Annotated in this window: 102 protein-coding genes, 1 pseudogene and 1 riboswitch (1 of these 104 running past the window's edge); of the genes and pseudogenes, 58 read left to right on the top strand and 45 right to left on the bottom strand. The window is 66.8% G+C overall.

The window, feature by feature from the left end; genetic code table 11:
* The 3 genes and pseudogenes from flhF to BMY06_RS09360 form a co-directional block, all read left to right on the top strand.
* On the top strand, window positions 1-2,032 hold the 3' portion of the coding sequence (gene flhF, locus BMY06_RS09370; protein ID WP_074982801.1) for a flagellar biosynthesis GTPase FlhF. The gene continues 29 nt to the left of window position 1, outside the view; 2,032 of the gene's 2,061 nt are visible here — the last part of the coding sequence; its start codon lies beyond the left edge, outside the window; the stop codon is at window positions 2,030-2,032.
* Window positions 2,025-2,807 (top strand): annotated as a pseudogene (locus BMY06_RS09365) (MinD/ParA family ATP-binding protein); the annotation flags it as partial. The gene flhF and the pseudogene BMY06_RS09365, both read left to right, overlap by 8 nt.
* Before the next feature lie 390 nt (window positions 2,808-3,197).
* Window positions 3,198-3,929: an RNA polymerase sigma factor FliA gene (locus BMY06_RS09360; RefSeq protein WP_065065662.1), complete on the top strand. Its 732-nt coding sequence runs from the start codon at window positions 3,198-3,200 to the stop codon at window positions 3,927-3,929.
* 232 nt (window positions 3,930-4,161) lie between these two features.
* Here BMY06_RS09360 and BMY06_RS09355 read toward each other — a convergent pair whose 3' ends face one another.
* The 3 genes from BMY06_RS09355 to flgA form a co-directional block, all read right to left on the bottom strand.
* On the bottom strand, window positions 4,162-4,608 hold the full coding sequence (locus BMY06_RS09355) for a flagella synthesis protein FlgN (RefSeq protein WP_065065611.1): 447 nt from the start codon (window positions 4,606-4,608) through the stop codon (window positions 4,162-4,164).
* A 42-nt stretch (window positions 4,609-4,650) separates the two neighbouring features.
* Window positions 4,651-5,010 carry a flagellar biosynthesis anti-sigma factor FlgM gene (flgM, locus tag BMY06_RS09350; RefSeq protein ID WP_065065612.1) on the bottom strand — a complete coding sequence of 120 codons (360 nt, stop codon included), beginning with the start codon at window positions 5,008-5,010 and terminating at the stop codon, window positions 4,651-4,653.
* A gap of 148 nt (window positions 5,011-5,158) precedes the next feature.
* On the bottom strand, window positions 5,159-6,460 hold the full coding sequence (gene flgA / locus BMY06_RS09345; RefSeq protein WP_065065613.1) for a flagellar basal body P-ring formation chaperone FlgA: 1,302 nt from the start codon (window positions 6,458-6,460) through the stop codon (window positions 5,159-5,161).
* Between the two features lie 227 nt (window positions 6,461-6,687).
* On the opposite strand from flgA, the gene BMY06_RS09340 reads away from it, so the two are divergent.
* From BMY06_RS09340 to flgL, 12 genes are all read left to right on the top strand, one after another.
* Window positions 6,688-7,191, top strand: a complete 504-nt coding sequence (locus BMY06_RS09340; protein ID WP_065065614.1) for a flagellar basal body protein — start codon at window positions 6,688-6,690, stop codon at window positions 7,189-7,191.
* Window positions 7,192-7,250: 59 nt separating this feature from the next.
* Window positions 7,251-7,676 (top strand): flagellar basal body rod protein FlgC, encoded by a 426-nt coding sequence (flgC, locus tag BMY06_RS09335; RefSeq protein WP_065065615.1) that lies wholly within the window; start codon window positions 7,251-7,253, stop codon window positions 7,674-7,676.
* Window positions 7,677-7,872: 196 nt separating this feature from the next.
* Window positions 7,873-8,529: a flagellar hook assembly protein FlgD gene (locus BMY06_RS09330; protein ID WP_080180625.1), complete on the top strand. Its 657-nt coding sequence runs from the start codon at window positions 7,873-7,875 to the stop codon at window positions 8,527-8,529.
* A 23-nt stretch (window positions 8,530-8,552) separates the two neighbouring features.
* Window positions 8,553-9,788 (top strand): flagellar hook protein FlgE, encoded by a 1,236-nt coding sequence (gene flgE / locus BMY06_RS09325; RefSeq protein ID WP_065065617.1) that lies wholly within the window; start codon window positions 8,553-8,555, stop codon window positions 9,786-9,788.
* Between the two features lie 32 nt (window positions 9,789-9,820).
* A complete protein-coding gene (gene flgF, locus BMY06_RS09320; RefSeq protein ID WP_065065618.1) occupies window positions 9,821-10,579 on the top strand; it encodes a flagellar basal-body rod protein FlgF in 759 nt (252 codons plus the stop codon).
* A 54-nt stretch (window positions 10,580-10,633) separates the two neighbouring features.
* The gene (gene flgG, locus BMY06_RS09315) at window positions 10,634-11,422 is read left to right on the top strand and encodes a flagellar basal-body rod protein FlgG (protein WP_065065619.1); all 789 of its coding nucleotides are present in this window, start codon (window positions 10,634-10,636) and stop codon (window positions 11,420-11,422) included.
* 65 nt (window positions 11,423-11,487) lie between these two features.
* Entirely contained in the window at window positions 11,488-12,201 is a 714-nt protein-coding gene (gene flgH / locus BMY06_RS09310; protein ID WP_080180613.1) for a flagellar basal body L-ring protein FlgH, read from the top strand.
* The gene (locus tag BMY06_RS09305; RefSeq protein WP_065065620.1) at window positions 12,195-13,394 is read left to right on the top strand and encodes a flagellar basal body P-ring protein FlgI; all 1,200 of its coding nucleotides are present in this window, start codon (window positions 12,195-12,197) and stop codon (window positions 13,392-13,394) included. The genes flgH and BMY06_RS09305 overlap by 7 nt, the downstream gene beginning before the upstream one ends.
* Before the next feature lie 11 nt (window positions 13,395-13,405).
* On the top strand, window positions 13,406-14,422 hold the full coding sequence (gene flgJ / locus BMY06_RS09300) for a flagellar assembly peptidoglycan hydrolase FlgJ (protein WP_065065621.1): 1,017 nt from the start codon (window positions 13,406-13,408) through the stop codon (window positions 14,420-14,422).
* Window positions 14,423-14,855: 433 nt separating this feature from the next.
* Window positions 14,856-15,611, top strand: a complete 756-nt coding sequence (locus BMY06_RS09295) for a flagellar brake protein (protein WP_065065622.1) — start codon at window positions 14,856-14,858, stop codon at window positions 15,609-15,611.
* Between the two features lie 423 nt (window positions 15,612-16,034).
* Window positions 16,035-18,032, top strand: coding sequence for a flagellar hook-associated protein FlgK (gene flgK / locus BMY06_RS09290; RefSeq protein WP_074982798.1), 1,998 nt, complete (start codon window positions 16,035-16,037; stop codon window positions 18,030-18,032).
* An 11-nt stretch (window positions 18,033-18,043) separates the two neighbouring features.
* On the top strand, window positions 18,044-19,285 hold the full coding sequence (gene flgL, locus BMY06_RS09285; protein WP_065065625.1) for a flagellar hook-associated protein FlgL: 1,242 nt from the start codon (window positions 18,044-18,046) through the stop codon (window positions 19,283-19,285).
* Between the two features lie 98 nt (window positions 19,286-19,383).
* Here flgL and fliR read toward each other — a convergent pair whose 3' ends face one another.
* The 13 genes from fliR to fliF all read right to left on the bottom strand — a co-directional run bounded on the left by fliR (window position 19,384) and on the right by fliF (window position 31,628).
* A complete protein-coding gene (gene fliR, locus BMY06_RS09280; protein ID WP_065065626.1) occupies window positions 19,384-20,175 on the bottom strand; it encodes a flagellar biosynthetic protein FliR in 792 nt (263 codons plus the stop codon).
* 37 nt (window positions 20,176-20,212) lie between these two features.
* A complete protein-coding gene (gene fliQ / locus BMY06_RS09275) occupies window positions 20,213-20,482 on the bottom strand; it encodes a flagellar biosynthesis protein FliQ (RefSeq protein WP_065065627.1) in 270 nt (89 codons plus the stop codon).
* A 10-nt stretch (window positions 20,483-20,492) separates the two neighbouring features.
* Window positions 20,493-21,347, bottom strand: coding sequence for a flagellar type III secretion system pore protein FliP (gene fliP, locus BMY06_RS09270; RefSeq protein WP_065065628.1), 855 nt, complete (start codon window positions 21,345-21,347; stop codon window positions 20,493-20,495).
* Complete coding sequence (gene fliO, locus BMY06_RS09265) at window positions 21,348-21,959, bottom strand: flagellar biosynthetic protein FliO (protein WP_080180614.1); 612 nt, start codon at window positions 21,957-21,959, stop codon at window positions 21,348-21,350.
* A complete protein-coding gene (gene fliN, locus BMY06_RS09260; protein ID WP_065065629.1) occupies window positions 21,956-22,426 on the bottom strand; it encodes a flagellar motor switch protein FliN in 471 nt (156 codons plus the stop codon). Before fliN ends, fliO begins: the two co-directional genes overlap by 4 nt.
* Complete coding sequence (gene fliM, locus BMY06_RS09255; RefSeq protein ID WP_065065630.1) at window positions 22,419-23,420, bottom strand: flagellar motor switch protein FliM; 1,002 nt, start codon at window positions 23,418-23,420, stop codon at window positions 22,419-22,421. Before fliM ends, fliN begins: the two co-directional genes overlap by 8 nt.
* 45 nt (window positions 23,421-23,465) lie before the next feature.
* Complete coding sequence (gene fliL, locus BMY06_RS09250) at window positions 23,466-23,966, bottom strand: flagellar basal body-associated protein FliL (protein ID WP_065065631.1); 501 nt, start codon at window positions 23,964-23,966, stop codon at window positions 23,466-23,468.
* 440 nt (window positions 23,967-24,406) lie between these two features.
* Window positions 24,407-25,909, bottom strand: coding sequence for a flagellar hook-length control protein FliK (locus BMY06_RS09245; protein WP_074982796.1), 1,503 nt, complete (start codon window positions 25,907-25,909; stop codon window positions 24,407-24,409).
* 100 nt (window positions 25,910-26,009) lie between these two features.
* The gene (gene fliJ / locus BMY06_RS09240; RefSeq protein WP_065065665.1) at window positions 26,010-26,465 is read right to left on the bottom strand and encodes a flagellar export protein FliJ; all 456 of its coding nucleotides are present in this window, start codon (window positions 26,463-26,465) and stop codon (window positions 26,010-26,012) included.
* A complete protein-coding gene (fliI, locus tag BMY06_RS09235; protein WP_065065633.1) occupies window positions 26,465-28,180 on the bottom strand; it encodes a flagellar protein export ATPase FliI in 1,716 nt (571 codons plus the stop codon). The genes fliJ and fliI overlap by 1 nt, the downstream gene beginning before the upstream one ends.
* A complete protein-coding gene (gene fliH / locus BMY06_RS09230; protein WP_074982794.1) occupies window positions 28,174-28,857 on the bottom strand; it encodes a flagellar assembly protein FliH in 684 nt (227 codons plus the stop codon). The genes fliI and fliH overlap by 7 nt, the downstream gene beginning before the upstream one ends.
* The gene (fliG, locus tag BMY06_RS09225) at window positions 28,850-29,845 is read right to left on the bottom strand and encodes a flagellar motor switch protein FliG (protein WP_065065635.1); all 996 of its coding nucleotides are present in this window, start codon (window positions 29,843-29,845) and stop codon (window positions 28,850-28,852) included. The genes fliH and fliG overlap by 8 nt, the downstream gene beginning before the upstream one ends.
* Window positions 29,835-31,628: a flagellar basal-body MS-ring/collar protein FliF gene (fliF, locus tag BMY06_RS09220; protein ID WP_074982792.1), complete on the bottom strand. Its 1,794-nt coding sequence runs from the start codon at window positions 31,626-31,628 to the stop codon at window positions 29,835-29,837. Before fliF ends, fliG begins: the two co-directional genes overlap by 11 nt.
* 281 nt (window positions 31,629-31,909) lie before the next feature.
* On the opposite strand from fliF, the gene fliE reads away from it, so the two are divergent.
* From fliE to BMY06_RS38085, 5 genes are all read left to right on the top strand, one after another.
* On the top strand, window positions 31,910-32,245 hold the full coding sequence (fliE, locus tag BMY06_RS09215; protein WP_065065637.1) for a flagellar hook-basal body complex protein FliE: 336 nt from the start codon (window positions 31,910-31,912) through the stop codon (window positions 32,243-32,245).
* Window positions 32,246-32,397: 152 nt separating this feature from the next.
* Window positions 32,398-32,850: a flagellar export chaperone FliS gene (gene fliS, locus BMY06_RS09210; protein WP_074982791.1), complete on the top strand. Its 453-nt coding sequence runs from the start codon at window positions 32,398-32,400 to the stop codon at window positions 32,848-32,850.
* Entirely contained in the window at window positions 32,847-33,179 is a 333-nt protein-coding gene (locus BMY06_RS09205; protein WP_065065639.1) for a flagellar protein FliT, read from the top strand. Before fliS ends, BMY06_RS09205 begins: the two co-directional genes overlap by 4 nt.
* Before the next feature lie 136 nt (window positions 33,180-33,315).
* Window positions 33,316-34,872, top strand: a complete 1,557-nt coding sequence (locus BMY06_RS09200; protein WP_074982789.1) for a flagellar hook-length control protein FliK — start codon at window positions 33,316-33,318, stop codon at window positions 34,870-34,872.
* Complete coding sequence (locus BMY06_RS38085) at window positions 34,869-35,273, top strand: EscU/YscU/HrcU family type III secretion system export apparatus switch protein (protein WP_080180615.1); 405 nt, start codon at window positions 34,869-34,871, stop codon at window positions 35,271-35,273. Before BMY06_RS09200 ends, BMY06_RS38085 begins: the two co-directional genes overlap by 4 nt.
* Window positions 35,274-35,298: 25 nt before the next feature.
* Here BMY06_RS38085 and BMY06_RS09190 read toward each other — a convergent pair whose 3' ends face one another.
* Complete coding sequence (locus BMY06_RS09190; RefSeq protein ID WP_080180616.1) at window positions 35,299-36,771, bottom strand: coniferyl aldehyde dehydrogenase; 1,473 nt, start codon at window positions 36,769-36,771, stop codon at window positions 35,299-35,301.
* 55 nt (window positions 36,772-36,826) lie between these two features.
* Window positions 36,827-38,611, bottom strand: coding sequence for an isovaleryl-CoA dehydrogenase (locus BMY06_RS09185; RefSeq protein ID WP_080180626.1), 1,785 nt, complete (start codon window positions 38,609-38,611; stop codon window positions 36,827-36,829).
* 540 nt (window positions 38,612-39,151) lie between these two features.
* On the opposite strand from BMY06_RS09185, the gene BMY06_RS09180 reads away from it, so the two are divergent.
* The gene (locus BMY06_RS09180) at window positions 39,152-40,783 is read left to right on the top strand and encodes a GMC family oxidoreductase (RefSeq protein WP_074982787.1); all 1,632 of its coding nucleotides are present in this window, start codon (window positions 39,152-39,154) and stop codon (window positions 40,781-40,783) included.
* A 263-nt stretch (window positions 40,784-41,046) separates the two neighbouring features.
* Complete coding sequence (locus BMY06_RS09175; protein WP_065065642.1) at window positions 41,047-42,762, top strand: OmpA family protein; 1,716 nt, start codon at window positions 41,047-41,049, stop codon at window positions 42,760-42,762.
* A 92-nt stretch (window positions 42,763-42,854) separates the two neighbouring features.
* On the opposite strand, the gene BMY06_RS09170 is transcribed toward BMY06_RS09175, so the two are convergent.
* On the bottom strand, window positions 42,855-43,799 hold the full coding sequence (locus BMY06_RS09170; protein WP_074982785.1) for a LysR family transcriptional regulator: 945 nt from the start codon (window positions 43,797-43,799) through the stop codon (window positions 42,855-42,857).
* A 153-nt stretch (window positions 43,800-43,952) separates the two neighbouring features.
* Here BMY06_RS09170 and BMY06_RS09165 point away from each other — a divergent pair, with 153 nt between their 5' ends.
* The 13 genes from BMY06_RS09165 to BMY06_RS09105 all read left to right on the top strand — a co-directional run bounded on the left by BMY06_RS09165 (window position 43,953) and on the right by BMY06_RS09105 (window position 59,210).
* Window positions 43,953-44,414: a CidA/LrgA family protein gene (locus BMY06_RS09165; protein ID WP_074982783.1), complete on the top strand. Its 462-nt coding sequence runs from the start codon at window positions 43,953-43,955 to the stop codon at window positions 44,412-44,414.
* Window positions 44,415-44,472: 58 nt separating this feature from the next.
* A complete protein-coding gene (locus tag BMY06_RS09160) occupies window positions 44,473-45,195 on the top strand; it encodes an LrgB family protein (protein ID WP_065065645.1) in 723 nt (240 codons plus the stop codon).
* A gap of 163 nt (window positions 45,196-45,358) precedes the next feature.
* A complete protein-coding gene (locus BMY06_RS09155; RefSeq protein ID WP_065065668.1) occupies window positions 45,359-46,144 on the top strand; it encodes a glycosyltransferase family 2 protein in 786 nt (261 codons plus the stop codon).
* Window positions 46,145-46,211: 67 nt separating this feature from the next.
* A riboswitch (S-adenosyl-L-homocysteine riboswitch) is annotated at window positions 46,212-46,331 on the top strand.
* A gap of 33 nt (window positions 46,332-46,364) precedes the next feature.
* Complete coding sequence (gene ahcY, locus BMY06_RS09150) at window positions 46,365-47,783, top strand: adenosylhomocysteinase (protein ID WP_065065646.1); 1,419 nt, start codon at window positions 46,365-46,367, stop codon at window positions 47,781-47,783.
* A 182-nt stretch (window positions 47,784-47,965) separates the two neighbouring features.
* Window positions 47,966-48,319, top strand: coding sequence for a phage holin family protein (locus BMY06_RS09145; RefSeq protein ID WP_065065647.1), 354 nt, complete (start codon window positions 47,966-47,968; stop codon window positions 48,317-48,319).
* A 96-nt stretch (window positions 48,320-48,415) separates the two neighbouring features.
* Window positions 48,416-49,246: a methylenetetrahydrofolate reductase [NAD(P)H] gene (metF, locus tag BMY06_RS09140; RefSeq protein WP_065065648.1), complete on the top strand. Its 831-nt coding sequence runs from the start codon at window positions 48,416-48,418 to the stop codon at window positions 49,244-49,246.
* 254 nt (window positions 49,247-49,500) lie between these two features.
* Window positions 49,501-51,762, top strand: coding sequence for an O-linked N-acetylglucosamine transferase family protein (locus tag BMY06_RS09135; protein ID WP_074982780.1), 2,262 nt, complete (start codon window positions 49,501-49,503; stop codon window positions 51,760-51,762).
* 299 nt (window positions 51,763-52,061) lie between these two features.
* Complete coding sequence (locus BMY06_RS09130) at window positions 52,062-53,696, top strand: ABC transporter substrate-binding protein (protein ID WP_074982778.1); 1,635 nt, start codon at window positions 52,062-52,064, stop codon at window positions 53,694-53,696.
* 147 nt (window positions 53,697-53,843) lie between these two features.
* A complete protein-coding gene (locus tag BMY06_RS09125) occupies window positions 53,844-54,857 on the top strand; it encodes an ABC transporter permease subunit (RefSeq protein WP_065065651.1) in 1,014 nt (337 codons plus the stop codon).
* A gap of 51 nt (window positions 54,858-54,908) precedes the next feature.
* Window positions 54,909-55,826: an ABC transporter permease subunit gene (locus tag BMY06_RS09120; RefSeq protein ID WP_074982776.1), complete on the top strand. Its 918-nt coding sequence runs from the start codon at window positions 54,909-54,911 to the stop codon at window positions 55,824-55,826.
* A gap of 84 nt (window positions 55,827-55,910) precedes the next feature.
* Window positions 55,911-56,930, top strand: coding sequence for an ABC transporter ATP-binding protein (locus BMY06_RS09115; RefSeq protein WP_074982775.1), 1,020 nt, complete (start codon window positions 55,911-55,913; stop codon window positions 56,928-56,930).
* Entirely contained in the window at window positions 56,927-57,946 is a 1,020-nt protein-coding gene (locus BMY06_RS09110; RefSeq protein ID WP_065065654.1) for a peptide ABC transporter ATP-binding protein, read from the top strand. Before BMY06_RS09115 ends, BMY06_RS09110 begins: the two co-directional genes overlap by 4 nt.
* A 127-nt stretch (window positions 57,947-58,073) precedes the next feature.
* Window positions 58,074-59,210: a TraB/GumN family protein gene (locus BMY06_RS09105; protein ID WP_074982993.1), complete on the top strand. Its 1,137-nt coding sequence runs from the start codon at window positions 58,074-58,076 to the stop codon at window positions 59,208-59,210.
* On the opposite strand, the gene BMY06_RS09100 is transcribed toward BMY06_RS09105, so the two are convergent.
* From BMY06_RS09100 to pxpB, 4 genes are all read right to left on the bottom strand, one after another.
* Window positions 59,191-61,368 (bottom strand): tetratricopeptide repeat protein, encoded by a 2,178-nt coding sequence (locus tag BMY06_RS09100; protein WP_074982773.1) that lies wholly within the window; start codon window positions 61,366-61,368, stop codon window positions 59,191-59,193. The genes BMY06_RS09105 and BMY06_RS09100 overlap by 20 nt on opposite strands.
* 260 nt (window positions 61,369-61,628) lie before the next feature.
* Window positions 61,629-62,381, bottom strand: a complete 753-nt coding sequence (gene pxpA / locus BMY06_RS09095) for a 5-oxoprolinase subunit PxpA (RefSeq protein ID WP_065065656.1) — start codon at window positions 62,379-62,381, stop codon at window positions 61,629-61,631.
* Window positions 62,382-62,529: 148 nt separating this feature from the next.
* The gene (locus BMY06_RS09090) at window positions 62,530-63,600 is read right to left on the bottom strand and encodes a 5-oxoprolinase subunit C family protein (protein WP_074982770.1); all 1,071 of its coding nucleotides are present in this window, start codon (window positions 63,598-63,600) and stop codon (window positions 62,530-62,532) included.
* The gene (pxpB, locus tag BMY06_RS09085) at window positions 63,597-64,265 is read right to left on the bottom strand and encodes a 5-oxoprolinase subunit PxpB (RefSeq protein WP_124263376.1); all 669 of its coding nucleotides are present in this window, start codon (window positions 64,263-64,265) and stop codon (window positions 63,597-63,599) included. Before pxpB ends, BMY06_RS09090 begins: the two co-directional genes overlap by 4 nt.
* 225 nt (window positions 64,266-64,490) lie before the next feature.
* Between pxpB and BMY06_RS09080 the strand changes: the two genes are divergently transcribed.
* Window positions 64,491-65,003: a winged helix DNA-binding protein gene (locus tag BMY06_RS09080; protein WP_074982767.1), complete on the top strand. Its 513-nt coding sequence runs from the start codon at window positions 64,491-64,493 to the stop codon at window positions 65,001-65,003.
* Between the two features lie 47 nt (window positions 65,004-65,050).
* On the opposite strand, the gene BMY06_RS09075 is transcribed toward BMY06_RS09080, so the two are convergent.
* Complete coding sequence (locus BMY06_RS09075) at window positions 65,051-65,659, bottom strand: 5-formyltetrahydrofolate cyclo-ligase (protein WP_124263374.1); 609 nt, start codon at window positions 65,657-65,659, stop codon at window positions 65,051-65,053.
* Window positions 65,660-65,679: 20 nt separating this feature from the next.
* Here BMY06_RS09075 and BMY06_RS09070 point away from each other — a divergent pair, with 20 nt between their 5' ends.
* The 4 genes from BMY06_RS09070 to BMY06_RS09055 all read left to right on the top strand — a co-directional run bounded on the left by BMY06_RS09070 (window position 65,680) and on the right by BMY06_RS09055 (window position 70,730).
* Window positions 65,680-67,653 (top strand): lytic transglycosylase domain-containing protein, encoded by a 1,974-nt coding sequence (locus tag BMY06_RS09070; RefSeq protein ID WP_074982765.1) that lies wholly within the window; start codon window positions 65,680-65,682, stop codon window positions 67,651-67,653.
* Window positions 67,654-67,757: 104 nt separating this feature from the next.
* Window positions 67,758-68,714, top strand: coding sequence for a complex I NDUFA9 subunit family protein (locus BMY06_RS09065; protein WP_074982763.1), 957 nt, complete (start codon window positions 67,758-67,760; stop codon window positions 68,712-68,714).
* Between the two features lie 91 nt (window positions 68,715-68,805).
* Complete coding sequence (locus BMY06_RS09060) at window positions 68,806-69,462, top strand: glutathione S-transferase family protein (RefSeq protein WP_074982990.1); 657 nt, start codon at window positions 68,806-68,808, stop codon at window positions 69,460-69,462.
* Complete coding sequence (locus BMY06_RS09055; RefSeq protein WP_065061123.1) at window positions 69,459-70,730, top strand: multifunctional CCA addition/repair protein; 1,272 nt, start codon at window positions 69,459-69,461, stop codon at window positions 70,728-70,730. The genes BMY06_RS09060 and BMY06_RS09055 overlap by 4 nt, the downstream gene beginning before the upstream one ends.
* 65 nt (window positions 70,731-70,795) lie before the next feature.
* Here the strand turns inward: BMY06_RS09055 and BMY06_RS09050 are convergent, their stop codons facing one another.
* Both BMY06_RS09050 and BMY06_RS09045 read right to left on the bottom strand, forming a co-directional pair.
* Window positions 70,796-70,990, bottom strand: coding sequence for a DUF2905 domain-containing protein (locus tag BMY06_RS09050; RefSeq protein ID WP_065061122.1), 195 nt, complete (start codon window positions 70,988-70,990; stop codon window positions 70,796-70,798).
* Between the two features lie 34 nt (window positions 70,991-71,024).
* On the bottom strand, window positions 71,025-72,269 hold the full coding sequence (locus BMY06_RS09045; RefSeq protein WP_390969649.1) for a class I SAM-dependent methyltransferase: 1,245 nt from the start codon (window positions 72,267-72,269) through the stop codon (window positions 71,025-71,027).
* Here BMY06_RS09045 and BMY06_RS09040 point away from each other — a divergent pair.
* The 7 genes from BMY06_RS09040 to BMY06_RS09010 all read left to right on the top strand — a co-directional run bounded on the left by BMY06_RS09040 (window position 72,250) and on the right by BMY06_RS09010 (window position 80,754).
* Window positions 72,250-73,113 carry an SDR family oxidoreductase gene (locus BMY06_RS09040; RefSeq protein ID WP_074982760.1) on the top strand — a complete coding sequence of 288 codons (864 nt, stop codon included), beginning with the start codon at window positions 72,250-72,252 and terminating at the stop codon, window positions 73,111-73,113. The genes BMY06_RS09045 and BMY06_RS09040 overlap by 20 nt on opposite strands.
* Before the next feature lie 274 nt (window positions 73,114-73,387).
* Entirely contained in the window at window positions 73,388-73,783 is a 396-nt protein-coding gene (locus BMY06_RS09035) for a dihydroneopterin aldolase (protein WP_065061120.1), read from the top strand.
* Between the two features lie 3 nt (window positions 73,784-73,786).
* Window positions 73,787-74,854, top strand: coding sequence for a tRNA 2-thiocytidine(32) synthetase TtcA (gene ttcA / locus BMY06_RS09030; protein WP_074982758.1), 1,068 nt, complete (start codon window positions 73,787-73,789; stop codon window positions 74,852-74,854).
* A gap of 261 nt (window positions 74,855-75,115) precedes the next feature.
* On the top strand, window positions 75,116-76,477 hold the full coding sequence (gene glmU / locus BMY06_RS09025) for a bifunctional UDP-N-acetylglucosamine diphosphorylase/glucosamine-1-phosphate N-acetyltransferase GlmU (protein WP_074982756.1): 1,362 nt from the start codon (window positions 75,116-75,118) through the stop codon (window positions 76,475-76,477).
* A 76-nt stretch (window positions 76,478-76,553) separates the two neighbouring features.
* Entirely contained in the window at window positions 76,554-78,383 is a 1,830-nt protein-coding gene (gene glmS / locus BMY06_RS09020) for a glutamine--fructose-6-phosphate transaminase (isomerizing) (RefSeq protein WP_074982754.1), read from the top strand.
* A 214-nt stretch (window positions 78,384-78,597) separates the two neighbouring features.
* Window positions 78,598-80,046: a TPM domain-containing protein gene (locus tag BMY06_RS39890; RefSeq protein WP_074982752.1), complete on the top strand. Its 1,449-nt coding sequence runs from the start codon at window positions 78,598-78,600 to the stop codon at window positions 80,044-80,046.
* A gap of 78 nt (window positions 80,047-80,124) precedes the next feature.
* The gene (locus BMY06_RS09010) at window positions 80,125-80,754 is read left to right on the top strand and encodes a LemA family protein (RefSeq protein ID WP_065061116.1); all 630 of its coding nucleotides are present in this window, start codon (window positions 80,125-80,127) and stop codon (window positions 80,752-80,754) included.
* A 33-nt stretch (window positions 80,755-80,787) separates the two neighbouring features.
* Here BMY06_RS09010 and BMY06_RS09005 read toward each other — a convergent pair whose 3' ends face one another.
* Window positions 80,788-81,081: a hypothetical protein gene (locus BMY06_RS09005; protein ID WP_074982988.1), complete on the bottom strand. Its 294-nt coding sequence runs from the start codon at window positions 81,079-81,081 to the stop codon at window positions 80,788-80,790.
* A gap of 162 nt (window positions 81,082-81,243) precedes the next feature.
* Between BMY06_RS09005 and BMY06_RS09000 the strand changes: the two genes are divergently transcribed.
* A complete protein-coding gene (locus BMY06_RS09000) occupies window positions 81,244-81,987 on the top strand; it encodes an SIR2 family NAD-dependent protein deacylase (RefSeq protein WP_124263373.1) in 744 nt (247 codons plus the stop codon).
* An 84-nt stretch (window positions 81,988-82,071) separates the two neighbouring features.
* Window positions 82,072-82,599: a CinA family protein gene (locus tag BMY06_RS08995; protein WP_074982751.1), complete on the top strand. Its 528-nt coding sequence runs from the start codon at window positions 82,072-82,074 to the stop codon at window positions 82,597-82,599.
* A 411-nt stretch (window positions 82,600-83,010) separates the two neighbouring features.
* On the opposite strand, the gene BMY06_RS08990 is transcribed toward BMY06_RS08995, so the two are convergent.
* On the bottom strand, window positions 83,011-83,913 hold the full coding sequence (locus BMY06_RS08990) for an aspartyl/asparaginyl beta-hydroxylase domain-containing protein (protein WP_074982749.1): 903 nt from the start codon (window positions 83,911-83,913) through the stop codon (window positions 83,011-83,013).
* A gap of 123 nt (window positions 83,914-84,036) precedes the next feature.
* Window positions 84,037-85,083 (bottom strand): DMT family transporter, encoded by a 1,047-nt coding sequence (locus tag BMY06_RS08985; RefSeq protein ID WP_124263372.1) that lies wholly within the window; start codon window positions 85,081-85,083, stop codon window positions 84,037-84,039.
* A gap of 315 nt (window positions 85,084-85,398) precedes the next feature.
* Between BMY06_RS08985 and BMY06_RS08980 the strand changes: the two genes are divergently transcribed.
* Entirely contained in the window at window positions 85,399-85,620 is a 222-nt protein-coding gene (locus tag BMY06_RS08980; RefSeq protein WP_065061113.1) for a hypothetical protein, read from the top strand.
* 100 nt (window positions 85,621-85,720) lie between these two features.
* Here BMY06_RS08980 and BMY06_RS08975 read toward each other — a convergent pair whose 3' ends face one another.
* Together BMY06_RS08975 and BMY06_RS08970 are read right to left on the bottom strand one after the other, a co-directional pair.
* On the bottom strand, window positions 85,721-85,996 hold the full coding sequence (locus BMY06_RS08975) for a hypothetical protein (RefSeq protein WP_065061112.1): 276 nt from the start codon (window positions 85,994-85,996) through the stop codon (window positions 85,721-85,723).
* Between the two features lie 86 nt (window positions 85,997-86,082).
* Window positions 86,083-86,943 (bottom strand): Mut7-C RNAse domain-containing protein, encoded by an 861-nt coding sequence (locus BMY06_RS08970; RefSeq protein WP_080180617.1) that lies wholly within the window; start codon window positions 86,941-86,943, stop codon window positions 86,083-86,085.
* 86 nt (window positions 86,944-87,029) lie between these two features.
* Here BMY06_RS08970 and BMY06_RS08965 point away from each other — a divergent pair, with 86 nt between their 5' ends.
* Together BMY06_RS08965 and BMY06_RS08960 are read left to right on the top strand one after the other, a co-directional pair.
* A complete protein-coding gene (locus BMY06_RS08965) occupies window positions 87,030-87,905 on the top strand; it encodes an NAD(P)-dependent oxidoreductase (RefSeq protein ID WP_074982748.1) in 876 nt (291 codons plus the stop codon).
* 255 nt (window positions 87,906-88,160) lie between these two features.
* Entirely contained in the window at window positions 88,161-88,580 is a 420-nt protein-coding gene (locus tag BMY06_RS08960; RefSeq protein WP_074982746.1) for a response regulator, read from the top strand.
* A gap of 348 nt (window positions 88,581-88,928) precedes the next feature.
* Here BMY06_RS08960 and argC read toward each other — a convergent pair whose 3' ends face one another.
* The 3 genes from argC to BMY06_RS08945 form a co-directional block, all read right to left on the bottom strand.
* Complete coding sequence (gene argC / locus BMY06_RS08955) at window positions 88,929-89,876, bottom strand: N-acetyl-gamma-glutamyl-phosphate reductase (protein ID WP_065061108.1); 948 nt, start codon at window positions 89,874-89,876, stop codon at window positions 88,929-88,931.
* A 263-nt stretch (window positions 89,877-90,139) separates the two neighbouring features.
* Complete coding sequence (locus tag BMY06_RS08950; RefSeq protein WP_065061107.1) at window positions 90,140-90,721, bottom strand: flavodoxin family protein; 582 nt, start codon at window positions 90,719-90,721, stop codon at window positions 90,140-90,142.
* 282 nt (window positions 90,722-91,003) lie between these two features.
* Window positions 91,004-91,618, bottom strand: a complete 615-nt coding sequence (locus BMY06_RS08945; RefSeq protein WP_074982984.1) for a YbhB/YbcL family Raf kinase inhibitor-like protein — start codon at window positions 91,616-91,618, stop codon at window positions 91,004-91,006.
* Window positions 91,619-91,925: 307 nt separating this feature from the next.
* On the opposite strand from BMY06_RS08945, the gene BMY06_RS08940 reads away from it, so the two are divergent.
* A complete protein-coding gene (locus tag BMY06_RS08940) occupies window positions 91,926-92,627 on the top strand; it encodes a response regulator (protein WP_065061105.1) in 702 nt (233 codons plus the stop codon).
* A gap of 118 nt (window positions 92,628-92,745) precedes the next feature.
* Here BMY06_RS08940 and BMY06_RS08935 read toward each other — a convergent pair whose 3' ends face one another.
* The gene (locus tag BMY06_RS08935) at window positions 92,746-93,432 is read right to left on the bottom strand and encodes an orotate phosphoribosyltransferase (protein WP_035534075.1); all 687 of its coding nucleotides are present in this window, start codon (window positions 93,430-93,432) and stop codon (window positions 92,746-92,748) included.
* 551 nt (window positions 93,433-93,983) lie between these two features.
* Here BMY06_RS08935 and BMY06_RS08930 point away from each other — a divergent pair.
* Both BMY06_RS08930 and BMY06_RS08920 read left to right on the top strand, forming a co-directional pair.
* A complete protein-coding gene (locus tag BMY06_RS08930) occupies window positions 93,984-95,234 on the top strand; it encodes an MFS transporter (protein ID WP_074982744.1) in 1,251 nt (416 codons plus the stop codon).
* Between the two features lie 550 nt (window positions 95,235-95,784).
* The gene (locus BMY06_RS08920) at window positions 95,785-98,058 is read left to right on the top strand and encodes an NADP-dependent malic enzyme (RefSeq protein WP_074982740.1); all 2,274 of its coding nucleotides are present in this window, start codon (window positions 95,785-95,787) and stop codon (window positions 98,056-98,058) included.
* Between the two features lie 110 nt (window positions 98,059-98,168).
* Here the strand turns inward: BMY06_RS08920 and BMY06_RS08915 are convergent, their stop codons facing one another.
* Window positions 98,169-101,771: an indolepyruvate ferredoxin oxidoreductase family protein gene (locus BMY06_RS08915; protein WP_074982738.1), complete on the bottom strand. Its 3,603-nt coding sequence runs from the start codon at window positions 101,769-101,771 to the stop codon at window positions 98,169-98,171.
* A gap of 420 nt (window positions 101,772-102,191) precedes the next feature.
* Between BMY06_RS08915 and BMY06_RS08910 the strand changes: the two genes are divergently transcribed.
* A complete protein-coding gene (locus BMY06_RS08910) occupies window positions 102,192-102,374 on the top strand; it encodes a hypothetical protein (RefSeq protein ID WP_074982736.1) in 183 nt (60 codons plus the stop codon).
* A 187-nt stretch (window positions 102,375-102,561) separates the two neighbouring features.
* On the opposite strand, the gene hppD is transcribed toward BMY06_RS08910, so the two are convergent.
* A complete protein-coding gene (hppD, locus tag BMY06_RS08905) occupies window positions 102,562-103,659 on the bottom strand; it encodes a 4-hydroxyphenylpyruvate dioxygenase (RefSeq protein ID WP_065061100.1) in 1,098 nt (365 codons plus the stop codon).
* A 141-nt stretch (window positions 103,660-103,800) separates the two neighbouring features.
* Here hppD and BMY06_RS08900 point away from each other — a divergent pair, with 141 nt between their 5' ends.
* Window positions 103,801-104,295, top strand: coding sequence for an Lrp/AsnC family transcriptional regulator (locus BMY06_RS08900; protein ID WP_074982734.1), 495 nt, complete (start codon window positions 103,801-103,803; stop codon window positions 104,293-104,295).
* A gap of 90 nt (window positions 104,296-104,385) precedes the next feature.
* On the opposite strand, the gene BMY06_RS08895 is transcribed toward BMY06_RS08900, so the two are convergent.
* The 8 genes from BMY06_RS08895 to paaA form a co-directional block, all read right to left on the bottom strand.
* Window positions 104,386-105,051 (bottom strand): GNAT family N-acetyltransferase, encoded by a 666-nt coding sequence (locus tag BMY06_RS08895; protein WP_065061098.1) that lies wholly within the window; start codon window positions 105,049-105,051, stop codon window positions 104,386-104,388.
* 253 nt (window positions 105,052-105,304) lie between these two features.
* Entirely contained in the window at window positions 105,305-105,907 is a 603-nt protein-coding gene (locus BMY06_RS08890; RefSeq protein WP_065061097.1) for a TetR/AcrR family transcriptional regulator, read from the bottom strand.
* A gap of 70 nt (window positions 105,908-105,977) precedes the next feature.
* Window positions 105,978-106,796: a DUF1835 domain-containing protein gene (locus BMY06_RS08885; RefSeq protein WP_074982732.1), complete on the bottom strand. Its 819-nt coding sequence runs from the start codon at window positions 106,794-106,796 to the stop codon at window positions 105,978-105,980.
* Between the two features lie 244 nt (window positions 106,797-107,040).
* A complete protein-coding gene (gene paaE / locus BMY06_RS08880; RefSeq protein ID WP_074982730.1) occupies window positions 107,041-108,129 on the bottom strand; it encodes a 1,2-phenylacetyl-CoA epoxidase subunit PaaE in 1,089 nt (362 codons plus the stop codon).
* A 1-nt stretch (window position 108,130) separates the two neighbouring features.
* Entirely contained in the window at window positions 108,131-108,661 is a 531-nt protein-coding gene (gene paaD, locus BMY06_RS08875) for a 1,2-phenylacetyl-CoA epoxidase subunit PaaD (protein ID WP_231957608.1), read from the bottom strand.
* A gap of 28 nt (window positions 108,662-108,689) precedes the next feature.
* Window positions 108,690-109,496: a 1,2-phenylacetyl-CoA epoxidase subunit PaaC gene (gene paaC / locus BMY06_RS08870; RefSeq protein ID WP_074982728.1), complete on the bottom strand. Its 807-nt coding sequence runs from the start codon at window positions 109,494-109,496 to the stop codon at window positions 108,690-108,692.
* A gap of 10 nt (window positions 109,497-109,506) precedes the next feature.
* A complete protein-coding gene (paaB, locus tag BMY06_RS08865) occupies window positions 109,507-109,824 on the bottom strand; it encodes a 1,2-phenylacetyl-CoA epoxidase subunit PaaB (protein WP_373681629.1) in 318 nt (105 codons plus the stop codon).
* A gap of 14 nt (window positions 109,825-109,838) precedes the next feature.
* The gene (gene paaA / locus BMY06_RS08860) at window positions 109,839-110,840 is read right to left on the bottom strand and encodes a 1,2-phenylacetyl-CoA epoxidase subunit PaaA (protein WP_074982726.1); all 1,002 of its coding nucleotides are present in this window, start codon (window positions 110,838-110,840) and stop codon (window positions 109,839-109,841) included.
* A 271-nt stretch (window positions 110,841-111,111) separates the two neighbouring features.
* On the opposite strand from paaA, the gene BMY06_RS08855 reads away from it, so the two are divergent.
* Window positions 111,112-112,371, top strand: a complete 1,260-nt coding sequence (locus BMY06_RS08855; protein WP_074982724.1) for an SGNH/GDSL hydrolase family protein — start codon at window positions 111,112-111,114, stop codon at window positions 112,369-112,371.
* The last annotated feature ends 251 nt before the right edge of the window (window positions 112,372-112,622 follow it).

The raw sequence follows: 112,622 nt of genomic DNA, 5'->3' as shown, positions 1-112,622 counted from the left end.
TAGCCGCGACGCTTTGCGCCTCGTGCGCGAGGCGCTGGGTGCGGACGCCGTCGTGCTGTCGAACCGCACGCTCGACGACGGCAGCGTCGAGATCGTCGCGCTCGCCGACAGCGACCTCGCGGCGATCGCGCCCGCGGAAGGTGCGGCGGGTGCAGCGGCCCTCGGTGCGGCGTTCGGCGGTTTGCCCTTTGGTGGTTCGTCGTCGCAAGGCGGTGCGCCGTCGCAGAACGGCGGCGCGTTCGCGCAGAAGCCGGCGCGTCTCGCGCTGCCTGCGGCTGCGTCGTCGACGCCTGTGTCGGGCAATCCCTACGCGAGCGGCGTGCCGGACGTGTTCTCGTCGGTGTTCGGCGCGAGCCCGGAAGTCGGCGCGGACCCCGCTGCCGCAGCCGCCGCCGACGAGCACGCCGACGCCGATAACGGCGACGACGCAGGCGTCTCGCTCGCGCAATCGATCCAAGCCAGGACCGCTCCGAACGACGCGCCCGAAGTCCCGGCGCAGCCGTTCGCCGCGTCGCGTGCGGCCGCCGGCCAGCACGCCCAGCAATCGACGATGCCGCCGACCGCGCAAGCCATGCAGTCGCAGCAGACCACGCAGCCCTTCGGCACGCTGAAGGCCGCGCCCGCTGCGAGCCAGACGTCGGCGCGCGACGCCGCGTCGCTGCTCGAACAGGCGGTGTCGCAGTCGTTCCCGCAGTCGTTCCAGGAGTCGGGCGCGCCGCGCACGATGGCCGAAACGAATCCCTGGCTGATCGACCACGCGCGTCGCATCGCCAGCCAGCAGAACGGCCAGGACACGCGCACGCCGGGCCTCACGCCCGCCGCCGCGATGGCGCGCGGCTTCGGCACGACCGCCGATCCCGTGCATCCCGCCGACGTCGACGCCACGCAGCCCGACTGGGCGCTCAAGGCCGCCCACGTCGCGGCGCGCCGCGCGGCCCGCAGCATCGGCCAGAGCGCCGACGCCGCCGGTCCCGCGCCCGACGAAGACGGCGCGAAGTCGTCCGCCACGGCGGCGACCGTCAGCGAAGCGATTCGCGCGCGCATCGAGCAGGTGGTCAACGAAACGGTGATGAACGAACTGGCCTCCATGCGCGGCATGATGGAAGAGCAGTTCGCCGGTCTGCTGTGGGGCGAGCGCCAGCGCCGCAGCCCGGTGCAGGGCGCGCTCACCAAACAGCTTTTCGCGGCCGGTTTTTCGGCGCAGCTCGTCAAGATGATGATCGAGCGCCTGCCGGACGTGGAGACCGAGGAAGCCGGCATGGAATGGCTCCAGTCGGTGCTCGAATCGAATCTTCCCGTGCTGGAAGACGAAGAAGCGCTGATGGAGCGCGGCGGCGTGTTCGCGCTGATGGGCCCGACGGGCGTCGGCAAGACCACGACCACGGCCAAGCTCGCCGCGCGCTGCGTGATGCGCTTCGGCGCGAGCAAGGTTGCGCTGCTCACGACCGACAGCTACCGGATCGGCGGCCACGAGCAACTGCGCATCTTCGGCAAGATCCTCGGTGTGTCCGTGCACGCGGTGCGCGACGGCGCGGATCTGCAACTCGCGCTCACCGAACTCAAGAACAAGCACATCGTGCTGATCGACACGATCGGCATGAGCCAGCGCGACCGCGCCGTGGCCGACCAGATCGCCATGCTCTGCGGCGCGGGCCGTCCGGTGCGGCGCCTTCTGCTGCTCTCGGCGACCAACCACGGCGACACGCTCAACGAAGTCGTGCAGGCCTACCAGAGCGGTCCGGACAACTCGCCGCTCACCGGCTGCATCCTCACCAAGCTCGACGAGGCGACCAACCTCGGCAGCACGCTCGACACGGTCCTGCGCTACAAGCTGCCGGTGCACTACGTCTCGACCGGCCAGAAGGTGCCCGAGAACCTGTACGTGGCCACGCGCCGCTTCCTGATTCGCAGCGCGTTCTGCGTGCCGCGCGACCGCTCGCCGTTCGTGCCGCACGAGGACGACATTCCTGCATTGCTCTCCGCGCTGTCGAATCGTTCGAACGCGCAAGCACCCGAGGTCCGGTTTGGATAAGTTCGTGATCGATCAGGCCGAAGGCCTGCGGCGTCTGCTTGCGCGAGAAGGCTCGCGCGTGATCGCGGTGACAGGCGGCCCCGGCGCGCCGGGACGCACGACCGCCGTGATCAATCTGGCGGCGGCGCTGACCGGCCATGGCAAGGACGTGCTCGTCATCGACGAATGTCTCGGGCCGCGCTCGGTGAGCGCGCTGCTCGGCGGCATTCGCGGCGCGGGCAACTTCGCGGCGGTGATGCGCGGCGAGATGGGGCTCGACGAAGCCGCGGGGCGTCACGCGCTCGGCTTTCGCGTGCTGGCCGTCTCGCGCGAGCATCGCTCGCAGTACACCAGCGCGCAACTGAACAAGGTGCTGACCGGCCCGGCTGACATCGTCCTCATCGACGCCCAGCTCGACGCCGACGGCGCACTGTCGCCGCTCGCGATGCACGCGCACGACGTGCTGATCGTCATGCGCGTCGCCGCGCAGGCGATCACCGACGCCTACGCGTGCATGAAACGGCTGCATTTCGCGCACGCGATCGGCCAGTTCCGCGTGCTCGCGAACCACGTGGCGAGCGCGACCGACGCGCACGCCGCGTTCGACAACCTCGCGGGCGTCGCCAGCCGCTACCTGACGGTCTCGCTCGAGAACGCCGGGTGCGTGGCCGCCGACCCGCACATGCCGCGTGCGGTGCAACTGTCGCGCTGCATCGTCGACGCCTTCCCTTCGACGGCCGCCGCGCGGGATTTCCGCCATGTGGCCGCCGAACTGCCGCATTGGCCGATGCGCCCGGCGCTGTCCGCGCGCTCGTCCAATGCGGCGGATTTCGCCGAAGCGGTGGCGTCGTCGGATGCCGAAGTCAAGGCGGCGCGCGCGAGCGCGGCCGCAGTGGCTTCGGCCGGGCAGATGAACGCCGCGGCCGCGAGCCACGCCAACGTGCCGCGCGCGCCGATCGTCGAGACCGCGCCTGCCGGCGTGGCCGCCGCCGCCGTCTCGGCGCACGCAGCACATGCAGCACAAACCGAATCATTCGTTTCGACCGTCACAGGCGTCCCATCCGCGCCCGCGCCGGCCCACGCCGGATGGCGGGCGGACCCGCCCGTGCAGCGCCCCGCGCCGCAGCACGCATGACGTGCGGCGGACGACAGGCGCAGCAAGGGAAAAGAGAAGCAGGAGAGCATGATGTATAACGCTCAAGGAAAAATTTCGCAGGCCGATGTCCTCGCGAAATACGCGCCGCTGGTCAGGCGTCTGGGTCTGCAGCTCGTGGCGAAAATGCCTGCGAGCGTGGATCTGGACGACCTCATCCAGGCCGGCATGATCGGTCTGATGGATGCGGCCAACCGCTACAAGGAAGACCAGGGCGCGCAGTTCGAGACCTACGCGAGCCAGCGCATCCGTGGGGCGATGCTCGACGAGCTGCGCAGCAACGACTGGCTGCCGCGCAGCCTGCGTCGCACCTCGCGCGAGGTGGAGAGCGCCGTGCATCAGGTGGAGCAGCGGCTCGGACGCTCGGCGAGCGAAACCGAGATCGCCGACCATCTGAGCATGCCGCTCGACGAGTATCAGTCGATGCTGCAGGACCTGCATGGCAGCCAGCTGATCTACTACGAAGACTTCGACCGTTCCGCCGAGGACGAGCCGTTCCTCGACCGCTATTGCGTCGATCACTCGGATCCGCTCTCGGCGCTGCTCGACGACAGCCTGCGCGGCGCGCTCGTCGAAGCGATCGAACGCCTGCCCGAGCGCGAGAAGCTGCTCATGTCGCTCTACTACGAGCGCGGCATGAACCTGCGCGAGATCGGCGCGGTGATGGAAGTGAGCGAGTCGCGCGTGTGCCAGTTGCACAGCCAGGCGGTGGCGCGTCTGCGTACGCGTCTGCGCGAGATGTCCTGGGCCGGCACCGAGAATTAAGCGGCGGCGGGTTCGGGGCGAGAAGAGCCGGAGTGTGCAAGCGCTCCGGTTTTTTTATGGGCGCTCGACTGCGCCGATGGCGTTCGCGACGCGCGCGAAGCGATGCACAAAAGCGCACGGAGCGCGCGCCAAAACAAAAAAGCCGAAGCAATCCGCTTCGGCTTTTTCTATCGCTGCGCGGCGTTGTGCGGCGCGCTTTAATCCCGGCTCACAGCCCGCTTCACAACCCGCTTTACAACCCGAACGCAGGCAAACGGCCATCGGGACCGTACAGCATCGTCGCGCCGGTATTGGTCTCGCCGCGCAGGATCGCCAGCGCACGGCGGTTATGTTCCATGCGCGTGCGGATCATCATGCCGATGGTGAGATTCTGGCGTCGCGCGCGCTCGGTCGAACCCTTGAGCAGCGCCCATTGACCCGTGAGACGCGTGTCGCCGTCGCAGGCCAGTTCGATGCCCTTGCGCCCGCCCGGCAGACCGAGACCGGCCAGCTGCGCGTCGCGCACCTTTTCGAGCCCGGCCAGACGCTGCGTGAGCGTCGACTTCTGCTCGACGATCTGCGGCAGCGAATCCATGCCGTCGGCCGAGGTGAGCGCCTTCTCTTCGAAGGCGAGCAGCGACGCGAAAGCCTCAACAGCGGCGTGTTCGTCGATCAGTGTGGCGAGCAGGTCGTCTTTCATCGGTACCACCAGTCAAAGCGGATTGCGGGCCGGCGAAGGCGATCAGTTGCCCGTTGCCGGCTGCTTGATCAGACCGCGCGCCGTGTCGAGGATCCCATCGGCGATCTTGCCGGTGTCGATCTGCAGCGTGCCGTTCTTGATAGCGTCCTTGATCGACTGGACGTGATCCATGTCGATGTCGGCACTATCGCTCGACGGCGCGGAACGCAGCGTCGAGGAAAGCGAGGAAAGGCTCACGTTGGCGTCTCCGGGAGTGCTGCCCGTCGACGCGGTGCTGGCGGACGCGGCGGGAGACGCCGTGCTGCCGGCGCCGATGGCGCTCGCGGTATCGCCTTGGCCGGTACGCGCCAGGCTGTCTTGCAGCGGGCGCGCTTCGTTGCGATTGGAGGTGTCGATGTTCACGATGGGGCTTCCTGATCCGTATGCCCTTGATAACGGCGGGCGCGGCGCGAACTTTAGCGGAAAAAGTCCCGGCGTTACATGCTGTTACGTGTGCTGGCGCACATGGCGCGCAGCCCCGTTTTGCGCCGTCCCGGCCGTTATTTCGACCCTAAATCTGGATCTCCACCGTCGAGGCGTCCTTCACGACGCCGCTGATGATCTGCCCGTTGGGCGTGCGCACGCGCACCATCTGTCCGGGCGCGGCATTGTTGAGCACGCTGCCTTCGGAGGAAATCGTGAAATTCGGGCCCACGGCGACCACCTTGACCGTCTGGCCGATGACCACCGACGAAGCGCTGCGCAGCATGTCGGAGCGCAGCGGCAGGCCTTGCGTGATGCGCATGAGCGCGACCGCGCCGTTGGCCTGTTGCGGATCGGTGATGATGGTCTGCGGCAGGCTCGCGAGGTCGCCGTCGCGCGGCAGGTAGTCGGCGGCGGAAAGCGCCTCGCCTGCGTTGATCTGACGCGCGGCCACGTAGTAGGTCACGTTGATCGCGATGCGGCCGATCACGTAGAGCGTCCACGGCTTCGCGCCCACGCAGCGCACGCCCACGGTCGTGCGGCCCCACATGCGCGCGCCCGGCGGCATGAACGGTTCGAGCGCGGCGCAGGCCGCGAGGCCGCGCGGGAAGACCTGCGCGACCGTGATGCTGACCTTGCCCGGCAAGCCCGCCGACTGCTGCTGGAGGAAGGCGAGAGCGGTGGCGCGGATTCGTTCGCCGTCTTCCTGACCCGGCGGCACCGCGGCGGCCTGGGCCTGCGCCTGCGCGGCGGCGTTCATCGACGCGGCGTTGGCGGCATTGGCGTTCACGCTCACATTCGCGTTGATGGCGGCGCGCGGCGCGTAGCTCGCGCGCATGATCGCGCCGTTCGCGTTCGCGCCGGCATTCGTGGCATTGATCCGGGCGGCATTGGCCACCGCCGGCACATTCGGCTGCACGACACGCGGCGCGGCCTGCACCGTCACGGGTGCGATGGCGCGTTGCGGCGTGCTCGCGGCGCCGGGCGCGCCGATGGTCACGATGCTGGGCGCGTCGTTCTGGGCGGCGGCGTTGCCGCGCTCGCCCGCGCCGGGGATCGTGATCATGCCGGGCTGTTGCGTCTCGGCTTCGGCGCGCGATTCTGCGTTGGTGTGCGTGAGCAGCGCCGCGCGATCGGCGTACGCCTTCGCGTTGGCGGCGGGATCGGCGGCCTTCGCGGGCTGCGCGAGCATCGCGGTCATCTTCGCGGCGTCCGAACCGGCGCGGTCGCCGGGGCCCGCGATGTAGATCTGCTGGCTGGACGCGCCCGACGCATCGCTTTGCGCCTGCGCCGCCGAAACGAAGCCCAGCACGCCGAACCATGCCGCCGTGACGGCCGCGAGCCGGTGCGCCGTCGCGCGTCGCGCGTTCGGGTTGGCAGTCTGCGGCATCGTCGTTCTCCCTCTATTGCATTGACACGCATCGCATTCTAGGCGTCGGCCCCCGCTCGCTAACGTCGAATAGAGGGGGGCTTTACCGGCTATTCGTCCGATTGGTTCTTGCGTCGCCCGCCTACTATTCCTCTCCATGCGAAAAGGCCTGCGCGGCCGATCCACCGGTTGGATGCGCACTGCATGCGCCAACGCAGCCTTTCATTTCGTGTAACGGAGAACGCCCGATGCTGGACAAACTCGATGCCGAATTCGCCTTTGGACGCGAAGCGCTCGATGTGCGCGCGACGCGCCAGGCGCTGATCTCGTCGAACATCGCGAACGCCGACACGCCTGGCTACCAGGCGCGCGACGTCGACTTCTCGTCCTCGCTCGCCGGCGCGCTGCGCCACGCTGGAGCGGGTTCGTCGGCCGGCGGCGCGGCAGGCAACTTCCAGCCGCTCGTGATGGCGCAGCCCGCGGGCGTGACGAGCGGCATGTCGATGGCCTCGACGGAAGCCGGCCACATGCCCGGCAACGCGAAGCTCGTCGCGACGGGCGGCCCGACCGAGGCGTATTCGAGCCCGGTGATGTACCGCAACCCGACGCAGCCCGCGCTCGACGGCAACACGGTCGACCTCGACACCGAACGCGTGCAGTTCGCGGACAACGCGCTGCACTTCGAGTCGGGCATGACCGTGCTCTCGAGCCAGATCAAGACGATGCTCTCGGCGATCCAGTCGGGCTCGTAAGCCGACCGCCGCACGCTACGCAAGAACACACCGCAGCATTTTGTGAGGTCACCGAAACCATGCCATCCCTGATGAATATCTTCAGCGTTGCCGGGTCCGCCATGTCGGCGGAATCGCAGCGCCTGAACGTGACGGCGTCCAACCTCGCCAACGCGGACAGCACGACCGGCCCGGACGGCCAGCCCTACAAGGCCAAGCAGGTTGTGTTCGCGGTCGATCCGCTCGGCGGCGCGCGCAGCGCGTCCGGTCAGCAGGTGGGCGGCGTGAAGGTGACGGGCGTGATCGACGACCCGACGCCGATGAAGCAGACCTACGACCCGGACAACCCCTCCGCCAACGCGGACGGCTACGTGACCATGCCGAACGTGGACCCGGTGCAGGAGATGGTGAACATGATCTCGGCGTCGCGCTCGTATCAGGCGAACATCGAGACGCTGAACACCGCGAAGACGCTGATGCTCAAGACGCTCACGATCGGTACGTAACGAAGCGCACAGCAAAGGCACGCAGGAAGACCCCTGAAACAGGCGTCCGACGCCGCGGCGAAAGCGGCGCGAGACTACACCACACACCACACGCTACCCAGTTTAGCCGGGCGTATCCGAGGAGAACGCGTTGACTTCCAGCAGCACCACCATCGGCGGCAGCTCCGCCACCGTGTCGCAAAGCCTGCTCGACACCATGAACGGCACGTCGTCGAGTTCGTCGACGTCCTCGTCGAGCGGCACGAGCGGCACCAGCGGCAGCGATCTGCAAAACACTTTCCTGCAACTGCTCGTCGCGCAGCTCAAGAACCAGGATCCGACCGATCCGATGGACAGCTCGCAGATGACTTCGCAGCTCGCCCAGATCAACACCGTCTCGGGCATCGCGAACCTGAACACCTCGCTGACGTCGCTGTCGACGCAGCTGTCGGCGGGCCAGAACGCCCAGGCCGCGCTGCTGATCGGCTCGACGGTGCTGGCCTCGGGCACGACCGCGACGGTGTCGAGCGGCTCGGCGCCGCAGCTCGGCGTGCAGCTCACGTCGGCGGCGTCCGACGTCAAGCTCACGATCACCAACTCCGCGGGCAAGGTCGTCAACACGCTCGACCTCGGCGCGCAGTCGGCCGGCACCGTGCCGATCACCTGGAACGGCACGGACGCCTCGGGCGCCACGGTCGCGGACGGCGATTACACGGTCAGCGCCAGCGCCACCATCAACGGTCAGGCGGCCACCGCCACCGCGCTCGTCGCGAGCAAGGTGCAGGCCGTCATCCAGCAGACGGATGGCACCGCGAGCCTGTCGCTCGCCAATGGCAAGACGGTCGCGCTCTCGAGCGTGGCCGGCATTCTCTAAACGACATCGCGGAGTAGAAACTCATGGGCTACCAGCAAGGTTTGAGCGGCCTCGCCGCTTCGTCGAACGATCTCGACGTGATCGGCAACAACATCGCCAACGCCAATACCGTCGGCTTCAAGCAGAGCACGGCGCAGTTCGCGGACGTCTACGCGAACACCATCGCGACCTCGGTCAACACGCAGATCGGTCTGGGCGCGGCGCTCTCCGAAGTGCAGCAGAACTTCTCGCAGGGCACGATCACCACGACCGGCCAGGCGCTCGACGTCGCCATCAACGGCAACGGCTTCTTCCAGATGTCGAACAACGGCACCGTCACGTACTCGCGTAACGGCGTGTTCCAGCTCAACAAGAGCGGCTACATCACCGACGCGGCCGGCAACGACCTGATGGGCTACGCCGCCGACAGCACCGGCGTCGTGAACACCGCGCAAACGGTGCCGATCCAGGTGCCGACGACCAACATCGCGCCGGTCACGACCAGCAACATCACGGCGCAGGTCAACCTGAACGCGCAATCGACCACGCCGACCGCGACGCCGTTCTCGGAAACCGACTCGAACACGTACAACTACTCGACCTCGGTCACGGCGTACGACTCGCTCGGCGGCAAGCAGCAGGTCAACATGTACTTCGTGAAGGACGCGACGAGCGGCCAGTGGGACGTCTACGCGGGCACCACGGGCAACGCCACGGAAATCGGCACGATGACCTACGACTCGTCGGGCAACCTGACGGGCACGACCGACGCCGCGGGCGTCGCGACCACGCTGGGCCAGCTCTCGCTCACGATCAACCCGACCGACGGCTCGGCGACCAACCAGAAGATCACGCTCGACGTCACCGGCTCGACGCAGTACGGCAGCGCCAACGGCGTGAACAACCTGGACCAGGACGGTTACCCGAGCGGCACGCTGTCGAACTTCTCGATCGGCGCCGACGGCACCATCACGGGCAACTACTCGAACGGCCAGACAATGACGCTCGGCCAGATCGTGCTCGCCAACTTCAACAACCCGAACGGCCTGCAGAACCTCGGCGGCAACCAGTTCGCCGCGACCTCGGCGTCGGGCGTCGCGCAGGTTTCCGTGCCGGGCAGCACGAACCACGGCACGCTCACGGGCGGCGCGGTGGAGTCGTCGAACGTCGACCTGACGAACCAGCTCGTCGACCTGATCACGGCGCAGCGCAACTATCAGGCGAACGCACAGACCATCAAGACGCAGCAGACCGTCGACCAGACGCTGCTGCAGATGTAAGCGCGCCACGCCATTAACGCACCGGGCACATCATGGACCGACTGATCTATACCGCGATGACAGGCGCGAGCCAGGCGCTCGAGCAGCAAGCCGTCGTCGCGAACAACCTGGCGAACGTCTCGACCACGGGCTTTCGCGCGCAGCTCGCGAATTTCCGCTCCGTGCCGATGTCGTTCGGCGACGGCTCGACCGTCAACGACTCGACCACGCGCACCTTCGTGCTCTCGGCGACGCCTGGCTCCGACATGACGCCCGGTGCAATCTCGCGCACCGGCAATCCGCTCGATATCGCGGTGCAGGGCAACGGCTTCATCGCCGTGCAGACCGCCGACGGCAATGAGGCGTACACGCGAGCCGGCAACCTGCACGTCGACGAAAACGGCCAGCTCGTCACGGCCAACAACCTGCAGGTGATCGGCGGCGGCGGCCCGATCGCGGTGCCGCCCGGTTCGGCGGTCACGATCGGCTCGGACGGCACGGTATCGGCAATCGCCCCGGGCAGCCCGGCGAGCGCCATCGCCATGATCGACCAGATCAAGTTCGTGAACCCGCCCGCCGGCGCGCTCACGCGCGGCGACGACGGCCTGTTTCACACCGGCGACGGCAATCCGGCCGACGCGGACCAGTCGGTCCAGGTCGCGACGGAATCGCTCGAAGGCAGCAACGTCAATCCGGTGGCCGCGATGGTCTCGATGATCACCAACGCCCGGCAGTTCCAGATGCAGACGAAGCTCTTGCAGAACGCCGACCAGAACGAGCAGTCGGCGAACCAGCTGCTCAACTTCAGCTAAGACATTTAAAGGCCGCAGGCTCTACCGCAGACGCCGCGCCGGGAGAAATACACCGTGAACCGATCGCTCTACATCGCCGCCACCGGCATGAACGCCCAGCAGGCGCAGATGGACGTGATCTCGAATAACCTCGCGAACGTGAGCACCAATGGCTTCAAGGGCTCGCGCGCGGTGTTCGAGGACCTGATGTACCAGACGCTGCGTCAACCGGGCGCGAACTCAACGCAGACCACCGAACTGCCCTCGGGCAGCCAGGTCGGCACCGGCGTGCAGCAGGTCGCGACCGAGCGCCTCTACACGCAGGGCAACCTGCAGCAGACCGGCAATTCGAAGGACGTGGCGATCAACGGCGCGGGCTTCTTCCAGGTGCAGATGCCCGACGGCACGACGCAGTACACGCGCGACGGTTCGTTCCAGACCAACTCGCAGGGCCAGCTCGTGACGTCGAGCGGCTACCAGGTGATCCCGGCGATCACGGTGCCGGCCAACGCCACCTCGCTGACCATCGGCAGCGACGGCGTGGTGACGATCACGACGCCGGGCTCGGCGAACGCGACGACCATCGGCTCGCTGCAACTCGCCATGTTCATCAACCCGACCGGCCTGCAGTCGAACGGCCAGAATCTCGCGTCGGAAACGGCTTCGTCGGGCGCGCCCACGGTCACCACGCCGGGCCTGAACGGCTCGGGCTCGCTCAATCAGGGCTACGTGGAATCGTCGAACGTGAACGTGGTGCAGGAACTCGTGAACATGATCGAGACGCAGCGCGCATACGAAATCAACAGCAAGGCGGTCACGACGTCCGACCAGATGCTGCAGACGCTGAGCCAGATGCAGGTCTGATGACCGCGGCACAGCGTTCAGGAAACCGGTAGCAACAGTAATTCGGAATCGAAGTGGTGAGGAGCATGGGCCAGTCCGTTCAATTCAACTCTCGCGCCTGCGCGCGGCGTCAGGCGATGCGTGTCGCCGTGGCGGCGGCCGCGCTCGCTGCGCTGGCGGGCTGCGCCTATATCCCCAACCGGCAGCCGATCGTGCAGCAGCCGATGACGGCATTGCCGCCGGCGCCGCCCGTCAACAGCTCGCCGGGCTCGATCTACAACCCGGGCTACGTGGGCCGTCCGTTGTTCGAGGATCAGCGTCCGCGCAACACCGGCGACATCCTCACCATCGTCATTTCCGAAAACATCAACGCGACGAAGTCCTCGGGCGCCAACACCAAGCGCGGCGGCAGCACGGCCTTCAACGTGCCGACCGCGGGCTTCGCGCCGGGCTTCTTCTCGCGCGCGAACCTCTCGGCCACGGGCGCGAACCAGTTCGACGCGACGGGCGGCGCGAACGCGTCCAACACGTTCACGGGCGTGATCACCGTGACGGTGACGAACGTGCTGCCAAACGGCAACCTGGTGGTGTCGGGCGAAAAGCAGATGCTCATCAACCAGGGCAACGAGTACGTGCGCTTCTCGGGCGTCGTGAATCCGAACACTGTTGCCGGAGACAACTCCGTGCTCTCGACCGACGTCGCCGACGCGAAGATCGAATACTCCGCGAAGGGCGTGATCGACGAAGCCGAGACGATGGGCTGGCTGCAACGCTTTTTCCTGAATCTCGCACCATGGTGAAGATCCGTTTCCAGCGCACGCGCCGCTCGCGCGTGAAAGACCTGCTCGCCGCCTTCGGCGTCGCGGCCGGTTTCGTGTTCGCGTGCGGTGCGCTGCTCGCGTACGCCACGCCCGCGCGCGCCGAACGCGTGAAGGACCTCGTGACCTTCGCCGGCGTGCGCGACAACCCGCTGATCGGCTATGGCCTCGTGGTGGGTCTCGACGGCACGGGCGACCAGACGACGCAGGCGCCGTTCACGACGCAGACGCTCGCGAACATGCTCGCGAACCTCGGCATCTCGATCAACAACACGTCGAGTTCGTCGGGCTCCTCGCAGACGCTGAACAACATGCAGCTCAAGAACGTCGCGGCGGTGATCGTCACGGCGACGCTGCCGCCGTTCGCGCGTCCCGGCGAGCAGATCGACGTGACGGTGTCGTCGCTCGCGAACGCCAAGAGCATTCGCGGCGGCACGCTGCTGCTCACGCCGCTCAAGGGCGCGGACGGCCAGGTCTACGCGCTCGCGCAGGGCAACGTGGCGGTGGGCGGCGCGGGCGCGTCGGCCAACGGCAGCCGCGTGCAGGTGAACCAGCTCGCGGCCGGCCGCATCTCGGCGGGCGCGACGGTCGAGCGCGCCGTGCCCTCGCCGGTCGCGCAGCAGGGCGGCATCCTGCAGATGGAAGTCAACGACATGGACTACGACACGACGCAGCGCATCGTGGCGGCCGTCAACAACCTGTTCGGCGACGGTACGGCGGCGGCCGTCGACGGCCGCACGATCCAGGTGCGCGGCCCGAGCGATCCGGCCTCGCAGGTGGGTTTCATCGCGCAGATCCAGAATCTCGATGTGCGCCCGGCGCAACCGGCGGCGAAGGTGATTCTCAACGCGCGGACCGGCTCGATCGTGATGAACCAGATGGTCACGCTCGAAAGCTGCGCGGTCGCGCACGGCAATCTCTCGGTGGTCGTCAACACGCAGACGGCCGTGAGCCAGCCGGGTGCGCTCTCGAACGGGCAGACCGTAGCGGCGCGGCAGTCGCAGATCCAGCTCAAGCAGGATAATGGCTCGCTCAAACTGGTCACGGCGGGCGCGAATCTCGCGGAAGTCGTGAAGGCGCTCAACGCGCTTGGCGCAACGCCGGCGGATCTGATGTCGATCCTCCAGGCGATGAAGGCGGCGGGCGCTTTGCGTGCCGACCTCGAAATTATCTAAGGACGTGAAGAATGGATAACTCGAATATCGGCGGCAGCAGCGGTAACAGCGGCCTCGACCTGACCAATCGCTTCGCGCTGGACGTGCAGGGCTTCGACGCCATGCGCGCCGCCGCCAACGCCTCGCCGCAGCAGGGCGTGAAGGCCGCCGCGAAGCAGTTCGACGCCGTCTTCACGCAGATGATGCTCAAGAGCATGCGCGATGCGACGCCCGACGACGGTCCGCTCGACTCCAAGGACGGCGCGCAGTTCACGTCGATGATGGATCAGCAGCTCGCGCAGCAGATGTCGAACAAGGGCGTCGGCGTCGCGAACGCGATGATCAAGCAGCTCATGCGCAGCATGGGCGGCCAGGGCGGCATGGATGGCGCGAGCGGTTCGAGCGGCGCGGGCGGCATCGCCAGCGCGATGCAGGGCCTCTCGGGTTCGGGCGGCAGCGGCAGCGAAGGCAACCTCGCGATGCTCAACGCGCTCGGCCGCGCCTACGGCAACGCGGCCGCCAACGGCGCGCTCGGCAAGGGCCAGGGCTGGGACGCGAACAGCGCGCTCACGCCGGCCGTGCGCGGCAACGGCGACGACAAGGTCGACGCCTTCGTCAACAAGCTCGCCACCGGCGCGCAGCAGGCGAGCGCGACGACCGGCATTCCGGCGCGCTTCATCGTCGGCCAGGCGGCGCTGGAGTCGGGCTGGGGCAAGCGCGAGATCATGAAGGCGGACGGCAGCACGAGCCACAACGTGTTCGGCATCAAGGCGACCAAGGACTGGACCGGCAAGACCGTCACGACCATGACGACCGAATACGTGCACGGCAAGCCGCAGCGCGTGGCGGAGAAGTTCCGCGCCTACGACTCGTACGAAGAGGCGATGACCGACTACGCGAGCATGCTCAAGAACAATCCGCGCTACGCCTCGGTGATCAACGGCTCGCACAGCGCCGAGAGCTTCGCGCACGGCATGCAGCGCGCCGGTTATGCGACCGATCCGCACTACGCGAAGAAGCTGCTGTCGATCATGCAGCAGATGGTCTGATCGGCGGCAAACGGTCTGGCGATTCTCACGCGCGCGGGCGGCGTCACCGGCCCGCACTGTCTTGACCGGCCGCGTTTCCCGTGCGTTTCCCGTGCGTTTCCCGTGCACTTCTCGCGGCCGTTTTCATCGGATTTCACGGTTTTTTCGCACATTCGTCCGGCTGCGATCGCATAACGCGCGTTAGCGTCATGCAAACGTTCCCTCGCCGACGATAGCCGCACAATGCGCGCACGTTGAGCGACGATCCGCGCGCCAATTGCGCCGAACTGTGCGCCGCAACACAGTTTTTTTGTGGGCGCCCCCTAAATTTCCTCGTTCGTCTGCCGCTAATGCAGGCGAGATCGAAAAGATTCAGGGGCGGCAGAACCGCCCGGACGGCGCACGACGGGCTCTCCGACGTGCGCCGGCATCTCCACGAAATTCCGGCAGGCCGATGAATACCGTTCAGTCGAATCAACAGGAAGCCTCCGAGGGCGAAGTCACCGACTTTGGCCGGCGCAATCCGCTGGAAGTCGGGGTGCAGTTGCGCAACCTCGCCAACCGGGGCGATTTCCTCACCTTGCAATATCGCGGCGGCCAACTGGTCACGCGCATTCTCGACGTCGACACGCGCGAGCGTACCTTCACGTTCGACTGGGGCGCGTTGCCCGAGCAGAACGCCGAAGTGCTGGCGGCGCAGGAATGTCAGTTCCACGCTTCGCCCGACGGCGTGCGCGTGGAGTTTTCCACGGGCGCACCGCGCGAGACCACGTTCGAAGGGCGGCCGGCGTTCGTCGCCGGTTTCCCCGACGTGCTGTTCTACGTGCAGCGGCGCGAGTATTTCCGCGTCGATACGCCGGTGCTCGAGCCGTGCCTGTGCCGCGGCGCGCTGCCCGCGGACGGCCTGCGTTTCCAGTTCGAAGTGCACGATCTGTCGCTCGGCGGCATCGGTCTGCGCACGACCGATCCGCGCGCGGCCGAATTCGAAATGGGCTTGACGATCCGCGACGTGGAGCTCGATCTGCGCTCGCACGGCACGCTGCGCGTCGATCTGGCGCTGGCCGTGCTGCGCTTCATCGATCTGCCGAACGGCGACCGCCGCTATCACCTGGGCTTCCGCTTCGACGCGCTGCCCGGTGCGTCGGAAAACAGCCTGCAGCGCTATATCACGCAGCTCGAAATGAAGCGGCGCGCGTTCCAGCGCGCCTGATGCGTCCACGGCGCGCCGGAGCTTTCGCGCGCGCCGTGTCCGTCTCGCCGCAGCGCTGCGGCAGCCGTATCGGAATACACCGTTAAAACGGGCCGCGAACAGGCCTGAAAGCGCGCCTGAAAAGCGCCAGTGCAAGACGTGGCGAGCCACGGCAAGCCGCTTCGCGCCAGTCGTTTCGGACTGCCGGACGTTGTTGCGCGTTACCGCTTCTTGCATCACGTTGCCGCATGCCGCGATCGCCGCTGCGCATGCCTCGCGCATCGTCCTGCCCGCGCGCGTTTCGCCGCTATTCCGGGCAAACGTTTTCTACGCGAAATTCCCGATCCTTACGCTTAATTTTCGCCTCGCGCTGCCGTTATAAAAGGGGTTCACCCACGCGGCCCGAGCGATCAACGTCTCGACGGCCGTTCACGAGGATCATGCATGTCCAACATTTTCTCGATCGGCCTGAGCGGCTTGCAGGCGGCCCAGATCGGTATCGCCACTGCTGGCGAGAACATCAGCAATTCGTCTACCGCGGGTTACAACGTGGAAAACGCGGTGTTTACCGAGGCGAACGGGCAAAATTCGGGCAGCGGCTACATCGGCGCCGGCGTCAACACGGCCACGGTGCAGCGCGCCTATAGCCAGTACATCACGACGTCGCTGAACAACGCGCAGTCGACCAACAGCGCGCTGACGGCGTCGTACACGCTCGCGACCCAGCTCTCGAACCTCGTGGGCAGCCCGACGTCGGGCATCGCATCGTCGATCACGGGTTTCTTCTCGGGTCTGCAGGACGTGTCGAATTCGCCGGCCAGCACGGCGACGCGCCAGACCGCGCTGTCCGACGCGCAGTCGCTCGCCGACCAGATCAACGCGGCCGGCCAGCAGTACGACTCGCTGCGCCAGAGCGTGAACACGCAGCTTTCGAACGCCGTTTCGCAGATCAACACCTACACGCAGCAGATCGCGCAGCTCAACACGCAGATCGCCACGGCGAGCGCGTCGGGCCAGCAGCCGAACCAGCTCCTGGACCAGCGCGACCTCGCGGTGTCGAATCTGTCGCAGCTCGTGGGCGTGCAGGTCGTACAGAACAGCAGCGGCTACAGCCTGTTCCTCGGCAACGGCCAGCCGCTCGTGGTCAGCGGCCAGAACTACAACCTCACGACGCAGCCGTCGAGCACCAATCCGACCGAAATGACGGTGGCCTGGCAAGGTCTGCCGGGCTCGACCACCGCCGCGCAGCCGCTCACCAGCGCGGCGCTGCAAGGCGGCACGGTGGGCGGCCTCGTGTCGTTCGTGCAGGGCACGCTCGATCCGGCCGAAGCGCAGCTTGGCGCGATCGCGACCAGCTTCGCCGCGCAGGTCAACGCGCAGAACGCGCTGGGCCTCACGCAAGGCGGCACGGCGGGCGGCGACCTGTTCACGGTCGGCGCGCCGGTCGTCACGGGCAATCTGAACAACACGGGCAACGCCACGGTGGCGGCCTCGCTCACGAACGCCGTGAGCCCGCCGACCGACAACTTCGCGGTCTCGTATTCGAGCGGCACCTGGACGCTGACCGACACCACGACCAACACGGTCGTCGGTTCGTCGACCACGCAGCCGAGCACGACGAGCCCGCTCACGGGCGGCGGCCTGTCGGTCACAACTACGGGCACGATGGCCGACGGCGATTCGTTCTCGATCCAGCCGACGGCGGGCGCGCTCGACACCTTCTCGGTGGCGACGAGCGATCCCTCGGCGATCGCAGCGGCTTCGCCCGTGCTGGTGTCGGCGCCGACCACCAACACCGGCACGGCCGTGGTGACGCAGGGCGCGGTGACCTCGGGCTACACGATCGCTTCGACGCCGACCACGCTCACCTACGATTCGACGCTGGGCACGCTCTCGGGCTTCTCGCCGAACTCGACGGTCACCGTGACGGTGCCGGGCTCCAGCACGCCGACGACCTACACGATCGACGCGACCGGCACGACCACGATTCCGTACGACTCGACCACGGGCGCGACCATCGCGATCTCGTCGGCGACGACGGGCGACATGAACAACGTGAGCTTCACGCTCACCGGCGCGCCCGCGAACGGCGACACCTTCACCATCGCGCAGAATTCCGGCGCGGCGCAGGACGGCCGCAACGCGCTGGCGATGGCGAACCTGACCTCGGGCACGGCGTTCAGCAATTCGCAGACGCTCACTAACGCGTACTCGAACTACGTGAACTCGATCGGCAATACGGCGAGCCAGTTGAAGGCGTCGAGCACCTCGCAGACCTCGCTCGTCACGCAGCTCACCTCGCAGCAGCAGTCGGTGCAGGGCGTGAACCTCGACGAAGAAGCGGCGAACCTGCTGCAGTACCAGCAGCTCTATCAGGCCAACAGCAAGGTGATCCAGACGGCGGCGTCGCTGTTCCAGACCCTGATCGGCATTTTCCAGTGAGGCGCTGAACCATGCGTATCGCGACTTCCCAGATCTACAGCTCCAGCGTGGCGACGATGGAGAACCAGCAGTCCCAGTTGCTCAACGTGCAGCAGCAGATTTCGACCGGCGTCGCCATTGCGAACCCGGCCGACAATCCGCTCGGCGCGGCGCAGGCCGTGCAGCTCTCGGCGACCGGCGCGACGCTCACGCAGTACGCGTCGAACCAGACCGCCGCGCTTTCGTCGCTGCAGCTCGAAGATTCGACGCTGTCGAGCGTGACGACCACGCTGCAAAGCATCAACCAGCAGCTGCAGTCGGCGGTGAACGGCGGTCTCAACGACTCCGACCGCCAGGCGCTCGCGCAGCAGCTGCAAGGCGAACGCAACCAGTTGCTCACGCTCGCCAACACCACGGACGGTCAGGGCAACTACCTGTTCTCGGGCTTCCAGAGCACCACGGCCGTGTTCGCGAACAAGAGCGGCGGCGGCGTGGTCTACAACGGCGACAGCGGCCAGCGCACGATCCAGGTGGCCGGTTCGCGCACGATCGCGATCAGCGACACGGGCTCGTCGGTGTTCCAGAGCGTGTCGGCGGTCGGCTCGTCGGCCGTGCCGCGCGGCAACCCGGCGAACACCGGCACGGGCGTGATCGGCGGCGTGACGGTGACGGACACCACGCAGGCGACCAACAACCACGATCTGTCGATCGAGTTCAGCGACGCGAGCGGCTCGCTCACCTATTCGGTGCTCGACAATTCGACGTCGCCCGCCACGACGCTGTCGTCGAATCAGGCTTACACGGACGGCCAGGCGATCAGCCTCGGCACCGGCATGAACGTGACGATCACGGGCACGCCCGCGAGCGGCGACAACTTCTCGATCACGCCCGCCACGGACTCGCAGAACAGCGACATGTTCGCGAGCATCGACGCCGCCATCGCCGCGCTGCAAACGCCGGTCACGGGCGACCTCGCCGCGAAGGCCACGCTCACGAATGCGCTGACGACCGCGCTGACCTCGGTCGGCAACTCGCTGTCGAACGTCATCACGACGCAGGCTTCGGTGGGCGGCCGCGAGCAGGAAGTGAAGGCGCTCCAAGCCGTCACGTCGACGAACTCGCTGCAAACGACGTCGAACCTCAGCGACCTGACGAGCACCGACATGACCGCGGCGATCTCGCAGTACGAGCAGATTTCGAACGCGCTGTCGGCTTCGCAGAAGAGCTTCGCGGCCACGCAGAATCTCTCGCTGTTCCAGTACATCAACCCGTAACACCTTCGGGTTGTTCGATGCAAAAAAACGGCGGTGCGCGAGAAGCGCACCGCCGTTTTTTCATGCCCGATATCAGCGGAAAAGCGCCGCGACGAAAGCTACGGCACCGGCTTGAGCGCGGCCGCCACGCGGCCCATCTGCTCCAGCCCGCCGTCGATCAGGCGCGCGAAATAAGGAATCATGTTCGGCGTCATCGCCATGATCAGCAGCATGCCGACGAGCATGGTGATCGCGAAGCCGATCTGGAAGATACCGATCTGCGGCGCGGCGCGGTTGAGAATGCCGAGCGACAGATTGGTGATGAGCAGCGCCACCACCACGGGCAGCGAGAGCAGCAAGCCCGCGTTGAACACCGTCGCGCCCCAGTTCGCGAGCAGCCGGTAGCCGTTCGCGGAAAGCACGTTGGCCGAGATCGGCACGCTGGTGAAGGTCTGCATGAGCGCGGCGATCATCTGCAGATGGCCGTCGAAGGCGAGAAACGCGAGCATCGCCATCATGTTGAGCCACGACGACAGCGCGGGCGTGCTGCTGTTGGCCTGCGGATCGAAGAACGAGGCGAAGCCGAGGCCCATGCCGAGACCCATCAGGTCGCCGGCAGCCGTCACGACGGCGAACACCATCTGCATGACGAAGCCGAGCGCGATGCCGATCATGAACTGATTGACGAGAATCCAGACGCCTTCGGCCGAAAACACCGTGGTCTGCGGCATCGCGCCGAGCGTGGGCGCGACGATCAGCGTGATGAACGCGCCGAGGCCGATCTTCACGCGCATCGGCACCGAGCGGTGGCCGACGATCGGCGCGACCGCGATCAGCGCGAGAATGCGCGTGAACGGCCAGAGAAACGCGGTGAGCCAGCCATTGAGCTGCGCGTAGGTGACGGTGAACATCGTGAGGAATGCGCGGCGGCGCCCGGCTGGGCGCGCCTCAGCCCGCGAGCGACGGAATGCTCGTGAACATCTGATGCATGTAGTCGAGCATGGTGGTCAGCATCCACGGACCGGCGATCACCAGCGTGACCGCGATCGCGATGAGCTTCGGAATGAACGAGAGCGTGCTTTCGTTGATCTGCGTGGCGGCCTGGAACAGGCTCACGATGAGACCCACGGCGAGCGAGACGAGCAAGAGCGGCGCGGCCAGCAGCAGGGCGACGTACATCGCCTGATGCGAGAGCGTCATGACCATTTCGGGCGTCATCGTGGGGTCCTCAGGTGAAGCTCTGCGCGAGCGAGCCGATCAACAGTTGCCAGCCGTCCACGAGCACGAACAGCATGAGCTTGAAGGGCAGCGAGATCGTCGCGGGCGAGACCATCATCATACCCATCGACATCAGCACGCTCGCCACCACCATGTCGATGATGAGGAACGGAATGAAGACCGTGAAGCCGATCTGGAAGCCGGTTTTCAGCTCGCTCGTGACGAATGCGGGCACCAGCAGCGTGAGCGGCACGTCTTCGGGGCCCTGCATGGGCGGCGCGTGCGAGATGCGCGCGAACAGCGCGAGATCGGTCTCGCGGGTCTGGCGCAGCATGAAGGTCTTGAACGGCGCGACGCCGCGCGAGACCGCTTCCTCCATCGGCAGCGTGCCGGCGGAGAAGGGCTTGTAGCCGTCGTTGTACGCCTTGTCGATCACGGGCGACATCACGAACAGCGTGAGAAACAGCGCGAGTCCCACCAGCACCTGGTTGGGCGGCGTGGTGGTCGTGCCGAGCGCCTGACGCAGCAGCGAGAGCACGATGATGATGCGCGTGAAGCTCGTCATCATCAGCACCATCGCGGGCAGGAACGTCAGCATCGTGAGCAGCAGCATCGTCTGCACGCTCAGCGAATAGGTCGTTCCGCCGGCGGGGCCGGGGCTCGTGGTGAAGGCCGGCAGGCCTTGCGGGCCGGTGGCGGCCTGCGCGTGCGCCAGATGCGGCAGCAGCAGCGCCAGGGCGCCCGCGCCAAAGGCGAGCGCGACGGGCAGCGCCGCGCGCGAGAATTTCACCGAAGTCGGGAGGGAAGACGCGCTTGCGCGGCTTGCGTCGCCCGCGTGCGCGTCGTGAAGGGAACTGCCGTGCATTTACTGCGCTCCGCCGTCGTGACGCTTGAAACGTTTGCCGGCTTCGTGTTTCAGCGCGTCACGAAAGCGCTGTCCGAAGCTGCCTTGCAGGGCGGGGTCGCCGCTCGCCGTCACACCGGCCGCATTGGCCACACCGGCGGCGGGCAGTTCGCCCGCGGGCATCGTGTGCAGCAGGCGCACGCTGCCGGGCGCCGCGCCGAGCACGAGCCAGGTATCGCCGATCTCGACGACCGCCACGCGCTCCTTGCCGCCGAGCGAAGCGCCGCCCACGGTTTTGACGAGCGCATTTTTCGGGCCGTGCTGCAGACCGAGACGCCGCGCGAGCCACGCGCAGCCGAACACCACCGCGATCACCAGCGCGAGCCCGAACACCGTTTGCAGCACCGCGCCGAAACCGAGCGCCGGCACCGCGCTGCCCGCCACGACCGCCGACGCGTTCGAAGCGGACTGCGCCGCCTTGTTCACGGCCTGGAGGTCGGCGGCGTTCGCCGCGACTGCCGCGCCCGCTGCGCCCGACAGGGCCAGCGCGAGCGCGAACTGGAGCGTCTGGCGCGCGTGAGTGACGAGCGCGACGTGAGCGAAACGCGTGACGGGCCCGGCTGCGCGAGTCATCGATTCAGCTTCCGGATCCGTTCGGACGGCGTGATGATGTCGGTCAGACGGATACCGAACTTGTCGTTCACGACCACCACTTCGCCCTGGGCGATCAGGCAGCCGTTCACGAGCACGTCCATCGGCTCGCCGGCGAGGCCGTCGAGCTCCACCACCGAACCTTGCGCGAGTTGCAGCAGGTTGCGGATGGCGATCTTGGTGCGGCCGAGTTCGACGGTCATCTGGACGGGAATGTCCAGAATCATGTCGATGTCGTTGCGCGTCGAGTTCTGGTCGACCTTCGAGAGCGGCTGGAACACGGCAGCGGGCGCCGCAGCGGGCGCGTCGTTGCTGTTCTGCTCGGCCATCGCCGCTGCCCAGTCGTCCAGCGACGCCTCATCGGCGCCCGAACCCGGCACCTCGGCCGCGGCTTCCTGACCCGCTTCGAGCACGGGCTCTTCGCCTTGCGGGCTGTTCACGTCACTCATATCCACCTTCCTTCATCGTGTCGGCTGCGCTGATCATCTTCTGGACCCGCAACGCGTATTGACCATTGAAAATTCCGTAGCCGCATTCCATCACCGGCACGCCGTCGACCTTCGCGACGATGTGCTCGGGAATGTTGACCGGCAGGACGTCGCCCTTCTTCATGTTCAGGATCTGCTCGAACGTGATGGGCACCTGCGCGAGATCTGCGGTGAGCTCCACTTCGGCGGCCTGCACCTGCTGGGACAGCACGCGCACCCAGCGGCGGTCCACGTCGAGCACTTCGCCCTGCAGCGGCGAGGCGAGCACGTCGCGGATCGGCTCGATCATCGAGTACGGCATGCAGATGTGCAGCGTGCCGCCCGTCGGGCCGAATTCGATCGAGAACTGCGTGACGATCACGATCTCGTTGGGCGTCGCGACGTTGGCGAACTGCGTGTGCATTTCCGAGCGCACGTATTCGAACGTCAGCGGGCGCACGCTCTTCCACGCCGTCGTGTAGTGCTCGAAGACGAGGTTCAGCAGGCGCGCGATGATGCGCTGCTCGGTCTGCGTGAAGTCGCGCCCTTCCACACGCGTGTGGAAGCGGCCGTCGCCGCCGAACAGGTTGTCGACCACGAAGAACACGAGGTTCGGATCGAACACGAACAGCGAGGTGCCGCGCAGCGGCTTCACGTGGACGAGGTTCAGATTCGTCGGAATCGGCAGGTTGCGCGTGAATTCGCTGTACTTCTGCACGCGCACGGGACCGACCGAAATTTCGGCCGTGCGGCGCATGAAGTTGAAAATGCCCACGCGCAACAGACGCGCAAAACGCTCGTTGATGATTTCGAGGCCGGGCATCCGGCCGCGCACGATGCGTTCCTGCGTCGCGATGTTGTAGGGCCGCACGCCCTGCTTTTCGGACGAGCTGGAGTCGCTGTCGACTTCGCCGGTGACGCCCTTGAGGAGGGCATCGACCTCCTCCTGCGACATGAACTCGTCGTGACCACCCATGCTCATGATGCGAGGCTCCCGGATATCTTCGCGCTGTGCATGGCGTTACTGCACGACGAATTCGGTGAACAGCACGTCTTCGACCTTGGCGGGCTGGCCGCGCGGGTCGGAGGGCTGCGAGATCAGCGCGGCCAGCTCGGTGGCGAGCGCGCGCTTGCCGTCGAGCGGCGCGAGATCGGACGGATGCTTGTTCGAGAGCGCCAGCAGCACGCGGCTGCGGATCTCCGGCATGTGCGCGACGAGCGCGTCCTGGGTCGCCTGGCTGTCGAGCTTGAGCGTGAGGCCGATGCGCAGATAGTGCGTGTCGCCGTCGTCGGACTGCAGGTTCACCGTCATCGGTTCGAGCGCGTAGTAGACCGGCACGGGCGGCGGCGGCGGTGCGCTCGCCGTGGCGGCGGCCGGATGACGCGACATGAAGAACCACACGCCCGCGCCGGCGGCGCCCGCGGCAAGGATCGCGATGATCACGATGAGAAGGATCCGCTTGAGCGGTCCGGGTTTCGCGCCCTGGGGCGCAGCTTGATCTTTTGCGGTCGTGGTCGCCATGTCGGTCGTAAGCCTGGGTGGTGCGGTGTTGGGGCCGAGTGTGGGGCCGTCGGGAAAACGCCCGCCGGTCGCGCAAGTTGCGCGCCGCGTGCGACATCAATCCCGGCAGCCTGCATTGTTCCGGCTTTTGCCTTACAGCGAAGGGAGGAATAGACGGGGGATTTCCGGCTATCTCGTGGTTTTGTTGCAGGTGCGGCGCGCACGCCGGAAAGCGCCGATGCGCGCGGCATCCCGGGCGTTGCGGCGCGCTGCCGTCACGTTGGAGAGCGATGCCCGAAGAAGGGCGCGCGATGGGGTCCGATCAGGGGCGATCTGAGTCGATCGACGGCGCGCGGTGCAAGAGCGACCGGTCGGGCGGCGCGATGCGCGCGCCGCCCGCCATTGCCAGGCGTTGCCCGCCGTTGCCAGGCGTCGTCAGACGTTCCTGGCGGCGATTGCGATCAGGCGAAGGTGTCGATCAGGCCGACGGTGCGCGTGGTCGGCGCCGTGGTGGTGCTGCCGATGGCGTCGTCGACGCCGCTGCCGGAGGCGAGGCTGCTGCCGCCCGAACGCGACGAACGCGAACCGCTGCCCGAGCCGCTGCCGCTGTCCTGTTGCGCCTGCTGGTTCATCTGGCGCGAGAAGCCGTCGCTGACGCTCGCGCTGCCCAGACCGATGCCGTTTTCCTGCATCTGCTCGCGCAGTTTCGGCAGGGCCGCTTCGACGGCCTCGCGCACCTGCTGATGCTGCGAGACGAAGAGCGCGTGGGCGTGGTTCTCGGAGACCTGCAGCACGACTTGCAGCGGGCCGAGATCCTTCGGATTGAGCGTGAGTTCCGCCGAGCTCTGGTGCGCGTTCGAGAGGAACACGACCTTCTGGCTGAGCGCGTCTTCCCAGTCGCTCGTGCCCACCTGCGGCGCGAGCGCGGCCGACGCCGCCGCCGACGCCGCCGGATTGGTGGTCGCCGCCGCCGCCTGGGTGGCCTGGGCCTGAGCCGCGGCGGCTGCGGCCGCCTGGGTGGCCGCGAGCGCGTCGGTGGCCGCGTTCGCGGCGGCTTGCTGGACCGGCGTGGCCTGCTGCGCCACGGCCGCCGTGAGTGCGGTGGCCGCGGTCTGCGAGGCGGCGTCCGCGGTGACGGCCGTGGCTGCCTTGGCGTCGCCGGTCGCGCCGGTGGTCTTGTCGTCGAGTGCGGTGCTCAGGCCTTTGGCCTTCGCCTGCGCGCCCAGATGCGCCGCGAAGCCGTTGGCGATCGCCTGGCCCGTCGTGGCCGCGTCCTGCGTGGTCGCGCCGCCGTGCGCCGACAGCGTGGCCGCGCCGCTGCGCAGCTTTTGCAGCGCGGCGGTGAGCGCGTCGCCGACCGACTTCGAATCGGTGGTCGCGGTGGCGGTGGTGCCGTCCGCGGCCGTCGCGGCCGTGCCAGCCGCGGCGGCGGCGAGACCCGCGAGCGTGGCGTCGGTGGCGGGCGTCGTGCCGTCGCCGCTGCCGTCGTCCTGAGCCTGCTGGCCCGACTGCTGCGCGGCCTGCTGGGCTTGTTGCGCCTGCTGGGCCTGCGCGGCGGCCTGGGCGCCCGCGGCATCGGCCTGCTGCTGGTTGGTGCGGGCGTCGTCGCCGCGATGGTCGGTCTTCGAGGTGCTGTGCGTGCCGCTCGACGAGCTGCTGCCCGAAGTCGATTGCGACGACGACTGGCTCGATTGCGACGCTTGCGACGACTGCGAGGACGACGCGTTCTGCGACGCGTTCGCGTTGTTCGACGCGTTGGCGTTGTTGTATGCCTGCGAGGCGTTGGACTGCGCGTATTGCTGCGGCGTCGGCTGGCTCAGCGCGGTCTGCGCGGCGATGCTCTGCTGGAGCGTCTGAGCGAAGCCCTGGCTCGCCTGATCAGCCTGGCTGCCCGCGGAGGCGGCGCCGCTGGAGGCGGGGTCGACGGCTCCGAAGAGCGAACTGACTGCGGAAAGAAGCGACATGGTGTCTGCCCCGGATAACGTAACGGTGTGGATCGCGTGGTGGATCTTTGTGCGAGTTATAGGTACGGCTGGATACGGCTAACGGCTTCGATGGCCCGCTTCATGAATGATGCTGCGACGCGCGCATGCGCAGCGCGCGGGCGGCGAATTCATCGGAATCGCGCTGCTCGCGTTTGGCTTCCACGCGCGCCTGCACGGCGTCCTGGCGCGACTGCAGCACCTCGTACGAGCCGAGCTTCTGCTTGGTGCGCAGCCACTCGGGCTTCGTGGCCTCGACGCGCTGCGTCGCCTGCTCGAGCAAGCGGCGCTGCTGCTCGATGGCGGCGTCGAGCGTGTCGATGAACGCCTGGAAGTTGCGCACGTTGCCCGCGGCCATGCCCTTGCGGGCCGACTCGGTGAAGCGCGTATGGTACTCGTCGCGGTAGTCGATCAGCGACTTCAGCTGCTTCTCGATCTCCGCGCGTTCGCGCTGCACGCGGCCGAGCTTCTGCGTGGCGGCGTCGACGTCGTCCTGCGCGAGGCCGATCAGGGTCTGCAATGCGGTCTGCCGGGTCATCATCTATTCCCCTGTCCAATGAGCGCGCCGAGCATATCGACGCTCTGATCGTAGTTCGCGCTTTCGCGAAAGCCCTGCTGAAGAAAGGCCTCGATGCGCGGATAAAGTGCAATGGCGCGGTCGAGCACGGCGTCGCGCCCGCTCACGTACGCGCCGACGTTGATGAGATCGCGGTTGCGCTGGTAGCGCGAGAGCATCTGCTTGAACGCGCGCGTCTGGTTCAGATGCTGGTCGTCGATCAGCGCCGTCATCGCGCGGCTGATCGACGCTTCGATGTCGATGGCCGGATAGTGACCGGCTTCGGCGAGCGCGCGCGACAGCACGATGTGGCCGTCCAGAATCGCGCGCGCCGAGTCGGCGATCGGGTCCTGCTGGTCGTCGCCTTCGGTGAGCACGGTGTAGAACGCCGTGATCGAGCCGCCGCCTTCGGGGCCGTTGCCGGTGCGCTCGACGAGCGCGGGCAGCTTCGCGAACACCGAGGGCGGATAGCCCTTGGTCGCGGGCGGCTCGCCGATCGCCAGCGCGATCTCGCGCTGCGCCATCGCGTAACGCGTGAGCGAATCCATCAGCAGCAGCACGTGCTTGCCCTGATCGCGGAAATATTCGGCCAGCGAGGTCGTGTACGCGGCGGCCTGCATGCGCAGCAGCGGCGAGACGTCGGCCGGCGCGGCCACCACCACCGAGCGCGCGAGCCCTTCCTCGCCGAGGATCTGCTCGATGAATTCCTTCACTTCGCGGCCCCGCTCGCCGATCAGTCCGATCACGATGACTTCGGCGCTGGTGGCGCGGGCCATCGTGCCGAGCAGCACCGATTTACCGACGCCCGAGCCCGCGAACAGGCCCATGCGCTGGCCGCGCCCGACCGTGAGCAGCGCGTTGATCGCGCGCACGCCGACGTCGAGCACCTTGTGGATCGGCTCGCGGTTCAGCGGGTTGATGACGGGCGCGGTGAGCGGCGCGTCGGCTTCCGTGTTGATCGGGCCGAAGCCGTCGAGCGGCTTGCCCGAGGCGTCGACCACGCGGCCCAGCATGCCCCAGCCGACCGGCAGGCGCTTGGCGCCCGCCATCGGATCGGCGATCGGCGCGCTTTCGAGCGGCCACACGCGCGCGCCCGGCAGCAGGCCCGCGACTTCGGTGGTCGGCATCAGGAACAGCTTGTCGCCGGAAAAGCCCACCACTTCGGCTTCGGCCATCGGCAGCGAGCTGCCCGGCGGGAGTTCGATCACGACTTCCGCGCCCACGGCGAGGCGCAGGCCCACGGCTTCGAGCACGAGACCGGCGGCGCGCGTGAGGCGGCCGCAGCCGCGCAGCGGCAGCGCGAGGGCGTTGCGCTCGCGCACGCTGTTCAGGCGCGCCTTCCAGCTCGCGTGATGCGGATTGTCCGGGTCGAAATTCGCGGGCGGCGTGTACGGAGCCGGCGCGGGCGCAAGCACGGGTTCGGGCGCGAGGCCTGGTGCCGGGCTGTCCGGCGCGGCGGGCAGGCCGGCGAGACGCTCGGCCGCCGCGCCCATGTCGGCGGAAAAATTCGGTGCGGGAAAGTGCGGCAGGTCGGGCAGCACGAATTCGGAGTCGCCGTCGACCAGCATGCCGTCGGTCTGGGCCGCGTCGTGCACGCCGGGGCCGAACGAGGCGAGCGCCAGTTCCTGTTCGAGCGGCGTGAGGCCGCCCGTGTGGATCGCCTGATGCACGGTCTGATGCAGCGCCGAATTCACCATGGCCGCGCCTTCCCGAGCGCTGCGGCGACGCGCTCCCAGCGCGTGCCGATGCCCGCGTCCGTCTCGCCGGTGGCGGCCTGCGCACGGCAGCCGCCGCGTTCCAGCGAGGCGTCGGTGCGCACGGTCCAGCCGCGCGCCTGCAAATCTTCGAGGAGATAGGCCTCGACCACCGGCAGATCGGCCGGGCTCACCACCAGTTGCGGCGAGCCGGACAACTGCGGCTCGTGCGCGAGCACTTCACGCGCCGCGGCGAGCAGCGCCGTCGGGTCGTGCTGTACATGCTGGCGGACCACCTGCTGGGCGATGTCGAGCGCCAGCTCGACGAGCGTTTCGGCCACGCCCGCTTCGGCGGTCGTCAGCGCGTCGGAAAAACGTTGCGCGATCGCCGACAACTGCGCCGCCACGGCGCGCGCCTCGCCGAGTCCCTGTTCGAAACCCTGCTTCTGGCCCTGGTCGTAGCCGGCCTGGTAGCCGAGCGCCTGGCCCGCCACGTGGCCGGACGTCAGACCGGCCTGGTGGGCGTTGTCGCGGATACGCTGCAGTTCCGCCTCGAACTCCGCCGTTTCGTCCGGCGTGGGCGGCGGCGGGGGAGGCGGAGGCGGATCGAAGCACGCCATCTCCCAGCGCTGATACGCCGAGAGTTGACGGTGCAACGGTTGTGAGGCTTCGTCAGACATAAGCGTCTTCTGCCTTGCCGCCGATCACGATCTGGCCGCTTTCGGCGAGGTTGCGCACGATCTGCAGGATACGCCGCTGCTGCGCTTCGACTTCCGAAACGCGCACGGGGCCGCGCGCGTCCAGGTCTTCGGCGAGCAGTTCCGCGGCGCGCTGCGACATGTTCGCGAGGAACTTCTGGCGCAGCGCGGGCGGGGCGCCCTTGAGCGAGATGATGAGCGATTCGGACTCGACTTCCTTGAGCAGCAGCTGAATCGCGCGGTCTTCGAGATCCAGCAGGTTCTCGAACACGAACATCTGGTCGATGATCTTCTGGGCAAGCTCGGCGTCGTACTGGCGGACCGTTTCGATCACGCCTTCCTCGTGCTGGCTCGTCATGAAGTTCAGGATTTCGGCGGCCGTGCGGATGCCGCCCATCGGGCTGCGCTTGAGGTTGTCGCTGCCCGACAGCAGGCCCATGAGCACGTCGTCGAGTTCGCGCAGCGCCTGCGGCTGGATGCCGTCGAGCGTGGCGATACGCAGCAGCACGTCGTTACGCAGACGCTCCGTGAAGCAGGAGGCGATTTCGGACGCCTGATCGCGGTCGAGGTGAACCAGGATCGTGGCGATGATCTGCGGGTGCTCGTTCTTGATGAGTTCCGCGACCGAGCCCGAGTCCATCCACTTCAGGCCTTCGATACCGCTCGTGTCGCCGCCTTGCAGAATGCGGTCGATCACCGCACCGGCCTTGTCCTCGCCGAGCGCCTTGGTCAGCACGCTGCGGATGTAGTCGTTCGAGTCGAGCGACAGCGCCGTGTGCTGCTCGGCTTCCTTGACGAACTCGTGCAGCACCGCGTCGATCTCTTCGCGCTTGACGTTCTTCAGCGCGGCCATCGCCGCGCCGATCTTCTGCACTTCGCGCGGCCCGAGGAACTTGAAGACCTGAGAGGCCTCTTCCTCGCCGATCGACATGAGCAGCAGTGCGCTCTTGACAGCTCCTTCAGCGCTCATCGTTCACCCAGCTCTTGACAACGGTTGCGACAATCTTCGGATCCTGGCGCGCGATGTTGCGCGCGAATTCCAGGTTGCGTTCGAACTTCTGTTTCTCGTTTTCGAGGGCCAGCAGATCGCTGTCGCCCTCGACCACGCCGCCCGTGCCTTCGATCTTCTCGACTTGCGGCAGGCCGTCCAGCAGGAGCGGCTCGGCGTCGCCCCCGAGCGCCGGGCCCGCGGCGGCGGCAACCGGTTCCGGCGGCGGGAAGGCGCGGCGCAGCGCCGGCTTCACCATCACGAAGTACAGGAACAGGGCCACCGCGCCGATGCCGAGCCAGGTTGCGATCTGCTTGGCCAGCGCGATCATGTCCGGCTGGCGCCACCACGGCAGGTTGGCGTTCGGATCGACGTCGGTCTGGAACGCGGCGTTGACCACGTTCACCGAGTCGCCGCGCTTGATGTCGTAGCCCATCGCGTCCTTCACGAGCTGTTCGACCTGCGCGAGCTTCTGTGCGTCGAGCGGCTGCATCGTGGCGTGACCCTTGGCGTCCACCTTCTGCTGATAGTTCACGATCACGGCCACCGAGAGGCGCTTGATGTCGCCCGGCGACTGCTGGAAGTGACGCACCGTCTTGTCCAGCTCGTAGTTCGTGGTGGTGTCGCGGTGATCCGAAATCGGCGTCGAGGCGGCCGCGCCGCTCGCGCCCGCGGGCGCGTTGATCGGCGCCGAGGCCGGCTGCGGCGGCTGGTTCGAGAGCGCGCCCGGCACGCCGCCCGCGCCCGACTGCTGCATGTCGGTGGCGATGTTCTGCTGCTGGCTGCGGATCGAGGCCTGCTGCGGATTGGCGTTCGGGCCGTAGTTCTCCGAGGTCTGTTCGAGCTTCGAGAAGTCCACGTCGGCGCTGACCTGCGAGCGCGCGTTGCCCGAGCCGAACAGCGGCGCGAGGATCGCGTCGATGCGCGACTGGGTGTCGTGTTCGATCTGGCGCACGTACTTGAGCTGCGAGGCGTCGAGGCCCGCGCTGGCGGCGCTTTGCGTGAGCAGATTGCCGTCCTGGTCGACCACGGTGACGTTGCGCACCGGCAGATCGGGCACGGCCGACGAAATCATGTGCGTGACCGCGGCCACCTGGCCTTCGTCGAGCACGCGGCCCGGATACAGATTGACGAGCACCGACGCCGAAGGCGCTTCGCGCTCGCGCACGAACACCGAGGGCTTCGGAATGGCCAGATGCACGCGCGCCGACTTGACGCTCTGGATCGACTGGATGGTCTGTTCGAGTTCGCCTTCGAGGGCGCGCTGGTAATTGACCTGCTCGGCGAACTGGCTGATGCCGAACTTCTGGTTGTCCATCAGTTCGAAGCCGACCGAACCGTTCTTCGGCAGGCCTTGCTGCGCAAGGCGCAGGCGCATTTCGTTGACCTGCTCGGACGGCACCAGAATGGCGCCGCCGCCGTCGGACAGCTTGTAGGGCACGTTGGCGGCTTGCAGCGCCGTGATGATGGAGCCGCCGTCACGGTCGGACAGGTTGCTGTAGAGCACCTTGTAGTCCGGCGCGCGCGACCACAGCACGAGGCCCGCGACCACCGCGACGAGCACGGCGACGGCGACGATCAGCGGCGCACGCGGGTTGCCGCGCACGCTGCGCAGCGACGAGAGCGAACCGAGGCGCTGCGCGAAGCCGCCGCCCAGGTCGTCCGCGGCGCCGGATGCCGCGCCACCGGCGCCTGTGGCGGCGCCGCTGGTGGCGAGGCCCATGCGGGCGTCGGGGTTGATCAAAGAGTTGGCAGACGAATCCATGCGACGGGTTTCTCCGGGAGACTTGCACGTCCCTGCGGCGCGCGCGCGGCAGAGACTTTCACGACAGGGATTATCCGAGAGCCGTGGCAAGCCGATTGCGCGAATAGAGCCGGGTTTTCCCCCTAGTTTCGGGGCTGCTCAAAATGTCCGACTGCTATATTTCTCGCAGACTCGGCACCCTGCGTACGCGGACCGGGTCCGGGGGCGTCGCCCCCCGCGCACCCGGACCGGGGTTGCGCGGGCCGCCGCCGCCGCGCAACTCTCTTTATCGTGGAGCAAACATGACGGTGCCAGTCAACCCACTCACGTCGGCGCTAGCGCAGATGCAGGCCATGGCCGCCCAGGCCGCGGGCAGCGCCACGGCGGCTGAATCCGGCTCGGGTGCGGCGAGCGGCGGCGAGTTCGCCGCGGCGCTCAAGGCGTCGCTCGACAAGATCAGCGACGATCAGCAGAAGGCCGTCGGCGAGTCGCAGGCGTTCGAATTGGGGGCCAGCAACGTTTCGCTCAACGATGTCATGGTCGACATGCAGAAGGCCAATATCGGCTTCCAGTTCGGCCTGCAGGTGCGCAACAAGCTCGTCGCGGCCTACACCGACATCATGCAGATTCAGGTGTAAGCCGGGACGCGCGAACCCCTTCCGACTGTCAGCCCATTAAAGCTTCTCCTCATACTTTCCGATAACACGGCTAGAACCGGTTCGCGCGCCTACGGGCGGCGCGGGTCCGGACGCACCGATTCCACAGCCGCACGTTCGAAGGAGAAGCGCCGATGTTTTCCCCTGCCCAATCTGGAGCCAACGCCTATGCACGCGTCGGTGTCGAAACGGGGATTATGGGCGCCAGTCCGCACAAGCTGATCGCGCTCCTGTACGAAGGCGCGCGCAAGGCGATTGCGCAAGCCCGCCTGCATCTGCAGATGGGCAACGTGGGGCCGCGTGGCGAGGCGATCGGCAAGGCCATCCGGATCGTCGAAAGCGGGCTTCAGCTGGCGTTGAACGTCGAGGCGGGCGGGGAAATCGCGCAGCGCCTGAATGCACTCTACAGCTACATGACGCGACGTTTGCTCGAAGCGAATATTCAACAGAGCGAGTCCATGCTGGTCGAAGTCGATGGCCTGCTGGCAACGCTCGAGGAAGCCTGGTTGGGGATTGCGCCGGAGGTGGAACAGATGGCCCAGCAGCAGCGGGCATCCGGGCCTTCGTCCGGCTCATTGACGAGATGAGTTCGAAAGCAGACTACTTCGCCCACTATGAAGCGATCGCGGCAGTGTCTGGGCAGATGCTCAGCGCGGCGCGCGGCGCACACTGGAACGATCTGATCGGCCTCCAGGAGGAATACCGCCACCTCGTCGAAGCGCTCAAGGACGCCGATCTCGGCGTCCGGCTCAGCACCACCGAGCGCGCGCGCAAATACGAGCTGATCCGGCAGATCCTCGCCGACGACGCAGCGATCCGCGACCTCGCGAGTCCGTGCATGGCGCGCCTGTCGGCGCTCTTTCAAGGCACGGCGCAGCCCGCGCGGGTCCTGCAGGAGCTGTACGGCGCGCGCTAGCCGCAGGCCGCGGCGGACCTGCCGGCGCAGCGCGCCGGGCACCGCCCATTCTGGAACGTCCCCTGAAACCGGCTGACGACGTCGGCGCCCCGGACCGGGAGCCGAACCCGGCCACTGAACTGGCCCCACGCTCCGCATGAACGGAATCGACACGAGCGCCGCCGCGCTGATCGCGAGCCGCGTAGGCGCGCTGGGCCCGACCGGCGCGCAAGGCAGCGCCGGCACCGCGCAGGCGGGCGTGTCCGCGCTGGCGGGCGGCGTCACCGCGCTGCCCGAGGCGCAGGCCGTCAATTCGCCGCAGGCGTCGGCGCAAACCGAGCTGTCGGCCGTCGCGCTCGCGCTCGACGCGATCATCCGCTCGGGCGGCGACGCCACGCCCGCCGTGGTCGGCAGCGCGCCCGTCTGGGCCAATCCGGGCGCCGATCCGGGCGCCGATCCGGGCGCGGCCGCCAATACCGCCACCAACGCCAATTTGCCGCTGCCGGGACTCGCGCAGGCCGAAGCCGCGCTCGAAAGCGCCTTGCTCGCGGATCTCGCGGCGACGGCGCAAGCGGGCGCGAATGGCGTGAACGGGGCGGCTGGGGCAACCGGAACGACCGGCGCGGCCAACGCCGCCGATGCCGCGAATCAAGCCACACCAGGCAACGCCGCGCAGGCCACCGGCAACGCACAAGGCACGCAGGGCGCCGCGCTCGCGGCCCAATCCGGCCCCGTGGCCGCGCTGACGGCGGCGCTCGCGCAGACGGTCGCGTCGAGCGGCCTGTTCTACGAATCGCATCTCGCGCAATGGCTGCAAGGCCAGCGCTCGCCCGCCGAACTCGCCGACGAACCGCAGAACCGGCTCGCGGGCACGCAATTGCCGCTCGACTGGAGCAGCGCCGCCGACGACATCGACGACGTGTTCTGGACCGACGTGCCGTCCGCCTCGCAGACGGCCGCGCGCGCCGCCGCCGATGCGGCGTCCGCCCAGCCGCGCAACACCGCCGGCACGACGGGCGCCGACGCGGGCAACGCCGCCTCGCAGAACGCCGCGCGCGCGAACACCTTGCTCGGCGACACGCTGCTGCCCGCGCTGCACACCCAGGCGGGCACGGCGGCGGGCGTCCATCAGGCGCTGCTGCCGATCGTGCGTCAGCAACTCGATCTGCTCGCGACCGGCGAATTCCGCTGGACCGGCGAGGCGTGGCCCGGCGTGCGTCTCGACTGGAGCATCCAGCAGGAAGACTACGACGCCCACGAGGTCCACAACCAGCGCGGCCCGCGCCGCAGCGCCGACGACGACACGCCGTGGCGCACGCGCCTGACGCTCGCGCTGCCGTCGCTCGGCACCGTCGACGCGGAACTCACGCTCACCGGATCGGCGCTCGCCGTGCGCGTGCAGGCCAGCCCCGGCGGCGCGCAGCAACTGACGGCGCACAGCGAGGTGCTGCGCGGACGCATCGCGGCGCTCGGACTCGCGCTGGCCGGATTGTCGATCCGCGAAATCGGCGGTGGCATCGCCGGTGGTGCAGGTGGAGCAGGCGGCGCGGGTCAGGCCGCCCGCGCCGCCGACGCTTACGCGCACCATGCGGCGCAGGCCGAACAGGCCGAACAGGCGGCAGCCGCTGCGGCGACGCACGCCTACGCGGACGCGTCCGCCGATGCGGTGTCGGATGCGCATCCGGCGTCGTCAACCGACTGGGAACTGGGATGAGCCGCACGAACCGCAAGAGCGCCGCGGCGCTCGCCTACGACGACGCGGCTTCGCCCGACGCCGCGCCGCGCGTGGTCGCGAAGGGCTACGGCCTTGTCGCCGAGATGATCGTGCAGCGCGCGAAGGAAGCCGGCCTCTATGTGCACGAGGCGCCGGAAATGGTGTCGCTGCTAATGCAGGTCGATCTGGATTCGCAGGTGCCGCCGCAGCTTTATCAGGCGGTGGCGGAACTGCTCGCCTGGCTGCACGGGCTCGAAGTCGCGGGCAACGCGCAAGCCGCCGCCGCTGCCGCCGCGAATGGCCAGCAATCAGCCGCAGGCGCGGCGGGCGCGGCCCGCAACACGCCCGATCCGAAATCGCTGTCGATCAATCCGTTCCGCTTTCCGGCCTTGCCGGAGTGAGGCACGCGACGCCAGGCCGCTGGCTTCAGAACCGCAACATCACGCGAATCAGCGTGTTGAACAGCTTGCCGTAAGGCGGCGCGATCAGCCCGCGCGCGTTCAGGCGCGCCTGGGTGAACACGGGTTTCATCTTCGAGAAGGTCTGAAATCCCTCGTAGCCGTGATACGCGCCCATGCCGCTCGCGCCCACGCCGCCGAACGGCAGCCCCTCCGCGGCGATATGCATCAGCGTTTCGTTCACCGACATGCCGCCCGCCACGGTCTCGTGCGTCACGCGATCGACCGTGCGCGCGTCGTCGGCGTAGAGATAGAGCGCGAGCGGACGCGGACGCGCGTTCACGTAGCGCAGCGCCTCGTCGAGCGTGTCGTAGGGCACGATCGGCAGCAGCGGCCCGAAAATTTCCTCCTGCATCAATCGCGTCGAGTCGGGCGCGTTCGTCACGATCACGGGCGCGAACTGGCGCGTCGCGGCGTCGCGCGGACCGAGCGGATGCAGTTGCGCGCCCGCGGCCTGGGCTTCGTCGGCGAGCCGTTCGAGGCGCTCGAAATGGCGCGGCGAGATGATCGAGGTGTAATCGCGGTTGGTCGCGAATTGCGGATACAGCGTCTCGAAGCGCGTGCGCGCGCGGGCGATGAACGCCGCTTCGCTGCCGCGCGGCAGCAGCACGTAATCGGGCGCGATGCAGGTCTGCCCGGCGTTGAGCGTCTTGCCGAGCAGCAGGCTGTCGACGGCGTAGTCAAAGCGCGCCTGCGTGCCGATCAGCGCGGGCGACTTGCCGCCGAGTTCGAGCGTGACCGGCGTGAGATGGTTGGCCGCCGCGCGCATCACTTCGTGGCCGATGCGCGTCGAGCCCGTGAACAGCAGATGGTCGAACGGCAGCGCGCTGAAGGCCGCGCCCACGGCCGCGTCGCCGTTCACGACCGCCACGTGGTCGGGCGCGAAGGCCTGCGCGATCAGATCGGCGAACAGCGCGGACGTGCGCGGCGTCAGCTCCGACATCTTGATCAGCGCTCGGTTGCCCGCCGCGAGCGCGCAGACGAGCGGACTCGCGCCCAGCAGCAGCGGATAGTTCCACGGCACGACGATACCCGCCACGCCGAGCGGCTGCGGCACGACTTTCGCGCGGCCCGGCGCGAGCCACTTGCCCGTGCGGCGGCGCTGCGGACGCATCCAGCGCTCGCCGTGCTTGAGCGCGGCGTCGATTTCCTGCTTGAGCACCACGAATTCCGCGAGCGCGACCTCGGCTTTCGAGCGCTGGCCGAAATCCGCGTTCATCGCGTCGGCGAGCGCGTCCTGATTCGCGAACAGCACGTCGCGCAGCGTGCGCAGATGACGCGCGCGCGTGCTCCACGCCGGAAACGGCTCGCGCAGGAAGGCTTCGCGCTGCGTGGCGAGCAGCGCGGCGAGCGTGTCCGGCGTGTGCTCGCCGGTTGTGCTCGCGGCACTTGCGCCGGGAGCGGGCTGCGGAGCAAGCGTTTCGGGCAGATCCTGCTTCATGGTCGGTCCTTGATGGAGTGAGGCGCGCGGGCGCTCGTGTTGTTGTTATCGCTGCTCATCGCACCAGATAGTCGGCGGGCAGCGCGCGTTCGATCAGCGCGGCGTGGTCGAAGCGCGCGGGCAGCGTGCCGAACACGCGGTCGCAGTCGGCGGCGTGTTCGTCGAGCCGCGTGGCGATGAACGCGTCGGCGACCTCGGGCGGTCCGGCGCGCAGCAGCATCGCCTGCGCGATCAGCACGATCTGCTGCGCGATGCGCCGCGCGCTCGCCTCGCGCGATCCCGGCGCGCCGTTGAGCAGCGCCGCGAGCCGGTCGAGCGCGGCTGTGAGCACGAGATGATCGGCCGCTTCGCGACGCCACGCAAGAAAGAGCGCCTGGGCGGCGTCGGCCTCGCGTTCGAGCGCGCGCAGCACGTCGAGACACATCACGTTGCCCGACCCTTCCCAGATCGAGTTGACGGGCGCCTCGCGGTAGAAGCGCGCCATCGGCCCTTCCTCGACGTAGCCGTTGCCGCCCCAGACTTCCATCGCCTCGCCGGTGAACGCGAGCGTGCGCTTGCAGACCCAGAACTTCGCGGCGGGCGTGACGATGCGCCGCCACGCGAGCGCTTCGAGCGCTTCGGCGCTTTCCTCGCCGGGCTGCGCCGCCTGCGCGCTCTGCTCGAATGCGTGCGCGAGGCGCATGAACAGCACCGTCGCGGCTTCGGATTCGAGCGCGAGGTCGGCGAGCACGTTCTGCATCAGCGGCTGCTGCGCGAGCGGACGGCCGAACGCGCTGCGATGGCGCGCGTGATGGATCGCCTGCACGAGCGCCGCGCGCATCAGCGCCGCGCTGCCGATCACGCAGTCAAGCCGCGTGAAATTCGCCATTTCGATGATGGTCGGCACGCCGCGGCCTTCGTCGCCGATCATCACGCCCTCGGCGTCGAAGAATTCAACTTCGCTGCTCGCGTTCGAGCGGTTGCCGAGCTTCTCTTTCAGACGCTGCACGTTGACGGCGTTCTTCGTGCCGTCCGGCAGGAAGCGCGGCACGAAGAAGCACGAGAGGCCGTCGTGTTCGGTCGTGCGCGCGAGCACGAGGTGCGCGTCGCATTGCGGCGCGGAAAAGAACCACTTGTGGCCGGTCAGCAGATAGCGCGCGCCGCGTCCGCTCTGCGCGCCCGCCGGACGCGCTTCGGTGCGGTTGCTGCGCACGTCGGAGCCGCCCTGCTTTTCGGTCATGCCCATGCCGATCATCATCGAGCGCTTGTGGGCGAGCGGCACGTCGCGCGGGTCGTGCTCGCGCGTGTAGAGCTTGTCGCGCAGCGTCTCGAACAGCGCCGCCTCGCGCTGTAGAACCGGAATGCTGGCGAACGTCATGGAGAGCGGGCAGAGCGAGCCCGATTCCAGCTGCGCGTGCAGAAAATAGCCCGCGCAGCGCGCGGCCATCGCGCCGGGACGCGGCTCGGAGAACGGCAGCGCGTGCAGGCCTTCGGCGCGCAGCAGCGCGAGCAGGTCGTGCCAGGCGGGATGAAATTCGATGGCGTCGATGCGCTCGCCGCGCGCGCTGTGCGTATGCAGTTCGGGCGCGTGGCGGTTGGCGAGATCGGCGAGCGCCTGCACCTCGGCTTCGCCGAGCTTGGCGCCATGACGCGCGAGCGCATCGCGATGCCACTGCGCGCCGGCGCGCGCGAGCGCTTCGCCGAGCGCGGCATCGGTGGAAAAAAGGTTGTAATCGGCGAGCGGCGGCGCCTGATTCGTGACTTCGTGCGTGGTGCCGGAGCGATGCTGGCGCGACGCGGCGTCGGTCGCCTCGGTCGCGTCAGGTGCGCTGGCCGGGTGCGTCGGGGCGATTGGGTTCATCGAGGCGGTCTCCATCGGCGGCGCGCGTCGGGCGCGCGGTGTCATCGTGCCTGATCTGACGAAAAGCCCACGCGCGGCGTGCGCGCGAGGCCGTCATGCTCGTTCGTGATGCGCACCGATGGCGGCCCGCGCCGCACGCGTCCAGACTATATGCGCAGTCTGGACCCATGCGGCGGGCCGGTTACTGGGCGCTCCAGCGCTCCCTGTGCTGCTTGCTGGAATCGTTTTTGTAACCGCCGACGCCGGGCGCCGGACGGTCCTTCATGTTAGTCGCCAATGAGACATCGTGTAATGGCAGGATTAGAGGGAACACTCTGAGATAAAAGCTGACCCCGGTGCCTGACACTTCCTACAATCGGCCACAAACGTGAAATCGAACGAGCGTGCAACTAGGGTGCCTCAAGCGCCGCCCGGCTGCAACGCGAGATAACGCGACGTCCGCGCGACGTCCGCGAGACATCCACGAGACTGAGAGGCAGCGTCCGCTGCATGGGCTGAAGGCACGCGCGCGAGCGCCGGGCCGCGCCAACAGGAGGAGACATGCAATACGACTACGTGATCGTAGGTGGCGGTTCGGGCGGCGCATCGCTGGCGGGACGCCTCGCCGAACGCTGTCCCGACGCGAGCATCGCACTGATCGAAGCCGGTCCGCACACCGAGCGCAATCTCTTCGTCAACATGCCGATGGGCGTGGCGGCGCTCGTGCCGTTTCGCAACAAAAACAACTACGCCTATCAGACGGTGCCGCAGCCGGGCCTGAACGGACGACGCGGCTACCAGCCGCGCGGCCGCGGCTTCGGCGGCTCCAGCGCCATCAACGCGATGATCTACACGCGCGGCCATCCGCTCGACTACGAAGAATGGGCGCGGCTCGGCTGCACGGGCTGGGCGTGGGACGACGTGCTGCCGTACTTCCTGCGCGCCGAGGACAACGCGCGCGGCGCGAATGCGTGGCACGGCGCGGGCGGCCCGCTCGGCGTGTCCGATCTGCGCGAGCGCAACGCGGTCGCGGAGCGCTTCGTGCAGGCCGCGCTCGAAGCGGGTTTCCCCGCCAACGACGACTTCAACGGCGCGCGTCAGGAAGGCGTCGGCTTCTATCAGGTCACGCAGCGCGGCGGCGAGCGCTGCACGGTGGCGCGCGCGTATCTCTATGGGACGCCGCGCCCGAATCTGCATCTGATCGCCGATGCCACCGTGCTGCGCGTGAGCTTCGACGGCGTGCGCGCGACCGGCGTCGACGTCGTGCGCGCGGGCCGCAGCGAGCGCATCGAGGCGCGCGCCGAGGTGATCCTCGCGGCAGGCGCGTTCAACACGCCGCAACTGTTGATGTGCTCGGGCATCGGGCCGGCCGCGCATCTGCGAGAACATGGCATTGCCGTGCAGCACGACGCGCCGGATGTCGGCCGCAATCTGATCGACCACATCGACTTCACTTATAACAAGCGCGTGCATTCGAGCGAGACCGTCGGTTATTCGCTGCGCGGCGCGGCCAGGATGGTGCCGGGCCTCGTGCGTTATTTGCGCGGGCGACGCGGCATGTTCACGACCAACGTGGCGGAGGCGGGCGGGTTTCTGAAAAGCCGTCCGGAGCTGGAGCGGCCCGATCTGCAACTGCACTTCTGCACCGCGCTCGTCGACGATCACAGCCGCCGCCTGCACTGGGGACACGGCTATTCGCTGCACGTCTGCGTGCTGCGCCCGGCGAGCCGCGGCACCGTCACGCTCGCGAGCGCCGATGCGCGCGAAGCGCCGGTGATCGATCCACGCTTTCTGTCCGATGCGCGCGACCTCGATCTGCTCGTCGAAGGCACGCGCATCGCGCGGCGCATTCTCGACGCGCCCGCGCTGCTGCGCATGGGCGGGCGCGAGATCTACACGCAGGCGGGGCAGAGCGACGCCGAGCTGCGCGCGACCATCGCCTCGCACGCCGATACGATCTATCACCCGGTCGCGACCTGCCGCATGGGCAGCGACGCGCAATCGGTCGTCGACCCGCAGTTGCGCGTGCGCGGCGCGACGCATCTGCGTATCGCCGACGCCTCGGTGATGCCGACGCTCATCGGCGGCAACACCAATGCGCCGACCGTGATGATCGGCGAGCGCGCGGCGGATCTGATCGTCGCGGCCCGACGCGAAAGCGCGTCCACGCACAGCGCGCAAATGACGGCCTGACACGCGCATTCTTTTCGCAAGCGAGCGGTGGTGCGCTCACTCGGACGAATCTCAAAGCACTCGGAAGACACGCGAAGCCAGCGAGACGCTCGACGTCTCGCTGGCTTTTTCAATTGACGAAAATTGCTTAAAAAGCGTCTTTTTCGTTAAAGATTGTGTGAACTTCGCGGTATCCGCAATTTAGAGATTTCGGAGTCCCTATAATCGCGCGGCACCTTGGGCGTGTCAGTTGGCGCGTCCGCGAACTGGGAGGAACCGCCTCGATGAGCATCAACGTATTTCACCTGCTGGAAACGGTCCTGAGCGACGACGTCGTCCGCAACCTGTCCGGCCGCTTCGGCCTCTCGCCCGATCTCACGCGCAAGGTCACCGGCGCGGTCGCGCCGGCGCTCGTCGCGGCGATCATGCATCGCGGCAGCACCGCCGACGGCGCGCGCAGCCTGTTCTCCACCATCATGTCGCCCGACGTGAACGCGAGCATCGGCAAGCAGTTGCCCGAACTGCTGTCGAGCACCGCGGGCCTGAGCCAGCTCGAAACGATGGGCCGCGACCTGGTGCAGAAGGCGGCGGGCGTGAACGTCGGCGCACTCGCCGACGCAGTCGCGGCGCAAACGGGCGCGGCGCAATCCACGGCGTTCTCGCTGACCGGCGTGGTCGGCGCGGCGCTGATGGGCATTCTCAAGCAGCACTTCACGTCGTCCCAGGGTTTCGTCGGCCAGTTGCCAACGTTGCTCGGCCATCAACTCTCGTCGGTCAACGCGAGCCTCACCGACCGCCTCGCGAGCGCGGTCGGCCTCGGCAGCGCGGGCGCGTTCGCGGGCTCGGTGCTCATGCGCCTGAAGGACGTGTCGGCGCATCTCGATCATCCGCAGCCGCCGGCTCGTCCGGTGTCGGCGTCGCTGCCGCCGCAGACGATCGGCGACAGCACGCCGCCGATCGTCGTCGAAAAGCGCGGGCATTCGTGGCTCTGGTGGCTGCTCGCCGCGCTCGCACTGATCGTGGCGTTCTTCGCGCTGCGCTCGTGCCATCGCGAGGAACCGGTGCAGGACGATCAGGCGGCCTCGGCGCCCGCGGCGGTCGCGGCTTCGGAAGCCAGCGCGGCCGACAATGCGTCGGCGCCCGCGATCACCTCGGCGGCGTCTGATGCGTCGGCGGCATCGGCGGCCAGCGCTGTTGTTGCGCCCGCGCCCACGCAGGATTCGCATCTCTCGTTCGCGGTTGACAAAAACGGCGTGCCGACGATCACGGCCACGGTCGGCACCGAAGCCGAAAAGGCGCAGCTCGTCGACGCGCTCACGAAGCGGTTCGGCGACGGCAAGTTCAACGCCAACGTGACGGTCGACGCCGCCACGAAGCCCGCCGACTGGCTCGCGCACCTCGACGGCCTGCTGCCGCTGATGGCGCTGCCCGGCGCGGAAGTGAAGATCGACGGCTCGCACGTCGAACTGAGCGGGACGGCCGCCGACGCCAAGCTCGGCTGGCTCGACAAGCTCAAGGCGCTGTTCGGCTCGGGCTTCGACATCGGCGTGTTCAACGTGCAGAAGGCCGTGGCCGACGCCACGCAGTCGTTCCGCGACGCCGTGAAGGGCCTGTTCGTCAGCGACAGCTCGTGCGCGGGCAGCGACGTGGCGAAGGTGCTCAACCTGCAGGTCATCAACTTCAAGACCGCAAGCTCGGTGATTCCGGCCTCGGCCGCGCAGGATCTGCGCGACTCGGCCAAGGCGCTGAAGGCGTGCGCGAAGCAGGGCAAGCCGGTGCAGCTCGAAGTGGCGGGCTATTCGGATAACGTCGGCGTGGCGGCGACCAACCTCGCGCTCTCGAAGCAGCGCGCGCAAGCCGTGCGCACCTTCCTGGTCGCGCAGGGCGTGGCGGGCAGCACGCTCAAGGCCGAAGGTTACGGCGACGCCAATCCGGTCGCCGCGAACGATACCGAAAGCGGCCGCTTCCGTAATCGCCGTATCGAGTTCGTGGCGAAGTAAGCCGCGACGCGTCGGTCAGCGTCATCGGCAACAGCGCAAAAAGCCGTCCGGCGTGAGCCGGGCGGCTTTTTTCATGCTTCGTCCGTTGCGTCTCACCCTTGAGCGGCCGGTTGCTCCAGGCCCGGCGGGCCGACGAAATCGTCGAGGAAATTAGACGGCTTGCCGTACTCCTCGCGCGCCACCGCGAGCCACGCGCGTGCCGCGTGCGAGAGATAGCCGTTGCGCTTCCAGCCGATCGCCATGTCCCAGGTGATGGTCGGCTCGGTCACCGGCAGGCAGGTGAAGCGCGCGGCGTCGAGCCGCCGTACATAAGGCGCGGGCAGCAGCGCGATGCCCACGCCCGCGAGCACGAGCGCCGCCATCAGATCCCAGTGGCCGCTGCGGCCGACGATCTGCGGCGCGAAACCGGCCGTGCGGCAGGCGCTCAGCACGACGTCGTTGAGCGCGAGACTCTCGCCGTAGAACACGAACGGCTCGTTGGCGAGTTCGCCAAGCGGCACGCTGAGCTTGTTGTCCCAGCGCGAGCCGCGCTGCGCGACCAGCCACAGCACCTCGTGCGAGATCGGCAGGAGATCGATCTGCTCGGGATCGACGGGCAGCAGCACGCCGCCCAGTTCGAGTTCGCCCGAAATCAGCGCCGCCTCGATCGCGCGCGAACCCTGCTCGAACAGCTTCAGTTCGATCTTCGGATAGCGTTGACGGAACGCCGCGATCGCGGGCGTGAACAGCGACCCGCCCATCGGCGGAATGCCGATGGTGAGTTCGCCGCGCCCGAGCGTACCGAGATCGGCGAGTTCGGCCTGCAACTGCGCGTGCGCCGCGAGCACGTCCTGGCCGCGCTGATAGACGATGCGACCGGCGTCGGTGAGCACCATCTGGCGCGCGTCGCGCAGCAGCAGCTGGGTGCCGGTTTCGTCTTCGAGCGCTTTCACCATCTTGCTGATGGTCGGCTGCGTGACGTGCATCTGCTCGGCGGCGGCGGTGAAGCTCTGCTGCCGCACCACTTCGATGAAATACCGCAGGGCGCGCAATTCCACGGTTCTGCCTCCTTATACGCTGCAAGTGCGCCGCATGTGCGCACACATCCGGTGCATTCCAATTTCGAATGCAGCGGATAATCGTAAGTCATTATATTTATGCTGCGCTGCACCCTATACTGACTTCCATTCCGATGTCACTTAGGGTTTGCCATGACTGCCTCGACCACTTCCGCACGCGCCCCGCACTCCGGCGGTTTCGCCCGCGTTGGCCGGATCGCGGCGCAGTCCTCGCTGCTCGCCGGCGTCTGGTTTATTGCCGATCAACTCGCGCGCGCCGTGCACCTGCCGGTGCCGGGCGGCGTGGTCGGCCTCGTGCTGCTGCTGGTGCTGCTGTTCTGCGGCGGCGTGGCGCCGCGCTGGGTCAAGGCAGGCGCCGACTGGCTGCTCTCCGACATGCTGCTGTTCTTCATCCCGGCCGCCGTGGCGGCCGTGCAGTACGGCGGTCTGTTCCGCGCCGACGGCTGGCGCCTCGCGCTGGTGGTGGTCGGCGGCACGCTGATGGTGATGGTGGCCGTGGCGTTCGCCGTCGAACAGGCCGCGCGCCTCGAACGCCGTCTCGCGCTGCGCCGCGTGCGCCACGTGCGCGATGCGCGTCATCTGGCGCGCGCCTGAGCGCCGCCCGCCATTCCGTTTTCGCTGATTCCGCCCGTCTCGCAAGGATGATTCCGTCATGAACACGTTCTACGCTTCGCTGTTCGCCGACGACGCCTCCCGGCTGATCGCCGCGGGCTGTTTCATCCTCACCGTCGCGCTTTATTTCGCCTCGAAGGCGCTCTACGCACGCGTGCGCTCGCCGTGGCTCACGCCGCTGCTGGCGGTGCCGGTCGTGCTGGGCGCGATCGTGCTGCTGCTGCATATTCCGTATCCGGTCTACTTTCAGGACACGCGCTGGCTGATGTGGCTGCTCGGGCCCGCCACGGTGGCGTTCGCCGTGCCGATCTACGAATACCGCGCGCTGCTCAAGCGCCACTGGATTTCGCTCGCGGTGGGCGTGACGGTCGGCATCATGGTGGCGGTGGGCGGCTCGCTCGCGCTCGCGAAGCTGCTGCATCTTTCGCCCGAACTGCAACGCAGCCTGATGACGCGCTCGGTCTCCACGCCGTTCGCGCTCGCGGTCTCCGACAAGATCCACGCGCCGCGCGATCTCACCGCGCTGTTCGTGATCGCCACCGGCCTCTGCGGCATGCTGTTCGGCGAGCTGGTGCTCGGGCTCGTGCCGCTGCGCACGCGTCTTGCGCGCGGCGCGCTGTTCGGCGCGGCGGCGCATGGCGTGGGCACCGCGAAGGCGCGCGAACTGGGCAGCGAAGAAGGCGTGGTCGCGAGCCTGACGATGATGATCGCGGGCGTGGTGATGGTGCTGCTCGCACCGGCGCTGGGCTTTCTGCCGATCTGAGATCCGGAGCGACGGCTTCACGCGACACCGCCTTTTCGACCGGCATTTGATCTGCGACGATCCGCACCGCCGCGACGCAAGCGCGCGGCGATCCGCGATTCTGAGACGGGGCTACCATCGCACGATTCCCCGCGTTTTCCGCGGCCAGTACGCGCTGCGTTCCATGTCTGAAATCTCCGTCATCATTCCCTGTTTCAACGGCGCCGCCACGCTGGCGCGCGCGCTCGACAGTTGCCTCGCGCAGCCTGAAGCCACCCGGATTCTCGTCGTCGACGATGCGTCCACCGACGCCTCCGCGTCCATCGTGCGCGTCTACGCGCTGCGCGACGCGCGCGTGCGGCTGCTGCAGATGCCCGGCAACGCCGGTCCGGCCCGCGCGCGCAACTGGGCGGCGCTGAACACCGTCGCGCCGCTGCTCGCCTTTCTCGACGCCGACGACGAATACCTGCCCGGCGCGCTCGCCGCCGCGCGCGCGCATCTCGACGCGCATCCGCACGAAGCGGTGATCCGGCTCGACGTCGATTACGCAGGCTTTCCCGCGCGCCTCACGCGGCATCCCCAGTTTGCGGAATTCGCGGCCGTGCTCAGCAACACGGTGCCGAGCAGCCTCGTGATCCGCCGCAACGTGCTGCTCGCGCTCGGCGGCTTTCCCACCGACGAACTGTTCCGACGCTACGGCGGCGAGGACGGCGCGCTGTCGTGGGCGCTGCGCGAGATCTTCGGCCAGCGCCGCCTGATCGACGCCAAACGCGTGCGCATGCACTGGCACACGGGCATCCACGCCGAGCGCTTTCTGAACATCCAGCTCGGTTACACCGAAGCCGATCCGGTCGCCAACGACGCCACGTTGCGCGCCTCGCGCGCCTGGCTCGACAACGCGCGCGCCAGCGTGCAGCAGTTGCGCGCGCTGCAGATCGCGCCGGATGCGTTGAATACGCCCACGCGCTGAGCCGGTCGAATGCGTCCCTGTCTTTCCGACGCGCCGCAGTCATCTCGATTTGCTACAATCACGCCTCGTCTTCGAGGAGCGTTGCGACGGATGTCACCCATCCGCCAGGCTCGAAGGCGCTCAATACGGCCAGTTCGCGGTTTTCATGCCACGAACGCACCGCACTGAAAAACGGCGCTCACGTCTTTAATTTCTAGTCACTTTTAGAAAGGAGGGCGTGATGAACGCCGCAATTCCGCAAGATCAAGCCAAGGATTTCCTCGTTGCCGACATGTCGCTTGCCGCCTGGGGCCGCAAGGAACTCGACATCGCCGAAACCGAAATGCCCGGCCTCGTGCAAACGCGCGAAGAGTACAAGGCGCAGCAGCCGCTGAAGGGCGCGCGCATCGCCGGTTCGCTGCACATGACGATCCAGACGGGCGTGCTGATCGAAACGCTGACGGCACTCGGCGCCGACGTGCGCTGGGCCTCGTGCAACATCTTCTCGACGCAGGACCACGCCGCCGCCGCGATCGCCGCGGGCGGCACGCCGGTGTTCGCATTCAAGGGCGAGTCGCTCGACGAATACTGGGAGTTCTCGCACCGCATCTTCGAATGGCCGAACGGCGAATTCGCCAACATGATCCTCGACGACGGCGGCGACGCCACGTTGCTGCTGATCCTCGGCTCGAAGGCTGAAAAGGACCGCTCGGTCATCGCCAAGCCGACGAATGAAGAAGAAGTCGCGCTGTACAAGTCGATCGAAAAGCACCTCGCGATCGATCCGGCGTGGTACTCGACGCGCCTCGCGCACATCAAGGGCGTGACGGAAGAAACCACCACGGGCGTGCACCGTCTGTACCAGATGGAAAAGGAAGGCCGTCTGCCGTTCCCGGCCATCAACGTCAACGACTCGGTCACGAAGTCGAAGTTCGACAACCTGTACGGCTGCCGCGAGTCGCTCGTCGACGGCATCAAGCGCGCGACCGACGTGATGATCGCGGGCAAGATCGCGGTCGTGGCCGGTTACGGCGACGTGGGCAAGGGCTGCGCGCAATCGCTGCGCGGTCTGGGCGCCACGGTGTGGGTCACGGAAATCGATCCGATCTGCGCGCTGCAAGCCGCGATGGAAGGCTACCGCGTCGTGACGATGGAATACGCCGCCGACAAGGCCGACATCTTCGTGACGGCCACCGGCAACTTCCACGTGATCGGCCATGACCACATGAAGGCGATGCGCCACAACGCGATCGTCTGCAACATCGGTCACTTCGACTCGGAAATCGACGTTGCCTCGACGCGCCAGTACACGTGGGAAAACATCAAGCCGCAAGTCGACCACATCATCTTCCCGGACGGCAAGCGCGTGATCCTGCTGGCCGAAGGCCGCCTCGTGAACCTCGGCTGCGCCACGGGCCACCCGTCGTTCGTGATGTCGAACTCGTTCACGAACCAGACGCTCGCGCAGATCGAACTGTTCTGCGAAGGCCAGAAGTACGAGAACAAGGTCTACGTGCTGCCGAAGCATCTCGACGAAAAGGTCGCGCGTCTGCACCTTGCGCGCATCGGCGCGAACCTGTCGGTGCTGTCGGACGACCAGGCTTCGTACATCGGCGTCGACAAGAACGGTCCGTTCAAGCCGAACCACTATCGCTATTAAGTCGATTCGCGTCGACTCGACGTTGTCTGCTTTGACTGTTACGGGTCGATACAAAACCGCAGCGAGACGGCCCTTATTTTTAAGACGTCTTTAAGCGACCAGCCCGATGCTGTGACTACGCCCGCGCGCGCTCATCGATGCGCGCGGGCGCACCACATAACCACGACGCAAGAGGACTCACCATGACCGTGTTGCTGACCTGGCTGATCAACGCGCTCGCGCTGTTGATCATCACCTGGCTGGTTCCGTCGATCCACGTGCGCAGCTTCGGCACCGCGCTCATCGTGGCGCTGGTGCTCGGCCTGATCAACGCCGTGCTGCGCCCGCTGCTCATTGTCCTCACGCTGCCCGTGACGATCCTCACGCTCGGCCTGTTCATCCTCGTGGTGAACGCGCTGTGCTTCTGGCTCGCCGCGTCGCTGCTCAAGGGCTTCGAGGTGTCGGGCTTCTGGTCGGCGTTCTTCGGCTCGATCCTGTACAGCATCGTGTCGTGGCTGCTGTCGGCGCTGATTTTCGGCAACCGCAGCCTCGGCTGATCGACGCGCAGTTGGCGCGTAGTTGGCGCCCAGTTGACGACGAGTTGACATGTAGTTGACGACCAGGCCGGGGCTCGCCGCCTCGGCCCACTCATCATGAAACCGATCGAACTCTCATTCGAATTCTTCCCGCCGAAGACCCCGGACGGCGTCGAGAAGCTGCGCGCCACGCGCGAACAGCTGCTCGCGTTCAAGCCGCGGTTCGTTTCGGTGACCTTCGGCGCGGGCGGCTCGACGCAACAGGGCACGCTCGACACCGTCGCGGACATCGCCAAACAAGGCGTGGACGCGGCGCCGCACCTCTCGTGCATCGGTGCGACGCGCGACAGCCTGCGCGACATCCTCGCGCAGTACCGCTCGCACGGCATCCGTCACATTGTGGCGCTGCGCGGCGATCTGCCTTCGGGCATGGGCGAGATGGGCGAGCTGCGCTATGCGTCGGATCTCGTCGCGTTCATCCGCGCCGAAACCGGCGACGCGTTCCACATCGAAGTGGCCGCGTATCCCGAATATCACCCGCAGGCGCGCTCGCCGCGTCACGACCTCGAAGCGTTCGCGCAAAAGGTGAAAGCGGGCGCCGATTCGGCGATCACGCAGTACTTCTTCAACGCCGACGCGTATTTCCGCTTCGTCGACGACGCGCGCAAGCTGGGCGTGGACGTGCCGATCGTGCCCGGCATCATGCCGATCACGAACTACTCGCAGCTCATGCGCTTCTCGGAAATGTGCGGCGCGGAAGTGCCGCGCTGGGTCGCGAAGCGTCTGGAAAGCTTCGGCGACGACCGCGAAGCGATCCGCGCTTTCGGCCTCGACGTGGTGACGGACCTGTGCCGCCGCCTCGTCGACGGCGGTGCGCCGGGCCTGCACTTCTACACGCTCAACGCGGCCAACGCGAGCAAGGCGATCTGCGAACGTCTGGGCGTCTGAGCGTCCGAACCGCGCGCCGGGCGGCGCACAGGCGGTGATTCAAGCTGTATCCGCGAACCGCGCGGCGTTCTTTTCGAAGGCGCCGCGCGGTTTTTTCATGGGCGCGCAATCCGGGATGCTGATGTGGGTCAAGTGGTCTGAATCGAGACGGTGCCGATAATTGCCGATTCGCTTTTTCACGCGCCTTCTTCACCTTCTGCCTATCCGTCAGATCGCGCGCCCCGGCTGATGCCGGCGGCGGCAGCCCGTCCATCATGAACCCCGTCGATCTCACCGATCCCGCTTCCGCCGCCGGCACCTTCGCCGACGCCGTCGCGGCCTGGCGCGCAGGCGCGCTCGACGACGCCCACGCGCGCTGCAAGCGCCTGATCGCGGCCAACGCGCAGGACGTCGACGCGCTGCATCTGGCGGGCATCGTCGCCACGCCGGGCGACCGGCTGGCGGCGCGCGCGCTGATCGAGCGCGCGCTCGCTGTGCGCCACGATCCGCATTTCCTCGTGAGCCTCGCGCTCACCTACGATCCGGCGACGCAGACGGCCGACGCGATCGCCGCGCTTGAACGCGCGCTCGCGCTTCAGCCCGACCTCGCGATCGCGCTGAACAATCTCGCCAATCTGTGCGCCCAGCAGGGCGACACGGCGCGCGCGCTGGCCCTGTTCGAACGCGTGCTGACGCTCGCTCCAGATTACGCGGCCGCGCACTACAACTACGGCAGCCTGCTGCTGGGGAGCGGCGAGGCCGCGCGTGCGGAGGCGCCGCTGCGCCGCGCGGTGGCCATCGATCCCGGCAGCGTGAACGCGTGGAACAACCTGGCCAACGTGCTGATCGCGCTGCATCGCACCGGCGACGCGCTGACTCTGCTGGAGCACGCGCGCACGCTCGCGCCCGATTCGCCCGACGTGCTCACAAATCTCGGCTGCCAGTTGCGCACGATCGGCCGCTACGGCGAGGCGCGCAACGCACTCGCGCGTGCGCTCGAACTTGATCCCGGCAATGCGGCCGCCTGGAACAATCTCGGCAATGTGCACGTCGATCTCGCGCATCTCGACGACGCGCTCGCGCACTTCCTGCGCGCCATCGACATCGACACGCGCTTCGCGAATGCGCACAGCAATCTCGGCAACGTGTTCAAGAGCATGGGCCGCATCGAGGACGCCATCGCCGCCTACCGCCACGCGCTCCGCTGCGAACCGGGCAGTCTGGGCGCGCACAGCAATCTGGTCTACGCGCTGACCTTCGCGAGCGACGACGGTCCTGCGATCCGCGCGGAAACCGAGCGCTTTGCCGCCGCGCACGAGCGCGCGTGGCAGCCTGCGCCGCTGATGCAACTCAAGCCGCACGCCTATGCGAACACGCCGGAGCCGGCGCGGCGGCTGCGTATCGGCTATGTTTCGCCCGATTTCCGCAACCATTGCCAGGCGCTGTTCATGCAGCCGCTGCTCGCGCATCACGACCACGCGGCGTTCGAGATCGTCTGCTATTCGCTCGTTCCGCAGGCCGACGAGGTCACTGCGCGCCTCGCCCGTTACGCCGATCACTGGCGCGACGTCAGCCAGCTCGACGACGAAAGCCTCGCGCAGCAGATTCGTGCCGACCAGATCGACATCCTCGTCGACCTGACGATGCACATGGACGGCGCGCGCCGCCTCGTGTTCGCGCGGCGGCCCGCGCCGGTGCAGGTGGCGTGGCTCGCGTATCCGGGCACGACCGGCAGTCCGGCGATGGACTGGCGGTTCAGCGATCCGTGGCTCGATCCGCGCGACGTACCGAATCTCGACGCGCAGTACACGGAACGCACGCTGCGTCTGCCCGACACGTTCTGGTGCTACGACGCGCAGGCGCCCGGCATCGCGGTGAGCGCGCTGCCAGCACTCTCGGCGTCGCTCATCACGTTTGGCTGTCTCAACAATCCGTGCAAGCTCACCGACGCCACCTTCGCGCTCTGGTCGGGCGTGTTCGCCGCGCTGCGCGAGGCGGGGCAACGCACGCGTCTCGTGCTGATGGCGCCGCCGGGCAGCGCGCGCGAACGCCTGAACGCGCGCCTCGCGGCGCACGGCATCGATCCGGCGCAGGTGAACTACGTGGGCTTCCAGTCGCGCGACGACTATCTGCGCACGTGGTCGCAGATCGATATCGCGCTCGACACCTTTCCGTACAACGGCCACACCACGAGCCTCGACGCATTCTGGATGGGCGTGCCCGTGCCCACGCGCGTCGGTCGCACGGCGCATGCGCGCGCCGGGTTATCGCTGCTGAGCAATCTGGGGCTGCCGGATCTGGCCGCGCATAGCGACGCGGAATATGCGGAGATCGTCGTGTCGCTGGCGCGCGATCTGCCGCGCCTTTCCGCGCTGCGCGCCGGTCTGCGTGCGCGCATGCAGGCCTCGCCGCTGATGGACGGCGCGCGATTTGCTCGCGGCATGGAAGCCGCGTGGCGCGAGATGTGGCGAGACTGGTGCGCGAGCGACGCCGTCCCGGCGGCGATTCCGTCAGCGGATGCGTCCACATCACCGTGATCGCGGTCGCGCAACGCGTCTTTCGCTCACGTTGAGTCTGCATTAAGCCGCGGCGTGAAATGCGCAAAACAACTAAAAAAGCCCCACGAATGATGATAAAACGACCAAAAGCGTGCAAGAAATCGCCCGGAATGCTTGAGCCGTCGCCACCCCGAGGCTAAGCGAGGCGCTTCGGCGCGCGCCTGTCAAGCGAGCGTTTTCCACGAGCCGTGGGACTTTTTGGCTCGCTTGTGACGGCGTAGAAAGGGCAGGTAAGATCGCGCTACGCTGGCCCCGGCCGGCATTGAACTGGAGGAAACATGAAAGAAAACAAACTGTTGCGTGCTGCACGATTGACGTCTCTCGTCGCGCTCGCAGCGGCATCGATTGCAGGCGCCCCGTTCGCGCACGCCGCGGGCAGCATCCCGAACAAGACGCTCGTCTACTGCTCGGAAGGCAGCCCCGCCGGTTTCGACCCGGCGCAGTACACGACCGGCGTCGACTTCACCGCGAACACGTTCACCGTCTACAACCGTCTCGTCGAATTCGAACGCGGCGGCACCAAGGTCGAACCGGGCCTCGCGCAATCGTGGGATGTTTCCCCTGACGGCAAGACCTACACGTTCCATCTGCGCCATGGCGTGAAATTCCAGACCACGTCGTTCTTCAAGCCCACGCGCGAGTTCAACGCCGACGACGTCGTGTTCACGTTCCAGCGCATGCTCGACCCGAACCAGCCGTTCCGCAAGGCGTACCCGGTGTCGTTCCCGTATTTCACCGACATGGGCCTCGACAAGCTGATCGCCAAGGTCGAAAAGGTCGATCCGTACACCGTGAAGTTCACGCTGAACGAGCCGAACGCGCCGTTCATCCAGAACATGGCGATGGAATTCGCATCGATTCTCTCGGCCGAATACGCCGACCAGTTGCTCAAGGCCGGCAAGGCCGCCGACATGAACCAGTTCCCGGTCGGCACGGGCCCGTTCATCTTCAAGAGCTACACGAAGGACGCGACGATCCGCTTCGACGGCAATCCGGATTACTGGAAGCCGGGCGCGGTGAAGATCTCGAAGCTGATCTTCTCGATCACGCCGGACGCGAGCGTGCGCGTGCAGAAGCTCAAGCGCGACGAATGCCAGGTGATGAGCTATCCGCGTCCCGCCGACATCGCGCCGCTGAAGGCCGAGCCGAACATCGCCATGCCGTCGCAGCCGGGCTTCAACCTCGGCTACCTGTCGTACACCGTGACGCGCAAGCCGATGGACAAGCTCGAAGTGCGTCAGGCGCTCGACATGGCGATCAACAAGAAGGCGATCATCGAGTCGGTGTATCAGGGCGCGGGCCAGGCGGCCACCAATCCGATGCCGCCGACGCAATGGTCCTACGACAAGTCGCTCAAGGCGCAGCCGTACGATCCGGCGAAGGCCAAGGCGCTGCTCGCGAAGGCCGGTTTCCCGAACGGTTTCGAGATGACGCTGTGGGCGATGCCGGTGCAGCGCCCGTATAACCCGAACGCGCGTCTGATGGCCGAAATGATCCAGGCCGACTGGGCGAAGATCGGCGTGAAGGCGAAGATCGTCACGTACGAGTGGGGCGAGTACATCAAGCGCGCGCACGCGGGCGAGGACGATTCGATGCTGATCGGCTGGACCGGCGACAATGGCGATCCGGACAACTGGCTCGGCACGCTGCTCGGATGCGAAGCCGTGAACGGCAATAACTTCGGCAAGTGGTGCTACAAGCCGTTCGACGACCTGGTCCAGAAGGGCCGTCAGACGTCGGATCAGGCCGAGCGCACGAAGATCTACACGCAGGCGCAGCAGATCTTCGCGCAGCAACTGCCGTTCTCGCCGATCGCCCACTCGACCGTCTATCAGCCGGTCAGCAAGAAGGTAATCGATATGCGCATCGAGCCGCTGGGCTACGCGCGTTTCGACGGCGTGGGCATGCAGTAAAGATCATCGGGTAAGACTTTCCGTTTCCTCGTTTCGCCCGCACACCGGGAAAACAGGCGGAAAATGGTCCGGCGACCGGGGTCACGAGCCCCTGTCGCCGGTTGCGTTTCATTTCAGGCTCATTGAAGTTTTAGGGGGGAACACCACATGTTCCGCTTCGTATTGCGCCGCATCGGCATGGTGATTCCGACTTTCATCGGCATCACGATTCTGGCGTTCGCGCTCATTCACCTGATTCCGGGCGACCCCATCGAAGTGATGATGGGCGAGCGCGGCGTCGATCCTCAAATGCACGCCGACGCGATGCACCGCCTCGGGCTCGACGAGCCTCTGCCGATGCAGTATCTGCACTACGTCGGCCACGCGCTGCAAGGCAATCTCGGCACCTCGATCATCACCAACACGAGCGTGATGGGCGAGTTTCTGGCGCGCTTTCCGGCCACCGTCGAACTGTCGATCTGCGCGCTGATCTTCGCGCTCGTGATCGGGCTGCCGGCGGGCGTGTTCGCGGCGCTCAAGCGCGGCACCGTGGTCGATCACGGCGTGATGGGCACGGCGCTCACCGGCTACTCCATGCCGATCTTCTGGTGGGGCCTCATCCTCATCATGGTGTTCTCGTCGAAGCTCGGCTGGACGCCGGTTTCCGGGCGCATCGCGGTGGAATTCGACATTCCGCACGTGACCGGCTTCATGCTGATCGACTCGCTTTTGCCGGGCACCGACGAAGGCTCGTTCAAGTCCGCGCTCTCGCATCTGATCCTGCCCGCGATCGTGCTCGGCACGATTCCGCTCGCGGTGGTCGCGCGCATGACGCGTTCGTCGATGCTCGAAGTGCTGCGCGAGGACTACATCCGCACCGCGCGCGCCAAGGGGCTGTCGCCCATGCGCGTGATCGTCGTGCACGCGCTGCGCAACGCGCTGATTCCCGTCGTGACCGTGATCGGCCTGCAGGTCGGCACGCTGCTCGCGGGCGCGGTGCTCACCGAAACGCTGTTCTCCTGGCCCGGCATCGGCAAATGGCTGATCGACGCGATCAGCCGCCGCGATTATCCGGTGGTGCAGGGCGGCATTCTCATGATCGCGACGCTCGTGATCCTCGTGAATCTGGTCGTCGATCTGCTGTACGGCGTGCTGAATCCGCGCATTCGCCATACGAGGTAAGCCGCACATGAACAAGACCACCCCACAACACAATCGAAACGAGGAGGCGTGATGGCTGACATTCAGAACACCGCGCCGCGCGCGGTCACGCCGCCTTCGGGGCGCGCGCTCGTGCTGCGCGAATTCTGGGCGAACTTCTCGCGCAACAAGGGCGCCGTCGGCGCGGGCGTGATCGTCCTGCTGCTGGTTTTCGTGGCGATCTTCGCGCCGCTGATCGCGCCGCACAGCCCGATCGAGCAATACCGCGACTACGTGAAGATTCCGCCCGCCTGGCTCGACGGCGGCAACTGGAAGTTCGTTCTCGGCACCGACGAAGCGGGCCGCGACATTCTCTCGCGCCTGATGTTCGGCGCGCGCCTGTCGCTGTGGATCGGCTGCGTGTCGGTCGTGCTCGCGCTGATTCCGGGCATCGTGCTCGGGCTCGTCGCCGCGTTCTTCGAGAAATGGGCCGACACGCCGATCATGCGCCTCATGGACGTGCTGCTCGCGCTGCCTTCGCTGCTGCTCGCGGTGGCCGTGGTGGCGATCATCGGTCCGGGCCTCACCAACACCATGCTCGCGATCGCGATCGTGGCGCTGCCCGGCTACGTGCGGCTCACGCGCGGCTCGGCGCTCGGCGAACTGCACAAGGAATACGTAACCGCCTCGCGCGTGGCGGGGGCGGGCACGCTGCGGCTGATGTTCTCGCAGGTGCTGCCCAACTGCACCGCGCCGCTGATCGTGCAGGCCACGCTCGGTTTCAGCTCGGCGATTCTCGACGCGGCCGCGCTCGGCTTTCTCGGCCTCGGCGTGCAGCCGCCCGCCGCGGAGTGGGGCGCGATGCTCGCCTCGGCGCGCGACTACATCGACAGCGCATGGTGGATCGTCACGATGCCCGGCCTCTCGATTCTGATCTCGGTGCTCGCAATCAACCTGCTCGGCGACGGGCTGCGCGACGCACTCGATCCCAAGCTGAAGCGGATGGCCTGACATGAAAACGACCCCCACACTCCCTTCGGTCGTTGCCCCCCGAGGGGGCGTCAGTCCTCTTGGGGCGGCCCGGCGAGGCCTGACATGACCCAAGAACTTCTTACCATCCGCAATCTGGCCGTGAATTTCAACGGCCTGCCCGCCGTCGACCGCGTGAATCTGTCCGTGGCGCCGGGCGAAGTGCTTGGCATCGTCGGCGAATCGGGTTCGGGCAAAAGCGTGACGATGATGGCGCTGATGGGCCTGATCGACGCGCCCGGCAAGGTCACGGCCGATTCGATCACCTTCGACGGCCGCGATCTGCTCAACGCGACCGGCAAGGAGCGCCGCCGCATCGTCGGCAAGGACATCGCGATGGTGTTCCAGGATGCGCTCACGAGCCTGAATCCGAGCTACACGGTCGGCTATCAGATCAAGGAAGTGCTCAAGCTGCACGAAGGTCTGCGCGGCTCGGCGCTGCATGCGCGTGCGCTCGAACTGCTCGACCAGGTGGGCATTCCCGACGCGAAGAACCGCATCGACAACTTCCCGCACCAGATGTCGGGCGGCATGAACCAGCGCGTGATGATCGCGATGGCGGTGGCCTGCAATCCGAAGCTGCTGATCGCCGACGAACCCACCACGGCGCTGGACGTGACGATTCAGGCGCAGATCATGGAACTGCTCGTGCGTCTGCAGAAAGAGCGGGGCATGGCGCTCGTGCTGATCTCGCACGATCTGGCCGTGGTCTCCGAAGTCGCGCAGCGCGTGGCCGTGATGTATGCGGGCGAGATCATCGAGACGAACCGCGTGCCGGATATCTTCGCGCGTGCGCATCATCCGTACACGGAGGCGTTGCTCGCCGCGATTCCCGAGCACAACCAGGGCGCGGCGCGTCTGGCCGCGCTGCCGGGCATGGTGCCGGGCCGTGACGACCGCCCGAGCGGGTGCCTGTTCGCGCCGCGCTGCAAGTACGTGATCGACGACTGCAACAAGGCGCGCCCCGCGCTCGCCGAGGTCGCCGATGAAAGCGGCTGCGCGCGCGTGCGCTGCATCAAACCGCTGAACGTGCAGGGCGTGACGGCCGCTCAGGCGATGAACCACACGAACGGAGGCGCGCGATGAACGCAGTCCAGAAACCCGCGCCCGACGACAAGGTGCTCGTCGCCGAGGATCTCAAGAAGCATTACAGCGTCAAGCGCGGCATGTTCGGCACGGGCACCGTGAAGGCGCTCAACGGCGTGTCGTTCTCGCTCTCGCGCGGGCGCACGCTCGCGGTGGTGGGCGAGTCGGGCTGCGGCAAGTCCACGCTCGCGCGCCAGCTCACGATGATCGAGCCGCCCACCTCGGGCAAGCTCACGATCGACGGCGAGGACGTGGCCAGTGCGAACAGCGAGAAGATCGCCGCGCTGCGCCGCCGCGTGCAGATGGTGTTCCAGAATCCGTTCGCCTCGCTCAATCCGCGCAAGACCGTCGAGCAGACGCTCGGCGAACCGCTCGCGATCAACACGAAACTCACCGCCAGCGAGCGCGCGGACCGCATCGCGCACATGATGCGCATCGTCGGCTTGCGGCCCGAGCACGCCAAGCGTTATCCGCATATGTTTTCGGGCGGGCAGCGCCAGCGTGTCGCGATCGCGCGCGCGATGATTCTCGATCCGCAGATCGTGGTCGCCGACGAGCCGGTGTCGGCGCTCGACGTGTCGATCCAGGCGCAGATTCTCAATCTGTTCATGGATTTGCAGGAGCAGTTCCGCACCAGCTACGTGTTCATCTCGCACAATCTGGCGGTGGTCGAGCATATCGCCGACGACGTGATGGTGATGTACCTCGGCGGCGTGGCGGAACTCGGCGACAAGGCCACGGTGATCGGCCGGCCGCGCCATCCGTACACGCGCTCGCTGCTCTCGGCGACGCCCGCGATCTTCGAGGCGGACCGCCGCGTGAAGATCAAGCTGGAGGGTGAACTGCCTTCGCCGCTCAATCCGCCGTCGGGCTGCACGTTCCATCAGCGCTGCCCTTACGCGATCGAGCGGTGCCGTCAGGAAGTGCCGCAACTTCGCGAAGTTGATGGGCGTCAGGTATCCTGCCATCGTGCGGAAGAGGTGGGGGAAATGGATGGGAGCAGCAGTTCGGCCTGATACAGCGATGGCGCGCCGTCTGGCGCGCGCGCTTTCAGGCGGCTGCTCCGCCATGTCGATGACGACGCGCGCGCGCCGGCAAGCGCGCGCGCAGTGGCTGGCGAGGAGGGCTCGCGCGGGTTTGCGGATGGTTTTTCGCTCGGTGTGGGGATGTGCGGGTCCGATGGACGGGCGGCGCGCATCGTGGCGGGGTCTCGCGCGTGCGGCAATGGGCGCGGCGCTGGCGCTGGCGGTCGTGCTCGGCTCGTATGCGGGCGATGCGCTCGCGGCGGGCGCCGCCGCCAATACTGCCGGCGCGCCCAACGTGCGTCCGCCCATTTCCGGCTCCCGCCTGCCGTCGGGCGGCGGCCTGCCCGGCTTCCATTCGCCGCCCGCCGTGCCGAGCTACGCATCGGGCACGACCGCCGGCGGCCCGGTGCGCACGCGGCCCGCGCGCATGCCGTTCTATGTCGCCACGCGCGGCAGCACCACCATCTATCTGCTCGGCACGCTTCATGTGGGCGATCCGGTCGACTATCCGCCCGGCCAGCCGTTTCGCGCGCCGATTCTCGCGGCGCTCAACGCCTCGCCCACGCTCGCGCTGGAACTCTCCCCCGACGATCTGCTCGTCTCGCAGGACGACGTCTCGAAGTACGGCGTCTGCCGCAAGCCCTGTCTCGAACAGTTGCTGCCCGACCCGCTGTGGCTGAAACTCGCGGCGCGCATGCGCGGCAATCCCGAGGCGCTGGCGGAAATCCGCAAGATGAAACCGTGGCTCGCCTCGCTGCTGGTCGAAACCTACGATTCGCTGAGCGCCGGGCTGCAAACCGAATACGGCACCGAGGCGCAATTGCAGAACGTGTTTTTGCGTCTGAAGGGGCGGCGCATCGTCGGGCTGGAGACGCTGTCGGAGCAGATGCGCGCGTTCACGAACCTGAACCTCGCGCAGCAGCGCGAGATGCTGGCGCAGGATCTCGCGCAGACGCCCGCGCAGAACGTCGCCGACGTGCAGACGCTGCTGCGCCTCTGGCGCGTGGGCGACGCCGACGCCATCGCCGCGTGGGATGCGGCGCGCACCGAAAAGCTGTCGCGCGACTGGCGCGTGGCGGCTTCGGTGGACAACCGCATCGTCTACGAGCGCAACCGGCGCTTCGTCTCGCGGATGCAGCAGTACGCCGCGCCGAACAAGCCGCTGTTCGTGGCGATCGGCGCGCTGCATCTGGGAGGGCGCAAGGGCGTGTTGCAGTTGCTGCGTCAGCGCGGGTTTACGGTGGATCCGGGGTGAGCGTGGGCGGTACGGCGGGGTTGTCCATCTGATCGACGAGATCGCCGCTTGCGGTGTTGGCGGTGCTTTCACCGGCGACGGCGCGGACGCGCGCCGGCTTTCGTGCCGGCTTGTGTCCCGGCTTGCGCTCTGCCTGCGGCTGCGGCGTGACGGCGCTTTCCTTCTCCGCTGTCTCCAGCTTCCGCGCGACCGGCCGCGACTTCGCGCGTACCCGCGTCGGCGCGGCGGCGAGCGCTTCGCGGACCTCGTCGATGGCCTCGCGCCAGTCGCCCACCTCGCGCTGACGGAACAGACGCGCCGTCGGATACCACGGCGAATCGGCGCGATGCTCCAGCCAGCGCCACTCGCCGTTCGCGGGCACCAGCACCCAGACCGGCTTGCCGAGCGCGCCCGCCAGATGGGCGACCGACGTATCCACGGCGATCACGAGATCGAGATTCATGATGAGCGCGGCGGTATCGGCGAAATCGTGCAGATCGTCGCTGAAATCGTGGATCACGGTGTTCGAGGCGGAATCGGCGGCATTGGCGGGATCGGCGAGCGCGCTCAACTGGGCGCGCGCCGCCTCGCCCTTTTGCAGCGAGAACCAGCTGACGTGCGCGAGCGCGAACCAGTCGCGCAGCGCCGCGAGCGGCAGCGAGCGGTTGCGGTCGTTGTAGAAGCCCGGATTGCCCGCCCACACGAGTCCGACGCAGCGATGCCCGGCGGGTTTGCGCGCTGTCGCCGCCTGCCCGGCCTTAGCCGTGGACAAGCTCTTGCCCGCGCGCCGCGCAAGATCGGCCTGCATGGCCGCCTGCACACGCGCACGCCACGCCGCGACTTCCGTCTTGCGCGCGAACAGATACGGCACCGTGGCCGGAATCGTGTCGAGCGTCGTGCCGACCACGGGCGGCACGCTCATCATGTAGATCCAGTAGTCGTAGCCGCCCGACGGCGTGCCGCTCCACGCGCGATGCACGCCCGGCGCCGATTGCGCGAGCCACAGCAGCGCGCGCGGCACGCAGACGTCCACGCTCGCGCCGCGCGCGGCGATCTCGGCGGCGTAGCGCACGAACTGGATCTGGTCGCCGAAACCCTGTTCGTGCACCAGCAGCACGCGCTTGCCCGCCAAGGGTTCGCCGCGCCATTCGGGCATGCCGTCGACGTCGAAGGGCGCGTAGTCGGCGGCGCGCCAGCGTCGCGCATAGGCCGCCCAGCCTTCGCGATACTGGCCGCGCTTGAGCTTGAGCCAGACGAGGTTCTGTTGCGCGTTGGCATGCTCGGGGTCGAGCGCCAGCGCGCGCAGATAGTACGGCTCCTCTTCATCGTTGCGGCCCTGCGCGCCCAGCGCGGCGCCGAGGCAGACGAGATTGGCCGGATTCGGCTCCAGCGCCACCGCATGGCGGTAACACTTTTCGGCGCTGCGGTAGTCGCCCGTGCCGCCGAGCAGCGTGCCGAGGTTCACCCACGCCGCCGCGTAAGCCGGATGCAGTTCGAGCGCGCGCAGATAGCCGGCGATGGCGGCGGGCTCGTCGCCCAGCGCATTCAGCGCGTTGGCCAGATTGAAGTGGATGCCCGCGTCGCCTGGCGTGAGCGCGAGCGCCGCGCGATAGCTCGCGACGGCCTCGCCGTGACGGCCGAGCGCGGCGAGCGCGCTGCCGAGATTCACGTGCGCGTCGACATAATCCGGCGCGAGCGCCAGCGCCGCGCGTCCGTGCTCGACGGCGGCCGCGAGATCCCGCTGATCGCCCCGATCGCGCAGGACGAGCGCGAGATGGCTGTGCGCTTCGGCGAGCGACGGATCGAGCCGCAGCGCCTCGCGCAGGCTGCGCAGCGCCTCGGCGCTGTCGCCCAGCGCGTGCGCCGCGAGCGCGCGGTTGCTCCAGCAGATCGCGTCGCCGCCGGCGTGGGCGAGCGCGCGGTCCATCAGCAGCAGCGCGCCGCGATGGTCGCCGAGCTGATGGCGCGCGACGCCCCAGTAATGCAGCGCCGCCGCATGCGTGGCGTCTGCGGCGACGAGCGCCATGTAGCGCGACTGTGCGGCGTCCAGATGGCCGGCGCGGTGGGCGTCGAGTGCGGCGGCGAAGCTGGCGGCGGGATCGGTTATCTGCGGCGGCGAAGCATCGGGGACGTTGGCGGGCTGCCGGGCGTCGGGATCGGGCGGGGGCGTCGGGGACATGGAAGGGGGCGGGGGCGGGGCCGCGGCGCGAATCCGTGAACCCACCGTGATCGTGAAGGGAGGAACCGTGAAAGTTAGCGGCCCGTGCCCTGCGCGACGATCAGAAAACTCCCAAAGCAGCGCGGCGAATCGTCAAGAAGCGTGACGGGTCACGGTTCGTTTTCTCCTGCCCGGACGATGCCCGCGCCACGCAGCGCCACGCCCGCGCCGCCATCCGCGCTTTGTCGTCGCGCTTTGTCGTAGGGCTTCGTCGTAGCGCCTCAGGCCTGCGCACCCGCCGCGCGCACGCCGATGCCCGCTTCGTCGAGCGCTGCGCGGATGCGCCGCGCGAATTCGAGCGCGTGCGGCCCGTCGCCGTGCAGGCAGATGGTCTGGGCGTTGAGCGGCACCCACGCGCCGTCGACGGCCTGCACGCGCTGCTCACGGATCATCGCGAGCGTGCGGGCGAGCACGGTGCTTTCGTCATCGAGCAGCGCGCCCGGCTCACTGCGCGGCACGAGCGAGCCGTCGGCGCGATAGCCGCGGTCCGCGAACACTTCCTCCACGGCCACGAGGCCCGCTTCGCGCGCGGCCGCCACGAGGCCGCTGCCCGCGAGCGCGAATACCGTCACCGAGGGATCGAAGTCGTGCACGGCGGACACGATCGCGTCGGCGATCTTCGCGTCGCGCGCGGCCTGGTTGTAGAGCGCGCCGTGCGGCTTGACGTGCGCGATGCGTCCGCCTTCGGCCTGCGCGATCGCCGACAGCGCGCCCAGCTGATACAGCACGCCCGCGTAGATGTCCCCGGCGGGCAGATCCATTTCCTTGCGGCCGAAGTTCTCGGGATCGTTGAAACTCGGGTGCGCGCCGATCGACACGCCTTTCTCCACGGCCCAGCGCACGCATTCGCGCATGGCGTTGGCGCCGCCCGCGTGCCAGCCGCACGCGATGTTGGCCGAGCTCACGAGGTCGAGCAGCGCCTCGTCGGAACCGCAGCCTTCGCCGAGATCGGCGTTCAGATCGATGGTCGTCATGGTGATTCTCTCCGTGTTGCCTCACGTCCGCGTCGCGCGCGGGCGTGTCGTTGCCTGGTGCGGGGTGCTGCTTTGCCTTGCCTGTCGATGCGTGTCGATGTGTGTTGTCGCGTGTCGCTGTCCGCTGCGTCGTGGCGCGCGTGCTTCCTCAAGCTGCGGCGTTGCGCTTGCGGCTCGCGTAGCGTTCCTCCTGCATGCCGATGGCGGCGTCGATCTGGCGCAGATACGCGCGCTCCTCTTCGAGCGCGTGGCGCGCCACGGCGGGCGTCGCCTCGACGAAGCGCACGCCGGCCGTAAGCCGCACCTGCGCGAGCTTCCACAAATCGGCGCGGATCACGACGCCGATCTTCGGATAGCCGCCGGTGGTCTGCGCATCGCTCATCAGCACGATGGGCTGGCCGTTCGGCGGCACCTGAATCGTGCCGGGCAGCACGGCGTGCGAGAGCAGCGCGCCGCCCGTCTCCTGCGCGACACGCGCGAGCGGCGTGCCGTCGAGCCGGTAGCCCATGCGGTTGCTGTTGGGCGTCACCTGCCATTCGTCGGACCAGAACGCGCGCTGCGCCTCGGGCGTGAAGCGCTCGTATTCCGGTCCGCGCAGCACGCGCACGGGCAGCGCCCAGAGCATGCCGTCGGGATGCCGCCCGCGCCGGTGATACGGCTCGTCGACGTGGACGAAGTTGCACAGCGTCGGCGCCTTCACGCCGAACGGCGGCGCCTCGGGACCGAGCGAGGCGCGTTCGCCGCCCGGCGCGAACGACGCGCCCGTGGCGAGCCGGTCGCCGTCCTTGAGCGCGCGGCCCGCGAGCCCGCCGAAACCGGCGGCGAGGTCGGTGCTGCGCGAGCCGAGCATCGGCAGCACGTCGATACCGCCCGCGACGCACACGTACGCGCGCATGCCGCGCTTCGCGCCGTTCAGCACGAGCGTCTCGCCGGCCGCGACCGGCAGGCTCCACCACGACCACACGGGCTGGTCGCCGAGCGTCGCGCCGAAGTCGGTGCCGGTGATGGCCACGCGCGTCGCGCGCGCGAAACGCAGCGCGACCGGGCCGAAGGTGATTTCGAGCCCCGCGGCGTCGGGGCGGTTGCCGACCAGCCGGTTGCCCACTTCGAGCGCGAGCGTGTCGAGCGCGCCGCCCGTCGCGACGCCCAGATGCCGATAGCCGGGGCGGCCCAGATCCTGGACCGTGGTGAGGCGGCCCGCGCGCAGGACTTCGATCATGCGTGGATCTCCGCAATGGTGAAACGCACGCGGTCGCCCGGCAGCAGCAGCGTGGGCGGCTGGCGCGCGGGATCGAACAGCGCGAGCGCGGTGCGGCCGATCAGTTGCCAGCCGCCGGGCGAGGCGGCCGGATAGATGCCCGTCTGCTCTCCGCCGATGCCGACCGAACCGGCGGGCACGGCCAGACGCGGCTCGGCGCGGCGCGGCGTGTGCAGCGACGCGTCGAGGCCGCCGAGATACGCGAAGCCGGGCTGGAAGCCGAGGAAGAACACCGTGTAGACGCCCGCCGCGTGACGCCGCACCACGTCCTCGGGCGCGAGGCCCGTATGGCGCGCGACGTCGGCGAGATCCGGGCCCGCCGCGCCGCCGTAGCTCACCGGAATCTCGATGTCGCGGCCTTCGGGCGGCGCGTGGCTTGCGTCGTTGCTTTCACCGGCGTGCCACGCGGCTTCGAGCGCGGCGGCCAGCGCGGCGGCATCGGCGTCGAGCGCATCGAAGGCAATCGTCAGATTGTTCATGCCGGGCACGACCTCGCGCACGGCGTCCCAACCGCGCGCCTGCGCGGCCACGGCCCAGATGCGGCGCTGGACTTCCAGCGTGGCGGGCGGCGGCGCTTCGCAGACGAGCGCCTCGTCGCCGAGAAAGTAGATGCGTGGAACGGGTATGCGCATGGTGTCCGGAAATGGAGGGAAAACGGGCCGCGAACAGGCCGCGAACAGGCCGCGAACAGGTCGCAAGCGGATTGCAGGCGGGTTGCAGGCAAGCCCGTTTCTGTCAGCGTACATTCTCGACAAATTATCGACAAATTCTCAACAAGCGTTTGTGCCAGGCGCGCCGCAAGCAGGCCGCCTCTACACTGGCGCCACCACTGTCACGCCGGGACTTTCGTCATGCCGCGCCAGCCGACCAGGATCGTATCGTCCGAACATCTCGTTTCCGAGACGAGCGCCGAACTCTCCGAACTCGAGTACGCGCTCATCATGGCCAGCAATGCGTTCGATCGCTGGATGGTGCGCTGCATGTCGGCGGCCGGGGCCAAGGACATGACGCCGATCGAGGTATCGCTGCTGCATCACGTCGGTCATCGCGACCGGCGCAAGAAGCTCGCCGATATCTGTTTCGTGCTCAATATCGAGGATACGCACGTCGCCACCTACGCGCTGAAGAAGCTTGTCGCGCGCGGCTATGTGACGAGCGAGAAGCACGGCAAGGAGGCGTTTTTCGCGGTGACGCCCGCGGGGCGCGAGTTGTGTCTGCGATATCGCGACGTGCGCGAAAGCTGCCTGATCGCCACGCTCAAGGAGAGCGGCTTGTCCAACGCGCAGATCGGCGATGCCGCGCAACTGATGCGCAACGCGTCCGGACTGTATGACACGGCGGCGCGCGCGGCGGCTTCGTTGTGAAGTGATCGAAAAACGGCGGCGACGCGGGACGCGCGGTTGCGAATTCCTTACGCGCCGCGATGCGCGAGATGCGCTCCCGTCTCGGTGACGATCGCGTCGAGCGGCAGATCGTGCGCTTCCGGTTCGAGCACGCCGTCGTCGATACGACACGTTTCGTAAGCGATGCCCACGGTGTACGGCGGCTGCGCGCCGGGCCACGCGGCGAGCGTGCGGTCGTAATAGCCGCCGCCGTAGCCGAGCCGGTATCCCGCGCGGTCGAAGCCCACGCACGGCACGAGCAGCAGATCGGGCACCACGGCGAGCGGCTGCGCCGGTTCGAGGATGCCGTGATGGCCTTCGCGCATCGGCGCATCCGGTGTCCACGCGTAGAAATGCAGCGGAGTATGACGCTCGGGAATCGCGGGCAGCGCGGCGCGGCGCGAGGGGGCGGCGGCGAGCCACGCAGCGATCCACGCGCGCGCGTCGAACTCGCCAGGCAGCGGCCAATAAAAGCCAATCGAAAGCGGAGCGACACGCGAGATCAGCGCATCGAGATGAACCGTCAGAGCGGCGCTTACAGCAGCGTCCGAAGACGCCGCCAGGCGTGCCTCGCGCAGCTTGATACGCCAGTCCTTTTTGGATTCCGCAAGGGGGTTGCGTGCTATGCTTGGGTTCACCTCGCGCTCCAGAAATAACGATGTCCAAACGCCTTGTTCGAGTATATCGCGTGGTCGGTCTCGCACTGACCGCCGCTGCACTCGTCGCGTGCAGCACGGCCGACGCCGTGCGGCCCGTCGCCCTGCCCGTGGGGGCGACCCTCACGCCCGACGACCAGACTTTCATCCAGCTTCGCGAAGCCGCGCGCAACAACGACCCGGCGCGCGCCGCGCAACTCGCGGCGATGATTCCCGACTATCCGGCGCCGGCGTATCTCGAATACTTCCAGCTCAAGCCGCAGTTGTTCGACTCGCAGGGCCACGCACGCGTGGATGCGCCCGACGCGCCCGTGCTGTCGTTCCTGCAGCGCCACGACGGCGAGGCGATCGGCGACCGCATGCGCAACGACTATCTGCTCGTGCTGGGCGCGCGTCACGACTGGGCGAATTTCGACAAGCAGTATCCGCGCTTCGTGCTCAACGACGACACGCAGGTGAAGTGCTACGCGCTGGAGTCGCGCGCGGCACGCGGCGATAACGTCGCCGACGACGCACGCGCGCTGCTCACCGAACCGCGTTATTACGGCGACGGTTGCGTCGACCTCATTACGGCGCTCGCCATCAAAGGCCAGTTCTCGAGCGACGACGTCTGGCAGCAGATCCGTCTCGCTTACGAACAGAACCAGACCACCACCGGCTCGAAGCTGCTCGACGCGCTCGCACAGCGTCCCGACCCCACGGCGTTCAGCCAGGCCGTCAGCACGCCGCCGCTCATGCTCGCGCGCGGCGTCGGCGCCGACCCGCAATCGCATCAGCTCGCGCTGCTCGCGGTCACGGTGATGGCACGCAACGATCCGGCCATGACCGCGGCCACCTATGCGGCCGTCGCGCCCTCGCTCACCTCGCCCGAGCGGGCGATCGGCTGGGGCACGATCGGCTATCAGGCGGCGCTCAAGCGCATGCCGGGCGCGCTCGACTGGTATCGCCTCTCGGCCAACGCGCCGCTGTCGAGCCCGGCTTACGAATGGCGCACGCGCGCCGCGCTGCTCGGCGGCGACTGGACCATGGTGCGCTGGTCGATCGAGCAGATGCCGGCCGCGCTGCGCGCGCAGCCGTCGTGGGTCTACTGGCACGCACGCGCGCTCAAGCAGGCGGGCGACACCGGCCAGGCGAGCCAGGAATTCGCCTCGATCTCGCAGGGCTATAACTTCTACGGCCAGCTCGCCACCGAAGAACTCGGCCAGAAGATCACGATTCCGCCCAAGACCACGGTCAGCGACGCCGAAGTCACGCAAGCCGGTCAAACGCCAGGCTTTGCGCTCGCGCAGCGTTTCTACGCGCTGAACCTGCGTCTCGAAGGCAATCGCGAATGGAACTGGCCGTTGCGCGGCATGAGCGACCGTCAACTGCTCGCCGCGGCCGAATACGCGAAGCGCATTCAATTGCTCGACCGCACGGTGAACACGGCCGACCGTACGCAAAGCGAACACGACTTCTCGCTGCGCTATCTCGCGCCGTTCCGCGACGTGGTGGAGCGCGACGCGCAGACCAACGGGCTCGACGTCGAATGGGCCTACGGCTTGATCCGTCAAGAATCGCGCTTCATTCTCAACGCGAAGTCGGGCGTGGGCGCGAGCGGTCTGATGCAGATCATGCCGGCCACGGCGCAAATGGTCGCGAAGAAGATCGGCCTCGGCCCGCTGTCGCGCGATCAGCTCAACGACCTCGACACCAATATCCTGCTCGGAACGAACTATTTGTCGATGATTTACAATCAGTTCGACGGTTCCGCCGTGCTCGCCACCGCGGGCTACAACGCGGGACCGGGGCGCCCGCGTCAGTGGCGTTCCACCTTGCAGGGCGGCGTCGAAGGCGCCATCTTCGCGGAATCCATTCCGTTTCAGGAAACCCGCGATTACGTGAAAAACGTGTTGTCCAACACCGTCTACTACGCGGCGCTGTTCGAGGGCCGTCCGCAATCGCTGAAGGCGCGTCTCGGCTACATTTCGCCGTAAGCGCCGCGCGGCGCGTTCCGCTCCCACGCGGGCCGCGCCGCCTCGCCAGCCGTCATCCGCGGACCTCTCCACGCCTCGCCGCCGTGGGCACGAGGAGGTCGAAGATGAGACATCAAGCCATCGCGGTCATCGGCGGTTCGGGATTCATCGGAAGCCACCTCGTCAATGCGCTCGTCGAGGCCGGCAAGACCGTGCGTGTGGCGGCCCGCCGCCGCGCGAACGCCCGCCATCTCACCCTGCTGCCCATCGACGTCTTCGAAACCGACGTGACCGATCCCGTCGCGCTCGCGAGCTTTCTCGAAGGCGCGGACGCCGTCATCAATCTCGTCGGCACGCTCAACGGCGGCCACGGCACGCCCTACGGCCCGGGCTTCACGAAGCTCCATGTCGATCTGCCGACCAAAATCGTCGCGGCCTGCGAAGGCAAGGGCGTGCACCGGCTCATCCACCTGAGCGCGCTGGGCGCCGATTCGCGCGGCCCGAGCATGTATCTGCGCTCGAAGGGCGACGGCGAGAAGGCCGTGCACGCATCCACGTCGCTGGCCACCACGATCTTCCGTCCGTCGGTCGTGTTCGGTCCCGAAGACAACTTTCTCAACCGTTTCGCGGTGCTGCAGAAACTCTTTCCGGTGATCCCGCTGGGCATGCCGGATGCGAAATTTCAACCGGTCTATGTGGGCGACGTGTCGAAGGCGATCGTGAATGTGCTCGATCTCGACGCCGCGAGCGGGCACACTTACGAACTCGGCGGCCCGACCGTCTACACGCTCGAGCAGCTCGTGAAGTATTGCGGCGAGGCGATCGGCCGGCACGCGCGCATCGTGCGGCTGCCCGACGCATTCGCGCGGCTGCAGGCGTTCTCGTTCGAACTGGCGCCGGGAGAACCCGTGCTCACGCGCGACAATCTCGATTCGATGAAAGTCGACAGCGTGCTGAGCGGCCCGCTCGCGCCCGAGCTGGGCGTGGAGCCCGCGAGCATCGAAACGATCGCGCCGCTTTATCTCGCCGACGCCTCGCTGCGCTCGCGCCTGAACATCTTCCGCGCCAGCGCGGGACGATAGACCGGCGCGCCGGACGCGGCGCAGGGCCGCCGGGCAACAAGCAGGCAGGCTGGCCGGCGCGGCGTCCCCTTACATTTTTGCGATGGTCATCATGAAGCTCGTTATCGGAGACAAAAACTACTCGTCGTGGTCGATGCGCCCCTGGGTGCTGATGACGCATTTCGGCCTGCCGTTCGAAGAGGTGCTGATCGAACTCGATCAGCCGGGCACGAAGGACGCGATTCTCGCGTTCTCGTCGTCGGGCAAGGTGCCGTGCCTCGTGACCGACGAAGCCGTGGCGGTGTGGGATTCGCTCGCGATCGCCGAAACGCTCGCCGAGCGTTTTCCGCAACACGCGATGTGGCCGCGCGACGCCAACGTGCGCGCGCAGGCGCGCAGCGTGAGCGCCGAAATGCATTCGGGCTTCGGCGAACTGCGCACGCACATGCCGATGGCGATCCGCACGATCAAGCCGGGCGCGGGCGCGACGCCCGGTGCGCTCGCCGACGTCGCGCGCATCGACGCGCTCTGGTGCGCCTGTCTCGACGCGAGCGGCGGCCCGTTCCTGTTCGGCGAATTCAGCATCGCCGACGCGATGTTCGCGCCCGTGGTGATGCGCTTCAACAGCTATCAGCCGACGCTGTCCGCGCAGGCCGCCGCCTACGCGCAACGCGTCACGGCGCTGCCCGCCGTGGCCGCGTGGATCGACGCCGCGCGCCGCGAGACGCATCGCATTGGCCACGACGAACTCGACGATTCCGCAGCATGAAGATTTATGTCGTAGGCGGCGCGATCCGCGACGAGATGCTCGGCCTGCCGGTGCGCGACCGCGATTACGTCGTGGTCGGCGCGACGCCGGAGCAGATGGCCGCGCAGGGTTATCGTCCGGTCGGCAAGGACTTTCCGGTGTTTCTGCATCCGCAGACCCAGGAGGAGTACGCGCTCGCGCGCACCGAGCGCAAGACGGCGGCGGGCTATCACGGCTTCCAGTTCTTCTACGCGCCCGACGTCACGCTCGAAGAGGATCTCGCGCGGCGCGACCTCACCATCAACGCGATGGCGCGCGAGGTGCAGCCGGGCGGCGTGCTGACCGGTCCGATCGTCGATCCGTACGGCGGCGCGAACGATTTGCGCGCGCGCGTGTTCCGTCATGTCAGCGATGCGTTCCTCGAAGATCCCGTGCGCATCCTGCGCGTGGCGCGCTTCGCGGCGCGTTTCGCCGATTTCACCGTCGCGCCCGAAACCCTGGCGCTGATGCGCGCGATGGTGAGTTCGGGCGAGGCCGACGCGCTCGTGCCCGAACGCGTCTGGCAGGAAGTCTCGCGCGGACTGATGGAAGCGAAGCCGTCGCGCATGTTCGAGGTGCTGCGCGAATGCGGCGCGCTCGCGCGCGTGCTGCCGGAAGTGGATGCGCTCTGGGGCGTGCCGCAGCGCGCCGACTATCACCCCGAAGTCGACACCGGCGTGCACGTGATGATGGTGATCGACCACGCGGCCGCGCAGGGCTACGCGCTGCCGGTGCGTTTCGCGGCGCTCACGCACGATCTCGGCAAGGCGACCACGCCCGAGGATGTGCTGCCGCGTCACATCGGCCATGAAGGACGCAGCGTCGATCTGCTCAAGCCGCTGTGCGAGCGTCTGCGCGTGCCCAACGATTGCCGCGATCTCGCGGTGCTGGTCGCGCGCGAACATGGCAACGTGCATCGCGTGATGGATATGGGCGCGGCTGCGCTCGTGCGGCTGTTCGAGCGCAGCGACGCGTTGCGCAAGCCCGCGCGTTTCGCCGAGGCGTTGCAGGCCTGCGAGTCCGATCTGCGCGGACGGCTGAACTGGGAGAATGCGCCGTATCCGCAGGCCGAGCGCCTGCGCGTGGCGCTGGTGGCGGCGCGCGGCGTGGATGCGGGTAAGATCGCCGGCGAAGTGACGGCGGCGGGTCAGGCGAACGGCAAGAGTGGCACGTCGGTGGCGGAGAAAATCAAGGACGCCGTGCATCGCGCGCGCGTCGATGCGGTCGAGGGCGCGCTCGCGGCGGCTTGAGACCTGATCGATGTTCGTGGTAGCGGAAAACGGCGCACGTGTGCGCCGTTTTTTATTTCATCGACTCAAAGCGCGCGCACGAGAAACGACAAGGCCATCGACAGCACCAGCGTCGACATGAACGGCAGCGGATACTCGCGGCCGAACAGGCGCAGCGTGACGTCGCCGGGCAGACGGCCGATGCCGAGCTTGCGCAACCAGGGCTGCGCGCCCGACAGAATCGCGACGGCGATGAAGGTGGTCAGAAACCAGCGGATCATGTCGGGGCCGTGAAAGAGGGGGAAGTGAGCGTGGTCAGAGCGTGTGGCTGCGGTCGCCGCGCGAGAACGCGGCGAGGGTCGAGTCGATGCCGCGCGAGAACGCGATCACCTTGAACAGCTCGCCCATCTCCGCTTCGGAGACGAGCTTTTGCACCGCGTTCGCCGCGGGCATGAAACGCACGACGTCGCCCGGATCGATTTCGCCGAGCACCTCGGTGATGCCCGCGTTCATCAGGAAGCGCGCCTGCGAGGTGTAGCCGAGCAGATCGGCGCCGGTTTCCACGCCCGCCTGCGCGATGCCGCTGAATTCGACGTGCGCCGTGATGTCCTGCAAGCCGGGGTAGAGGAACGGATCGCCGTGCGCGCGGTGCCGATAGTGGCACATCAGCGTGCCTTGCACGCGCTGCGGGTGGTAGTACTCGCCGGCCGGAAAGCCATAGTCGATGAAGAACGCCGCGCCGCGCGTGAGCATCGTGCAGACCGTGCACGTGAAGGCGAGCGCGGCTTCGTGCGTTTCCGCGACGTAATCCTCGCTGCCCTCGATCTGCGCGAGTACGTTGCCCGGCTCGCTCTGCGCCCAGTTCGCTTCGCCGCTGTGCGCGGGGCGGTCGGAAAACACGAAGGCGCCCGCATCGTTCACGGCCACGCCGCGCTCGTGCCACACGGCGTCCTTGCGGGCGAAGAGGCGCACCGGCATGGCATCGAGCACTTCGTTGCCGATCACCACGCCTTCGAACGTTTCGGGCAGCGCGTCGAGCCAGCGCACGCGCTCGGCCAGATGTGGCGCGAGCTTCGCGATGGTCTCGCGCTGACGCTCGCGCAGCTCGCCCGACAGATCGACGATATCCCAGGAATCGAAGCTCACGTTCAGCGCCTCGAGCGCGAGCATCACGCCCGCCGCGAGCCGGCCCGTGCCCGCGCCGAACTCCATCAGCTTGCGCGTGCCGCTTTTTTCCAGCGCTTCGGCGACGGCACGCGCGAGCGTGGCCGAGAACAGCGGCGACATCTCGGGCGCGGTTACGAAGTCGCTGCCGTCGTCGGCGAACAAGCCGAATTTGCGCGCGCCGCCGCTGTAATAGCCGAGGCCCGGCGCATAGAGCGCGCGCTCCATGTAGCGGTCGAATGGCAGCCAGCCGCCCGCCGCGGCGAGTTCGGCGCGCAAGGTCGCGGCGAGCGCCTCGGACTGCGCGAGCGCGATCGGCTCGGGAACAGGTAAACTAGCGGGTTCGTGAGCTTTCGGATTCATCCCGGCATTGTAAATGAGCGCAACTTCCGGCATCGGCGCGCCTGAACGCGACGCAGCGCAGGCGGATCATTTTGCATCCGACCCCGTCAGACCCGCTGCGTCCGCGCGCGTGGTGCTGGTGACGGGCGGCGCGCGGCGCATCGGCCGGGCGTTCTCGCTGGGCTTCGCGGCGCACGGCTGGGACGTGGCGGTGCATTACGGCGACTCGCGCGAGGAAGCCGACGAGGTCGTCGCCGAAATCCGCGCGCTCGGCCGTCGCGCGATCGCGCTGCATGCCGATCTGGCGAGCGAGGCGCAGGTGGCGCGACTCGTGCCCGATTGCACGGCGGCGCTCGGCAGGCCGTCCTGCGTGCTGAACAACGCGTCGCGTTTCAGCGAGGACACGGCGCGCGACGTCGGCTACGAGAAGTTGCTGCAGCTCATGGCGATCAACGTGGGCGCGCCGCTCGTGCTGGCGCGCACGCTCTGGGAGGCCACGCCCGACGCGGCGATCGACGACGAAGCGCTGCGCGCGTGCGTCATCAACGTGCTCGACCAGAAGCTGTACAACATGAATCCGGACTATCTGTCGTATACGCTGACGAAGGCGGCGCTCGCGAACGCCACCGTCGCGCTGGCCCAGGCGCTCGCGCCGAAGGTGCGCGTGGCGGGTCTCGCGCCCGGCCTCACGCTGCAATCCGGCGATCAGTCGCCGGAAGGCTTCGAGGCCGCGCATAAGGTGACGCCGCTGGGCCGGGCGTCGCGGCCCGAAGATCTGATCGACGCCGCGCTGTATCTCGCGCAGGCGCGCGGCGTGACCGGCACGACGCTCGTCGTCGACGGCGGCCAGCATCTCGTGCCGCTGCCGCGCGACGTGATGTTTTTGACGGGCGCTTGAGCGGCCAGAGAAGTCTGAGGCTCCGCGCGCCCGCCGGCGTTCGCGAAAAACCGGTCGCGGGCGCAGCATGACTGCCCGGCATTGAATTGCAACTAACTGCAAGACAATCCCGCGCGCCCGAAACGTTTTATCGCGGTCCTTCCCACCTCGTCGCGCCGCTCGCCCGAGCGCCCCGGCAGTCTGGCAGAACGACCGCGCGACCCTGAATGACCCGCATGGCGCAGCGCGCCTGCGCAGGTGCCTGAACCGCACGCTTTTATCGACTGGAACGAACATGTCCGCCGTACTCCTGCATCCCCGGCTCGCCGACTGCCGCCGGCTTTTTCTGCGCAACTACGAAGTCAACATCAACATCGGCGTGCATGACTTCGAAAAACGCGGCGAACAGCGCGTCGTGATCAACGTCGATCTGTACGTGCCGCTCGCGTCGACCACGCCGCGCGAAGACAAGCTGCGCGAAGTCGTCGATTACGACTACATGCGCGCGACGGTCGCGGCCCGCATCGGCCAGGGGCATATCCATCTGCAGGAAACGCTCGTCGACGACCTCGCCGCCGCGCTGCTCGCGCACGAGCAGGTGCGTGCCGTGCGCGTCTCGACCGAAAAGCCCGACGTCTATCCGGACTGCGACGCGGTGGGCGTCGAAGTCTTTCGCATCAAAGAGGACTGATTCATGAACGCCCCCGATACGCTGGCCACGGCCTCGGCCGCCGAAGCCACGCTCGCCGCCGAGCACATCGCAAGCCCGGAACAAGCCGATAACGCCGACGGTGCCGATGGTGCCGACGGTGCCGACGGTGCCGACAACGGCGAGGAAGGCGGCCGCCGCGCGCTCACGCGCCGCGAGCAGAAAGAAGCCTACGAGAACAACAAGCTCTACAAGCGCATCGTGCGACAGGTCGGCCAGGCGATCGGCGACTACAACATGATCGAGCAGGGCGACAAGGTGATGGTCTGCCTGTCCGGCGGCAAGGACAGCTACGCCATGCTCGACGTGCTGATGCGCCTGCGCGAGCGCGCGCCGATCGACTTCGAGATCGTCGCGGTCAATCTCGACCAGAAGCAGCCGGGCTTTCCGGAGCACATCCTGCCCGCGTATCTCGACAAGATCGGCGTGCCGTATCACATCGAGAACCAGGACACCTACAGCATCGTCAAGCGCCTCGTGCCCGAGGGCAAGACCACGTGTTCGCTGTGCTCGCGTCTGCGCCGCGGCATTCTGTACCGCGTGGCGGGCGAGCTGGGCGCGACCAAGATCGCGCTCGGCCACCATCGCGACGACATCCTGCAAACGCTGCTGCTGAACATGTTCTACGGCGGCAAGCTCAAGGGCATGCCGCCCAAGCTGCAGTCGGACGACGGCAAGAACATCGTGATCCGCCCGCTCGCCTACGTGAAGGAAGTCGATCTGGAAAAGTACGCGGAACTGCGCGAATTTCCGATCATTCCGTGCAATCTGTGCGGCAGCCAGCCGAACCTCAAGCGCGCGGAAATGAAGGCGCTGATCCGCGACTGGGACAAGCGTTTCCCGGGCCGCATCGAGAACATGTTCAACGCGCTCGGCAACGTCGTGCCCTCGCATCTGATGGACGCCTCGCTGTTCGGCTTCAAGGATCTGCGCGCGACGGGCGTCGAAGACCCGAACGGCGACATCGCCTTCGACGAGGAACCGTGCTCGACCGACACGCCCGCGTCGACCGACGGCGCGACGCTCAAGTTCACGCCGTTCGACGATCTCTGATCGCAGCACGGCGCAGTGCCAAGCGATAGAACGCAACACAACGCGGCACCTGCGGCTTGCGCAATCCGCTTCCGACCCCGAACGGCCCGGCGTGCTCTCACGCGGGCCGTTTTTTCATGCGATGCGGCCTGCGCGCAACACGCTTGTAAAAGTGTGTGCGAAACACGGGGAATCGGCGGCAAAGGCTTGCCCGCAAGGCGTCTTGGGGATACCCCCCATGCTAGAATCGATCGCTTCTTTCCCTCTCAAGTCACCGATGCAATGAACATCGTGATCCTCGCGGCAGGCATGGGCAAACGCATGCACTCCGCGCTGCCCAAAGTGCTGCATCCGCTGGCTGGCAAGCCGCTTCTCTCGCACGTCATCGATACCGCCCGCACGCTGTCGCCCACGCGCCTCGTCGTGGTGATCGGCCATGGCGGCGACGCCGTGCGTGCCGCGGTCGGCGCCCCCGACGTGCAGTTCGCGCTACAGGAACAGCAGCTCGGCACCGGCCACGCGCTCGCGCAGGCGCTGCCGCTGCTCGATCCGTCCGTGCCGACGCTCGTGCTCTACGGCGACGTGCCGCTCACGCGCGCGTCCACGCTCAGGCGCCTGACCGACGCCGCGGGCGAAAACGCTTACGGCATTCTCACCGTCACGCTCGACGACCCGACCGGCTATGGCCGCATCGTGCGCGGCGCGACCGGCGAGGTCGTGCGCATCGTCGAGCAGAAAGATGCCGACGACGACGAACGCCTGATCGACGAGATCAACACGGGCATCGTCGTCACGCCCACGGCGCCGCTCGCGGGCTGGCTCGACGCGCTCAAGAACGACAACGCCCAGGGCGAGTATTACCTGACCGACGTGGTGGAATCCGCGATCGCCGCGGGTCACGCGGTCGTGACCGCGCAGCCCGACGCCGAATGGGAAACGCTCGGCGTGAACAGCAAGCAGCAACTGGCCGTGCTCGAACGCGTCTATCAGCGCAATGCCGCCGACACGCTGCTCGCGGGCGGCGTCACGCTCGCCGATCCGGCGCGCTTCGATCTGCGCGGCTCGATCTCGTGCGGCCGCGACGTGTTCATCGACGTGAACTGCGTGTTCGAAGGCACGGTCACCATCGGCGACAACGTGCACATCGGTCCGAACTGCGTGATCCGCGACGCCGAAATCGGCGCGGGCACGCGCGTGGACGCCTACACGCATATCGAAAGCGCCAGCGTGGGCGCGAAGGCCGTGCTCGGTCCTTACGCGCGTCTGCGTCCGGGCGCGAAGCTCGCCGACGAAGTGCACGTGGGCAACTTCGTCGAAGTGAAGAACGCGAACATCGGGCTCGGCTCGAAGGCGAATCACCTGAGCTACGTGGGCGACGCCGACATCGGCGCGGGCGTGAACATCGGCGCGGGCACCATCACCTGCAACTACGACGGCGCGAACAAGCATCGCACCGTGATCGAAGATCACGTCTTCGTGGGTTCGGATACGCAGCTCGTCGCGCCCGTGCGCGTGGGCCGCGGCGTGACCATCGCGGCGGGCACCACGGTCTGGAAGGACGTGCCGGCGGACACGCTGGCGCTCAACGAGAAAACCCAGATCGCGAAAACCGGCTACGTTCGTCCGGTGAAGAAAAAAAGCTGAACGGCAGGACACTTCGGGCGCCGCGCCGCGAACGCGCGCGCAGCGCCCCGCCTCTCATTGCAAAGGATCGAATTCCATGTGCGGCATCGTCGGCGCAGTAGCGCAACGTAACATCGTCCCCGTTCTCATCGAAGGACTGCGGCGGCTCGAATATCGCGGCTACGACTCGTGCGGCGTCGCCATCGTGACGGCCGAAGGCCCGCAGCGCGTGCGCAGCGTCGCGCGCGTGGCCGAGCTCGACGAACAGGTGCGCGAGGCGCACTTCGAAGGCGTCACCGGCATCGCGCACACGCGCTGGGCCACGCACGGCGCGCCGACCGTCAACAACGCGCATCCGATCTTCTCGCGCAACGCGCTGGCGATCGTGCACAACGGCATCATCGAGAACTACGAAGCGCTGCGCGAGATGCTCAAGGCCAAGGGCTACGAGTTCGTCTCGCAGACCGATACCGAAGTCATCGCGCACCTGATTCACAGCCTCTATCAAGGCGATCTGTTCGCCGCCGTGCGCGAAGCCGTGCAGCAGCTCGCGGGCGCGTATGCGATCGGCGTCGTGCACAAGGATCAGCCGCATACGGTCGTGGGCGCGCGCGCGGGTTCGCCGCTCGTGGTCGGCTACGGCAACAAGGGCGAAAACTTCATCGCTTCCGATGCGCTCGCGATCGCGGGCAGCGCCGAGCGCGTGAGCTACCTCGAAGAAGGCGACGTCTGCGAAATCACGCTCGAAGGCGTGCGTATCGCCGACCGTCAGGGCAACATCGTCACGCGCGAAACGCGCGACGTGCAGGCTTACGGCGGCTATGGCGGCGAGGTCGAACTCGGGCCGTATCGCCATTACATGCAGAAGGAAATCTTCGAGCAGCCGCGCGCGATTTCCGACACGATCCCGGCCGCCGACACCTTCGACGCCGACCTGTTCGGCGAGAACGCCGCCGAGGTGTTCAAGGGCATCGACAGCATCCTGATTCTCGCGTGCGGCACGAGCTACTACGCGGGCCTCACGGCGAAGTACTGGCTCGAATCGGTCGCGAAGATCCGCACCGATGTCGAAATCGCCAGCGAGTACCGCTACCGCGAGTCGGTGCCGAATCCGCGCGCGCTGGTCGTCACCATTTCGCAGTCGGGCGAAACCGCCGACACGCTCGCGGCGCTCAAGCACGCGCAATCGCTCGGCATGGAGCACACGCTGGCCGTCTGCAACGTGGCGACGAGCGCGATGGTGCGCCTCACCGAACTCAAGTTCCTCACGCACGCGGGCCGCGAGATCGGCGTGGCGTCGACCAAGGCGTTCACCACGCAGCTGGTCGGCCTGTTCATCCTCGCGGTCACGCTCGGCAAGCTGCGCGGCCACGTGAGCGCGGAGCAGGAAGCCGCGTATCTGAAGCTGCTGCGCCATCTGCCTGCCGCGCTCAATGGCGTGCTCGCGCTGGAGCCGCAGATCATCGCGTGGTCGGAGGAGTTCGCGCGCAAGGAAAACGCGCTGTTCCTCGGCCGTGGGCTGCATTACCCGATCGCGCTCGAAGGCGCGCTCAAGCTCAAGGAAATCTCGTACATCCACGCGGAAGCGTATCCGGCGGGCGAACTCAAGCACGGCCCGCTCGCGCTCGTGACGGAAGCGATGCCGGTGGTCACGGTCGCGCCGAACGACGCGCTGCTGGAAAAGCTCAAGTCGAACATGCAGGAAGTGCGCGCGCGCGGCGGCCAGCTTTACGTGTTCGCCGACGCCGACACGCACATCACGAGCGAAGAGGGCATCCACGTGATCCGCATGCCGGAGCACTACGGTCTGCTTTCGCCGATCCTGCACGTGGTGCCGCTGCAATTGCTCGCGTATCACACGGCCTGCGCGCGCGGCACCGACGTGGACAAGCCGCGCAATCTCGCGAAGTCGGTGACGGTGGAGTAACGCGGGAGCGGCTGCGGCCGCGCTCTGCTGTCTGAGAAGCGCCGGATGAAAATCCGGCGCTTTTTTATTGGTTTTTCGCTTCGTGCAGCGCGAAAAGGCCTCGTTGATGCAATCGGCATAGATCGTTTGCAGCGGGCCCGGTTTGGTGCAGACTGGCGCCAAATCGCTTTCCTCTGACAGATAGGGAAGCGTGCGATGACGAGGACAAAGCGGAATGATTCGACTGGGATGGCTGGCGGCGCTGCTGATCTGCGTGGCGGCGCATGCGGGCGTCAACGATGGCGCCAATGGAGCGGGCAGTGCCGTCGACAACGGTGCGGCATCCGGCGACGCCGCAAGCGTCGTCGCGAACAGCGAGGCAAACGCTGACGCCTGCACGCAAGCCGACACGGCGCCGCTCGCCGCTACGGTCCTCAGCGCCGATTCGCTCCCGCACCCCAAGGGACGCGTCACCGACCTCACTGGCGCGCTCTCAAGCGTTTGCAAAGCCGATCTGACGCGCCGCCTCGCCGCGCTCGAACAGCAGACCGGCGACCAGCTCGCCGTGCTTCTCGTGCCCAGCACCGGCGACGTGAGCATCGAACAGTACGCGACGCAGATCTTCGAGCAATGGAAGCTCGGCCAGAAGAAGACCGACAATGGCATCCTGCTCGTGGCCGCGCTGCACGATCACCATGTGCGCATCGAGGTGGGCTACGGGCTCGAAGGCACGATCCCCGACGTGATCGCGGGGCGCATCATTCGCGAACGCATCGTGCCGGCGTTCCGCGAGAACAACATCGAAGCGGGCATCAGCGCGGCCGTCGATTCGCTGACGCAACGCTTGACGGACCCCGAACAGACAGGCGCGTCCACGCCCGATGCGACGGCGGATGAAAGCGCGGCGAGTCCGGACGCCAATACCGCCAATACCGCCGATTCCGCCTCCGCCGCATCGATGCGCACGCCGCCCATGCTCGCTCCGCCTACCCGCTATGACGGGCCGCTTCTCTGGCTCGGACTGGCTTTCGTGAATCTGCTGCTGGGCGTGATCGGCAGTCGCATCGACACCAACCGGCGAGCGCGGGCGAAGGCCGAAGCCGATGCAACGGCAGCCGAGCGCGCGGGCAACGATCAATCCGATAAAAACGCAACTAACAACATAGCTAACGAGACAGGCAACGGCAGGCCACCACGCCGACGGCGACGCGAGTTCGACCTCGGCTTCCCAGTCTGGCCGCTCGTCACCGGACTGGTCGCCACGATACTGCTGCTGATCGTCTGGCTGCCGCCCGGCCCCGACGATCTCGTCACGGTGCTGCTCGGCGGCGCATTCGTCGGCTTCCTGCCGTGTGCGCTCGGTATGGCACTGTACAGCTGGGCAGGCGTGCGCAAATGGACGGCGATCGGTGGGGGCATCTACGCGCTGGTGACGGGCTTCGTGTGCGCCACCGGTGTCGGTTTTGCCGACGCGCTCGGCATCGCGGCGTTCGTCGTGCTGGCGGGGTTCGTCGTGATCGGCTGGATCGTCGCGAAGATCATGGGCATCGATCTGTCGTCGAACTCGTCGTCGTCATCGTCGGGCTCGTGGTTCAGCAGAAGCTCCCGCTCCTCGGACGACGATTCCGGCTGGGGCGGTGGCGGCGGTTCGAGCGGCGGCGGCGGCGCATCGGGCAACTGGTGAAACGCGCGCTCCCACGCACACGCACAAGCGAATTTTTCTCAACTCGCCCGCAACGGGCTCTCGACAGGAATCGAACTCATGAAGTGGCTGCGCATTCTGCTGGCTTGTCTGATCCTCGCACCGCTCGCGGGCTGCGGCTATAACGCGATCCAGTCGTCGGACGAAGACGTCAACGCGGCCTGGTCGGAAGTATTGAACCAGTATCAGCGCCGCGCCGATCTGGTGCCGAACCTCGCCGCCGCCGTGAAGGGCTACGCCGCACACGAACAGGCTGTGCTGACGCAGGTCGCGCAGGCGCGCGCGAGCGTCGGCAGCGTGCAAATGACGCCGGAGATGGCGAAGGACCCGAATGCGCTCGCGGCGTTCGATGCGCGTCAGGGCGACCTGACCAATGCGCTGAGCCGCTTGATGGTCGTGTCGGAGAACTATCCGCAACTCAAGGCGGACAAGCTGTTCCAGGATCTGCAGGTGCAGCTGGAAGGCACGGAGAACCGCATTACCGTGGCGCGCGGACGCTATATCCACGCGGTGCAGCAGTACAACGTGCAGATTCGCCAGTTTCCCGGCGTGATCGTGGCGCGCACGCTCGGCTATCAACCGCGGCCGAACTTCGGCGTGGCGAACGAGGCCGCGATTTCCAGCGCGCCGAAACTCGATTTCTCGTCGCCCGGCGCGCTCCGGGCGGCGTCACAAAGCGCCGCGCAATAAGCCGCGGCGTAGCCATCGCCTGTCAATCGCGCATTACTCGTCGTCGTCGCGGTGGTGCTTGTCCCAGCCGCGATGACGGCCGTGATCGTGCCAGCGGCGATCGTCGTCGCGATCCCAACCGTCGTCGCGATAACCATAGCCATACGCGGGCGCCGCGTACGCAACGGGCGCTTCCTGGTAGACCACCGGCGGCGGAGGCGGCGGCGCGACGTAGACCGGCGCGACCGGCACGCCCAGCATCACGTTGAAATCGGTATGCGCCGCCGCCGCGCCCGATGCGGCGGCGAGGCTCAACCCCAATGCGGTCAGAATCAGTGCGCGTTTCATGGTGTATTTGTCCATCGTCTAGTAGGAATCGGACGCGCAATGCGTCCGTGATGGCGCGATACTAGAAAGTGAAATCATTCAAGGGTGAAACGCGGCGGTCTCTGCTGTAACTGTCTGTAAAGCGTGCGCCATAATGGCGGCCATCGAGTCAAGGAGGCGTACGTGCCCGAATTGCAATCATCCCTGCCGCGCCTGTTCGTGTTTTCCGGCGCGGGACTGTCGGCGGAAAGCGGCATCTCCACCTTCCGCACCGGCGACGGCATCTGGACGCGCCACAGCATCGACGAAGTCTGCAACTACCTCACGTGGCGGCGCAATCGCGCGGCGGTGTTCCGCTTCTACAACCAGCGCATCGCCGAATGCGCGGACGCGCGTCCCAACGAGGCGCACACGCTGCTCGCGCAGTGGCAGCAGACGTGGGGCACCGAGCGCGTCCATCTCGTCACGCAGAACATCGACGGGCTGCTCGAGCAGGCGGGCGCGCGCCACGTCACGCATCTGCACGGCGACATGATCTCGCTGCTCTGCACCGACTGCGACTATCGCTTCCCGGCGCGCGGCGCGAGCCTCGACGCGGGCGCGGCGTGCCCGTCGTGCGGCGAAGTCGAAGGCGTGAAGCCCGGCGTGGTGTTCTTCAACGAAGCCGCGCCCGAGTACGAAACGCTGTGGCTCATCCAGCAGTCGATGAACGACGACGATCTGTTCATCGCCATCGGCACCGCGTTCGAGGTGATTCCGCCCGAGCGTCTGCTGCCGCCTGCGCGCTACGGTCAGCACGCACGCAATTTTCTCGTCGATCCTTCGCCGCGGCGCACGGAGTTTTTCGGCGTCGTCGAAAGCGAGCCTGCGACCGTGGGCCTGCGCAATCTCCACGACACCATCGCGCGCATGATGAACGGCGGCTGACGCACGCACGTTGCGTCGCGTGTCATACGCCATCGGGCGTGCGGGCTTTCTGGCCGCACGCCTTTTTTATTGCGGAATCGGATCATGAACATTTCGAAGCAGATCGTCGGCTATCTGAAGTCGCGCGGACTCGTGCTCGCGAGTCTCGAAACCTGCACGGCCGGCCATATCGCGACGATGCTCGCCGATCAGCCCGACGCCGAGACGTGTCTCGACGTCACGCTCGTCGCGCACACGCGTGCCGCGCTGGTGCGGTTGCCGGGCATCGCAGCGGTCTCGGCAAGCCAGGCAGAAGCGCAACCGGGCGATACGGCGCAGAACGCGGCGCTCGCGCGTGCGTTGGCCGAAGCGCTGCTCGGTGCGCGGGCGGGCGGTGTGGAGGGCGTTGCGAGCGTCGCGTTCGCGAGCGTGGGCTGGCTCAGCGCGGATCAGGACGGGCGCGCGGCGGCGGCGCACGGTTTGGCGTGGGCGTGCAGGCATCGCGACGGTGTGTCGAGCGCGAGCGAGACGGTGTTGTTCGCGGGACGCGGTGCGGAGGTCAAGCGCTCGATTGCGCGACGCGCGTTGCTCGGGCTCCCGCGTTTTGTCGATTCGTTGAACCTTGCGCGTTGAAGCGGCAAGCGTGCGTCGCGCGATTCGCAGCCTGGCGGCGCTTTATCCTCTTAGGGATATCAATAAATATATGTATACGTAGTAACAGTTAACAAGCCCTGGCATTTCCTGTGGATAACGCGGTATTTCTTTTTGCGTTCAATCCGATGCAAGACGGACAGCTATGCGGACAATCGATGGATGCCTGCCGAACCGTGCGGATAACTTTTTCAGCCTGGATCGCTCAAGCGAAGTTATCAAGAATCGATCCACAGACGATTCGCCAGGTCGTCCCCAGTTTGTCCAGAGCCTGGCGTGGATAACTCTGCGCCAGCGTGAACGCGTTGTGGATAGCTTGTGAAACCCCGCGTGAATCGCGTGGATAAAAAAAGCGCTGCCCGCAGGCAGCGCCATGTGTTCGAGCGCGTGCGTTCAGTGCCAGAAAATCGCCAGCGCGATGCCGCCAAAGAGCGCCCACTTCACCACGTAATACACGGTGCGATTCCATGCCTTGAGACGCTTGCCCGCAAGCCGCACCGAATACACGTAGCGGAATGCGCGATTGAGTCCGCCGGTGCGATCGCCGGTTTCATTCGGCGAAGCGGCGGCGCGCATCAGAACGCCGCCCACGGTGCTCATCAACGATTGCGCCCAGCGATACTTCATCGGCCGCTCGATATCGCAGAACAGAATGATGCGGTCGTGCTGCGTCGTGTTGTGCGCGTGATGCAGATAGGTCTCGTCGAACACCACGTCCTGGCCGTCGCGCCAGGAATAAGGCATGCCGTCGACGACGATCGCGCAACGGTCGTCGTTCGGCGTGATCAGACCGAGGTGATAACGCAGCGACCCGGCAAACGGATCGCGATGCGGATTGAGCGAGCCATTGGCGGGCAGCATCGCGAACATCGCGGCCTTCACGGACGGAATCCGCTGCAGGATCTCGATCGTGCGCGGACATAATTGCGCCGCCGACGGATGCGGCCGGTCATACCACTTCAGATAAAAGCGTTTCCAGCCGGTGCGGAAAAACGAATTAAAGCCAATGTCGTTGTATTTGTCCGAAGCGGAAATGCGGCTTGCTTCCTGAAGCGCGAGCGCTTCGGCGCGAAACGTCCGCCATTCCGATTTGAGCAACGCAAGTTCGGGAAAATGCGTCGGCTCGATATAAGGCGTATTCGGCACTTTCGAGAAAAAGTACGCGAAACCATTGAGCGGCGCCATGAACGTGGAATGGTCGCCGAGCTGGCGAAAGAAACTGCCGTGGCGCGCCTTGCCGCGCCAGTGCGTATAGATGGCGCACAGCAGAAACAGAAAGAGAACAGCCCAACGCATTGCAATCAACCCGTAGTTAAAATTACGCTTAAATAATTTTACGAGTTGTTACTAAAATACGCTGGCAAGCGGGCAAGGCGCTTGAAAGCGTGACGCTAACGCGGCGTAATGCGTGCCGCGTATTCAGGCCGATTCTGCGTGGCGCGTTTCCCGTGTATGAGCGGGAATATCGATGGGATTATCGACTGGCCTATTCGCGTCTTTTATTGCCGAAGCCGATAAAGTGTTTTTACGCGCAGCAGGTAATAACTGGCAGGCGAGCAGACCGGCGAGCATCAGCGCGCAGCCCATGAGCGCGCGCGTGCTGAGCGTTTCTCCGAGCGCGGCCCAGCCGGCGAGCGCGGCGAACACGCCTTCCATGCTGAAGATCACGGCTGCGTGCGCGGGCGTGGCGTCGCGTTGCGCGACCACCTGGATGGTGTAGCCCACGCCCACGGACAGCGCGCCGCCATACAGAATCGCGGGCGCGGCGCGCAGGAGATCGGCGAGGCGCAGCGGTTCGACGGCGAGACCGATCGCGAGGCACACGAGCCCGCACGCCACGAACTGGGCAATCGAGAGCGCGAGCGGATCGTGACGCGGCGCGTAATGGCTCACGAGCATCACCTGAATGCTGATCACGAGCGCGCAGCCGAGCTGATACCAGTCGCCATACATGATCGAGAAATGCTCGTTGATGCTGAGCAGATAGAGCCCGACGGCGGCGAGCGCCGCACCGATCCACGTGCCCGGACCGGTGTGATGGCGCAGCAGGACGCCGAGCATCGGCACGATCACGACGTAAAGCGAGCTGATGAAACCCGCGTTGGCGATCTTCGTGTAGCGCAGGCCGATCTGCTGCAGGGAGATCGCCACGGCGAGCACGAGGCCGAGGATCGCGCCGTCGCGCAGCAAGGCGGCGTCGAAGAGCGGGCGTCGAGCGATGAAAGCCGCGGCGCTGGCATCGTCGCGCTGATCGTTGTGATCGCTGCCGGAACGCCGCCCGCGCCGCAGCGCGAACACAAACACCGAGACGACCAGCGCACCGAGCAAAAAGCGGATGCCGGTGAAAAGAAACGGACCGATGGCGTCGAGGCTCAGTCGCTGGGCGACGAAGGCGGAGCCCCAGATCATGGCGGCGGCCAGCATCAGCAGATTGGCGCGCAGGTGTTGGCGGGAGGCGGAGTTCAAGCGGAAATCTCGGTTCGGGCGATGCGAGGCACGGCGAGGCATGCCCAGGCGACAGCACGCGCGCAGGCAGGCGCGGCCAGGAAAACCCGGGAAAGCACAATGAAACGGACGTGCGAAATCCCGATCGTATCCGAATTGAAAGCGAGTTGTCTCCCCGAAAATACACCGCCCCGTTTGCGGATGACAAACCGCCTACGCTGCGTAATACTGCTTCGCGCGAAACGCCCGCCCAGATCGGCCAGCGGAGCGAATCGCCTTCATGCCGTACCCATTTACAACGTGCCGGTCATATTTGTCAGGTTTGGGGAACATCAGATGAAAAAGATTCTCGCCTCGCTTATCGCAGCATCCGTCGCACTGATTTCGGTTCAGGCAATCGCCCAGGAAGCTTCGGCGCCCGCCGCGGCCGCTCCGGCAGCCAGCGCACCGGCCAAGGCCAAGAAGCAGCACAAGAAGCTCAAGCACCACGGCAAGCGCGCCAAGGTCGAGGAAGCGGCTTCGGCTGCCGGCACGAGCGACAAGGGCACGCAGAACTAAGCGGCTGCGCGGCTCGTCCGCGTGACGCAGTCCTTGCTGCAAAGAAAAAAGCCAGAGCAATGCTCTGGCTTTTTTGTCCCTTTTTTGCGCCTGGCGGTGCTTACTTCGCGAGCGCGGCTTCGAGCAGTTCGGTCAGCAGACCGGTCATGCCTTCGGGATGCGTCTCGGCGCGCGTTTTGAGCTTCGCGACGAGATCGGCGTTCAGCTTGCAGGCGAACGGCACGAGGCCCGCAGCCTGATCGAGCTTGCGCTGCTCGCGACGGTCGAGCGGGGCGTCGGACGAGCCCTTGCCGAAGCGGTCGGGGCTGGCCTTGTGGGTGCTTTGCATCAATTTCAGCGCCTTGTTTTTCTCAAGGTCGAACTTCTTCATGGCCATGTGTGCGGCTCCGGAGTTGGGCGGTGGCGCGCATTGTACGCAAACCCGGGCGCGCGTCCATCGCGGCGAGCGGGCGGGGCGCCAACTCAGCCAGGCGAGGCGATGTCGCCGTCGGCATTGGTGAGCGGCGCTTGCGTGGCGGCGGCGTCCGTGGGCGAGGGCGGTGGCGCGGGCGGTTTCGCGGGCGGTTTCGCGGGCGGCCGGCCCGTCACATCGTCGATCAGCGTGCGCATGCGGCGCCAGTGCGAACCTTCCCAGAATACGCGCTCGCAGACGTCGCAGGTCACGAAACGCGTGTGGCGCTCGAACACGCCCGGCGGCACGCGCGCGCTCACTTCGTCGCGCGCGATGCGCCGCAGCGGCGCGTTGCACATCAGGCACAGGCGAAACGGCCGCGCGCTCGCGGCCAGATCGAGGCGCTCGACGATCTCGTCGAGTTGCGCACGCGGCTTGAGCGCGCGCACGTAGCAGCCGTGCGTGATGCCGCGCCGCTTGAGCAGTTCGCGGTCGCGCGTGAGGACGATGCGATGCTCGGCGCCGGCCAGTTGTTCGATGGCGTTGTCGGCGAAATGGTTGTCGTAGAGCGTGTCGAAGCCCGCGAGCCGCAGCAGTTGCGCGAGGCCGCCCAGATGCGCATCGGCGATGAAGCGCGGCTCGCGCAGCGGTTCCGCGCGCACCCGCAGCAGCGGCCGGATGTCGAGCGCCTCGAATTTCGGATAGACGGCCACGCGGTCGCCGTCCGCGAGCGGATGCTCGAAACCCACCGATTCGCCGTTCACGAGGATCAGTTCGACTTCCGTATGCGGCACGCCTAGCGCTTCGATCATGTGCTTGGCCGTGGCGTCGCGCGCGCACGCGCAGCGGAAGTCGCGCCGGCGCAGCGGTTTCGCGAGGAAGTCGTTCAGCTCCTCGTAAAAGCGGAAGGTGGCGGTGACGGCGGTGGTCATGCCGGCCAGTATGGCACTGCTCCCGGCGCGCTGCAGATGCCGTCGCGCTGTGCTCTACTGCCGGTTCCCACTACAAGGAGCATGAGATGGACATCGGCTTTATCGGCCTCGGCGAAATGGGCGGCGCAATGGTCGCCAACCTGCTGAAGGCGGGACACACGGTGCGGGTCTGGAACCGCACGGCGGCGAAGGCCGACGCGCTGGCCGCGGCGGGCGCGCGCGTGGTCGCCACGCCGGCCGAGGCTTTCGCGGGCGACGCCGTGCTCTCGATGCTCGCCGACGACGCGGCCACGCGCGACGTGATCAATGCCGCGCTGCTCGCCGGCGCCGCGCGCGGCCTCGTGCACGTGAACATGGCGACGATTTCGGTCGCGCTCGCCGAAACGCTCGCGCGCGAGCATGCCGAGCGCGGCCTGCACTACGTGGCGGCGCCGGTGCTCGGGCGGCCCGACGCGGCGGCGGCGGCGAAGCTGACGATCATCGCGGCGGGCGCGGCCGAGGCCATCGACCGCGCGCAGCCGCTGTTCGACGCCATCGGCCAGAAAACCTGGCGCATCGGCGCGCTGGCGCCGCAGGCCAACGTGATGAAACTGGCGGCGAACTTCATGCTGGCCGCGGCCGTGGAAACACTCGGCGAGGCGGCGGCGCTGCTGGGCGGACACGGCGTCGCGATGCGCGATTTTCTCGACGTCGTCACGAGCGGGCCGTTTCCGGGACCGGTCTACGCGGGCTACGGCGGCATGATTGCCGAGGGCCGCTACGAGCCCGCGCTCTTCAAGGCGCGCCTCGGGCTCAAGGATGTGCGCCTCGCGCTCGCGGCCGCCGACGCGGTATCGACGCCGCTGCCGGTTGCGAGCGTGGTGCGCGACAGTCTGCTCGAAGCGATCGCGCACGGCGACGGCGAGCGCGATTTCGCCGTGCTCGGCAAGGTGTCGGCGCGGCGCGCGGGGCGGGGCGACTGAGCGCCACGCAGCACCATTCGGGGCGCAAGCACGGGAGCCGACGACGCGCCGCGCAGGTCAAAATCATCAGACGACCGCGCGCTGACGCACAAAGCCCATCCGGGCGCATATGCAGAATGTGGGACAGAACGCGGCGGCATCCGGTGCATTCCGTGCACTTGCGATTGCGCGCCGCGCTCACCACACCATCGGGGCGAGGTCGATGCAAACGAGCGGTCCGGGAGAAGGCGAGAGAAATGGCGCGGGAGAGGGTGGATGGAAGCGCGCATTCTGATCGCCGATAACGACGAAAAGTCGCTGGCAGGACTCGGCACCTTGCTGGCCGACCTCCAGTACGCGACGGCGCTGGCCCGCACGCTGGACGACGCGGTCGAGGCGGCGTCGCGTTTCGCGCCCGACGTGGCGATCGTCGCGCTGTCGCTGGCCGATGGCGACGATTTCGCCGTGCTGGTGCAGCGGCTGCGCGAGGCGTGCGTCACTCGCGTCGCGCCCGCCATGCCTGGCGCGCCCGGCGCACAAGCGGCGCCAGCGCGCTTGCCGCTGCTGATCGCGCTGAGCGGCTGGGGCGAGTCTCAGCATCGCGACGAGGCGCTCGCGGCCGGTTTCGATGTCCACCTCGTGCGTCCGGTCGGGCTCGATCAGCTCACTTTCATCCTCTCGATGATCGGCGGATAAGCCGGCGTTGGCGCACGCACTCATCCATCGATTTGCCCCGATATCCAGATCATCTGCGGGTAATTCAGGACGCGTATTCTGTTGCTAAATTGCAACGTTCAGGGTCCACACTACTTTACATGTTGCGTCGCACCAAGTAGTTCGATATACTTCGCTTTGTCTCCTCCATGTCTCCTCTGATATGGATTCAGCCCGCCAAACATGGCGGGCTTTTTTTCGCCTGTGCACTTTGCACACGGCCTTGCGCACGACTCGCGGACTCAAGCGTCGACCAAGCGCGGACGTAAAAAAACCGGCTCCGAGAAGCCGGTTTTTTGTTGGCGACGCGAAAACCGCGCTGCCGGGGCCTTATGCGTTCAGGCCGCTGTCTTCGGCCGCGCCGATCGCGAGGTTCATACACTGGATCGCCGCGCCCGAGGCGCCCTTGCCCAGATTGTCGAGGCGCGCGACCGTGACGAACTGCTCGTCGTTGCCGAACACGAACAGGTCGACGCGATTGCTGTCGTTGTTCGCCTGCACGTCGAACATGCCGCTGTCGAGATTCTCATCGGCGTTGAACGGCATCACGCGCACGAAGCGCTCGCCCGCGTAGTACTCGCTGTACAGCGCGAGCACGTCTTGCGGCGCGGCGCGGCGCGTGAGCTGCTTCGGCGAAAAATAGGTCGTGACCGCGAGGCCCTTGTAGAACGGGCCGACGATCGGCGTGAACACGGGCGGCTGCTCGAGGCCGCCGTGGAACGCCATTTCCGGCAGATGCTTGTGCGTGAGGCCGAGCGCGTACGGGCGCGGGCTCATCAGCTTCGGATTGCCGCCTGCTTCGTACTCCGCAATCATCTTCTTGCCGCCGCCGCTGTAGCCGGTCAGCGAGTAGCTGTGCGCCGCGAAACCGGGCGCGACCAGACCGGCCTCGACGAGCGGGCGCATCGCCAGCACGAATGCCGAAGCGTGGCAGCCGGGGACCGCGATGCGCTTCGACGCGCGCACTTTCTCGCGCTGCGCGCGGGTCAGTTCAGGCAGGCCGTAAGCCCAGTCGGCGTGGGTGCGGAAGGCCGTGCTCGCGTCGATCAGCACCGTGCGGTCGTTCTCGACCAGCGAAGCCGATTCGCGCGAGGCCACGTCCGGCAGGCACAGGAAGGTCACATCCGATGCGTTGATGAGACGACGGCGTTCCTCGACGTCCTTCCGCTTGGCCTCGTCGATCCGCAGGATCTCGACGTCGGCGCGCTGCGACAGGTATTCGAAAATCTTCAGGCCGGTCGTGCCTTCCTGTCCGTCGACAAAAACTTTCGTGCTCATCTCGCTCTCTCTGAAACGCGGGGATTGCGGGCGCCGCCTGCCGCGCAGCGCGAGTCGCTGCGCGCTCACCGATGGGGCGCGGGAACGGTATTTTAAGACCGTATGCCGCCGCACGTGTGACGCCGGGCCGAAAAAAATCAGGCTTTACCCGAGGATCTGGCTTAGCGAGTAGGGCAATTCGCGGTCAGGGGGCGCGAACGTCTGTCAGACGTTCGCATGCCGAACCGCCGCCAATCGCGACGGGATCGGGCGCGGAGGGGACTTCAGGCTGACGCCGCGCGCCCCGCGAGCCAGCGCTCCGTTACCGCGGCGACGCGCGTGCCGAAGGCTTTCGCGGTTTCGAGATCGCCCGAAGGCGGCGCTTCGTCGGGCGAGGCGTCGGCGGGCGATTGCGCGAGCAGGCCGGTGAAGCCGCCGACGAAATTCAGATCGTCGCGCGTGGCCGCTTTCGTGTTGGCGGGCAGCATGCCGGTGCCGGTCCAGATCATGCCGTGCTGCATCGACAGCGTTACGAAGTACTGAATGGTCGAGAACTTGTCGCCGTTCATCGTCGCCGAGTTGGTGAAACCCGCCGCGACCTTGTCCTTCCACTTCTGCGTGAACCAGGCTTTCGAGCTGGCGTCGGCGAACTTCTTGAAGTCGGCGGACGGTCCGCCCATGTAGGTCGGCGCGCCGAAGATGATGGCGTCGGCGGCGTCGAGCTCGGCCCAGCCCGCATCGTCGATGTCGGCGACGGCAATGAGCGTCGCGTGCGCGCCCGCGCCTTGTACGCCCGCGTGCACGGCTTCGGCGAGTTTCTTCGTGTGGCCGTAGCCGCTGTGATACGCAATGACGATCCGGGACATGACTGGCTCCAGTGAAGTTGAACGACGGAGAACGGCAGATCAGGACGGGCCGCACGCGCGTGCGGCGTCGCATCATGGTAACCAGTTCCGCGGCGCTGTCGCGCGCCGCGGCGCGTAGCGGGCGGTAGGAGAGTTTTTCGGCGTGCGACGTAATCGGCGTGTCATGCGTCGCGTCATGACCGGCGTGTCTGAAACGTGCGAAATGCGGGTTATGCGGGTTATGCGCGTTATGCGCGTTATGCGCGGCGTCGCGCAACGAACGTTTGCAAAGGTTCGCTGTCCTCAGCGGCCGTACGTGACGGTGATCGTTGCGCTGCCGAGCGCCGCGCCTTCGATCTCGTGCTCGAACATCGTGCCGGGGCGGCCCGGGGCGAGCGCGAGCTTGTCGACGCGCAGTGCGTAGACGGTCACGACATAGCGATGCGGTTTGCCAGGCGGCGGGCAGGGGCCGCCGTAGCCGTCGCCGCCGAAATCGTTGCGCGCCTCGATCGCGCCGAGTTTCTTCAGCGCACCCGACGCGCTCGCGTCCTCGGGTAGCGAGGCGACGCGAGCGGGTATGTTGGCGACGGCCCAGTGCCACCAGCCGCGCCCGGGCGCATCGGGATCGAACACGGTGACCGCGAAGCTGCGCGTGCCGGCAGGCGCATTGCGCCAGCTCAGTTGCGGCGAATGGTTGCGGCCTTCGCAGCCGCTTTCGTTGAAGATTTGCGCGCTGGCCACCTGAGCGCCGTCGTGCCAGTTCGCACTGCTCACGGCGAAGTGCTCGGCGGCCTGCACGCGAGCGCCCGCGCAGATCAAGAGCAGCGCGACGCCCACGCGCGCAGCCTTGACGGCCATCACGGAAGCGCGCGCGATTGCAGTCAATGCGGGCGCAGCAGTCACACGCCGATTACGCATGAGCCGGTTCTCCTGTATGTTGAACGCGTGCATCTCAGATATTTCCGACAGTGCGCATTTGAATTGTGCGCCAGATCGAATTTCGTTCAATATAACGGTATTCCTGCGATGTCTTTCGCTTGCGCGAGCACTTCGCGCAGGAGGAAATCGGCTATAGTCGCGAGCTTTTCTGCGTGGCCTGCAACGCAATGCAAGGCTGTAGGAAAGAGTCGATATGGATGTCGGAGAGTGTCGGGAACGGGGAGTTCCGTAGGCGCGCAGGCAATCAGAAGTCAAGCACAAAGCAGGACTGCCTACAGGAGGGGTGATGCAGCAGCAGCCAATCAGGGTTGTAGTCGCGGACGATCATCCGGTGATCTTGTTCGGCGCAGAGCATGCGCTGCTCAAGTTTCCCGGTATTCAGGTCGTCGCGCGCGCCCGTCAGTCCACCGAACTGGTCAAGGCGCTGCAGACCACGCCCTGCGACGTTCTCGTGACCGATCTCGCGATGCCAGGCGGCCAGTACGGTGACGGCCTGCCGCTCATCGGCTATCTGCGCCGCAACTATCCCCAGATTCCCATCGTCGTCCTGACCATGCTCGAGAACGCCGCGCTGCTCAAGCGTCTGGGCGAACTCGGCGTGATCGCCGTCGTGCACAAGTCCGACGACCTCAGTCATATCGGCCTCGCCGTGCAGCACGTTCACCGCAATCTCGAATATATGAGCCCGCAAGTGAAGATCGCGCTCGATTCGCTGCGGATGAACAGCGGCGGCAAGAGCGAGGAGGTGATCCTCTCCAAGCGCGAGCTCGAGGTGGTGCGGCTGTTCGTGTCGGGCATGACGATCAAGGAAATCTCGGAAAAGCTCAATCGCAGCATCAAGACCATCAGCACGCAGAAGAACACGGCCATGCGCAAGCTCGGACTCGACCGCGACTCCGAACTCTTTCAGTACGCGCAGAGCAACGGGCTGCTCAATCTGTCGGCGCACGTGCCGGACGAGAGCGTGCCGGGCGGCGGGGCGACCTGAGCGCGTTATCCGCTCATCGGACGCACATGAAAAAAGGCCATCCGCCGTGAAGCGGATGGCCTTTTTAGTCTGATCGCGCGAAGCGATCAGCGCTGATCCAGCGATTTATTGCAGCGATTTACTGCGGTGCCGACGTCGCGCCGCCGTGCGCCGCCGACCATTCGGCCGGTGCGTGCAGGAACTTCTCGACTTCGTCGAGCGTCTTCGTTTCGAAGTAGCCCGATTCCTTGGCGACGCGCAGCACGTCCCACCACGTGGCAAGTGCGTGCAGATCGACGTCGATGTCCTTCAGGACCGAGACGCTTTCCTTGAAGATGTTGTAGTGGAACAGCACGAAGCAGTGGTTCACCTGCGCGCCCGCGGTACGCAGCGCGTTGATGAAGTTGATCTTGCTGCGGCTGTCCGTGGTCAGGTCTTCGACCAGCAGCACGCGCTGGCCTTCGGTCAGCAGACCTTCGATCTGCGCGTTACGGCCGAAACCCTTCGGCTTCTTGCGCACGTACTGCATCGGCACCATCAGGCGGTCCGACAGCCAGGCCGCGAACGGGATGCCCGCGGTTTCGCCACCGGCGACGGCGTCGATCTGCTCGTAGCCGACGTCGCGCAGGATCGTCGCTTCGGCCATTTCCATCAGGCCGCGGCGCACGCGCGGGTACGAGATCAGCTTGCGGCAGTCGATGTAGACCGGGCTCGCCCAGCCGGAAGTGAAGATGAAGGGCTTTTCCGCGTTGAAGTGAACGGCCTTCACTTCGAGCAGCATTTTCGCGGTTGCGTCCGAGATCGTCTGGCGATCGTTGCCTGTCATGGGCGAATCCTTGGATGTGAGAGTGCGGAGGAGGGTGGGCGCTCGGCCCGGTGGCGCTGGCACGGCGGGTTCGTGTGCACGGAACCTGCGGTGCGCGGTCTGGAGGGCGTCGATCGTCTGAGGTTTGGCTTCAGACGGCCCGCTCGCTCCGGACGGCTTCTCTTGCGCGCGTAGGCCGGTATTTTACCCGACTTGACGGGCGCCGACGAGTCGGTATGACCGAGTCGATCTGACAGCGTCTGACAGTGATGGATCCGTTTGTGGGGCGCGATCGGGGTGCGCGTCGGTACGGATGCGCAAACCGCGCTGGCTTTTGATCGCAGTTGTGACCGCGCACCCACGCCAGTAAACTCACGCCGGTTTTCGCCGGGGCCGCGTCGCGCGCGCCCGCGCCCGTCCAGCACAGGATTTCGTCCGCCATGTCGCCTGCTTCGCCTTCCGGGTCACAGCCCGATCCACGTTCTGCTTCCGTCTCCCCAAACCCCCAAGCCCCCCAAGACTCGGACGCCACCCCCGCCGACGTCGCCTTTGCGCCCGCCGCGAGCACGCATGTGAACGCGCCCGACCCGTCGGGCGACCCGGCGAACACAGCCCCGCGCGGCCACGCCGTGCGGGCGCTGATCGCCTCGGTGGCGGGCTACGCGATGGACGGCTTCGACCTGCTGATGCTCGGCTTCATGCTGCCCGCCATCAGCGCCGACCTGCATCTGACGGGCGCCCAGGCGGGCTCGCTCGTCACGTGGACGCTGGTGGGCGCGGTGGTCGGCGGCATCGTGTTCGGCCTGCTGTCCGACCGCTTCGGCCGCGTGCGCGTGCTGACCTGGACGATCCTGCTGTTCGCCGTCTTCACCGGCCTGTGCGCGCTCTCGCGCGGTTACGCCGATCTGCTGGTCTACCGGACCATCGCGGGCATCGGCCTCGGCGGCGAATTCGGCATCGGCATGGCGCTGGTTGCCGAAGCGTGGCCGGCGCGGCTGCGTGCGCGGGCGTCGTCGTATGTCGGGCTCGGCTGGCAGGCCGGCGTGCTGGCCGCGGCGCTGCTCACGCCGTGGCTGCTGCCGGTGATCGGGTGGCGCGGCATGTTCGCGGTCGGGCTGCTGCCGGCGGTGGCGTCGTTCTTCGTGCGCCGACGCGTCGAGGAACCGGAACTGTTCGTCGCGCACCGCGAGCGCGTGGCGCAGGCCGCGCCGCAGCACAAGCCGCGTGCGCTGCGCCTGCTGGTCGCCGACGCCCGCACGGCGCGCGCGAGTCTCGGCGTGGCGGTGCTCTGCTCGGTGCAGAACTTCGGCTACTACGGGCTGATGATCTGGCTGCCCGCGTATCTCGCGAAGTCGTTCGGCTATTCGCTGACGAAATCGGGGCTCTGGACCGCGGCGAGCGTCGCGGGCATGGCGCTCGGCATCTGGCTGTTCGGCGTGGCCGCCGACCGCTTCGGCCGCCGTCCGGCGTTCCTGTTCTACCAGGCGGGCGCGGTCGCGATGGTGTTCGTCTACGCGCAGCTTTCCACGCCGTTCGCGCTCCTGATCGGCGGCGCGGCAATGGGCGTGTTCGTGAACGGCATGATCGGTGGCTACGGCGCACTGATCTCCGAGCTGTATCCGACCGCCGCACGTGCCACCGCGCAGAACGTGCTGTTCAACATCGGCCGCGCGGTGGGCGGCTTCGGGCCGCTCGCGGTGGGCGCCGTGGCCGCGCGCTATTCGTTCTCGACGGCACTCGCCATGCTCGCGTCGATCTACGTGCTCGACATCCTCGCCACGCTCTTTCTGATTCCTGAACGGCGCGGTGCGGCGCTCGACTGAGCGCGGGCGCGAAACGCTGACCGAACGCGCGAACACAGCGCAGATCGAGCGCGCGTGCATCAAGCGCGGCGCGCAAAAACTGCGGCGCAACGCCGCACGCGTTTGCACGGAACAGGCGCGCTGCGCCGCGCGTCGCGCAATAAAACGTCCGCGTGGCCGCAACAATTGCGCCACACGCGGCGCCTGCGCGTCGGGCGGGCCTGCGCCAATCGCACGCTTTTTGCGCCCCGCGTTCGCCAACGTCGCCGTTCGCCGCCGATCGGTCTTTGATTCGCCGATTGCTGCACTGCAATCGCCGCGCGCGCGCCGCGCCGCCGCCACAAAAATGCCGCTTAACAGGCGTTATGCAAATTCCCGGTATCAGTCTTTGACCCAAGTCGCCTGAAACGATGCGGGGTGTACACTAATCGCCCGCTATTTCTCGCGTGCCTGTTTCACAGGTGGTTTCGTCAGCCGATGCTGCTTTCGACGCCGACGTATCCCTACGCGCGGACCGGCGGCATACGACCATAAAACTCCTTTCGTCTCTCACGTCCTGGCAGGCCTGAAAATGGATGAACAACTGAAGCAAAGCGCGCTCGCTTATCACCAGAATCCGAAGCCCGGCAAGATTTCCGTTACGCCGACCAAGCCGCTGTCGAACCAGCTCGACCTTTCGCTCGCGTATTCGCCGGGCGTGGCGGCTGCGTGCGAAGCGATCCACGCCGATCCGCTCGACGCGCAGAAGTACACCTCGCGCGGCAACCTCGTCGGCGTCGTGACCAACGGCACCGCCGTGCTCGGCCTCGGCAACATCGGCCCGCTCGCGGCCAAGCCGGTGATGGAAGGCAAGGGTTGCCTGTTCAAGAAGTTCGCGGGCATCGACGTATTCGACATCGAACTCGACGAAAGCGACCCGGACAAGCTCGTCGAAGCGATCGCGATGCTCGAGCCGACGCTCGGCGGCATCAACCTCGAAGACATCAAGGCGCCCGAGTGCTTCTACATCGAGCAGAAGCTGCGCGAGCGCATGAAGATTCCCGTCTTCCACGACGACCAGCACGGCACGGCGATCATCGCTTCGGCGGCCATCCTCAACGGCCTGAAGGTCGTGGGCAAGGATCTGGGCAGCATCAAGCTGGTGTGCTCGGGTGCGGGCGCGGCGGCCATCGCCTGTCTGGATCTGCTGGTCAAGCTCGGTGCGAAGAAGGAAAACATCCTCGTCACCGACTCGAAGGGCGTGATCTACGAAGGCCGCGGCAATCTCGATCCGTCGAAGGCGCGCTACGCGGCGAACACCGACGCGCGCACGCTCGCCGACGCCATCAAGGGCGCGGACGTGTTCCTCGGCTGCTCGAGCGCCGGCGTGCTCAAGGCCGAAATGGTCGTGGAAATGGGCACCACGCCGCTGATCCTCGCGCTCGCCAATCCGGAGCCGGAAATCCGCCCGGAAGAGGCCAGGCGCGTGCGCCCGGACGCGATCATCGCCACGGGCCGTTCGGACTATCCGAACCAGGTCAACAACGTGCTGTGCTTCCCGTTCATCTTCCGCGGCGCGCTTGACGTCGGCGCGACGACCATCACGGAAGAGATGAAGCTCGCGTGCGTGCGCGCGATCGCCGAACTCGCGGAAGAAACCGATCAGGGCGACGAAGTGGCGAAGGCCTATGAAGGCCACACGCTCGAATTCGGCCCGGAATATCTGATTCCGAAGCCGTTCGATCCGCGCCTGATCATCAAGATCGCGCCGGCCGTCGCGCAGGCCGCGATGGATTCGGGCGTGGCCACGCGTCCGATCAAGGACATGGACGCGTACCGCGAAGAACTGGGCGCAACCGTGTACCGCACGGGCATGGTGATGCGTCCGGTGTTCGCGGCCGCGAAGGCCAGCAACGCGCGCATCGTGTTCGCCGAAGGTGAAGACGAGCGCGTGCTGCGCGCCGCGCAATTCGTGCTGACCGAGAAGATCGCCAGGCCGATCATCGTCGGCCGCCCGGCTGTCGTGGAAATGCGCCTGAAGAAGATGGGCTCGAAGCTGCGCGCGGGCACCGACTTCGAGATCGTCGATCCGGAAGACGATCCGCGCTTCCAGAAGAGCTGGCAGGCGTATCACGAACTGGGCGCGCGCCAGGGCGTCACGCCCGACGTGGCGAAGGCGTCGATGCGCAAGTTCAACACGCTGATCGGCGCGATCCTCGTGCATCTGGGCGACGCCGACGGCATGATCTGCGGCCTGCTCAACAGCTTCGACTATCACCTGAAGTTCGTCGAGCAGGTGTTCGGCAAGGCGCAGGAAGCCGAGAACTACGCGGCGATGAACCTGCTGATGCTGCCTGGCCGCAACCTGTTCATCAGCGACACCTACGTGAACGAAGTGCCGAGCGCCGAGCAGCTCGCCGACATGACGATTCTCGCCGCGCGCGAAATCGAGAAGTTCGGCATCACGCCGAAGGTCGCGCTGCTGTCGTCGTCGAATTTCGGCAGCGTGCGTTCGTCGACGTCGGCGCGCATGCAGGCCGCGCGTCAGCTGATTTCGGAACGCGCGCCGCAGCTCGAAGTGGACGGTGAAATGCACGGCGACGCCGCGCTTTCGGAAATGATCCGCAAGCAGTCGTTCCCGGGCACCACGCTCGCGGGCGAAGCGAACCTGCTGATCATGCCGAACGTGGAAGCGGCGAACATCACGTACAACCTGCTGAAGATGATCGGCGGCGAAGGCGTGACGGTCGGCCCGTTCCTGCTGGGCGCGTCGAAGCCGGTGCACATCCTCACGCCGGCGGCGACGGTGCGACGCATCATCAACATGACGGCTGTCGCTTCGGCGAACGCCAAAGTGGCGAAGTAAGGTCGCGGCGGTCTTCGTCTTGACCGCCTCATGATGATGTGAAAAGGGCGCTCCGTTTTACACGGAGCGCCCTTTGTTTTTTACCGCCTCAGAACCGCCTCAAAAACGCATCAAGCTGCGTGCCGCGCCGCGCCGTTTTCCGGCGAGCGCCACTTCGCGAGCAGCGTCGCCCACTTCGCGCGCGTGGCCTTGAGGTTGATCTCCTTCACGTGGCCGTAGCCGCGAATCGCGTCGGGCAGGTTCGCGAGTTCGAGCGCGAGCGGCAGATTCGCGTCGCGCAGGCCGCCGCTCACTTCGCGCATCAGCGCCTCGTATTCGCCGATCAGCGCGCGTTCGTGGCGGCGTTCCTCGGTGCGGCCAAACGGATCGAGCGCCGTGCCGCGCAGGAACTTGAGCTTCGCGAGCACGCGCATCGCCGACAGCATGCGCGGGCCATACTGCTTCTTCAGCAGATGACCCTTGTCGTCGTGCTTCGCGAACGACGGCGGCGCAAGATGGAAGTTGAGCTTCCAGTCGCCTTCGAAGCTCGCCTTGATCTTCTCGACGAAGGCCGGATCGGCGTAAAGGCGCGCGACTTCGTACTCGTCCTTGTACGCCATCAGCTTGTGCAGATTGCGCGCGACGGCTTCGGTGAGCGGCTGCTGGCCGTCGACGTGTTCGAGCTGGGCTTCGGCGCGGCGCACCGCATCGACGAACGCGCGATAACGCTGCGCGTACGCCTCGTTCTGATACGCGGCCAGATACTGCGCGCGCTTCTCGATCAGCGTGTCGAGCGCCTTGGGCGTGTGCAGCGAGACGATCTTCGCGCCCGCGTCGCTGACGCCTTGTTCCGCGAGCGGCTTCCGGATCAGCTGATCGACAGCCGCGCGGTCGTGCGCGACGCGCCGCCCCCATTCGAAGGCCGCGAGATTCTTCTCGACCTGCACGGCGTTCAGCTCGATCGCGCGCGTGAGCGATTCGTGCGTGAGCGGCAGCCAGCCCTTTTGCCACGCGTAGCCGAGCACGAACGGATTCGTGTAGATCGCGTCGCCGAGCAGCGCGAGCGCGTAGCGATTGGCGTCGACGGTGGCCACATTGTCCGCGCCCACCGCGTTGCGCACGTCGGTCTCGGTGTTCGAACCCGGAAACTGCCACTGCGGATTCTTGATGAACTCGGCCGTCGGCGTGGGCGTGCTGTTGAGCACGACATGCGTGTCGCCTTCGTGCATGCGCGAGACGCAGTCGTCGCTGGCGGTCACGATGGCATCGCAGCCGATCACGAGTTTCGCGTCGCCCATCGCGATGCGCGTCGCGTGGATGTCGTCCGGACGATTGGCGATCTGCACGTGGCTCATCACCGCGCCGCCTTTCTGCGCGAGGCCGGTCACGTCGAGCACGGTCACGCCCTTGGCTTCGAGGTGCGCGGCCATGCCGAGCAGCGCGCCGATCGTCACCACGCCGGTGCCGCCTACGCCCGTCACGAGCACGCCGTAGGGGCGCGCGATGGCGGGCACGTCGGGCGTCGGCACGGCGGGCATCGTGTCGTTCGCGACGCTGCTCGCCTTCGGCTTGCGCAACTGGCCGCCTTCAACCGTGACGAAGCTCGGGCAGAAGCCCTTGAGGCACGAGAAGTCCTTGTTGCAGCTCGACTGGTTGATCTGGCGCTTCGTGCCGTATTCGGTGTCGAGCGGTTCGACCGAGAGGCAGTTCGACTGCACCGAGCAATCGCCGCAACCTTCGCAGACGGCCTCGTTGATCACCACGCGCTTCGCCGGATCGGGATACGTGCCGCGCTTGCGGCGGCGGCGCTTTTCCGTCGCGCAGGTCTGGTCGTAGATCAGGATCGTCGTGCCCGAGACCTCGCGCAGTTCGCGCTGCACGGCGTCGAGCCGGTCGCGATGATGGATCGTCACGCCAGGCGCGAGTTTCGCGGCGATGTCGCCTTCGTACTTCTGCGGCTCGTCGGTGACGATCACGATCTGCTTCGCGCCTTCGGACGCGAGCTGATGCGTGATCTGCGGCACCGTGAGCACGCCGTCGACGGGCTGGCCGCCCGTCATCGCGACCGCGTCGTTATAGAGAATCTTGTAGGTGATGTTCGCCTTCGAGGCGATCGCCGCGCGGATCGCGAGCAGACCCGAGTGGAAGTAGGTGCCGTCGCCGAGATTGGCGAACACGTGCTTGTCGTTCGTGAACGGCGCCTGACCGACCCACGCCACGCCTTCGCCGCCCATCTGGCTGAAGGTGCTGGTGCTGCGGTCCATCCACACGGTCATGTAGTGGCAGCCGATGCCCGCCATCGCGCGCGAGCCTTCGGGCACGTTCGTCGAGGTGTTGTGCGGGCAGCCCGAGCAGAACCACGGCTTGCGTTCGGCCTGCACGCGCGGTTTGGCGAGCGCGCGTTCCTTCGCTTCGATCACGGCCACGCGTGCGGCGATGCGCGCGCGCACGTCGGACGGCATCTCGAACTTGTCGAGACGCGTGGCGATGGCCTTGGCGATGATCGCGGGCGAGAGTTCGTAGTGCGCGGGCAGCAGCCAGTTGCCCATCGGCACCGACCATTCGCCGCCTGCACCGTCCTTCTCGTCGAACTTGCCGTAGACGCGCGGACGCTGCGCATCGGGCCAGTTGTACAGCTCTTCCTTGATCGCGTATTCGAGAATCTGGCGCTTTTCCTCGACCACGAGAATTTCTTCGAGCCCGCGCGCGAAGGCTTGCGCGCCTTGCGCTTCGAGCGGCCACACGCAGCCGACCTTGTAGAGCCTCAGGCCGATGCGCGCGCAGGTTTTGTCGTCGAGACCGAGGTCGGTGAGCGCCTGGCGCACGTCGAGATACGCCTTGCCGCCCGTCATGATGCCGAAGCGCGCGTGCGGCGAATCGATCTCGATGCGGTCGAGCTTGTTGGCGCGCACGTAGGCGAGTCCGGCGTACCACTTGTAGTCGAGCAGACGCGCTTCCTGCACGAGCGGCGGATCGGGCCAGCGGATGTTCAGGCCGCCCTCGGGCATCAGGAAATCCTCGGGCAGCACGATGCGGGTGCGGTGCGGATCGATTTCCACCGACGCCGACGATTCCACCACGTCGGTCACGCATTTCATCGCGACCCAGAGGCCGGAGTAGCGGCTCATCGCCCAGCCGTGCAGGCCGAAGTCGAGATATTCCTGCACGTTCGAAGGGAACAGCACCGGCAGGCCGCAGGCCTTGAAGATGTGCTCCGACTGGTGCGCGAGCGTCGAGGACTTGGCGGCGTGGTCGTCGCCGGCGAGCACCAGCACGCCGCCGTGCGCCGACGAACCGGCCGAGTTGCCGTGCTTGAAAACGTCGCCGCAGCGGTCGACGCCGGGGCCTTTGCCGTACCACATCGAAAACACGCCGTCGTGTTTCGCGGACGGATACAGGTTCACCTGCTGCGAACCCCAGACTGCGGTCGCGGCGAGGTCTTCGTTGACGCCGGGTTGAAAAACGATGCCGTGTGCGGCGAGATGCTGCTTCGCCTTCCAGAGCGACTGGTCGAGACCGCCCAGAGGCGAGCCGCGATAGCCTGAGATGAACCCCGCGGTATTGAGACCGGCGGCCTTGTCGCGTTCCTGTTGCAGCATCGGCAGACGGACCAGCGCCTGGATGCCGCTCATGTACGCGCGGCCGCGTTCGAGGGTGTATTTGTCGTCGAGCGTGACGGAAGCGAGTGCGGCTTCGAGCGAAGCGCGCTGACCTGCGTCTAGCGGGGCATTCATTATGTGTCTTCCTCCATCCAACCAATCCGTTGTGGGATCGCCAGAACTTCAGGGCCTCGGCATCTTGTGAATGCGTTGGCCGGGGTCGCCATATTGGCTTCTTTTTTTCGATAGTAGCACTCGGATAAACCCGCCGCTCCTCGTCAGAATGTCGGAGTTTTCTGATGCATCGCAGCATCTGTTCTTAGGCCGTCTGTCAAAATTATCAGATGGTGCTTAGCACTCGTCAGACCTGTGTAACAAAGGATGTATCCGAGTTTCGTGTGAAGTAACAACGTGTAAAAGTTGCACTTGTGCGGAACCGGTCTTGAATATCCTGTCTAACTCCCTCACCTGTGCGATCCGCGCCGCGCCCCGAAACATTCAGGGCGCGATCGTTTTTTTGCGCAGTGGCAGGCAGTCTGAAAAAAGGAGTACCACATGAATAATCGACATATCCAGACCTTCCTGACGGTCTCGGCAGCGTTCTTCGCCATGAGCGCGCCGCTGCATTCGAACGCCAGCACCCGCGGCGGCGCGAATGCGTCCACGTCGTGCGCGCAGTATTCGCTGTGCGCGAAGGTCGACACGAACGTCGCACCGGCTGTTAAGGCCGAGCGCTAAGTCGCTCAACCAGCCGCTCATGAAGCGGCGCGCAATGCCGCGTTGATCCGCGCAGCATTCCACTCATGCGAGACCGTGGCCGGGTGTGCGGCGGCGGACTCATCGACTGATTCACCAGCTAAAAAGGGCGAAGATCGTGTGATCTCCGCCCTTTTTGCTTTTCTTCCGCTTGATATTCCGACGACGCTTACGCCTTGTCCTGCACGACGCCGCGGCGGATCTGGTCGAGTTCGATCGATTCGAACAGCGCCTTGAAGTTGCCTTCGCCGAAGCCCTGATTGCCCTTGCGCTGGATGATCTCGAAGAAGATCGGGCCGATCTGGTTCTCCGTGAAGATTTGCAGCAGCAGGTCCTCGGGCGCGCCGTCGATCAGGATCTTGCGCTTTTTCAGCTCGTCGAGCGGCTCGGTGTGGCCCGGAATGCGGCGGTTCACCAGTTCGTAATACGTGTCGACGGTGTCGAGCAGCGCGATATTCGAGGCGCGCAGGCCGTCCACCGTGCGGTAGATGTCGCTGGTGCCGAGCGCGATGTGCTGAATGCCTTCGCCGTGATACGCGTCCAGATATTCCTGGATCTGACCGGCCGTTTCGCCGCCTTCCTCGTTGATCGGAATACGAATCTTGCCGCACGGCGAGGTCATCGCCTTCGACTTCACGCCCGTCACCTTGCCTTCGATGTCGAAGTAGCGGATTTCGCGGAAGTTGAAGAGGCGTTCGTAGAACTCGGCCCACTCGGCCATGCGGCCGCGATGCACGTTGTGCGTGAGATGGTCGATGTAGGTGAGGCCGTGGCCGACCGGATTCTGCTCGGCGCCCTCGATCGGCACGAAATCGACGTCATAGATGCCGATGTCGCCAATGCTGCCCGGCTGCGCGCCGTTCTTGCCGCGCCAGCGGTCGACGAAATAGATCAGCGAGTCGCCGATGCCCTTGATGGCCGGAATGTTCAGCTCCATCGGGCCGGTCTTGTTGTCGAAGCCCCATGCGCCCAGTTCGAGCGCACGCTGGTAGGCCTTGGCGGCGTCCTGCACACGAAACGCGATTGCGCAGATCGACGGGCCGTGCAGGCGCGCGAAGCGCTGCGCGAACGAATCGGGCTCGCCGTTGACGATGAAGTTGATCTCGCCCTGGCGATAAAGCGTCACGTCCTTGTGGCGGTGACGCGCGACGGCGGTGAAGCCCATGCGCTCGAACAGCTTGCCGAGCGCTTTGGGATCGGGAGCGGTGTATTCGATGAACTCGAAGCCGTCGGTGCCGACGGGATTTTCCCAGGTGGGGACCTGCATGGTTGTCTCCTGCGTTGATCAAGATCATTGATTGGTGCAGGCAGTCTAGCTGTCCAATATGGGAGAAAACTTGCGATCTTGGTCGTAGTTTTCACAATCTGGGCTATAAAATGCTTTCTATACTTCACCGAGTGGCAGAAAATGGCTGACATCGAATTGGACGCAATCGACCGTCGCATTCTCGCGATTCTTCAGGAGAATGGCCGGCTCTCGAATCAGGAGATCGCGGAGCGGGTGAATCTCTCGCCGAGTCCGTGTCTGCGACGCATCCGGCGGCTCGAAGAGAGCGGGGTGATCCGCGGGTATGTGGCGCTGCTCGACGCGCAAAAGCTGGGGCTCGATCTGCTGGCCTACGTGAATGTGCGGCTGGAGAAGCGCGGGCCGACGGCGTCGGGGCGCGAGGGCGTGACGCACGCCGAGCTGTTTCGCGCGGCCGTGCAGACCTGGCCCGAGGTGGTGGCGTGTCACGCCATGACGGGCGACATGGATTTTCTGCTGCGCGTGCAGGTGGAGGACATGGCGCATTTCTCGCGATTCGTGCAGGACCAGTTGCTGCACCATCCGTCGGTGATCGACGTGAAGTCGAGTTTTTCCCTGCAGACCTTCAAGGAAACGACCGCGCTGCCAATTCTATGAACGCCTTATCGGGCGCGCGGCGATAGACGTAAAAAAAGCGGCCGAAGCCGCTTTTTTATTTCGTGCTCATTCAACCCAGCCGGGCAGGAGTCACGCTGCCACGGCCTGCGGGAGGATCGTTTCGATCAGACGTGAGGCCTGACGCGCCTGGCGCTTGAGCGCGTAGTCGAACACGGCGGCCTGTTCCTGGAGCATTTCCGCGATGATGCTGCTCTGGTCGGCCGGTTCGAGCGAGAGATACGCGTCGGCTTCGCCGTAGGCGTATTCGATCTTCATACCCGACTTCTTCGCGATGTGCATCATCGTGGAGTTGCGCGACAGGCAGTGCATGTACAGCGTGGTGACGTGCGTGTTGCGGCTGCGGATGGCGGCGCGCTCGAACAGCTTCGAGCCGATGCCCTGGCCGCGCGCGCTTTCGCTGACCGACACGCCGAATTCGGCGGTGCGGCCGTTGCCGTCGGCGGGCAGATAGGCCAGATGGCCCGCGCCGACGAGTTGCAGCTGATGGTCGAACACGCCGAACACGGTGTCGCGCGTGAAGTCCAGACCGCGCACATAGTTCTCGATCACATGGTCCGGCGCGGCCTGGCCGAAGCGCAGCAGGCGGTCGTCGGTGCCGAGCGCGAGAAAGTGGCTCAGCAGGCGGTCGCGGTCGGCCGAGGTGAGCACGCGCACCATGACAGGCGAATGACCGGACGACAGCGTGCGGCCGGTCGGCAGGATCGGCGCGTGGGCTTGGGTCGAAAGCTTGTTCATGGTGGGTTCTCCTTAGAATCGGACTGCGGGCGCATGATGCGGCGCAAAACGGATTCTAGCGGAAACCCTGGGGTGGGGCTAGGGAAAACCCGGATTACAGATTTGAGTGTTGCGCCTAATTAAGAAAATAGACGCTCCAACTCATTGATTTTTATGGGATATGTGCGGCGAATACGTTGACGCGTCAACTGTTGTGACTACACATCATGTTGCGCAGCAGCAATATTGCCGATTATCCGCTTCGTTTTAAGGGTCAGGCCGACTGCAGTCCGTGATCGACCACGGCGATCACCTGCTCGGCGAAATCTCGGTAGCCCATGCGGCCGCCGGGCTTCAACCAGGTGAAAGTCCAGTTGATCATGCCGAACACCATCATGGTGAGCGCGGTCTGGTTGTCGGCTGTCACGCGGCCCGGATAGGCGCGCGCGAGCTGGCGCGTGAAGGCGGCGACCACGTCGCGCTGGCGGTTCAGGATGATCTCGCGCTGCGCGTCCACCAGATATTTGACGTCGTTGAGCAGCGCCACATGGCGGCTGTGCGAGGTCTCGTACTCCACGAGAAACGCGCGGATCAACTCGGCGAAGCTCTCGCGCTCGTCGAGGTTGCGGCGCTGGCTCGCGCCTTCCACCTCGGCGATGATCAGCATCAGTCGCTTCGTGTAGCGGTCGAGCAGATCGAAGAGGATCGCTTCCTTGCTCTCGTAGTAGTGATAGAGGCGGGCTTTGGACGTGCCGCTGGCGGCCGCGAGATCGGACATCGACGTGCTCGGATAGCTCGTCTGCGCGAATTTGGCCGCGGCGAGTTCGAGAATCTGGTCGCGCTGGGTTTCGTGGTCGGGCGCTCGGGTGCGTGCCATGTTGGGGATCGGCGGAGATCGGCGAGGATCGGCGGAGTTGGAGAGGGCGGGGGGCGAGAGATCGGCGGATTCAGCGAGAAAGCGACAGGTGTGCAGCGGTGTGCGGCAGCACCGGGCGCGTCGAGCGCGCGTTGGCGCCTTCGGCGGGCGCGGCGCAGCGGTCGTCGCGCAGATGCAGTTCGCCCGCGCCGGCCAGCTCGCGCAGACGCCATAGCACGATCGGTTCGGCCACCGCGAAGCCCGCGCCGCGCGTGAGCGCCGCGCCGAGTGTATCGCAGGCGAGCCACGGTGCGCTCGACGGACACTGCGCGTTCAGGGTGTCGAGGATCAGCGCGTCGAGATCGGCCCAGGCGCCGCTGGTGAACGTGTTGTCGCGCCAGCGGCGCGTTTCGCCGTTCGCGAACTTCGCTTCCTGCCATTCGAGCGCGAGGCGCGTGATGCGCAGCACCGAGATCGGCGCCGCGTCGGGCAGGCGCGCGCGCAGGCGTTCGGCGGCGTGTTCCGGCGTACCGGCGAGGTCGTCGGCGGCGAGGCGCACTTCGTTCAGGCGTTGCGGTGCGCAGCGCAGCCGGTAGCAGACGCGGCGCAGCGTGAGCTGATCGGCGGCGTCGTGCATGTGCCAGATCACCACGTGGGCGTCGTCGGCTTCGACGGCGGCGAGCGCCGCGCAGTCGTGCTGCGCGAGCGCGTCCGGCATGTCGCCGAGGCGCTGCCAGAACGCCGCGCGTTGTGCCGCGCCGGGATTGCCGCTCGCGTCGATGTCGCGCAGCGGGCCGACCGTGAGGTCGTCGTTCAGTGCGATCACGCGCCCGGCCGGGTCCGCCGCGTCGAGAGCCTGTCGCAGTGCGGCCGCCGCCGGCTCGCCATGAATGAGGTGGATCGTGGTCATCGACAACTCGTTGCGCTCGCCATGAACGCCATAAACGCCAGCAAGCGCGCTAGAGACAAAAGGGACCGCCCGCGCGGCGCAGCGAAGTGCGCCTGGCGCGGGCGGCCCCTAGTGTAAGCGGATCGCTTGAGGGCCGAAAGCGTGCTGTTGCTCTAGAGCGGATATGTCACCGCGAATTTCCGTTTCTGCGCATTCGGGCCCTTAATTTCACGTTCATGTGGCGTGTGCGTCGGGACTGCGGCGTTCAACGCTCGTCGAAGCTCACCACCACGCGCTCGCTGACCGGATGGCATTGGCAGGTGAGCACGAAGCCGTCCTTCACTTCCTGCTCTTCGAGCGTGTAGTTCTTGTCCATCTTCACTTCGCCTTCGAGCACGCGGGCGCGGCAGGTGCAGCACACGCCGCCCTTGCATGCATACGGCAGCGCAAGCCCGGCTTTCAGGCCGACGTCGAGCAGGCTCACGCCCTCATAGGGCAGACGCAGCTTGCGCTTCTTGCCGTCGATAACGATTTCCAGCTCGGCGGCCGGCGTATCCGCGGTGATTTCGACCGGCGGCACGCCCGCTTGCGGCAGCGGCGAGCCGAAACGTTCGACGTGGACATTCGGCTTGGGCACGCCCGCGACCGAGAGCGCGGCTTCGGCGGCGTCCATCATCGGCGCGGGGCCGCAGATGAAGGCTTCGTCGATCTCGCCCGGCGGCAGCAGCGTTTCGAGGAACGCCGCGCACTTGGCCTGATCGAGCACGCCGTTGAACAGCTCGACGTCCTGCAGATCGTCCGACAGCACGTGGTAGAGGCGGAAGCGGTCCATGAAGCGGTTCTTCAGGTCCTCAAGCTCCTCCGCGAACATGATCTGGTCGACGCTGCGGTTGCCGTAGACCAGCGTGAACGCGCTGCGCGGCTCCGTTTCGAGCGTCGTCTTGACGATCGCCAGCACCGGCGTGATGCCCGAGCCACCCGAGAACGCCACGTAATGCTTGCCGTGATCGGCGTTCAGGTGCGTGAAGAAGCGGCCGTCGGGCGTCATCACGTCGATTTCGTGGCCCGGCGCGAGCTGATCGAAGGCGAAGTTCGAGAAACGCCCGCCGCGCACGCGCTTGATGCCGATGCGCAGTTCGCCGTCGCGGTCGTAGTCGGTCACGCCGACGCAGATCGAGTACGAGCGGCGCGTTTCCTCGCCTCCGATATGGGTCTTGAGCGTGACGAACTGTCCTTGCGTGAAACGGTAGGCGTCGCGCAGCTCGGGCGGCACTTCGAATGCAACGGAGACCGCGTCCGCGGTTTCGGGACGTACTTCGCGGATGCGCAGCGAATGGAATTGCGGGGTGGCCATATCAGTACGGTTTGAAGTAGTCGAAGGGTTCGCGGCAATCGAGGCAGCGGTACAGCGCCTTGCACGCGGTCGAGCCGAATTGCGCGAGGCGCTCGGTGTGCTTCGAGCCGCAGCGCGGGCAGACGGGCGCGGGCAGTTTCGGCATGAAAGTGATCGGCTTTTCGTCCGGACCTGACGCCGCGCCGCCGCCGCAGTTGCCCGTGGGCGGCGCGATGCCGTAGGCGCGCAGCTTCTCGCGCGCTTCGTCGGTGATCCAGTCGGTGGTCCAGGCGGGCGTCAGCGTCGTGGCGATGCGGTACGGCGCGATCTGCGCCGCGTCGAGCGCGTGCGCGACGTCCTCGGCGATCTGCGACATGGCCGGACAGCCCGAATAGGTCGGCGTGATGACCACTTCGAGCTGGCCGTCGTCGGCGCGTCGCACGTCGCGCAGAATGCCGAGTTCGCGGATCGACACCACCGGGATCTCCGGATCGGGCACCGCTTCGAGCGCGGCCCAGGCGCGTTCGAGCGCGCGGTCTGCCGTGGCTTGCATCGTCATCTCCCTGGAAGCGGGGCGCGGCTTACCAGCGCGCGTCCGGATGCTGGCGCGCGAGGCTCTGCATCTCGGCGAGCACGAAACCCATGTGCTCCGAGTGTTCGCCGAGCTTGCCGGTGCTCACGTGCTTGACCGGCGCGGGCGCGACGAGCGTGGCTTCGTCGAGCGCTGCTTGCACGTCGGCGCGCCACGCGGATTCGAACTGCGCGGTGAGCGGCGCGATGCCGGCTTCGGCCACGGCGGTTTCCACCGCATCCGTGCTGAAGAACTCGCGCGTGTACGGCATCAGCCAGTCGAGCGCGGCCTGGGCGCGGCGGTGCGATTCCTCGGTGCCGTCGCCGAAACGGATCAGCCATTCGCGCGCGTGATGCACGTGATAGCGCGTTTCCTTGATCGAACGCTCGGCGATGGCGGCCAGTTGCGGATCGGCGGAACGCAGCAGCGCGGTCCACAGATGCGCCATCAGCGACGCATAAAGGAAGTTGCGCACGATCGTCACGGCGTAGTCGTTGGCCGAATGCGTCGTGCCGGCGAGCGGCCCGAAATGCGGCAGCTCGGCGAGCGTGTAGTTGGCGAACTCGCGCTCGGCGCGGAAATAGGCGTAGTCGTCCTCGGTGCGCTCGCGGCCGGTGAGCGCCTTGTCGAGCGTGGCGGCGTGCGTGTAGAGCAGGCGCGCCTGGCCGATCAGGTCGAGGCTCATGTTGGCGAGCGCGATGTCTTCTTCGAGGATCGGGCCGTGGCCGCACCATTCCGTGTTGCGCTGACCGAGGATCAGCGCGGTGTCGGCGAGGCGCAGCACGTACGCGAGGTGTTCTTGCGTGGGCGTCGTCATGGTCTCGCTCTTACATGTGGTTGACTTCGTCGGGCAGCGTGTAGAACGTCGGATGGCGATAGATCTTGTCGCCGGCCGGTTCGAACAGCTCGGCCTTTTCACTCGGGTCCGACGCCGTGATCGCCGCGGACGGCACCACCCAGATGCTCACGCCTTCCTGCCGGCGCGTGTAGACGTCGCGCGCCATGCGCAGCGCCATCGAGGCGTCGGCTGCGTGCAGGCTGCCGCAATGCTTGTGATCGAGCCCCTGCTTGCTGCGCACGAACACTTCCCAGATCGGCCATTCCTTGTTCATCTTGCTGTCTCCTTCGAGTCTCTGTTGGCTCATTCGCCGGGTTCGGGTCAGGCCGCGGCGCGGCTTTCGGCGCGCTGACGCTGCTTTTCGGCATGGGCGAGGGCGGCTTCGCGCACCCACGCGCCTTCGTTGTGCGCCTTCACGCGCGTGCCGAGGCGCTCGCGGTTGCACGGGCCGTCGCCGTTGACGACGCGCCAGAATTCTTCCCAGTCGATCGTGCCGTAGTCGTAGTGGCCGCGCGCCTCGTTCCATTTCAGGTCGGCGTCGGGCAACGTCACGCCGAGCACTTTGGCCTGCTCGACCGTGGCGTCGACGAACTTCTGGCGCAGATCGTCGTTCGTGATGCGCTTGATGCCCCATTTGGCCGACTGGTTGCTGTGGACCGAGTCGGCGTCGCTCGGGCCGAACATCATCAGCACCGGCCACCACCAGCGGTTCACGGCCTGCTGCACGAGTTCGCGCTGCGCCTCGGTGCCTTGCATCATCGCGAGCAGGGCGTCGAAACCCTGGCGCTGATGAAACGACTCTTCCTTGCAGATGCGGATCATGGCGCGCGCATACGGGCCGTAGGTGCAGCGGCACAGCGGGATCTGGTTCATGATCGCCGCGCCGTCGACCAGCCAGCCGATCACGCCGACGTCCGCCCAGGTGGGCGTCGGGTAGTTGAAGATGCTCGAATACTTGGCCTTGCCCGCGTGCAGGGCGTCGATCAGCTGGTCGCGCGAGACGCCGAGCGTTTCCGCCGCGCTATAGAGATAGAGGCCGTGGCCCGCCTCGTCCTGCACCTTGGCGAGCAGGATCGCCTTGCGCTTCAGACTCGGCGCGCGCGAAATCCAGTTGCCTTCCGGCAGCATGCCCACGACTTCCGAGTGCGCGTGCTGCGAGATCTGGCGCACCAGCGTCTTGCGGTAGGCATCGGGCATCCAGTCCTGCGGCTCGATCTTGCCGTCGGCGGCCATGATGGCGTCGAACCGGACTTGCTCGGGCGAGTCGGCGCCCGCGTCGAGCGGGGCGACATTGCCGGGAATGTCGAGGGATTGCGTGTACATGGAGACGCTCTCGCTGTATTGGGTATGGTGCGCAGTATAAACCAACCGACCGGTCGGTAAATGAATATTTTGAGCCTGGATAAAAGGGCGCGAAGTTGCGTGGATCGATACGAAGGATGCGACGTCGCGCTGCTTGAGTTGCAGGCGGGATTGGCACCCGGTGCGCGGCGGGATGGTGGGGTTTCGTTCGCCGGCTTTGTCAGGCGGATGGAAGGTTGCGCCGCGGAGCATGCGGCACAATGGGCGCTTTGCCAGCGCACTCGCTCCCCGGATGAAGATTTCCCTCGCACACTTTGCGGCCCGCGCCGCGTTTCTCGTCGCGCTCGGCGCCGCGGCGCCCGCCTTTGCCGAACAGCCGGCCAGCGGCCATTGGGTGACAAGCTGGGCGACCACGCTGCAGTCGATTCCCCAACGTAACGCGTTGCCGCCGCTGTATCGCGCACCGGACGTGGCGGGGCGCACCGTGCGGCAGATCGTGTATCCGACGCTCGGCGGCGAGGTGGCGCGTGTCCACATCAGCAATCTCTATGGCACGACGCCGCTGATGATCGGCGCGATGGCGATCGCACCGTCTGCGGGCGGATCGGCGACCAGCGAAGCGCAAACGGCGCGGGTGACGTTCGGCGGGCGCGAGAGCGTATCGGTGCCACCGGGCGGGGAACTCGACAGCGATCCGGTGCATATCGCGCTGAAGAGCGGCGCGCCGTATGCGATCAGCTCGTATATGGGGCCGCAGCAAACCGTGGTTGCGTGGCACCGCGTGGCGAGCCAGGTGAACTATGTCTCGCGGCCGGGCAACCACGTGACGGACCCGTCGATCGGCGCATTCAACCAGCGTTTCACGCAGTATCTGTGGGTGACGGGGCTGGCGGTCGAGGCGCCGGGGGCGTCGACGGTTGCGGCGATCGGCGATTCGATCACCGACGGCATGCGCTCGTCGCTCAACGAAAACCGTCGCTGGCCGGATGCACTGGCGCGCCGTCTCGCGCGCGAGTCGCGCGGCAATCTCGCTGTCATCGATATGGGTATCAGCGGTAATCGTCTGCTGAGCGATTCGCCCTGCTACGGTGAGGCGCTCGAGCGCCGCTTCGAGCGCGATGCGCTGCGCCCGGGTGTGCGCACGGCGGTTTTGCTGATCGGCATTAACGACATCAACTTTCAGGCGATGCCGCCGCGCTCGGGTCTCGACTGCGATTTCCCGCACACGCGCGTGAACGCCGACGATCTGATCGCGGGCTACAAGCGTGTGATCGCGATGGCGCATGCGCGCGGCGTACGCATTCTCGGCGCGACGCTCACGCCGGCGGCGCTGCCGCCGGAGCGCGAGGCGATTCGCGCCAGGGCGAATCAGTGGATTCGCACGAGTGGCGCATTCGACGGCGTGGTGGACTTCGACGCGGCGCTGCGCGACCCGGCTGATCCGCTGCGTCTGCGCCGCGAATACGACAGCGGCGACCATATCCACCCGAGCGACGCGGGCTACGCGGTGATGGCCAATGCCGTGCCGCTGGCCGCGTTGGCAGGAAAGTAAGGAAATTTTCCGCCACCCCTTGCGCCTTACCTCAGTGGGCGCTAACATTCGCCCCCTTCGCTGCACGCAACAAGCAACACGCCGCAGCGAAGCCCGCGACGAAACCAGCGGGTTCGCAGGATCAACAAGCTTTTAAACGGTAACGTAAAAAAAGATGTTGACGAAACGAAAAAGAGACTTCATAATCTCGTTTCTCTGCTGCTGACGCAGCAACGCAGCAAACGCCGGGTAGTAACAGCGCACTACGGTGC

The sequence above is a fragment of the Paraburkholderia tropica genome, from assembly GCF_900109265.1.
GTDB classification, from domain to species: domain Bacteria; phylum Pseudomonadota; class Gammaproteobacteria; order Burkholderiales; family Burkholderiaceae; genus Paraburkholderia; species Paraburkholderia tropica.
Note: the sequence above shows the minus strand (reverse complement) of the source record. Positions and strands in the feature narration are given on the sequence as shown.

What these genes read in the sequence shown, in the direction of transcription:
- BMY06_RS09065 (WP_074982763.1), top strand. Translation starts at nt 67,758, where the DNA reads ATGAGACATCAAGCCATCGCGGTCATCGGCGGTTCGGGATTCATCGGA.
- paaE (WP_074982730.1), bottom strand. Translation starts at nt 108,129, where the DNA reads ATGGCCACCCCGCAATTCCATTCGCTGCGCATCCGCGAAGTACGTCCC.
- argC (WP_065061108.1), bottom strand. Translation starts at nt 89,876, where the DNA reads ATGAGCACGAAAGTTTTTGTCGACGGACAGGAAGGCACGACCGGCCTG.
- BMY06_RS09245 (WP_074982796.1), bottom strand. Translation starts at nt 25,909, where the DNA reads ATGTCGCTTCTTTCCGCAGTCAGTTCGCTCTTCGGAGCCGTCGACCCC.
- BMY06_RS09045 (WP_390969649.1), bottom strand. Translation starts at nt 72,269, where the DNA reads ATGCCGGAAGTTGCGCTCATTTACAATGCCGGGATGAATCCGAAAGCT.
- flgL (WP_065065625.1), top strand. Translation starts at nt 18,044, where the DNA reads ATGCGTATCGCGACTTCCCAGATCTACAGCTCCAGCGTGGCGACGATG.
- BMY06_RS09060 (WP_074982990.1), top strand. Translation starts at nt 68,806, where the DNA reads ATGAAGCTCGTTATCGGAGACAAAAACTACTCGTCGTGGTCGATGCGC.
- fliH (WP_074982794.1), bottom strand. Translation starts at nt 28,857, where the DNA reads ATGTCTGACGAAGCCTCACAACCGTTGCACCGTCAACTCTCGGCGTAT.
- BMY06_RS09175 (WP_065065642.1), top strand. Translation starts at nt 41,047, where the DNA reads ATGAGCATCAACGTATTTCACCTGCTGGAAACGGTCCTGAGCGACGAC.
- BMY06_RS09190 (WP_080180616.1), bottom strand. Translation starts at nt 36,771, where the DNA reads ATGAAGCAGGATCTGCCCGAAACGCTTGCTCCGCAGCCCGCTCCCGGC.
- fliL (WP_065065631.1), bottom strand. Translation starts at nt 23,966, where the DNA reads ATGGCGACCACGACCGCAAAAGATCAAGCTGCGCCCCAGGGCGCGAAA.
- BMY06_RS09330 (WP_080180625.1), top strand. Translation starts at nt 7,873, where the DNA reads ATGAACGGCACGTCGTCGAGTTCGTCGACGTCCTCGTCGAGCGGCACG.
- BMY06_RS08935 (WP_035534075.1), bottom strand. Translation starts at nt 93,432, where the DNA reads ATGACAGGCAACGATCGCCAGACGATCTCGGACGCAACCGCGAAAATG.
- BMY06_RS08940 (WP_065061105.1), top strand. Translation starts at nt 91,926, where the DNA reads ATGCAGCAGCAGCCAATCAGGGTTGTAGTCGCGGACGATCATCCGGTG.
- fliM (WP_065065630.1), bottom strand. Translation starts at nt 23,420, where the DNA reads ATGGGTGGTCACGACGAGTTCATGTCGCAGGAGGAGGTCGATGCCCTC.
- BMY06_RS09100 (WP_074982773.1), bottom strand. Translation starts at nt 61,368, where the DNA reads ATGTCCCCGACGCCCCCGCCCGATCCCGACGCCCGGCAGCCCGCCAAC.
- BMY06_RS09200 (WP_074982789.1), top strand. Translation starts at nt 33,316, where the DNA reads ATGAACGGAATCGACACGAGCGCCGCCGCGCTGATCGCGAGCCGCGTA.
- BMY06_RS08970 (WP_080180617.1), bottom strand. Translation starts at nt 86,943, where the DNA reads ATGACCACCGCCGTCACCGCCACCTTCCGCTTTTACGAGGAGCTGAAC.
- ahcY (WP_065065646.1), top strand. Translation starts at nt 46,365, where the DNA reads ATGAACGCCGCAATTCCGCAAGATCAAGCCAAGGATTTCCTCGTTGCC.
- paaA (WP_074982726.1), bottom strand. Translation starts at nt 110,840, where the DNA reads ATGTACACGCAATCCCTCGACATTCCCGGCAATGTCGCCCCGCTCGAC.
- BMY06_RS08950 (WP_065061107.1), bottom strand. Translation starts at nt 90,721, where the DNA reads ATGTCCCGGATCGTCATTGCGTATCACAGCGGCTACGGCCACACGAAG.
- BMY06_RS08900 (WP_074982734.1), top strand. Translation starts at nt 103,801, where the DNA reads ATGGCTGACATCGAATTGGACGCAATCGACCGTCGCATTCTCGCGATT.
- paaC (WP_074982728.1), bottom strand. Translation starts at nt 109,496, where the DNA reads ATGACGACGCCCACGCAAGAACACCTCGCGTACGTGCTGCGCCTCGCC.
- hppD (WP_065061100.1), bottom strand. Translation starts at nt 103,659, where the DNA reads ATGCAGGTCCCCACCTGGGAAAATCCCGTCGGCACCGACGGCTTCGAG.
- BMY06_RS09160 (WP_065065645.1), top strand. Translation starts at nt 44,473, where the DNA reads ATGAACACGTTCTACGCTTCGCTGTTCGCCGACGACGCCTCCCGGCTG.
- BMY06_RS09145 (WP_065065647.1), top strand. Translation starts at nt 47,966, where the DNA reads ATGACCGTGTTGCTGACCTGGCTGATCAACGCGCTCGCGCTGTTGATC.
- BMY06_RS09305 (WP_065065620.1), top strand. Translation starts at nt 12,195, where the DNA reads ATGGTGAAGATCCGTTTCCAGCGCACGCGCCGCTCGCGCGTGAAAGAC.
- flgK (WP_074982798.1), top strand. Translation starts at nt 16,035, where the DNA reads ATGTCCAACATTTTCTCGATCGGCCTGAGCGGCTTGCAGGCGGCCCAG.
- flgC (WP_065065615.1), top strand. Translation starts at nt 7,251, where the DNA reads ATGCCATCCCTGATGAATATCTTCAGCGTTGCCGGGTCCGCCATGTCG.
- BMY06_RS09355 (WP_065065611.1), bottom strand. Translation starts at nt 4,608, where the DNA reads ATGAAAGACGACCTGCTCGCCACACTGATCGACGAACACGCCGCTGTT.
- BMY06_RS09205 (WP_065065639.1), top strand. Translation starts at nt 32,847, where the DNA reads ATGAGTTCGAAAGCAGACTACTTCGCCCACTATGAAGCGATCGCGGCA.
- BMY06_RS08855 (WP_074982724.1), top strand. Translation starts at nt 111,112, where the DNA reads ATGAAGATTTCCCTCGCACACTTTGCGGCCCGCGCCGCGTTTCTCGTC.
- BMY06_RS08965 (WP_074982748.1), top strand. Translation starts at nt 87,030, where the DNA reads ATGGACATCGGCTTTATCGGCCTCGGCGAAATGGGCGGCGCAATGGTC.
- glmU (WP_074982756.1), top strand. Translation starts at nt 75,116, where the DNA reads ATGAACATCGTGATCCTCGCGGCAGGCATGGGCAAACGCATGCACTCC.
- BMY06_RS09295 (WP_065065622.1), top strand. Translation starts at nt 14,856, where the DNA reads ATGAATACCGTTCAGTCGAATCAACAGGAAGCCTCCGAGGGCGAAGTC.
- paaD (WP_231957608.1), bottom strand. Translation starts at nt 108,661, where the DNA reads ATGCAAGCCACGGCAGACCGCGCGCTCGAACGCGCCTGGGCCGCGCTC.
- BMY06_RS09155 (WP_065065668.1), top strand. Translation starts at nt 45,359, where the DNA reads ATGTCTGAAATCTCCGTCATCATTCCCTGTTTCAACGGCGCCGCCACG.
- BMY06_RS09120 (WP_074982776.1), top strand. Translation starts at nt 54,909, where the DNA reads ATGGCTGACATTCAGAACACCGCGCCGCGCGCGGTCACGCCGCCTTCG.
- BMY06_RS08920 (WP_074982740.1), top strand. Translation starts at nt 95,785, where the DNA reads ATGGATGAACAACTGAAGCAAAGCGCGCTCGCTTATCACCAGAATCCG.
- fliG (WP_065065635.1), bottom strand. Translation starts at nt 29,845, where the DNA reads ATGAGCGCTGAAGGAGCTGTCAAGAGCGCACTGCTGCTCATGTCGATC.
- BMY06_RS09180 (WP_074982787.1), top strand. Translation starts at nt 39,152, where the DNA reads ATGCAATACGACTACGTGATCGTAGGTGGCGGTTCGGGCGGCGCATCG.
- fliJ (WP_065065665.1), bottom strand. Translation starts at nt 26,465, where the DNA reads ATGACCCGGCAGACCGCATTGCAGACCCTGATCGGCCTCGCGCAGGAC.
- BMY06_RS08895 (WP_065061098.1), bottom strand. Translation starts at nt 105,051, where the DNA reads ATGAACAAGCTTTCGACCCAAGCCCACGCGCCGATCCTGCCGACCGGC.
- pxpA (WP_065065656.1), bottom strand. Translation starts at nt 62,381, where the DNA reads ATGACGACCATCGATCTGAACGCCGATCTCGGCGAAGGCTGCGGTTCC.
- ttcA (WP_074982758.1), top strand. Translation starts at nt 73,787, where the DNA reads ATGAACGCCCCCGATACGCTGGCCACGGCCTCGGCCGCCGAAGCCACG.
- flgJ (WP_065065621.1), top strand. Translation starts at nt 13,406, where the DNA reads ATGGATAACTCGAATATCGGCGGCAGCAGCGGTAACAGCGGCCTCGAC.
- BMY06_RS09080 (WP_074982767.1), top strand. Translation starts at nt 64,491, where the DNA reads ATGCCGCGCCAGCCGACCAGGATCGTATCGTCCGAACATCTCGTTTCC.
- fliO (WP_080180614.1), bottom strand. Translation starts at nt 21,959, where the DNA reads ATGACTCGCGCAGCCGGGCCCGTCACGCGTTTCGCTCACGTCGCGCTC.
- BMY06_RS08915 (WP_074982738.1), bottom strand. Translation starts at nt 101,771, where the DNA reads ATGAATGCCCCGCTAGACGCAGGTCAGCGCGCTTCGCTCGAAGCCGCA.
- BMY06_RS08885 (WP_074982732.1), bottom strand. Translation starts at nt 106,796, where the DNA reads ATGACCACGATCCACCTCATTCATGGCGAGCCGGCGGCGGCCGCACTG.
- fliR (WP_065065626.1), bottom strand. Translation starts at nt 20,175, where the DNA reads ATGTTCACCGTCACCTACGCGCAGCTCAATGGCTGGCTCACCGCGTTT.
- BMY06_RS09110 (WP_065065654.1), top strand. Translation starts at nt 56,927, where the DNA reads ATGAACGCAGTCCAGAAACCCGCGCCCGACGACAAGGTGCTCGTCGCC.
- BMY06_RS39890 (WP_074982752.1), top strand. Translation starts at nt 78,598, where the DNA reads ATGATTCGACTGGGATGGCTGGCGGCGCTGCTGATCTGCGTGGCGGCG.
- BMY06_RS09360 (WP_065065662.1), top strand. Translation starts at nt 3,198, where the DNA reads ATGTATAACGCTCAAGGAAAAATTTCGCAGGCCGATGTCCTCGCGAAA.
- BMY06_RS09185 (WP_080180626.1), bottom strand. Translation starts at nt 38,611, where the DNA reads ATGAACCCAATCGCCCCGACGCACCCGGCCAGCGCACCTGACGCGACC.
- BMY06_RS08995 (WP_074982751.1), top strand. Translation starts at nt 82,072, where the DNA reads ATGAACATTTCGAAGCAGATCGTCGGCTATCTGAAGTCGCGCGGACTC.
- BMY06_RS08960 (WP_074982746.1), top strand. Translation starts at nt 88,161, where the DNA reads ATGGAAGCGCGCATTCTGATCGCCGATAACGACGAAAAGTCGCTGGCA.
- fliE (WP_065065637.1), top strand. Translation starts at nt 31,910, where the DNA reads ATGACGGTGCCAGTCAACCCACTCACGTCGGCGCTAGCGCAGATGCAG.
- BMY06_RS38085 (WP_080180615.1), top strand. Translation starts at nt 34,869, where the DNA reads ATGAGCCGCACGAACCGCAAGAGCGCCGCGGCGCTCGCCTACGACGAC.
- BMY06_RS09070 (WP_074982765.1), top strand. Translation starts at nt 65,680, where the DNA reads ATGTCCAAACGCCTTGTTCGAGTATATCGCGTGGTCGGTCTCGCACTG.
- fliI (WP_065065633.1), bottom strand. Translation starts at nt 28,180, where the DNA reads ATGGTGAATTCGGCGCTGCATCAGACCGTGCATCAGGCGATCCACACG.
- BMY06_RS08945 (WP_074982984.1), bottom strand. Translation starts at nt 91,618, where the DNA reads ATGCGTAATCGGCGTGTGACTGCTGCGCCCGCATTGACTGCAATCGCG.
- metF (WP_065065648.1), top strand. Translation starts at nt 48,416, where the DNA reads ATGAAACCGATCGAACTCTCATTCGAATTCTTCCCGCCGAAGACCCCG.
- BMY06_RS09115 (WP_074982775.1), top strand. Translation starts at nt 55,911, where the DNA reads ATGACCCAAGAACTTCTTACCATCCGCAATCTGGCCGTGAATTTCAAC.
- BMY06_RS08975 (WP_065061112.1), bottom strand. Translation starts at nt 85,996, where the DNA reads ATGGCCATGAAGAAGTTCGACCTTGAGAAAAACAAGGCGCTGAAATTG.
- BMY06_RS09035 (WP_065061120.1), top strand. Translation starts at nt 73,388, where the DNA reads ATGTCCGCCGTACTCCTGCATCCCCGGCTCGCCGACTGCCGCCGGCTT.
- glmS (WP_074982754.1), top strand. Translation starts at nt 76,554, where the DNA reads ATGTGCGGCATCGTCGGCGCAGTAGCGCAACGTAACATCGTCCCCGTT.
- BMY06_RS09125 (WP_065065651.1), top strand. Translation starts at nt 53,844, where the DNA reads ATGTTCCGCTTCGTATTGCGCCGCATCGGCATGGTGATTCCGACTTTC.
- flgH (WP_080180613.1), top strand. Translation starts at nt 11,488, where the DNA reads ATGGGCCAGTCCGTTCAATTCAACTCTCGCGCCTGCGCGCGGCGTCAG.
- flgE (WP_065065617.1), top strand. Translation starts at nt 8,553, where the DNA reads ATGGGCTACCAGCAAGGTTTGAGCGGCCTCGCCGCTTCGTCGAACGAT.
- paaB (WP_373681629.1), bottom strand. Translation starts at nt 109,824, where the DNA reads ATGAGCCAACAGAGACTCGAAGGAGACAGCAAGATGAACAAGGAATGG.
- flgA (WP_065065613.1), bottom strand. Translation starts at nt 6,460, where the DNA reads ATGCCGCAGACTGCCAACCCGAACGCGCGACGCGCGACGGCGCACCGG.
- BMY06_RS09105 (WP_074982993.1), top strand. Translation starts at nt 58,074, where the DNA reads ATGGTTTTTCGCTCGGTGTGGGGATGTGCGGGTCCGATGGACGGGCGG.
- BMY06_RS09135 (WP_074982780.1), top strand. Translation starts at nt 49,501, where the DNA reads ATGAACCCCGTCGATCTCACCGATCCCGCTTCCGCCGCCGGCACCTTC.
- fliF (WP_074982792.1), bottom strand. Translation starts at nt 31,628, where the DNA reads ATGGATTCGTCTGCCAACTCTTTGATCAACCCCGACGCCCGCATGGGC.
- BMY06_RS08890 (WP_065061097.1), bottom strand. Translation starts at nt 105,907, where the DNA reads ATGGCACGCACCCGAGCGCCCGACCACGAAACCCAGCGCGACCAGATT.
- BMY06_RS09005 (WP_074982988.1), bottom strand. Translation starts at nt 81,081, where the DNA reads ATGAAACGCGCACTGATTCTGACCGCATTGGGGTTGAGCCTCGCCGCC.
- fliN (WP_065065629.1), bottom strand. Translation starts at nt 22,426, where the DNA reads ATGAGTGACGTGAACAGCCCGCAAGGCGAAGAGCCCGTGCTCGAAGCG.
- flgF (WP_065065618.1), top strand. Translation starts at nt 9,821, where the DNA reads ATGGACCGACTGATCTATACCGCGATGACAGGCGCGAGCCAGGCGCTC.
- BMY06_RS09090 (WP_074982770.1), bottom strand. Translation starts at nt 63,600, where the DNA reads ATGATCGAAGTCCTGCGCGCGGGCCGCCTCACCACGGTCCAGGATCTG.
- fliS (WP_074982791.1), top strand. Translation starts at nt 32,398, where the DNA reads ATGTTTTCCCCTGCCCAATCTGGAGCCAACGCCTATGCACGCGTCGGT.
- BMY06_RS09050 (WP_065061122.1), bottom strand. Translation starts at nt 70,990, where the DNA reads ATGATCCGCTGGTTTCTGACCACCTTCATCGCCGTCGCGATTCTGTCG.
- fliQ (WP_065065627.1), bottom strand. Translation starts at nt 20,482, where the DNA reads ATGACGCCCGAAATGGTCATGACGCTCTCGCATCAGGCGATGTACGTC.
- BMY06_RS08910 (WP_074982736.1), top strand. Translation starts at nt 102,192, where the DNA reads ATGAATAATCGACATATCCAGACCTTCCTGACGGTCTCGGCAGCGTTC.
- BMY06_RS08990 (WP_074982749.1), bottom strand. Translation starts at nt 83,913, where the DNA reads ATGCGTTGGGCTGTTCTCTTTCTGTTTCTGCTGTGCGCCATCTATACG.
- BMY06_RS09165 (WP_074982783.1), top strand. Translation starts at nt 43,953, where the DNA reads ATGACTGCCTCGACCACTTCCGCACGCGCCCCGCACTCCGGCGGTTTC.
- BMY06_RS09010 (WP_065061116.1), top strand. Translation starts at nt 80,125, where the DNA reads ATGAAGTGGCTGCGCATTCTGCTGGCTTGTCTGATCCTCGCACCGCTC.
- BMY06_RS09340 (WP_065065614.1), top strand. Translation starts at nt 6,688, where the DNA reads ATGCTGGACAAACTCGATGCCGAATTCGCCTTTGGACGCGAAGCGCTC.
- BMY06_RS09130 (WP_074982778.1), top strand. Translation starts at nt 52,062, where the DNA reads ATGAAAGAAAACAAACTGTTGCGTGCTGCACGATTGACGTCTCTCGTC.
- BMY06_RS09055 (WP_065061123.1), top strand. Translation starts at nt 69,459, where the DNA reads ATGAAGATTTATGTCGTAGGCGGCGCGATCCGCGACGAGATGCTCGGC.
- fliP (WP_065065628.1), bottom strand. Translation starts at nt 21,347, where the DNA reads ATGCACGGCAGTTCCCTTCACGACGCGCACGCGGGCGACGCAAGCCGC.
- BMY06_RS09040 (WP_074982760.1), top strand. Translation starts at nt 72,250, where the DNA reads ATGAGCGCAACTTCCGGCATCGGCGCGCCTGAACGCGACGCAGCGCAG.
- BMY06_RS08980 (WP_065061113.1), top strand. Translation starts at nt 85,399, where the DNA reads ATGAAAAAGATTCTCGCCTCGCTTATCGCAGCATCCGTCGCACTGATT.